Below are 110,049 nucleotides of genomic sequence, written 5' to 3' on the forward strand. Positions count from 1 at the left end.
GGCGGCAAAAAAAGCGTGAGAAACGAATGGATTATAGGCCGGCTTGCAGGGGGCGCTTTGGGATCCGTTGGCGGCCAGCGTGTCGAGGTTTTCAAGATTGTTCGGATCACCGGGCGGATTGGCGCAGGCGTTCCAGTCCGCAGCCGGTATGTCGGTGACGGAGGGGACGGCTTCGAGGGTGATTTCGGATGATGCCATCTAGAAATTCGGACCGATCCCGTTGTGCGATCAGCCATCGCGCAGGGTGGCCAATGCTGCAAAGATCGTGCATCGGGGGCGCGAGTTCAAGGTCGCGCGCCGCACATCAGGTTCCCGGCAGGAACCCCTCGAAGATCATCTGATCGGCATGGCGCGCGGCGCGGTCACGTTGCTCCGGCGTGCGCACGGTCCAGGTCAACAGCGGCAGGCCGAAAATATTGCGGGCGATCCAAGGAGCCGCGGCGGGCAGCTCGTCCACCCAATAGGCGACGAAATCCGGCCGGCTCCAGAAGGCGTGCCGCAGATGCGTCATGCCGCGGCGCTGCGCGGGCGAGGCTTCCGGCCACTCTTCGGCGGTATAGCGGCGCTCCGCCACGATGCCACGGGCGCGGCCGCGGATCAACTCGCGCAGCGCCACCACCTGGTCCGGGTCGAAGGACATGCCGACGGCCGGACCGTCATAGGAGGCGAGCACCTCCGACATCCGTTTCACCAGCCGACGGTCGCCGTCGAAATGGCTCTTCACCTCGATTACCAGCGGAACGCGCCCGGCGACGAGCGCGCAGAGATCGCCCAGCGTCATCATCCGCTCCGGCGTGTCCTTGAAATTGACGGCCTTGAGTTCGGCCGCGGTCTTGCCGCGTAGCGCGCCGGAGCCCTCGGTGAGGCGGCCGAGCGCGCCGTCATGGTGCACCATCGCCTCGCCGTCAGAGGAAAGCTGGATGTCGCATTCGATGGCGAAGTTGCCATCGATCGCGGCCTCCGCGGCCGCCGGCATGTTTTCGACGATGCCACGCGAAATGTCATGCAGGCCGCGATGCGCAACCGGCCGTGCCGTCAGCCAGTCGGGAGCGCGCATGAGCGGTGCTCCGCTCAGGATACCTCGAAGATGGCGTCCACCTCGACGGCGGCATCCGCGGGCAGCGAAGCGACGCCGACGGTCGTGCGGGCATGCCGGCCCTTGTCGCCGAAGGCGGTGACCATCAGGTCGGAGGCGCCGTTGAGCACCTTGGGTCCGTCGAGGAAATCAGGTGCGGAATTGATGAAACCGCCGAGCCGGACCACACGCACGACCTTGTCGAGATCGCCGAGCGCGGCCTTGACCTGCGCCAGCAGGTTGACACCACAGCCTTGCGCCGCGGCGTAGCCCTGTTCGATGGTGACGCCGGCCCCGAGCTTGCCCTTTGCGATCAGCTTGCCTTCGGCGTCGGCGCACACCTGGCCGGAAACGAACAGCAGATTGCCTGATCGCACGAAGCCGACATAGTTCGCCATGGGGGTACGCGGCTCGTTCAGGACGATACCCTGTGCCGCCAACTTCTGTTCGACCGTACCCGCCATGTTTGTGTCCTCACTTGAGATGTGACTGTTTCTGACCCCGCGATCAGGTCGCACTGTTTCGCGCATCGCGCCGCCGGTTGCAAGCGAGGCGGGATGGGCGGTCGGTCGCCAGCCCGGCGCAAATCTCCGGTAGAATTGCCGAAAAACCAGGCTGCCCGGCGTCAAATTCCTGCGTCCTCGGGCGCTGCCCCAGTTGCGACGCAATAGGGCCATCACTAATGTAGCGAATCTTCATCGAGGAAAACACAGAACATGGCTCGCTCGTTTCCGGTTCCGGTTCGTGCTTTGGCGTTCTCGGCTGCGGCCGCTTTGCTCTCGGGCTTCGCAAACGGACCTGCGCTGGCCGGGGCCAGCGGGCCGTTTCTCGCCCATCAGGCGCTTTATGAACTGAAGCTGATCAAGTCGCGCGGATCGAACGCGATCAACGGCGCTCGCGGCCGTATCCTCTACAATTTCTCGGGCAACGCCTGCGAAGGTTACACTTCCGAATTCCGCCAGGTGTCGGAGCTCGACAGCGGCGAGGGCAGGATGACGCTGAGCGATCTGCGCTCGCGTTCCTGGGAAGATGCCGCCGGCAAGAGCTATCGTTTCAAGATCGATAGCCGCATGAATGATACCGATTCCGCGCCGGTCGATGGCGTGGCAGAGCGGGTCGGCGACCGCATCATGGTCAAGTTGAAACAGCCGGTGACGAAGACGTTTGAGCTCGACGGCAAGGTCGTGTTCCCGACCGAGCAGATCCAGCACATCATCGCCGCCGCGCGCGAGGGCAAATCGGTGCTGGAGCTGATGGTCTATGATGGCTCCGACAATGGCGAGAAGGTCTACAATACGCTGTCGGTGATCGGGCAGCCGATCCCCGGGACCCGCAGCATCGCGTCGCCCGATCCCTCGACCGCCAACGACCAGATGAAGGCGCTGACCCGCTGGCCCGTGACGGTGAGCTACTACGACCGCGACGCCAAGGGGAAAGAGGGCGAGCAGACGCCGGTTTACGCCATGTCATTCGAACTGTTCGAGAACGGTGTCTCCCGCGCGCTGGTGCTCGACTACAACGACTTCGTGATCGCGGGCGCGATGGGCCGGTTCGACGTCAGGGATTCCAAGCCGTGTAAGTGACGGCACCCTCGGAAAGGCCGCACCCAATACTGCGCGGCCGTCTCAAATCTTTATGTCATCCGCGGGTGAAGTCGCCGGGCTTCAGTCCGAGCGCCTTGACGGCTGGCTCCGGAAGCGGCCCCCAAGCCTCGACCCTTTCGTTCGGGGCCATCATAGCTGCGATGATCGCCGCGGCCTTTGCCGGATCCTGTTCAGCCACATAGTAAACCGAACGAACCGGCGCACCGCCTCCCAACGGTTCAGTTGTGACGAGGACAACCTGACCATTTGCCATGCCTCGATATACCACTGACGCGGTGCCGTTTCCATGAAGGTGAGGGTTGATGCCCGCGGGCGCGGTGCAGCAATGGTCATAGGAGATGGGCGCCCCCATCTTGTATTGTTCCGGGCCAGCACCAATTACGAATTGTGGGATGCAGAATCGCTCTGGGAGCGAGGACGTGGCCAGCAAAAAAATGGCAGACGGAGGACTTCCGGTTGTCGCGCGCTTTGAAGTGCGCCACCGCAATTACCTCGCGCCAGACGGCTCGATCAAGCGGCCGCTTCCCGCATTCGCCTCCGACGCCGGCCTCCTCACCGCGCTCTATCGAGCGATGATGCTGCTGCGCAATTTTGACCGAAAGGCTGTTGCATTGCAGCGCACTGGCCGGCTTGGGACCTACGCCGTTTCGCTCGGCCAGGAGGCGGTGTCGGTTGGGGTCGCCAGTGCGATGCGCGAAGACGACGTCCTGTTACCTTCCTATCGCGACAATGGCGCGCTGATCTGGCGTGGGGTCAAGCTGGAGGAAATTCTGCTGTTCTGGGGAGGGGACGAGCGGGGCAATCATTTCTCCGGACCGGTTCAGGATTTCCCGTTCTGCGTTCCCGTGGGATCGCAGGCGCCGCATGCTGCCGGCGTTGCCTATGCTTTCAAGCTGCGCAAGCAGCCGCGGGTGGCCATTTGCATGTTCGGCGACGGCGCCACTTCGAAGGGTGACGTCTACGAAGCGATGAATTTTGCCGGGGTGCACAAGCTGCCGGTCGTGTTCGTCGCCACCAACAATCAATGGGCTATTTCGGTCCCGTTGCGGCTACAGACCGGTTGCGAAACGCTGGCGCAGAAAGCCATCGCGGCCGGCTTTATCGGCGAGCAGGTGGACGGCAGCGATGTCGTGGCGATGCGCGCCGCGGCCGAAGACGCCATTGCCGCCGCCCGTGACGGCAAGGGCCCGCGCTTCATCGAGGCGGTCACCTACCGGCTCGGCGATCATACCACCTCCGATGACGCTTTACGCTATCGTTCGGCTGACGAAGTCCAGGCCCGTTGGAAGGAAGAGCCGCTTACGCGCCTGAGGAGCTATCTCGTCGGTCAAAAGATGTGGAGCAAGGCGGAGGAAGAACAGCTCGCCGCGGAGTGTCATGAGCGCGTCGAGGCAGCGGTCGAGCGCTACCTGGCGACGGAGCCGCGCCGGCCCGAATCCATGTTCGATCATCTCTATGCCGATCTGCCAGGCGTCTACGCCGCGCAGCGCCGCGAACTCGCGGGAGAGGGTGATGTCTGAAATCACGCTGGTCGAAGCCGTCAATCTGGCGCTCGCCCGCGCGATGGAGGATGATCCTGATGTCGTCGTGCTTGGCGAAGATGTCGGCATCAATGGCGGCGTCTTCCGCGCGACCGTCGGGCTGCAAACGCGTTTCGGCGCGGAGCGCGTGCTCGATACGCCGCTTGCCGAACTCCTGATCAGCGGACTCTGCGTCGGCATGGCGGCGCAGGGCTTGAAGCCGGTTGGCGAGATCCAGTTCATGGGATTTCTGTATCCCTGCATCGATCAATTGGTGAACCACGCCTCGCGAATCCGCAACCGCACTCAGGGGCGGCTCACCTGTCCAATGGTTCTACGCACGCCGCATGGTGCCGGAATTCGCGCACCCGAGCATCATTCCGAAAGCACCGAGGCGATGCTCGCCCATATTCCCGGCTTGCGTGTCGTCATTCCCTCGTCGCCGGAGCGCGCCTACGGACTGCTGCTGGCGGCGATCCGCGATCCCGATCCAGTGGTGTTTCTGGAGCCGACCCGCATCTACCGCGCGGCGAAGGGCGAGGTGGAGGACAATGGTGAGGCCTTGCCGCTGGATGTCGCCTTTGTCCTGCGGGAGGGCCGCGACGTCACGCTGATAAGTTGGGGCGCGATGCTGAAGGAAACCATGGCGGCGGCCGACGCGCTGGCTGCCGACGGCATCGCCGCCGAGGTCATCGATCTCGCCACGCTCAAGCCCTACGACGAAGCCACGGTGCTCGGTTCGGTCGCAAAAACCGGGCGCTGCATCATCGTGCACGAGGCAACACGCACCGGCGGGTTCGGAGCCGAGATCGCCGCACTGATCGCCGAGCGGGCCCTGACTTCGCTGCTTGCACCGGTAACCCGCGTCACCGGCTACGACGCGGTCATTCCGATGGCGCGGCTCGAGCAGCATATGATGCCGTCGGTCGATCGTATCGTGAAGGCCGCGCGCCAGGCCTGCCAGTTCAGTTGATTGCCAGCGGACTTATGCCATGCGCCAGTTCGTATTGCCGGATCTGGGAGAGGGCCTCGAAGAGGCGGAGATCGTGAACTGGTACGTCAACGAAGGCGACCACGTCGTTACCGATCAGCCGCTGGTTTCGGTCGAGACCGACAAAGCCGTCGTCGAGGTGCCGTCGCCCTCGAGCGGACGCATCCTGCACCTGTTCGGAGCCAAGGGAGATGTGGTGAAGGTCGGCGCGCCGCTCGTCGAATTTGCCGAGGGCCCCGACCAGGACACCGGCACGATTGTCGGCGAACTTGGCGTGGGCGAGCCAGCGGCTGTCGCAGCACCGCCTCCCAGGCGAACGGCCGAACAGAAAAGCCAGGTGTTTCCGGCGGTGCGCGCACTCGCCCGCAAGCTCGACGTCGATCTCGATCTCGTCGAGGCGACAGGACCCGGCGGCACCATCACGCGTGCGGATGTGGAACGGGCTGCCAAGGGCTTGTCCCATACCGGACCTGCTGAATCCTTGCGCGGTCTGCGGCGCGCGATGGCTCAACGCATGACGACGGCTCATGCCGAGATCGTCCCCGCCGGCGTCACCGATGAGGCTGATATCGACGATTGGCGAACCGGCGAGGACGTGACGATCCGGCTGGTGCGCGCGATCGCCGTCGCCTGCAAGGCCGAGCCTGCTCTCAATGCCTGGTACAATTCGGGCGCGGGTGAACGGCGTCTGATCGAGCGCATCGATCTCGGCATCGCCGTCGATACTGGCGGCGGCCTCATCGTTCCCGTGTTGCGCAATGTCGCAGAGCGCGATGTATCAGACTTGCGGACCGGGCTTGACCGGATGCGGGCTGACGCCGTCGCGCGCTCGATACCTCCGGGAGAGCTGCGCGGGGCGACGATTACGCTGTCGAACTTTGGGATGATCGGAGGGCGTTTCGCTAACCTGATCGTCGTACCGCCACAAGTGGCGATCATCGGCGCCGGTCGCATTACTCAAGGGGTGGTCGCGTATCGGGGCCAGCCGGCGGTGAGGCGCGTGCTGCCATTGTCGCTTACCTTCGACCATCGCGTCGTGACAGGAGGCGAAGCCGCTCGCTTCCTGGTGGCGCTCAAGACGGACCTTGAGCAGTTTTCGTGAGGCAGCCGTGCGCGGGCCCTGCAGGGGTATATTGAGATTCGACAAGGATACCTCCATATCATTTCCATAACGGAGTCCTTGCTGTGCAGAACGTACAGACGACTCTTGCTGCGGTCGCTGCCGCGATAGCTCTGGCTGTCTCTCCCGTTGCCGCCTCGGCGGGAGAGAACGACGGCAAGCTCGCGCTGACCATCTCGGTCGACGGAGCGATCGGACCGGCGACGGCCCGTTACGTCAAGGACGCGCTGACCAAGGCAGCCGAACGACGTGCCGAGGTCGTCGTGCTGCGCATGAATACCCCGGGCGGTCTCGCGACCAGCATGCGCGAGATCATCGCGGACGTGCTGGCGTCGCGCGTCCCCGTCATCGGTTACGTTGCGCCGTCCGGCGCCCACGCGGCCAGCGCCGGAACCTACATCCTCTACGCCACGCATATCGCGGCCATGGCGCCGGGTACCAATCTCGGAGCGGCGACGCCGGTGCAGATTGGCGGTCCCTTGCCGGGTCTGCCGGACGCTACCCCTGACAAGAGCGATAAGGACAAGAAGGACGGCAGCGACCAAAAGCCGAAGACGAAGGACTCCATGATGGCGAAGGTGACCAACGACGCCGTCGCCTTGATCCGCAGTCTCGCCGAGTTGCGCGGCCGCAATGCCGATTGGGCGGAAAAGGCGGTGCGGGAGGCCGCCAGTCTTTCCGCTAATGCCGCATTGCAGGAGAAAGTCATCGACCTCATCGCACGCGATCAAGTCGAACTGCTCAGGCAGATCGATGGTCGCTTAGTCGAGATCGCGGGCGAGACGCGGCATCTGGCGACCAGGGACGCCGCGCGTGAAGCGATGGATCCTGGATGGATCGCACGATTTCTCAGGGTGATCACCGATCCCAACATCGCTTTCATTCTCATGCTGGTCGGCATCTACGGCCTGATTTTCGAACTTTCCTCGCCCGGTGCGGTCGCGCCCGGGGTGATTGGCACGATCTGTCTGCTGTTAGGCCTTTATGCGCTCAATATGCTGCCTATCAACTATGCGGGCCTCGGCCTGATCCTGTTGGGCATCACGCTCCTGGTCATCGAAGCCTTCAATCCTACCGTGGTTCTCGGTCTCGGCGGGATCATCGCATTCGTGCTCGGAGCAGTGATGCTGTTCGAGATCGAAGCGCCCGGATACCACCTGTCATGGTGGACCATCGGCATCGCGGCGGCGATATTCGTCGGCTTGATTTTTGTCGTACTCCGTTCGCTTTGGCGCGCTCGAAAAGGCCCCGCACGGCTCGGCGCGCAAGCCATGCGCGGCCTGTCCGCCGAAATCCTCGACTGGTCGGAGAGCGAAGGCCACGTCTTCACACAGGGCGAGCGCTGGCAGGCCCGCGGCACCGAAGCTTTCAAGCCCGGTGACGTGGTCGAGGTAGCCAACGTCGTTGATTTGACGCTCGTGGTACGGCGTCGGCCGGTGCTGGCCGCCCGCGAAGGAGGTGCGTGATGATGTTTGATTATTTGACCTATGGGGCGCTCGCGGTGCTCGTGGTCCTGTTTCTGTCCTCGGCCATCCGCATCCTGCGAGAATACGAGCGAGGCGTCGTTTTCACGCTCGGCCGCTTCACCGGTGTGAAGGGGCCGGGATTGATCATCCTGATTCCGGTCGTGCAGCAGATGGTGAAGGTCGATCTCAGGGTGATGGTGCAGGTCGTGCCGCCCCAGGACGTGATTTCGCGCGACAACGTATCCGTCAAGGTCAACGCCGTTCTCTACTTCCGCATCATGGACCCCGAGCGCGCGATCATCAAGGTCGGCGACTACATGTCCGCGACCAGCCAATTGGCGCAGACCACACTGCGTTCGGTGCTCGGCAAGCACGAACTGGACGAGATGCTTGCCGAACGGGACCGGCTCAACGCCGATGTCCAGGAAATCCTCGACCAGCAGACTGATGTCTGGGGCATCAAGGTCACCACCGTCGAGATCAAGGATGTCGATCTCAACGAAACCATGGTGCGCGCGATTGCCAAGCAGGCTGAGGCGGAGCGGTTGCGGCGCGCCAAAGTGATCAATGCGATGGGCGAGCAGCAAGCTGCCGAGAAGCTCGTCGAGGCCGGCCGAACGCTGGCGCGGGAGCCGCAGGCGATGCAGTTGCGCTATTTCGCCGCGCTGCACGACATTGCCGGTGAGCGATCATCGACCGTGGTGTTTCCGCTGCCGATGGATTTGCTCGGCCATGTGACCGGACGGCGGAGCGAAGCGACGTGAACTGTCGTTGCCGGCAACAAGCCAATCGCGTGACGCCGTCCGATGCCCCAGGAGCGCAGATCTATCGATGCAGGAAGTTCGGCTGAATTTCGACAACCAGGGAGAGCCACATGGTAATGTATGTCGTGCTCGGCAACTTCACCGATCAGGGAATTCGCACCGCCAAGGAATCACCGAAGCGGGCAGAGGCTTTCAAGAAAATGGCCGAGACCTTCGGGGTCACCGTAAAAGAACTGTTCTGGACGCAAGGACGATATGATGTGGTGGCGATCCTCGAAGCGCCAGATGAATTTTCCATCATGACGCTTAGCCTAAGTCTTGGCGCCTTGGGCAATGTTCGTACCGAATCGTTGCGTGCGTTCTCGGCTGCGGACATGGCCAAGGTTGTCGACAAGATGCTCTGAGTGGCTTGCGCGTTCGACCGTCTCTTCCGCCGCGCGGCAGAGGGCCTCGTCCTGATCCATGTCACGGACGATTTGACGCCGGTCGTTCGATTTCCTGAGCCGGGGCCTGTCCCGAAAATGGCACCTCGCTGTCATACTCCTCGGGCTCGAACTGTTCCTTGAAAATCCCTCGCAGCACCCGCCAGAGTTCACGGTGACCCGCGGTTTGACCGCCCTGGGTCAGATACGCCGCGATATCCATGACATCCGTTCGATATTCCGCCGCTCCGCGAATACGCGAGTCCAGGTGGGCCCACTCATGTTCAACGTATAAGCGCTTGGTGTCAGTGTCGAAGACCAGGTTCCAGAAATCCAGCTCCGTGACTTCCGGGCCTTTGACCCGACGATGCAATTCCCGCTTCAAAAAGGCCATCTTCCGCTCCTTCCGGGTCAGGTTTCGTGGAACGCATCCGGACCTATGGACCCCGTACAAATTGGAGACCTGGTAGAAATCTGATCATTTCTTGCCGGTTCAAGACCGCATGTTGGGTATCTACCCTGGGGACGAGCAAATTCGACGTCAGGATTCCAGCTTTGGGACGCGCGTCTCGCATCCTGTGACGATCGGTCTGGTCGGGAGCGCCGGACCCGGATACGCTTTGGCCAAATCATGCAGGTCAGGGAGGCGCACAATGAGCAAGCTCGAACAACTTCGGCCAAGCGGACTTCACCATAATCCGGCTTACTCCCACGTCGTCGTCGCTTCGGGCGCGCGCACAATCTATATCGCAGGACAGGTGGCCACCGACGAGGAGGGGCGGGTGGTCGGCGAGGGTGATCTGGCCGCGCAGACGACACAGGTGATGCAAAATATCGGCTTGGCGCTGAAAGCCGCCGGGGCGAGCTATTCCAATATCGTGAAGATCACCACGTTCGTTGTCGGCTACAAGCCGGAACTCCGTCCCATCATCGGCAAGGCGCGCTCGGCCTTCTTTGAAGGCATGGAGCCGCCGGCGAGCACGCTCGTTGGTGTCACGGCGCTTGCGGCCCCTGAATGGCTGATCGAGATCGAGGCGGTGGCCGTCGTCGATTGACGTCTCCAGGCATAGGTCTCAGTCTGTCATTGCGAGGAGCGCAAGCGACGAAGCAATCCATCTATCCACGGGCGGTGAGGTGGATTGCTTCGCTTGCGCTCGCAATGACGGGGAGGGAACGATTACTTGGTTACTCTTCCTCTTCTTCCTCGGCTTCCTTCGCCGGCCCCTTATATGCAATGCCCCGGATCACCGCGGCATTGCCGAACTTCTTCCTTAAATCATCCATCGCGCGCTCGGCGTGAGCCGAGCGGCGGTCGAGCATGTCGCTGTCGTCGCCTCGCGATCCCTCGCGCAGCGCGCTGATGCCGGTGCCCATCAGGCGGAAGGCGGTGCCGTCGATTTCCTTGGCTAGCATCTCGCGTGATACCGCAAAGATCTTCGCGGCGAGTTGGGTCGGCGCCTGGATCGATTGCGAGCGGGTGCGCTGCCGGAAATCGGCGGTCTTCAACTTCAGCGTGATGGTGCAGCCGGCGAGATTGGCGTTCTTCAAGCGCGACGACACTTTCTCCGACAGCCGCCATAACAGCCGTTCCAGCGTAGCGAAATCCCTGATGTCGGTTTCGAACGTGGTCTCGCTCGATATCGTCTTGGCGCCGCGGTCTGGCACCACGCTGCGGTCGTCGATGCCGCGCGCCAGCCGCCACAGCCTGCGGCCTTCGCCGCCGAACTGCTTCATCAGTTCGACCTCGTCGGCACGCTGCAGGTCGGCAATGGTGCGAAAACCCCGCTGCTGCAGCTTTTCCTGGGTCGCGGGGCCGACGCCGTAGATGAAACCGACCGGCTTGTCCGCCAGCATCTCGCGAGCCTCGATCTGGTCGAGGGCGGCAAAGCCGCGCGGCTTGTCGAGATCGGAGGCGATCTTGGCCAAAAACTTGTTGCAGGACAGGCCGACCGAGACTGTGATCCCGATGTCGCGCTCGACGTGGCGGGCAAAGCGCGCCAGCACCTTTGCCGGGATCATGCCGTGGACGCGCTGGGTGCCGGAAAGATCCAGGAACGCCTCGTCGATCGACAGCGGTTCCACCAGCGGGGTCAGCGTCTGCATGGCATGCCGCACCTCGCGGCCGACGCGGACATATTTCGCCATGTCGGGCGGAATCACGATCGCCTGCGGGCAGAGCGCGAGCGCCTTGAACATCGGCATCGCCGAGCGCACGCCATAGGTTCGCGAAACGTAGCAGGCCGCCGACACCACGCCACGCTTGCCGCCGCCGATGATCACGGGCCTGTCGGCAAGCTCCGGATTGTCGCGCTTCTCGACGGTGGCATAGAACGCGTCGCAATCGATATGCGCCAGTGTCAGCGAGGGCAGGGCGGGGTGGCGGACCAGGCGCGGGGAACCGCATGCGCTGCATCGCCTGGCCTTGATATCGAGGTCGCCGAGGCAATCCCGGCAAAACGCGCGCGGACCGCGCGGATCGTCAAAGGCTGGCGCAGACGCGTTCACGGCACGTCGCGCTCCCAATCCGGGTCGCCGAGTACCTCCCGGGCGGCGGCAATGTTGGTTGGATGCAGTTGCGAGGCACTCGCAAACGCCTTCACGGTTGCGTCGTCGCGCATCACGAAATCCAGGACCGAGACCAGAAATTGCGGGTCGGCGGCCGCCGTGCGCAGCGTCTCCGGACCGATGCCGGTCTCGGCCAAAAACAGGCCAAGTTTTTCCGGATCGCCGGCAATAAAACTCAGCGCCTGAACTGCAACGATTTCAGCCACTTCGCGGGGGTTGTGAACAGGCTTTTTCAATAGATCGTTTGCCTTTCCGTTAACTTATGGTCTCTAATTTGGGAACCATCATGCCCGAGTCTGCGGAGTATGTTCAACAACTGGACCGCTTCGTAAAAGTTGGCGCATCGGTTTAACCGCTTAGAGCGAATCTGGCGCTAGTTTGAATTCACTTTTCGACAAGCCCGGCTGCGATGTTGAAGTGCTGAAAGGCCTGACTTGTTTCCTGAAGATAAGGGGAGGGACGGGATGGCAAAAACCGTCCTGATCGTGGAGGACAACGAGCTCAACATGAAGCTCTTTCGCGACCTGTTGGAAGCGCATGGCTATCAGACCTCGGGGACCAGCAACGGTTTCGAGGCGCTCGATCTCGTGCGCAAGCTGCGCCCCGATCTGATCCTGATGGATATCCAGCTTCCCCAGGTGTCGGGCCTGGAAGTGACGCGCTGGATCAAGGACGATCCGGAGCTGCGCGCTATTCCGGTGGTCGCCGTCACCGCCTTTGCGATGAAAGGCGATGAAGAGCGCATCCGCGAGGGCGGCTGCGAGGCATATTTGTCCAAGCCAATTTCCGTCGGCAAGTTCATTGAAACGGTGCGGCGTTTTATCGGGTAGGAGTGAGTTTTAATGTCTGCGCGTATCCTTGTCGTCGATGACGTTCCAGCGAACGTGAAGCTGCTGGAAGCCCGCTTATCGGCCGAATATTTCGACGTGCTGACGGCTTCCAATGGCGCCGAGGCGCTCGATATCTGTTCGCGCTCGGAATGCGACATCATCCTGCTCGACGTTATGATGCCCGACATGGACGGATTCGAGGTCTGCCGCCGGCTGAAATCCAACCCGGCCACCCACTTCATTCCTGTCGTAATCGTCACCGCGCTGGATAGCCCGGCCGATCGCGTTCGCGGGCTGGAAGCCGGTGCCGATGATTTTCTCACCAAGCCGGTGTCCGACGTCGTACTGATCGCACGCGTTCGCTCGCTGACGCGGCTGAAGATGATGACCGACGAGCTGCGCATGCGTGCGATCACCTCGCTTGAGATCGGCATGGAGGCGCCCGAGCGCAGCGCGATCGCCGACAAGGGCGTCGGCGGACGAATCCTGCTGGTCGACGACCGGCCGTCATCCTACGAGCGGCTGGCGCCGGTCCTAGCCGCCGAGCACACCGTGGACGTCGAGATCAATCCAGCGGAAGCCTTGTTTCATGCCGCCGACGGCAATTACGATCTGCTGATCGTCTCGCTCAGCCTGGAAAATTACGACGGCCTGCGGCTGTGCAGCCAGGCGCGCTCGCTGGAGCGCACCCGCCAACTGCCGATCCTCGCGATCTCGGATGCCGACAACAATGCGCGGCTGCTGCGCGGACTGGAGATTGGCGTCAACGACTATCTCCTGCGCCCGGTCGACAAGAACGAACTGCTGGCGCGGGCGCGCACCCAGATCCGCAAGCGGCGCTACACCGACCATCTGCGCGACAATGTGCAGAACTCGATCGAAATGGCGATCACCGACGCGCTGACCGGGCTGCATAATCGCCGCTACATGGAAAGCCATCTGGCGACACTCGCCGAGCAGGCCTCGAGCCGCGCCAAGCCGCTGGCGCTGATGATCCTCGACATCGACTATTTCAAATCCATCAACGATACCTACGGCCATGACGCGGGCGACGACGTGCTGCGCGAATTCGCCGTGCGCATCCGCAAGTCGATCCGCGGCATCGATCTCGCCTGCCGCTATGGCGGCGAGGAATTCGTGATCGTGATGCCGGAAACCGATATCGAGGTCGCCGGCATGGTCGCCGAGCGCCTCCGCCGCTCGATCGCCAGCGAAACCTTTGCCGTCAACAAGGGTACCAAGCGGATCGACGTCACGATATCGATCGGCCTCGCCACGCTGGACCGCGAGGATGAACCGGTCGCCGACGTGCTCAAACGCGCCGACACCGCGCTCTATCGCGCCAAGCACGATGGCCGCAACAGGGTGGTGGCGGACGCGGCGTGAGCTGTTATCCCTGCGAACGCAGGGACCCATACCGCTGCCGTTTTTTCGCCGCGCGCTTGTTCGCGGCTGCGGCCCTGCCGACTTTCACTCCCGCATTCCTGAGCAGCACGGTGGCCGCTTCCTTGGCCGCGCGCGCCATCGCAGGGTCGTTGCGGACGAGATCCTGCGCGATCGAGCCGTCGACGAGCAACGCAAGCTGCGTAGCCAGCGCTTCCGCATCCTTGACGCCGAGCTGCAGCAGCAGGTCGCGAAACCACAGGCGGCGGCTTTCCTTGAATGCGACCGCAACCTTTCGGACCGAGCGGTCTTCACCGAGTTCGGCTACTGCATTGACGAAGGGGCAGCCGCGAAAGTCTTTTGCCGAGAAGCGCCGCTCCAGCGAATCGAACGTGCCGAGAATCTGCTCGAGCGGAGATTTGTCGGAAGCGCGCGGCGCCACGAAGCGGCGCGCGAGGTAAGCCGAAATCAGTGCGTCCTTGGACGGAAAATGATTGTAGAGCGTGCGCTTGCTGATGCCGATTTCGGCCGCGATGGTGTCGACACCGACGGCGCGAATTCCCTGCAGATAGAACAGCCTATCCGCGGTTTGCAGAATCCGGTCCTTCATCGCCGTTTTGGCGGGCAGGGTAGCCATGCGAATGCGTGGGTCACCGTTTGCTTGACAGCACCGCTCCCTTATAGCCTAGTTACACAGGTCTGTGTACCTATTTCAGGTGTCAATTGCAGGACGCGGCTTTCGTATCGCGGCCGATCTGGAGAACAAAAACAATGGCCCTGCTGCAAATCCTGCGTCCCACACTACCGATCCTGATTGGCGCGTCGATCATGCTCACCCTCAGCATGGGGCTGCGGCAATCGCTCGGCCTTTTCATGCAGCCGCTGACGCAGGAGATCCAGATTTCCGTTTCCGATTTTACGTTGGCGCTCGCCGTGCAAAACCTCGCCTGGGGATTTTTGCAGCCGCTCGCCGGTGCGTTGACGGTGCGCTACGGTTTTCGCACTGTGATGGTGGCCGGCGCGCTGCTCTATGTCGCCGGCCTTGCTTTGATGGCTGGCGCCAACGGTCTCCTCAGCGTCATGATCGGCGGCGGTGTGCTGATCGGCATATCGCTGGCATGCACTGCTGCGGCGATCGCGATGTCGGTCGCGGCCCGCGCGGTGCCCGCTTCGGTGCGCTCGACCGTGCTCGGCCTGGTGTCGGGTGCGGGATCGCTCGGCGCACTGTTGTCGGCGCCGATCGGGCAGGTGCTGAACGAAGGATACGGCTGGCGGATTGGCCTTGTGGGCTTCGTCGTGCTGTCGCTCCTGATGATTCCGGCCGCCTGGTACGCGGGCAGGGTGGACAAGATCCCGCTGCCCAAACCCGCCGATGACGAGATCGACGACGCGTCAGCCGCTGTCGCAACCAAGATGGCGTTCTCCAATGCCTCCTTCGTGGTGATGACCGGCGCCTATTTCGTCTGCGGAATGCAACTCGTCTTTCTCACCACCCATCTGCCGTCCTATCTGGCGATCTGCGGCATGGATCCGATGCTGAGCGCGCAGACGCTCGGCATGATCGGCGGCTTCAATGTGCTCGGCAGCATCTTCTTCGGCTGGGCCGGCCAGCGCTGGAATAAACTGGCGCTGCTCGGCGGCATCTACATCTTCCGCTCGATCGCGCTCGCCTGGTATTTTACGCTGCCGCCGACGCCGGCGACGACGCTGCTGTTCGGCGCGATCATGGGCTTCCTCTGGATGGGCGTCGGCCCGCTGGTCGCAGGCGCAGTCGCGGAGATGTTCGGCCTGAAATGGCAGGCAATGATCCAGGGGCTCGCCTTCATGAGCCACCAGGTCGGCAGCTTCCTCGGCGCGTATGGCGGCGGGGTGCTCTACGACGCGCTCGGCTCCTACACCATGGCGTGGCGGATCGGCGTCGCGCTGGGTCTGGCGGGCGGCATCATCCAGGTCGCGTTCGCGCTGATCCGGCCGAGCGGGCCGCCGCAGATGCAGACAGCGTAGACTGTGCCGTTTTCCCGGATGCTGCGCAGCGCGTAGCGGTGCGCTGCTAATCCGGGGTCCATCGTTCTGTGTTTGGAATGGGTCCCGGCTCTGCGGTGCGGCGCTGACGAAGCGCTGCGCCGCGTCCGGGACACGAAAGCATGAATCAAAAACGGGGCCCGAAAGGACCCCGTTCAAACCGTAAGCGATCGGCTTGCTTACTTGATCTTGGCTTCGCGAAACTCGACATGCTTGCGCGCGACCGGGTCGTACTTCTTCTTGACCAGCTTGTCGGTCATGGTGCGCGAATTCTTCTTGGCGACGTAGTAGAAGCCGGTATCCGCCGAGGAAACGAGCTTGACCTTGATGGTGACCGCTTTGGCCATGTTCAGAACCTCAAAAATGGGGGTATCGGGGCGGGCCGAACCGGCCTGCAGTTGCCGCGCAACCTAGCTTCTGATGGCCCAAAGTCAAGGTTTTCGGGGCAGAAACCGGCCTGAATCGGGGTGATTAACCCTCAAAGAACCGGTTTTTCGGCCTTGGCAGCCCCAAATTCTCCCGCAGCGTGCGGCCCTCATACTCTTTCCGGAAAATCCCGCGCCTCTGCAGTTCCGGCACCACCTTGTCGACGAAATCGTCGAGCCCTGCGGGGAGGAACGGGAACATGATGTTAAAACCGTCGCTGCCGCGGCTCACCAGCCACTCCTCCATCTGGTCGGCGATGGTTTGCGGCGTGCCGACAAAGGACAACCCGCCATAGCCGCCGACGCGCTGCGCGAGCTGGCGCACGGTGAGCTTGTCGCGCGCGGCGAGATCGACCAGCCGCTGGCGACCGCTCTTGCTGGCGTTGGTTTCGGGGATCGGCGGCAACGGCCCGTCGGGATCGAAGCCCGAGGCGTCGGTGCCGAGCTGCACCGAGAGCGAGGCGATGGCGCTGTCGTAATGCACCCTGCTGTCGAGCAGGGCGCGCTTCTCCCTGGCTTCATCGACGCTGTCGCCTACCACGACGAAGGCGCCGGGTAGGATCTTCAGGTGCTCGGGATTGCGGCCGATCTTCTCCATCCGGCCCTTGATATCGGCGTACAGCTTCTGCCCGTCGGCAAGGCTGCCGCCGCCGGTGAACACGGCCTCGGCGGTCTCGGCCGCAAGCTGCTTGCCGTCTTCGGAAGCGCCGGCTTGCACGATCACCGGCCAGCCCTGCATGGGACGGGCGATGTTGAGCGGCCCGCGCACCGAGAGATATTTGCCCTTGTGATTGAGCACGTGCATCTTGGCGGGATCGAAATACAGCCCGCTCTCGACATCGCGGACGAAGGCGTCGTCGGCGAAGGAATCCCACAGACCGGTGACCACGTCGTAGAACTCGCGCGCCCGCTTGTAGCGCTCGGCATGCTCCATGTGATCGTCGAGGCCGAAATTCAGCGCCGCATCCGGATTGGAGGTGGTGACGATATTCCAGCCCGCGCGGCCGCCTGAGATGTGGTCCAGCGAGGCGAAGCGGCGGGCGACGTGATAGGGCTCGTCGAACGTTGTCGATCCCGTCGCGATCAGGCCGATGTTTTCGGTGGCGCCGGCCAGTGCCGACAGCAGCGTGAACGGCTCGAACGACGTAACCGTGTGGCTGCGCTTGAGCGCACTGATCGGCATGTTCAGCACGGCCAAATGATCGGCCATGAAGAAGGCGTCGAACTTTCCGGCCTCCAGCTTTCGGATCAATTGCCTGATGCGCGGGAAATTGAAGTTGGCATCTGGCCACGCACTCGGATAGCGCCACGCACCGGTATGGATGGAGATCGGCCGCATGAACGCGCCGAGCTTGAGTTGCCGTTGTGCCATCGCCCCGTATCCGTCGCTATTGTTGTTGGGGAAGAGATAGGAGGCGATTAGGGCACTGCCATCAGGCAACGCTGAGAAGAATTTTACAATTTGAGGGACTGAAAGAGGAAATTTGCTGTGACGCTGATACCGTCATTGCGAGGAGCGTGAGCGACGAAGCAATCCATCTATCCGCTATGCCGCGATATGGATTGCTTCGCGGAGCCTGTCATCCGGCGGCGCTTCGCGCCGACCGGGTGGCTCGCAATGACGGCGGAGAGAGCGGGGGCTCACGCCCCCAGCACGTCCTTCTGCATCTTGCCGCCGTAGAAATGGAAGAACGGCACCGGCGCATCATGGCGAAGGGGGCCGGTGGCGAGGCGGCGGTCGAGCTCGGCGAGCACGTTCTTGGTCATGGCATGCGCGTCGGCGAGCGGCTGCGAGCCGATCTCGACCCATACCAGCTCGACCAGTTCGGCATCGGCGTGAACGACGCCTTCGACGCGATGAGCGATGGCGGAGGCGTCCGCGGTGAAGAAGCGCGTATCGAAACGGCGGACACGGCCGGGTGGGGTGATCGCGCGCGCGATCAGAAACAGGCCGGAGGGATCGGGTAGCAGGCCTGCTTCCGCAAACGGCTGCCAGGCGCCGTCGAGCTTCACCGGCTTGTCGACCTGGCATCCGAGGCAAAGGCCGGTTTCCTCACAGGCCTCGCGGATCGCGGCAACAGCCAGCGCACGCGCCCGCGACGGCGTGATTTTCGGACTGCCCTTGAGAAGATTGGCCTCGAGCTCCGGCGAGATCGGCGCGGCGACGGGTACGCGGTTATCCGACTTGTCGACGCGGCCGCCAGGGAAAACATACTTGCCTGGCATGAACACGACCTTGTCGTGGCGCCTGCCGACCAGCACCTTCGGCTTGTCGCCGGAGCGGTCGATCAGGATCAGCGTCGCTGCGTCCTTGGGCCGGAAATAGGGATGGTGATCGGCTTCCTTTTCCTCTTTTACGTCGGTCGCAGTGTCGCTCATTCCATCCCCGTTTTTGGTGCTTTTATCGCCTCCGGTCCAGCTAGACCGAAGAAATGTCGCCAGGTGCATTTTCGTCAAAGCCATGCATGCGCAGCGCCCACTGGATGCCGACCACCGCGCCCTTGATCGGCTGCAGCAGCGCGAGCGACGAAATGAAGGTCACCGGCAGGTACATCGCCAGTTGCAGCCACACCGCGGGCGAGTAATTGGTCTCGATCCACAGCGCCGCCGGTACCACGATGTGGCCAACGATGACGATGACGAGATAGGCCGGCAGATCGTCGGCGCGGTGCGGCGTGAAATCGAGTCCGCACTTCGCGCAATTATCGGCGGTCTTCAGAAAGGCGCGAAACAGCTTGCCCTCGCCGCAGCGCGGGCAACGGCAGCAAAAGCCGCGCTTCATCGCACTCCAGAGGTCGCGCTTCTCGGCCGGCGCGGTATCCCGGGTCCATGTCGTCGCGGCGTTCACCGTTTCCATGACTTGCCTTTCTTCGATTTGCCGGGCTTGGCTTTGCCCGACTTGCCCTTATGGGGCTTGCGAACCTTCTCGCGCGGGCTGCGGCCCGGATGCGATTTCGAAACCGCTTTCGTGGCGTCGCGTTTTCTGCCGCGCGGAATGACCTTACCTTCCGACAGCAACTCGAACCGCAACGCGCCGGCCACTGGTGCAGCTTCTACCAGACGCACGTCGACGACGTCACCCAACCGGTGCATGGCACCGCTGCGTGAGCCGACGAGCGCGTGGCGCGTCTCGTCATAATTAAAATACTCGGTGCCGAGCGTGCGGATCGGGATGATCCCGTCGGCACCGGTATCTGATAACTTCACAAACAGGCCGGCGCGGGTCACGCCGGAAATCCGCCCCTGAAATGTCGCGCCGATACGGTCGGCGAGGAAATGCGCGATCAGCCGGTCGGCGGTCTCGCGCTCCGCCTTCATGGCGCGGCGCTCGGTGAGGGAAATCTGCGCGGCGACCTCGCTCAACGTCTCGAGCGTCTCAGTTTCCGGCAGCGCGCCTTCGCCGAGACCAAGCGCGCGGATCAGCGCGCGGTGGACGATCAGATCGGCGTATCGCCTGATCGGCGACGTGAAATGCGCGTAGCGGCGCAGGTTGAGGCCGAAATGGCCGTAATTCTCCGCCGAATATTCCGCCTGCGCCTGCGAGCGCAGCACCACCTCGTTCACCAGCGGCTCGTAGTCCTCGCCGCGAACCTGACCGAGCACGCGGTTGAACAAGGAAGGGCGCAACGCGCCGGTCTTCGCAAATGGCAGATCGAGGGTCTTCAGGAATTCCTGAAGGTTGTGAACCTTCTCTTGGGTGGGCTCGTCGTGCACCCGGTAGATAAGCGGCAACGCCTTCTTTTCAAGCATTTCGGCAGCAGCGACGTTGGCGAGGATCATGAATTCCTCGATCAGCCGGTGCGCGTCGAGACGCTCCGGCACGATGACGCGATCAACCGTGCCGTCGGGCTTGAGCAGGATTTTTCGCTCGGGCAGATCGAGGTCGAGCGGGTCGCGTTCGTCGCGCGCGAGCTTCACCAGCGCATATGCTGCATAGAGCGGCTCCAGGATCGGTTCGAGCAGCGGGCCGGTGATATCGTCGGGCCGCCCGTCGATCGCGGCCTGCGCCTGCGCGTAGTGCAGTTTCGCGGCCGAGCGCATCAGCACGCGATGAAAGCTGTGCGAGCGTTTGCGGCCGTCGGGGCCGATGACGAGCCGCACCGCGAGCGCGCCGCGTGCTTCTCCCGGCACCAGCGAGCAGAGATCGTTGGAGATGCGCTCGGGTAACATCGGCACCACGCGATCGGGGAAGTAGACCGAGTTGCCGCGCGTCAGCGCGTCACGGTCCAGCGCCGAGCCGGGCCGCACATAGAAGGCGACGTCGGCGATTGCGACATGGACGATGTAGCCACCCTTGTTGTTCGGATCGGGATCGGGCGCGGCGTGCACCGCGTCGTCGTGATCCTTGGCGTCGGGCGGGTCGATGGTGACGAGCGGCAGGTCGCGCCAATCCTCGCGGCCCTTCAGCGTCGCTGGCTGCGCCGCCTCGGCGTCGCGCAACGCGGATGGCGAAAAGGCCTGGGGGATTTCGTGGGCGTGGATCGCGATCAGGCTGATCGCCTTCTCGCTCGCTAGCGAGCCGAGACGTTCCTTCACCTTGCCGGAGGCGAGGCCATAGCCGCGCGAGCGAATGAGATCGACGCTGACGAGATCGCCGTCCTCGGCGCCGGCGGTGTCCGATGGCGCGATGTTCAGTTCGCGCCCGGCCTGCTTCTTGTCGACGGGAACGAGCAGGCCGCCGCCACCAGGCAATTGGCGGAAGATGCCGAGCAGGCGCGTCCGGGCCTGATCGATGATCTTGATGATGCGGCCGCGATAGGGGGCGCCCTCGGCATCATCAGCCTTTTCGATCCGCAACAGCGCCCGGTCGCCGACGCCTGCAGCGGTACCGGGTTGCAGACGGCGCGGGACGTGGATACGGATTTTCGGCGCAGGACCGTTTTCCTCGGTGTCCCACTCGGTAGGCGCGGCGAGCAATTCGCCGTCGGTGTCACGGCCGGTGATATCGGCAATCACGGTGGGCGGCAGGACGGCTATCTCATGGATTTTCCGCCCGCGCTTGGCAATGGTGCCCGCGTCGGCGAGCTCGCGCAGGATGCGCTTCAGCTCGGCGCGGTCGGCATTTTTAAGGCCGAACTCGCGAGCGATTTCGCGGGTGCCGACCTTGCCGGGCTGGGCACGGATAAAGGCAACAATGGCGTCCCGGCTCGGAAAACCATGGTCGTGTTTTCTCTTCACTTATCCCCGGGCCTTGCCCGCGCTTTTCTTGGCGGGCGTCTTGGATGGAGCGGCAGGCTTTGCCGCCGACGTCTTGGCAGCAGACGACACCGGCGCACGCGCCTTGCTGATGGCGTCCGATTTCGGTTTGGCCGCAGCCTTCTTCGCGGCGGCCTTTTTCGCAGGCTTCTTCGGCGCGTCGGCATCGGCCGCCTTGCCAGCAGGCTTATCTGCCGTCTTGGCGGCCTTCTTCGTTGCAGCCTTCTTCGCGGGACGCTTCGCCTTGCCGCCGCCCTTGGCGGCGCGTTCGTCGATCAGCGCGATGGCTTCGGCCAGCGTGATGGTATCAGGCGTCTTGTCGCTCGGGATCGTGGCGTTGACGCCGCCGGCGGTGACGTAGGCGCCATAGCGGCCGTTCTTCACCGCGACGGCGCCAAGGCTCGGATGTTCGCCGAGCGGCTTGCCGGGATCGGCGCCGAAGCGGCGGCCGCTCGGACCCTTGGCGATCTTCTCGGCGATCAGCGTCACGGCGCGGTTGAGCCCGATGTCGAACACCTCATCGCCGGCTTCCAGGCTCGCATAGGTCTTCTCGTGACGCACGAACGGGCCGAAGCGGCCGATGCCGGCGGTGATCGGCTGGCCGGTTTCCGGATGCTTTCCGATTTCGCGCGGCAGCGATAACAGCTTCAATGCCAGGTCCAACTCCATATCGCCGGGCGACATGTTCTTCGGAATGCCGGCACGTTTGGGCTTCTCGCCTTCGGGATAGTCCTTCTGCTCGCCGAGCTGGATGTAGGGGCCGAAGCGTCCGGCCTTCACCGTCACGTCCAGATCGGTCTCGGGATCTTTCCCGAGCACGCGATCGGCGCTGGCTTCGCTGTCGGCAGCCAACGGCCGGGTGTAGCGGCATTCCGGATAGTTCGAGCAGCCGACGAAGGCGCCGAACTTGCCGGCCTTCAGATTGAGCCGGCCCGTGCCGCAGGTCGGGCACTGCCGGACATCGCCCCCATCGGCGCGGGGCGGGTAGATGTGCGGCCCCAGCATGTCGTCGAGCGCGTCCAGCACCTCGGCGACGCGGAGATCCTTGATGTCGTTTACCGCGGCGATGAAGTCCTTCCAGAAATCCTGCAGCACCTGCTGCCAGGAAATCTCGTTGTTGGAGATGCGGTCGAGCTGCTCTTCCAGCGCCGCGGTGAAATCATACTCCACGTAACGCGAGAAGAAGTTTTCCAGGAACGCGACCACAACGCGGCCCTTGTCCTCGCCATGCAGTCGCTTCTTCTCCAGCTTGACGTAGCCGCGGTCCTTCAGGACCTGCAGGATCGAGGCGTAGGTCGAGGGACGGCCGATGCCGAGCTCTTCCATTCGCTTGACCAGCGAGGCCTCGGAGAAGCGCGGCGGCGGTTCGGTGAAATGCTGGGTGACGGCAAGCGCCTGCCGCTTCAACGCTTCGCCTTCGCTCATGGCGGGGAGGCGGCGCGAATCCTCGTCCTCCTCGTCGTCGCGGCCCTCTTGATAGAGGGTGAGGAAACCGTCGAACTTGATGACCTGGCCCGAGGCACGCAGCTCCAGCACGCGAGAACCGGCTTTCGCCGTGATGTCCACGGTGGTGCGTTCGAGTTCGGCCGACTCCATCTGGCTCGCAATGGTGCGGATCCAGATCAGTTCGTAGAGCTTGGCCTGATCGGGATCGAGGCGGCGGCGCATGTCGGACGGGCGACGCGACAGGTCGGTCGGGCGGATCGCTTCGTGCGCTTCCTGCGCATTCTTGGCCTTGGTCTGGTACTGGCGTGGCGCATCCGGCACATAGGCGTTGCCATAATCCTCGCCGATCACCTTGCGCGCCTGGTTGATCGCTGAGCCGTCGATCTGCACGCCGTCGGTTCGCATATAGGTGATCAGACCCGTGGTCTCGCCGCCGATGTCGATACCTTCATAGAGGCGCTGTGCGATCCGCATGGTGTGCGCCGGCGCAAAGCCGAGCTTGCGGCTGGCTTCCTGCTGCAGCGTCGAGGTGGTGAAGGGCGCCTGCGGATTGCGGCGCGCCGGCTTTGCTTCCACGGTCGAAACCGTGAAGTTCGCCGCTTCAATCGCCTTCTTCAGATCTTCCGCTTCCGCGCCGGACCCGATGTCGAGGCGCTGGATCTTCTTGCCATCGGCGCCGACGAGGCGGGCCTCAAAACTTTCGCCGCGGGGCGTCGTCAGCGTCGCCACCAGCGACCAGTATTCGCGGGGCACGAATTTTTCGATTTCGAGTTCGCGGTCGCAGACCAGCCGCAGCGCGACCGACTGCACGCGGCCGGCCGAGCGCGCGCCCGGCAGTTTGCGCCACAGCACCGGCGAGAGCGTGAAGCCGACCAGATAGTCCAGTGCGCGGCGCGCCATATAAGCATCGACCAGCGCACCATCGATCTGGCGCGGGGCCTTCATCGCGTCGGTCACCGCCTGCTTGGTGATGGCGTTGAACACCACGCGCTCGATCTTCTGATCTTTCAGCGCGCGCTTCTCCTTCATCACCTCCAGCACATGCCAGGAGATCGCTTCGCCCTCGCGATCAGGGTCGGTTGCGAGAATCAGTCGGTTGGCACCCTTCAGCGCCTTGGCGATATCGTTGAGTCGGCCGGCCGCCTTCGGATCGACTTCCCAGATCATCTGGAAATTGGCCTCCGGGTCGACGGAACCGTTCTTGGCGGGGAGGTCACGGACATGGCCGAACGAGGCCAGAACCTCGTAGGAGGCGCCCAAATACTTGTTGATCGTCTTGGCTTTCGCCGGCGACTCCACGATGACGATATTCATGTCATTCCAAGGGCTTACGGGAAAAGATAAAGGCGGGTTCCACGAGACTCGCGGCCCACCGTTTCGACCCGAACATGGGTGGTGCGACCGCCCCTGTCAAATCAGCAAATGCCGAGCGGGAACTTTTTGAGCCCACTTAATATCTAGTGAGTTGCGAAATACGCCCTAGAGTTGCGCCCCCAAAGGGGTTATTTCTGGGCCATACTTTGTGTCATTGGGATACAAGTTTGTTGAGCAAAGCTGCGGGCGGCCGGAAGCGGAAAGCTTCAGGCAGGAAACCGGAATCGCCAACCGAAGATCGTGAACGAGGCGAAGAAGGTGGCCCGGAGGAGGCCGTGGCCTTCATCGCCGAGGCCGTTGCCGAACTGGTCAAGCTGGCCGAACGCCACCGGCTTGAGGTGCTCAGCCATCTGCTCGGCATGGCGCGTCTCGAGGCGGAAGAGCGCATGCGCACCCGGAGCAAGCACAAGCTGTCGTGAGATCTTGGAGTTTGGTGGCGCGCACCCCTTTGATCTGTCACCTCAGGAATATGCGCGCTTGCTCTGCTTGCCCGCCAGCCGCGGCTTCAACGTCGTGTCTCCCGCACCTAGTAGCCGTCCGTCTTGCGAATAGAGTTCGAGCTTGCGAACCGGGCGTCCCTTTTCCTTGTCGACCAGGATCGTGGCGATCTCTTCCGGGTGCGCGTCGAATTCCTCGCTCCATTGCCGCAAGGCGACCAGGATCGGGAACACGCCGCGCCCCTTGGGCGTCAGCAGATATTCCTGATAGGCGCTGCCGTCGGAGGCAGGCGCGGTCTTCAGAATGCCCTGATCGACCAGCGCGCGCAGCCGCACCGTGAGGATATTTTTCGCCAACCCAAGCTTCTTCTGGAATTCACTGAAACGGCTGACACCGAAGAACGCCTCGCGGATAATCAGTATCGACCACCAGTCGCCGATCGCATCCAGCGAGCGCGCGATCGGGCAATCGTCGCGTTCGAAGCTGGTCCGTTTCACCATGCTGGGCTCCGTCGGATAGAAAGCCGATCACGGCCTTGTGTGGTTGCAATATTAAACCAGATGGCCTAGCTAGGCAATCTAGTTTAATCATGCAACCATCGGAGACGATCATGCGACTGGCGAACAAGACGGCGTTGATTACAGGGGGCAACAGCGGCATCGGGCTTGCGACGGCAAGGCTGTTCGTGGCCGAAGGCGCCAAGGTCGTCATCACCGGACGAAATCAGGCGACGCTCGAGGCTGCCGCGAAGGCGTTGGGGCCGAATACGCTCGCGCTCGCGGCTGACGCGACAGATATCGCGGCGACCGCAGCGGCGATCGGGAAAGGGGCCGAAAAGTTCGGCAAGTACGACATCCTGTTCGCCAATGCCGGTATCGCCGGCGGCACGCCGCTGGGCGCCGCCGAGATCGCAACATTCGAGAAGGTCATCAGCACCAACCTCACTAGCGTATTCTTCACCGTGCAATCCGCGCTGCCGCATCTCAACGACAACGCCTCGATCATTCTCAACGGCTCGGTCATCTCCGTACTGGGCATTCCCGGCTATTCGGCCTATGGCGCGGCGAAAGCCGGCGTGCGGGCGATGGCGCGGATCATGGCGTCGGAATTGTCGCCGCGGGGCATCCGCGTCAATGTGGTGGCGCCCGGTGCGATCCGTACTCCGATCTGGGGGGCGGCGATCGCAACCCCGGAGGCGGAAAAGGCCTTTGAAAAGCGGATCGCGCTATCGACGCCGCTCGGCCGCATCGGTGAGCCCGACCATATCGCGAAAACTGTGCTGTTCCTCGCCTCTGATGATTCCGCGCATGTGCAGGGCCAGGAGCTGTTTGTCGACGGCGGCGCCACCGCCTCTCCGAGCGGCGCGCCGATCTATCGCGGCTAGGGCAGGTCTACCCCATCCGAAGCCGGCCGGCGGTTGCCGGCCTGCTCCGGCACCTGCGACGGATTGGCGCTGAGCCAGAAGGCGCATTGAACCCCGGCCTTGATTGTCACAGATTCAGAGACAGGATTCTTGTCCAGAGAACCGGAGAGCAGCGATGCCGAAGAGGATCGACGCCTCTTCATCCGCCTTGCAGGATTCGGACACCTCGCAATTCGTTTCAATTGCGCTGTTCTCCGGCATCGGTCTTTTGATTTCCCTCGTCATCGTCCTCTGCCGCATGCACGGCATTTTCTGACCTGGCCTTCTCCGTCGCCTGCGAATGGCTGCCGTCAAGCGTGTCGACGGCACCCGGTGTTGCCGCAACTCACGCCGCGTGGAGATCGGCTGCCGCCTTCAGCGCGCCCGCCAGCGCCTTTTCGCGATGCTCGGGGCCGACCTGAATGCCATCGGCGGAAATGAATTCCGGGTTCCTGATGCCGATAAAGCCGAACACCCAGCGCAAATAGGTCTCGACATGCTCGCCGGGCGCGACCGGCGTGTCCGGACCGTAATAGCCGCCGCGCGAGATCGCGACGATGACGCGCTTGTTGCCGGCCAGCCCCTCGACGCCTTGCGCGCCATATTTGAACGTTTTGCCGGCGACCAGGATGCGGTCGATCCAGGCCTTGAGCTGGCTTGGCACGGTGAAATTGTACATGGGCGCGCCGATTACGATGATGTCGGCGGCGAGAAACTCTTCCAGCACGGCCTGGCCGGCAGCGATGTCCTCGCGCAGCGAGGCCTCCGGGGCTGCGCCCTGGCTGACGGCGAGGTGCAAGCCGGAAAGGTGCGCGAGCGGCGCAGCGGTGAGATCGCGATAGCTGATTTCGAGGCCGGGCGTGGATTGGCGCAGGCGGTCGACGATGGCTGCGGAAACCTGACGGCTGACGGAGTGGGGGCCGAGCACGCTGGAATCGAGATGCAAAAGCTTCATGAGGGGGCCGCCTTTCGGTATAGGTTTGTAACTGGCGCTACATGAGTGACTATGGCAAACCCCGCAAGAACGCACATTTTTTACACCCGAGCACACCCATGAGACCCGAGCACAAAAAAGTGCCTGCCTTGCCAGCCGGTCCGCACCTCGACAGTGATTGCCGCGGCGCGGCCTCCGTGCTGGCCCGGGTCGGCGACAAATGGAGCGTGTTCGTGATCATGATGCTCGGCGACGGGCCGAAGCGCTTCAACGAGATCAAGCGCATGATCGGCGGCATCTCGCAGCGAATGCTGACGCTGACGCTGCGCGGTCTGGAACGGGATGGTCTCGTGACACGCACGGTATTTCCGACCATTCCGCCGCGCGTCGACTATGAATTGACGGATCTGGGGCGAGGCCTGTCAAAGCCGGTGGCGGCGCTCGGTAAATGGGCCATTGAGCATCAGCCGGAGATCCAGCGTGCACGGATGAAGTTCGACGCGCGCAGCGAGAAAGATTAGATCAGCGACACCAGTCCGCCGCCATGGCGCTCCAGCCGGCCGGCAAGCTCAAGCTCCAGCAGCACCGTGCGAACGAGGGCGGCGGAGAGCCCCGAGATCCGGATCAGATCGTCGAGGCTGACCGGACTCGGCCCCAGCAGCGCAACGATGCGCTCGCGCTCGCCTGGATCGGTGTCGAAATCGAGCGGCTCGTCACTGCCTTCGCGTGCCGCGAGCACGAGCGGCCGCTCCATGATCGGCTGCACGGCGTTGATGACGTCGCTGGCATCAGTGACCAGCGCCGCGCCCTGCTTGATCAGATCGTTGGTGCCGGCGGCGCGCGGATCGAGCGGCGAGCCTGGTACGGCGAATACTTCGCGGCCCTGTTCGGCCGCCATCCGCGCCGTGATCAGCGAGCCCGAGCGGTGCGCAGCCTCGATCACGACAACGCCGAGCGACGCGCCCGAGATCAGGCGGTTGCGGCGTGGAAAATCGCGGGCGCGCGGTACGTGGCCGAGCGGCATTTCCGATATCGCGCCGCCTTGTTCGAGGAGGGCGGAGAGCAAATCGCCATGCTCGGGCGGATAGATCCGGTCGTGGCCGCCCGCCAGCACCGCGACCGTGCCGCTGTCGATCGTGACGCGATGCGCCGCCTGATCGATGCCGCGCGCCAAGCCCGAGATGACGACGAAGCCGGCGTCGCCGAGATCGCGCGCTAGCTTTCCGGCGAATTTCAGCCCGGCGCCGGAGGCGTTGCGCGAGCCGACGATCGCGATCATCGGCCGGATCAGCGTCTCGAGATTGCCGCGCACACCGAGCAGGGGCGGCGGATCGTCGAGCGCCGCCAGCCGCGGCGGATAGCCGGCTTCGCCCGGCGCGACCAGCGAGACGCCGATCTTGTCGCTCGCGGCGATCTCAGCCCGCGCTTCCGCTTCGCTGCAGATGCGCCCTGAACGCGCCGCCCCGCCACGCCGCGCCAGATCGGGCAGTTGCTCGAGCGCCGCACGCGCATTGCCGAAATGGCTGATGAGCGAATTGAAAGTGCGCGGGCCGACATTGTCGGATCGGATCAGGCGCAGCCGGTCGATCCGCTCGGCATCGGTGAGGTGGCGCGTCTGGGATGTACGGTCATGCATGCCAACACAGCTTTGCCCAACCTGAGATTGCGATCAACCTGTTTCGAGTTCGATCATCATGCCCGGCTTGACCCGGCCATCAAGGCCTTATCCAATGCGGCTGATCCGGTTAACCCGTCCGCCGATGGCAGAAAGCGTCCCATGATCTCTCTCGCCGAACTCCAGCGCCGTATCGATACCGGTGAACTTTCCGCTGACGCCGCGGTCGCGCGGTCGCTGGACGCGATCCGCGCGAAGGATGAAGCCATCGGCGCTTTCGTCTGCCATGCCGATCATCTGCGCGCGGCGAACGCCGGGCCGTTGCGGGGCATTGCCGTCGGCATCAAGGACATCATGGATACCGCGGAGTTTCCGACCGAGATGGGCTCGCCGATCTACCGCGGATTTCGCCCACGCGCCGACGCTGCCGTGGTGATGATGCTGAAGCAGGCGGGCGCAAGCATCGTCGGCAAGACCACGACCACGGCCTTCGCGTCCATCGACCCGACGCCGACGCTCAATCCGCATAACCATGGCCATACACCCGGCGGATCGTCATCAGGTTCGGCGGCCGCAGTGGCGGCCGGCATGATTCCGCTGGCGCTGGGAACGCAGACCGGCGGTTCGGTGATCCGGCCGGCATCCTTCTGCGGCGTCGCCGCGATCAAGCCGTCCTACCGCCTGCTGTTGACGGTCGGCGTCAAATGCTATTCGTGGACGCTCGATACGGTCGGGCTGTTCGCAGCCGGCGTCGACGATGTGGCACGCGGGCTATCCGCGATGACCGGCCGGCCCGAATTGCGTCTGCCAGCCACGATTCAAACGCCGCGCTTCGGCATCGTGGCCCAGGATTTCGCCGGAGCGCCGGAAGCGTCAGGCGAGCAGGCGCTGCGGATCGCGGCGAGGGCGGCGGATAAAGCCGGCGCCTCGGTGCGCGCGTTGGACTTGCCTCAGATCGTTGCCGAAGCGTGGTCCGCGCAACCCGTCGTGCAGGAATTCGAGGCGCATCGCGCGCTCGCCTGGGAGTACCGCGAGCATTACGACGCGATGGCGCCATTGCTACGGGCAAAACTTGACGAGACCAGGGATACACCGCCTGCCGCCTATGACGCGGCGATCGAAACAGCTAACCGCGCCAGACAAGCACTGGAACAGGTGTTCAACGAAGTCGACGTGCTGCTGACCTTGTCGGCGCCCGGCGCGGCGCCCGAGGGCTTGGGCTCGACCGGCGATGCCCGCTACAACCGTCTCTGGACGCTGATGGGCGTGCCTTGCGTGAACGTTCCGGCCTTTGTCGCAGAAGGCAATCTGCCCGTCGGCGTGCAGGTGATTGCAAGATATGGCGCCGACGCGAAGGCGCTGGCGGCGGCGCGGTTTGTCGAGCAGGCGCTAAGTACGGCGGATTAACGCGACTACTTCGCCCCGATGCGCCCCTCGGTGCCTGCCTGCAGCCGCTTGATGTTCTCGCTGTGCTTCCAGAACAGGAGCAGCGTCAGCACGACGAACAGAGACGCCATCGCTGGGTGGCCGAACCACCACAGGAATAGCGGTGTGACGAAAGCGGCGACCAGCGCCGAGAGCGATGAATAGCGCGTGGTGACGGCGGTAGCCAACCAGATCAGGCAGAACATCATTGCCGCCGGCCAGAACAGGCCGATCAGCACGCCGATATAAGTGGCGACGCCCTTGCCGCCGTTGAACTTGAGCCAAACCGGGAAGAGGTGGCCGAGAAAGGCGCCGAGCGCGGCCAGCATCGCCGCATTGGCGCCGCCGTAGTAGCCCGCGATGATGACGGCGACCGTGCCCTTGAGCGCGTCGCCGATCAGCGTTGCCGCGGCGAGGCCCTTGCGGCCGGTCCGCAGCACGTTGGTGGCGCCGATATTGCCGGAGCCGATCGAACGCAGATCCTGCGTGCCGGCCAGTCTGGTCAGCAGCAGGCCGAACGGGATCGAACCGAACAGATAGCCGATCAGGAAAGCGGCGATGAGGAATGCATCAGACATCAACGTTGCTCCCGCCGCGCCAGCCCTTCGGCTTTTGCCGAAACGCGCTAGACGTGCTCATAGACCGTGCGTCCGCCTACGATAGTACGCACAACGCGTCCCGAGAAGCGGGCTTCGTCGAACGGGGTGTTCTTGCACTGCGATTTCAGGTCGGCGGGATCGAGAATCCAGGGCGTATCGGGATCGATGACGACCACGTCGGCCGGGGAACCCGCGCGCAGCGAGCCGCCGGGCAGGCCGAGCAGCTCGGCCGGGCGGGTCGACATCGCCCGGATCAGCGTCTTGAAGTCCATCTCGCCACTGTGGATCAGGCGCAGCGCCGCCGGCAGCATGGTTTGCAGCCCCACCGCGCCGGAGGCCGCTTCTGCGAACGGGAGCCGCTTGACCTCGACGTCCTGCGGATTGTGATCGGACATCACGACGTCGACCAGGCCGGAGGCGATGGCCGCAACCAGCGCAAGGCGGTCCTCCTCGGTACGCAGCGGCGGCGACAGCTTCAGGAAGGTGCGGTAGGGGCCGATGTCGTTTTCGTTCAGCGTGACATGGTTGATCGACACCGAGGCGCTGACGTCGAGGCCGGCGTCGCGCGCGCGCTTGAGGATTTCCAGCGACTCCATCGACGACAGCGAGGCCGCGTGATAGCGGCCGCCGGTCAGCGCCACGAGCCGCATGTCGCGTTCGAGGATGATGCACTCTGCGGCATTGGGAATGCCGACGAGGCCGAGCCGGGCGGCGAACTCGCCCTCGTTCATCACGCCCTCACCGACGAGATCGGGGTCCTCGGTGTGGTGCACGATCAGCGCGTCGAAATCCCGCGCATAGGTCAAGGCCCGGCGCATCACCTGGGCGTTGGTAACGCTCTTGTCGCCATCGGTGAAGGCGACCGCGCCGGCGGCCTTCAACAGCCCGATCTCGGTCATCTCCGCGCCGCCCAGACCCTTGGTCAGGGCTGCCATCGGGTGGATGTTGACGATCGCGGTGTCGCGGGCGCGGCGCAGCACGAAATCGACGGTTGCCGAATTGTCGATGACGGGCGAAGTGTCCGGCTGGCAGATGATGGTGGTGATGCCGCCGGCGGCCGCTGCCTGGCTGGCGGAAGCAAAGGTTTCGCGATGGCTGGCGCCAGGCTCACCGACGAAGGCGCGCATGTCGATCAGCCCAGGCGCGACGATCTTGCCGGCGCAATTGATGATATCGGTACCTTCCGGCACGCCGGCGGCGCCGATGCCGCGCCTACTGTCCCGGATCAGACCGTCGGCAATCAGGACGTCGCCGGGGCCGTCGAAATCCCGTGAGGGATCGACGACGCGGGCATTGGCGAGCAGGATCGGGCGGCGTTCGGTCAGCATGATTTATGCGTTCGGCAGGTTGCGGGCGAGCGCTTCAAGTACCGCCATCCGCACTGCCACTCCCATTTCCACCTGTTCACGGATCAGCGATTGCGCGCCGTCGGCAACGATCGAGTCGATTTCGACGCCGCGATTCATCGGCCCCGGATGCATCACCAGCGCATCCGGCTTGGCGTAGGCCAGCTTCTTCTGGTCGAGGCCGAAATAGTGGAAGTACTCGCCCGACGACGGCACGAACGAGCCGTTCATGCGCTCGCGCTGCAGCCGCAGCATCATCACGATATCGGCGCCGTTGAGGCCCTCGCGCATGTCGCGTGCGACCTCCACCCCCATCCGCTCGATGCCGCGCGGCAGCAGCGTGGAGGGGGCGACGACGCGGACGCGCGCGCCCATGGTGTTGAGCAGGAGAATATTGGAGCGCGCCACGCGGGAGTGCATCACGTCGCCGCAGATCGCGATGACGAGGCCTTCCAGCCGGCCCTTATTCCGGCGGATGGTCAGTGCGTCCAGCAGCGCCTGGGTCGGATGTTCGTGCGCGCCGTCGCCGGCATTGATCACGGAACCGTCAACCTTCCGCGCCAGAAGTTCCACCGCGCCGGAGGCATGGTGCCGCACCACCAGGATATCCGGGTGCATGGCGTTGAGCGTCACTGCCGTGTCCATCAGCGTCTCGCCCTTGCGGATCGAGGACGAGGACACCGACATGTTCATGACGTCGGCCCCGAGCCGCTTTCCAGCCAGTTCGAACGAGGATTGCGTTCGCGTCGAAGCCTCGAAAAACAGGTTCACCTGGGTGCGACCGCGCAGAGAAGTGCGCTTTTTGTCCACCTGGCGGTTGAGCTCGACATACTCCTCGGAAAGGTCGAGCAGGCCGGTAATGTCGGCAGCGGAAAGCCCCTCGATTCCCAGCAGATGCCGGTGCCCGAGGACGAAGGTCGATTTCGATATAGGGGTCATTAAAGCCAGAGCTATAGGCAGAGATGCCACCCAGGGCAAGCTTCAAATCCGAGGTGCGGACTTATCCACTAGCGCTTCGGCGGCAGGGTAAATGGGCCTCCCAGTGTTCCGCGTCTGCGGATTCCACTAGAATGACCAGGATCGGCACGCGGTACATGGGGGAAAACATGGGGCATTTCATTCAGTGCATTCGGATCATGTGGGCGCTGGCGTGATCGTCGGCAGCGGGACGGCAAGGCGGATGGCACGCGCAGCGATATTCGCGGCAGGCTGCCTGACGAGCGTCGCCGCGCAGGCGCAGAAGCTGCCGGCCGGTTTCGTCTATTTGCGCGATATTGATCCGACCATCATCCAGGATATCCGTTACGCCGGTTCGAACAATTTCGTCGGACGACCGCTGAAGGGGTATGAGGCCGCCGAATGCGTGGTGAAGCGCGAGGTTGGCCGGCTCCTCAGAAGCGTTCAGGAAGAACTCGCGCCGCAGAACCTGTCGCTGAAGATGTTCGATTGCTACCGTCCGGCGCGCGCGGTGGCCGACATGGTGGCGTGGTCGCGCGATGGCCGCGAGACGCCGGCGCAGAAGCGCTACAATCCCTCGTTCCGCAAAGCCGACCTGTTTCGCCTAGGGTATATCGCCGAACGTTCCGGCCATTCGACCGGTGCTGCGCTCGATCTCACGCTGGTTGATCTGAAGGTCGACAATTCGGCCGCCTTCGATTCCACCAAGGACTACGCCGACTGCACGGCAAACGTGAACCTGCGCGCCCCGGAAGGCAGCGTCGACATGGGCACCGGCTATGATTGTTCCGACGTCAAGGCGCACACGGCTGCGAAATCCATCGCGCCAGCCCAGCGCCGCTGGCGGGAGAAGCTGGTCCAGGCGATGGCGCGGCGAGGATTTGTAAACTATTCGAAGGAGTGGTGGCACTTTTCGCTGCCGGGGGCGGGCGGGCAGGCCTATGATTTCCCGATTTCATCGCGGAAGTGATTTAACTGTTCCAGGACCAGCCATGAGCCAGGCAACATTTGCGACCCACGAGGTCTTCAATCAATCGCCGCCGTTTTGGGATGTCGACCTGTATGCGACCGACCGGCCGCTGGTCGATGCGGTCGCTGCCAATGGCGGCGCGTCGGCCGCGGGCGAGTTATCGGAGTTCGGCAAGCACTGGGGCTCGGCCGCGATGGCGGAGCGCGGCCGCGTTGCCAACGAGAACACGCCGAAACTGCGCACCTTCGATTCCAGAGGCAATCGCCGCGACGAGGTCGAGTTTCACCCGGCCTATCATGAGCTGATGGCGCGCTCTGCGCATGCCGGCGTGCACAATTCGACGTGGACCGCTGACGGCAAGCCGGCTGGCGGGGCGTCGGAAGTGATACGCGCGGCGAAATTCTACATGGCCGCACAGGTCGAGACCGGGCATCTCTGCCCGATCACCATGACGCGGGCTTCCGTCGCGGCGCTGGCGGAGCAGCCTGAACTGCTGGCCAGGGTGATGCCGGTGCTCGGGACGCGATCCTACGATCCGGCGTTTGCGCCGTGGTGGACCAAGCGCGGCATGACGCTCGGCATGGGCATGACCGAGAAGCAGGGCGGCACCGACGTGCGCACCAACATGACGCGGGCGGAGCGCGACGGCAGCGCCTACCGCATCACCGGACACAAATGGTTCATGTCGGCGCCGATGTGCGACGCCTTTCTCGTTCTGGCCCAGGCAGAGGAGGGACTGAGCTGCTTCCTGATGCCGCGCTTTGCCCCCGACGGCTCGGTTAACGCGATCCACTTCCAGCGGCTGAAGGACAAGCTCGGCAATCGCTCCAATGCGTCCTCCGAGGTCGAGTTTCACGGTGCCTATGCCGAGCGCGTCGGCGCGGCGGGCAAGGGTATCAGAACCATCATCCAGATGGTGCAGTTGACGCGGCAGGATTGCGCGATTGCGTCCGCCGGCCTGATGCGATCGGGGCTGGCGCATGCGCTGCATCACGCGCGGCATCGCAGCGTGTTTCAGAAGCATCTTGCCGATCAGCCCCTGATGCAGGCGGTGTTGTCGGACATGGCCCTGCACGTCGAGGCCACGATCGCACTGGTGATGCGGCTCTGCCGTTCGTTCGACCGCGCGGCCGTTGACGCCAAGGAAGCCGCCTACATGCGGCTGCTGACGCCTGCGATCAAATACTGGGTCTGCAAAAGCGCGCCCGGCTTTCTATATGAGGCGATGGAGTGCCTTGGCGGCAATGGCTACGTGGAAGAGGGCATTCTGGCGCGGCATTACCGGGAAGCGCCGGTCAATGCGATCTGGGAGGGCTCCGGCAATGTGATGTGTCTCGACGTGCTCCGCGCGCTGTCGCGCGAGCCGGAAGCGGCGTCCGGCATCGTGCACGAACTGACCGGCGAGACGCTCGGATTATCCGGCGCGGGCGGAGCAACCGCATTCATCGGCAAGGCGTTCCACCGCCCGGACAGCGAGCGCGTGGCGCGGCTGGCGGTCGAAAAACTGGCGCTGCTCGCGGCTGGTGCCGCGCTCAGCGCCGTGTCGCCGCACCAGGCGCATTTGTTCGCAGCCACGCGCCTTGTCGGCAACCACGCCGGCATGTACGGCGCGGTTGATCTGGCCACGGAAGACATAAAAGGCCTGCTGCAGCGGGCGTTGCCGTGAATTCGCATCATCCGTCATGGCCGGGCTTGTCCCGGCCATCCACATCTTTTGTCTCAGCGTGAAATCAAGACGTGGATGCCCGGGACAAGCCCGGCCATGACCACACCGGGAAAGCTGATTTGATGGACTCCCTCACCACCGCAAATCCCACTGCCATCCCGCCCGCGATCCCCGATCAGCGGCCACCACGCGCCTGGAAATTCTGGGGCACGGCGCTGTGGGGCCTGTTCATCTTCGCGGCGATGTTCCTCGGCCAGGTGACGGTCATCGGCTATTTTGTGCTGCGGCAGGGCGGCTCATTCGACATCGCCGCGGCGATCCGTGTCATCGGCGGCGGTTTGACCATCTCGCTCTCGGTGATCCTGGGGGTGCCCGCCGTGCTGCTGGCGACGTGGATTGCGATCCGTCCGACAGGGATACCGTTTGCCGATTACCTGGCGCTGCGCTGGACCTCCTGGCGCAATTTCTTCACGGGTCTCGCGGCGCTGGCCATCCTGGTCGGCGGCTGGGACCTGCTGTCGCGTGCACTCGGACGCGAGGTAACGCCGGGCTTCATGGGCGAGGTGCTGAAATCCGCCCAGGCCGACGGCGCACTGTGGCTATTGGTGATCGCGTTTGCCGTCGCAGCGCCCATGTGGGAAGAGATTTTCGCACGCGGGTTTCTCTATCGCGGCTGGTCGGAGTCGCGGCTTGGCGTCGCCGGTGCCATCTTCCTGTCGTCGCTGGCCTGGACCGCACTGCACCTGCAATATGACTGGTTCTTCTTCGGCGAAGTGTTTTCGATCGGCCTGCTGCTGGGCTATCTGCGCTACCGCACCAACTCAACCTGGCTGACGATCGTGCTGCACGGCATCAACAATCTGGCCGCGACGATCCAAACCTTCTGGCTGGCCGGCTCCAGCTAGCACATAGCCGCAAGCGCAATCGCAAGCGGCATCGTCACTGCCGCCAAAATAGTCTGCAGCGTGATGATCTGGGCGAGCAGCGGTGCATCGCCGCCCATCTGCCGCGCCAGCACATAGGTGCTTGATGCGGTGGGTACCGCTGAACAGACCGTCACGACGGCGAGATTGGAATCGGCTATTCCAAACTGCAACGCCAGCGCGACTGCGATTGCCGGCATCAGCACCAGCTTGAGGAACACCGCGACGCTGGCGGCGAGGCTTGGCCTGAACAGGCCTTCGAGATGCAGGCCGGCGCCGGTCACTAACAGGCCGATGGCGAGCGACGAGCGGCCGAGCGCATCCGCCACCTCGTACCAGAGCTTGGGCAGCGGAACGTGGGTGACGTTGAGCGCCAGCCCGACCGCGCAGGCCCAGATCAGGGGATTGCGCACCACCGTCACGACAATTGCACCGGCCGAGCGCTTTTCCGGCGAGGCGTAATGAGCAAGCACCGCAACGCTGAGGACGTTGACCAGCGGGACAATCGCGATCATCGCGACGGATGCCAGCGCCAGCCCGAGGTTGCCGAACAGGCTGCCGGAGACGGAGAGCGCCACATAGGTCTGCCAGCGCGTCGCGCCCTGGAAGATCGAGGTAAAGGCGGGACCATCGACGGCGGCGCGGGCGAGCAGGGGGCGCAGCGCAAGGCACAGCAGCGACATCGCGAGCGCCGACAGCAGCAGCGCGCCGCCGACGCCGGCCACCGGCACCGAGCTCAGGTCGGCCTTGACCAGCGTCTGCACCAGAAAGACCGGGAGCAACACGTAATAGGTCAGCCGTTCCAGCCCGTGCCACTGCGTCTCCGGCTGTATCAGCGTGCGCTTCAGGATGAAGCCGAGCACGATCAGCAAAAATACCGGCAACAGCGCCGCGATGACGACCGCCATGCTTAAGTGTCTCCACGCAGCTTTGCCAGCCGGTCCAGCGCACCCTGCAGGATGAAGATCGCGGCATGCTCGTCGATCACCTCGGCGCGGCGCGCGCGGGAGACGTCCATGCCGATCAATTCGCGCTCGACGGCCGCGGTCGAGAGCCGCTCGTCCCACAGCGCGATGGCGAGGTCCGTGAGGTTGGAAAGGTTGCGTGCAAAGGCGCGGGTCGATTGCGCGCGCGGCCCCTCGCTGCCGTCCATGTTGATGGGCAGGCCGAGCACGAAGCCGACAGCATTGCGTTCACCCGCGATGGCAAGCAGCCGCGCCGCATCAGCCTTGAAAGCTTTGCGCTGGATGGTCTCGACGCCGGTCGCAAGTCGTCGATCAGGATCGGACACGGCGACACCGATGGTCTTGGTGCCGAGATCGAGTCCGATCAGGGCCCCGCGCGCGGGCCAATGGGTAACGGCATCGATTAAGGGCAGGATAGGGGCGGGCATTGCCCCGCTTAACACGCGGCACGCCGCACACGCAAAGCCGATCACGGCGGGGCGTTCATGCGAGAACGCCACGCCGTCTGTTGACGGAGGCTTACCGAATCGCGACCGGGTTGATCATGCTCTGCACGCCGCCCTTGAAGCGCGGCTGGCCGAGCACGAACAGGAACTCATAGGCCTTGTCCTTGGCGAGTTCGGCCGTATCGAGATTTTCGAGGATATAGGTGCCGTTCATCGGCAGCAGGATCTGGTGTACCTCAAACACATTCTTGGTCTCGAACGGGACCGCCTCGACGCCCCAGGTGTCGGCGCCCACGGCGACCACGCCCTTGCCGGTGAGGTATTTGGCACCTTCGACACCGAGGCCGGGCTCGCCGGCGCCAAAGCGCTTGTCGTCCTTGCCGATCAGGCTGAGCCAGCCGGTGTGGAAAATCACGACATCGCCCTGGCGGATCTCGACGCCCTGCTTCTTCGCGACTTCCTCGATCTCCTTGGTGTTGAAGGCGGTGCCTTCCTTGACCACGTCGGTGTTGTAGTACGCCGCCATGTCGAGCAGCACGCCGCGGGTCACCATCGGCGGGACTTTGTCCACGCCAAGTTTCTTCAGCCCGGTAGGATCGGCGAAGTCGGCAAGCTTGTTGCCATTGTAATAGACGTGCTCGACACCGATGTGGCCGAGGCCGTCGAGCTGGCTGCCGACGCCGACCCAGCCTTCGATGATGTCGTCATTATAAGTCGTCTTGCTCGGCCCAAGGCCCGGAATGCCGGCCTGGCCGGGTTGCACGATCGTGATCTTGAATGCGCGGGGCGGATAGGCGGGGGTCTTGGAGTCGACGGGAATGCCGAGCGCGTAGGTCTTGCCTGTCTTGACCAGGCCCGCTGCCTTCACGACGAGTTCGGGTGTCATGTAATTGGCGGCGCCGATTTCGTCGTTCGGTCCCCATTTCGATTTCGTCCAGTCTTGAGCGCTTGCCGTTCCGACCGTACCCAACAGGGCAACAGAACAGCACAACACGAATGCGTTGCGCATCGCAGTTCCTCCCAGATGTTGACGCTATGGTTTTTGGTAGCTAGCGCCTCATACTAACGTAGCAGTCGCCCACGGCCAGAATTTTTTGAGCCAATGCGTAGCTTGCGATTGGAAAGCGGCAAGCGCACCGCTGCCATTTTGTTACAGAATTGAGGCGGCGAAAAATTCGCGCAGTGGAACGTGGGGGCAGTTCAATGGACGCGCTTAGCCTGTTTGGCCTGTTCGCGGTGACCGCGATGCTGGTGGCTTACGCACTGGAAGATCGCAGCCACTGGTTCATCCTCGCCTTCGCCGCCGCCTGCGCGCTCGGCTCGATTTACGGATTTTTGCAGGGCGCCTGGCCATTCGGGCTGATCGAGGCGATCTGGGCCGGCGTCGCGCTGCGGCGCTGGCATGTCAGGCGGCAATGACCTCGCCATTGCCATTGAGGCAGGACGCAAAGCCCTGCAGGGCGCTGTAGCGATGGGCCGTTCGGCGGGTGATAAAGAGCGTCTCGACGCGCGCCTGCACCGGGTTCAATGCGTGGACGTTGACGGTGTCATTCCGCCCGACTACGGCGCGCGGCAACAGCGTCACGCCCATGTCGGCGGCAACGCAGCCGATCATGCCGTCGAGCGTGCCGAGTTCGAACCGCGTCGCCGACGGCCAGCCGAACTCCGAAAACACCTGCTCAAGCCTTTGGCGGTAAGTGCAGCCGATGCGAAACACCAGCGCGGTCGGACCCGAACCCGGCGTGCCAGCGCGCAAAGCGCCGAGACTCTGCCAGCGCCGCGCCGTAACCAGCACCAGTTCTTCGCGGAACGCCACCGTCGCGTCGAGCTCGGCGTGATCGATGGGCCCCGCGACGAACGCGCCGTCGAACGTGCCGGTGAGCACGCCGGCCACGAGCTCGGCCGTCGTCGATGTCCGCAGGCTCAATTGCACCGCCGGAAAGCGGCGATGGAATTCAGCGAGCAGTGCAGGCAGGCGAACGGCGGCCGTCGTCTCCATCGAGCCGATCGAGAGCGGTCCCTTGGGCTCGCCATCGTCGCGCGCAGCGAGCAGGGCCTCGCGCGACAGCGCTGCCATCTGTTCCGCATAGGGAAGCAGCCGGCGACCCGCGCCGGTCAGCGTCATGCCGCGGCTGTGCCGTTCGAACAGCGCGGTGCCGATCTCGGCCTCCAGCGCCTTTACACGCTGGGTGACGTTGGACTGCACGGTGTTGAGTTCATCGGCGGCGCGGGTGATGCCGCCGAGCCGCGCGACGGCCGAAAAGGTCTGGAGATCGCTCAATTCCATGGCGAATCCCGTTTCGTTTTAGTGATTGTAGCGTTCTCTAGTATTCATTTTTATAGAATGGTAGGTCGGCATACGATCGCTGTCCAGACCGTAGGAGAGCGACATGCCGATATCGACGCCATTGACCGCCCGTCTGGGCATCCAGCATCCGATGCTGTCGGCTCCGATGGATGTCATCGCGGGCGCGCGTCTCACGGCGGCCGTCAGCGCGGCCGGCGGGTTTGGCATTCTCGGCGGCGGTTACGGCGACAGAGCGTGGCTGGACCAGGAGACGGCCAAGCTCGCCGATACACCTGATCCCTTCGGCATCGGCTTCATCACCTGGAGCCTTGCGAAGCAGCCGGACCTGCTCGACATCGCGCTTGAAGCCGGTCCCCGCGCGATCATGCTCTCGTTCGGCGATCCCGGTCCATTCGGGCCGCGCATCAAATCGTCGGGCGCGCTCCTGATCTGCCAGGTTCAGGACGAGGCGATGGCGTGGCAAGCACTCGATGCAGGCGCCGACATTCTGGTCGCGCAGGGGACGGAAGCCGGCGGCCATGGCGCGTCGCGCACCACCCTTGATGTTGTGCCTGCGATCGTCGACCTCGTCGCCGGCCGCGTGCCGGTCGTGGCTGCGGGAGGTATCGGGGACGGCCGCGGGCTTGCGGCGATGATGATGCTGGGCGCTTCCGGCGTGCTGCTCGGCACGCGCTTCTACGCGAGCGCGGAATGTGAAGGGGCAGAACAGGCCAAGCAGCGCATCTGCGCCGCGACCAGCGGCAATAGCGTCCGCGGCATCATCTTCGATCTGTCGCGCAACAATGTCTGGCCTGCGCCGTTTACCGGCCGTTGCCTGATCAACGATCATGCGCGGCGCTGGATGGGGCGCGAGGTCGAACTGATGCAGAACATCAAGGCGGTCGCGGCTGAATATGCGGCGGCGAAGGAGGCCGAAAATTTCGACATCGCCGCCGTCATCGCCGGCGAAGCCGTCGGCCTGATCCATGATGTCCCGCCGGCCGGCGAGATTGTTGACAGGATCGTCACCGAAGCAGAGCAGATATTGGGCGGACGGCGGAATTCAGTCGCCGCCTGACCGCAACCACCTTCGACACATTCAAGCGAGCAAAATCATGTGGCCAGACCGCCGGATCATCGACCTCTTCAAGACCGAGTTTCCGATCGTGCTGGCGCCGATGGCCGGCGGCATGGATGCGGAACTGGTGATCGCGGCGGCGCAAGGCGGGGCGCTGGGCTCGCTGCCTTGCGCGATGATCACAGCCGAAAAGGCGCGCGAGCAGGTCAACATCATCCGCCAGCGCGTGAAAGCGCCGGTTAACATGAATTTCTTCTGCCACAAGCCGGTCGATGCCGATCCCGCGCGCGAGGCCGGCTGGAAGACGCGGCTTGGCGCCTACTACAGGGAATTGGGCATCGATCCCGCCGCGCCCGTCAGCGCCGCCAGCCGCGCGCCGTTCGATGAAGCGATGTGCGAGGTGGTGGAAGAACTGAAGCCGGAAGTGGTGAGCTTCCATTTCGGCCTGCCGGATCCGGCGCTGGTCAAGCGCGTCAAGGCGGCGGGATCAATCGTGATGTCGTCGGCAACGATCGTGAAGGAAGCGATCTGGCTCGAGGAGCACGGCGCTGATGTCATCATCGCGCAAGGCGCAGAAGCCGGCGGCCATCGCGGCATGTTCCTGACCGACAATATCGCCCAACAGCCCGGCACGTTCGCGCTGGTGCCGCAGGTGGTCGATGCGGTGAAGGTGCCGGTGATCGCGGCCGGCGGTATCGCCGACGGGCGCGGCATTGCGGCTGCGTTCGCGCTCGGCGCATCCGGCGTGCAGATCGGCAGTGCCTATCTGCGCTGCCCCGAATCCAAGGTGATCGGACCTGTGCGCACCGCGTTGGCCCAGGCGCACGACGATTCCACCGTCATTACCAACGTTATGAGCGGCCGTCCTGCGCGCGGCGTGGCCAACCGCGTCATGCGCGAGGTCGGGCCGATCTCGCCGGACGCGCCGGCGTTCCCGCACGCCGCGACAGCCCTCGCTCCGCTGAAGGCGGCCGCTGAAAAGCTGGGGAAGGTCGATTTCACCAATCTCTGGGCTGGCCAAGCGGTGCGGATGGGGCGCGAAATGCCGGCGGCCGAGCTGACCCGTTCGCTGGCGGGCGCCGCGCTGGCGCGGTTTGGTGCGTTGAGCGGCTAGCTGGCGGCTGTTCCTAGTGCGCCGGTTCGTCGCGCCTGACCTCCAGATGCTCGGCGGCCAGCGACCGGTAATGCGCGGCCATCTCTTTGTAGTGTTGCCTCGAGATCGGATCGGTCGCGCTTTCCGCGCGGCGTTCGAACATTTCCGCCTTTTCCTGCAGGATTTTAGCCTGTTGGGGCATGGCTCTCCCTCCTGTTTGCCAGGTTAAGCAGGCGAGGTGGACGATCGCGGCGCCGGGCACGGTCCCGATGGACCACAGGGCGGGGGCCCGGCCTTTCCGGCGCCGTCATTTTCGATGGTCGACATGCCACGGCCTCCCGATTGCCTGGACCGCGACGACATCCCCCGACTGTTTCAGCACGACTATGTAAGGAGACGAAAATGGTTTCGTCAGGGCGCTTTGCGCGGGAAATGCGCGCTTGCCGCTCAAAATCCTGTGCATCAGTGAACCGGCTTTTGATCTCAAAAGGGCGGGTATTCGACGTCCGAAGGCCGGCTCCGCCTGTTCCCGCGGTTGCGGCGCAAAAGCGGCCTCTGCTATACGGCGGGTGCGAATTCCCCGTTTGAGGCTTATATTAATGTCCGTTGATGCCACCACCGTTCGCCGCATCGCGCATCTTGCGCGGATTGCGGTCACCGAGGCCGAGGTTCCCCATCTGCAGGGCGAGTTGAACGCCATGCTGGCGTTCGTGGAGCAGCTTTCGGAGGTGAACATCGACGGCGTCGAACCGATGACGTCGGTAACGCCGATGGAAATGAAGAAGCGTGCCGACGTGATCGATGACGGCGAAATTCCCGACGATATCGTGGGGAATGCGCCGGAGACGCAAAACCATTTCTTCCTGGTGCCGAAGGTGGTCGAATAACTCCGTAGCGTTTTCAAGCGAAGTGGACCCCGGATTCGCGTGATGAAAACGCGTCAAACAGTCAAGTTATATCGAGATCGGAAGTCCGATGTGTCTGCTCTGCGACGATGAAAAGGCCTATCAGGCCTACATGAACTATCTCGACGCGATGACGCGGCAGGGCAAGGCCGCCGATCCCGACAAGGCGATGAATGCTGTTCTCGATCAGCTCGAGGCCGCCGACAAGGCGCGCGCTAACGATCCCGCCAACGACAAGACGCTTTCTCCGTTCTTCTGCAGCCCGATCAATAAATGACCGACCTGACATCTCTGACGATCGCGGAGGCCCGCGAGGGCCTCGCGAGCAAGTCTTTCACCTCGCTTGAACTGACGGATGCGCATCTTGGCGCCATGGAAGCGGCGCGTTCGCTCAATGCTTTCGTGCTTGAGACGCCGGACCAGGCCCGCGCCATGGCTCGCGCGATCGATGCGAAGATCGCCAAGGGCGAGGGCGGTCCGCTCGCCGGCATTCCGCTCGGGATCAAGGATCTGTTCGCGACCAAGGATGTGCGTACCACCGCGTGCTCGAAAATCCTCGGCAATTTCGTGCCGCCTTACGAATCCACCGTGACCTCGCAGCTCTGGCGCGACGGCGCGGTGATGCTCGGCAAGCTCAATAATGACGAGTTCGCGATGGGCTCGTCGAACGAAACCTCGTGTTTCGGCCCGGTGGTCAACCCGTGGCGGCGCGAGGGTTCCAACACCACGCTGGTGCCGGGCGGCTCGTCGGGCGGATCGGCGTCCGCCGTGGCGGCGCTGCTCTGCATGGGCGCGACCGCGACCGATACCGGCGGCTCGATCCGCCAGCCCGCAGCCTTCACCGCGACCGTCGGTGTCAAGCCGACCTATGGCCGCTGCTCGCGCTGGGGCATCGTGGCGTTTGCGTCCTCGCTGGACCAGGCCGGCCCGATCGCGCGCACCGTGCGCGATTCCGCGATCCTGATGCGCTCGATGGCGGGCCACGACCCGAAAGATACCACCTCCGTCGACATTGCCGTGCCCGATTACGAGGCTGCGATCGGCAGGTCGGTGAAGGGCATGAAGATCGGCATCCCCAAAGAGTACCGCCTCGACGGCATGCCGGCAGAGATTGAAAAGCTCTGGACCGAAGGCGCGGCATGGCTGAAGGCCGCGGGCGCCGAACTGGTCGAGGTGTCGCTGCCGCACACCAAATACGCGCTGCCGGCCTATTACATCGTGGCGCCGGCGGAAGCCTCGTCCAACCTCGCGCGCTACGACGGCGTGCGTTACGGTTTGCGTGTTCCCGGCCGCTCGATCGGCGAACTGTACGAGAACACGCGCGCCGAAGGTTTTGGCGATGAAGTGCGCCGCCGCGTCATGATCGGTACCTACGTGCTCTCCGCCGGCTATTACGACGCCTATTACTTGCGCGCGCAAAAAGTCCGCACGCTGATCAAGAAGGACTTTGAGAACTGCTTCGCCAAGGGCGTCAACGCGATCCTGACGCCGGCGACGCCGTCGGCGGCGTTCGGCGTCGGCGAGAAGGGCGCCGATCCGGTCGAGATGTATCTCAACGACATCTTCACGGTGACGGTGAACATGGCGGGCCTGCCGGGCATCGCCGTGCCCGCCGGCAAGGACGCGCAGGGCCTGCCGCTCGGCCTGCAACTGATCGGCCGCCCGTTCGATGAGGAGACGCTGTTCTCACTCGGCGAAATCGTGGAGCAGGCCGCCGGCCGCTTCACGCCGCCGCGCTGGTGGTAACGATGGCGGATTTCCGCGCCAGCCTGACGGATGCTGCCCCAGCGCCGGGCCTGCAACCGCCGCTGGCGGCGCTGTGGTGGGCTGCCAAGGGCGACTGGGATCGGGCGCACAGGATCGTGCAGGATGAAGGCAGCGCCGAGGCCGCCTGGGTGCATGCCTATCTGCACCGCGTCGAAGGTGATCTCGGCAACGCCGGCTATTGGTACCGCCAGGCTGGCCAGCCGGTGGCGAAGGATTCTCTGGAAGCCGAATGGGAGCGGATCGTGTCCGCGCTGCTCGGGGGTGCAAAAGCATGAACGTATCAGTCAAACCGGGAAAACTGATCAAGGGCCAGACCGGCGACTGGGAAGTCGTGATCGGGATGGAGGTGCACGCCCAAGTCACCTCGAAGTCGAAATTGTTCTCCGGCGCCTCGACCGAGTTCGGCGGCGAGCCGAACAGCCATGTCTCGCTGGTCGATGCCGCGATGCCGGGCATGCTGCCGGTCATTAACGAGGAGTGCGTCAGGCAGGCGGTGCGCACCGGCCTTGGCCTGAACGCGAAAATCAACCTGCGCTCGGTGTTCGACCGCAAGAACTATTTCTATCCGGACTCGCCGCAGGGCTATCAGATCAGCCAGTACAAGTCGCCGATCGTCGGCGAGGGAGAGGTCGTGGTCGAGCTCGATGGCGGCAAGACAGCGACCATCGGGATCGAGCGGCTGCATCTGGAGCAGGATGCCGGCAAGTTGCTGCACGATCAGTCGCCGACCATGTCCTATGTCGACTTCAATCGCTGCGGCGTGGCGCTGATGGAGATCGTGTCGAAGCCCGATATTCGCGATGCCGAACAGGCCAAGGCCTACGTGACCAAATTGCGCTCGATCCTGCGCTACCTCGGCACCTGCGACGGCGACATGGAGAAGGGCTCACTGCGCGCCGATGTGAACGTTTCCGTGCGCAAGCCGGGCGGTCCGCTCGGCACCCGCTGCGAAATCAAGAACATGAACTCGATCAACTTCATCGGCCAGGCGATCGAGTATGAGGCGCGGCGCCAGATCGAGATCATCGAGGATGGCGGCACGATCGACCAGGAGACGCGCCTGTTCGACCCCAACAAGGGCGAAACGCGCTCGATGCGCTCCAAGGAAGAGGCGCACGACTATCGCTATTTCCCCGATCCCGACCTGCTGCCGCTCGAGTTCACGCAAGACTACGTCGATGATCTGAAGGCACATCTGCCGGAATTGCCGGACCAGAAGAAGGCGCGCTTCATCGAGAGCCTCGGTCTGTCGTCCTACGATGCCGGCGTGCTGGTCGCCGAGCGCGAGAGCGCGGTGTTCTACGAAACCGTGCTCGAAGACCTTGCCGACAAGGGGCGTGACGGCAAGCTCGCGGCGAACTGGGTGATCAACGAACTGTTCGGCCGTCTCAACAAGGAAGGCCATGGAATCGTCGACTCGCCGGTGTCGCCGGCGCAGCTCGCGGCGATCGTCAGCCTGATCGGCGAGGGCACGATCTCCGGCAAGATCGCAAAAGACCTGTTCGAGATCGTCTGGACGGAAGGCGGCGACCCGCGCGAGCTGGTCGAGACGCGCGGCATGAAGCAGGTCACTGACTTGGGCGCGATTGAGAAGGTCGTCGACGACATCATCGCTGCCAATCCGGACAAGGTCGCGCAGGCGAAGGCCAAGCCGCAACTCGCCGGCTGGTTTGTCGGCCAGGTGATGAAGCAGTCGGGCGGCAAGGCTAATCCGCAGGCCGTGAACGACCTGTTGAAGGCGAAGCTCGGCATCTGAATCGTCCCGTAACGGGACATGCTTGCAACGTCGGCGACGTCACGTCGATGTGCGCGTGCATGCATCGATCGCTCATCGCGATCCAAAACCTAACCGTCGCGACTGCAAGCGCGTGTTGCGAATCGGCGGTCGCGATTCGTCCGGAAAGTTCGTTTTGGCGCGCGTCGGCGAGACTTCAGCGCTGTGACCATGAAAATTTTTTTGTTGCCAAACTTCGCGACTCAGAGTCCGTGCACACGGCTTTTCCACGGCATCGTTGAGTCGGGACGACATTGATCGTTCATCGATCATCGTTGTCGTGATTTCAAAAAAGCGCTGCCGTAAAGGCGATTCCTGCAATTTTGACCAACGCCGATGCGCGTCGTTGCGGCAGTTTTTGTATCAAGGCGCGAGCGCCTTGCGATGATGTTGATGTCGATGCTTCGCGCGCTCTCTCATCGCGGTGTCAACACTTCCTTAAGCGGGACGCTGTTTTTTTGAATGCGTTGGTGTATTCGGGATGTCGTGCATCTCGATTCCCGAGTGCACGCAGCAGACTAAAGCCATCTCACTTACATTAGGAGGGCAACATGGCCAAGAAAGCTAAGAAGGCAAAGAAGGCGAAGAGCGCAGTGAAGAAGACTGCGAAGAAGACCCGCAAGGTCGCCAAGAAGAAGAAGTAAGTTCGCTTCTTTGAGAATTGCCGGCGGCTTGATGCCGGCACGTCACACGAGCCCCGGATGAAAGTCTGAAGGCTCTGGTCGACGAAAGAGGGTGTCGGCGAGACATCAGGTCAACGGTCGGATCGCATTTCGGAAGAGCGTCTTTCAAAGAGGTCGCTCTCTCAAAACCGGTCCGGCAGAAGAAACGGGTTTTCTTCGTTCGGTGCGGATATCCTTAACTATCCGCAATTTCATCGGGCCAAAGCCCGGTATGAAATCTGGTCCTGACGTGTTCGCCGACGCCCTCGTTCCCCTGGGGCGTACTCGTCCCCCTGGAACGCCCACTTTCGCTGGAGCGCTCCGACGGCCCCACATCAGGCGTCCGGTGCCGAACTCTTTCCCACCTTCATTTGATTGATCGTTCGCAGCCGTCGATGGTTTCGGTTCCGCCTGCCGTGGCCAGGCATGTTGTCGCCGCCAAGCTTTTGTCCCACGTGCCGTATCGGTCGCAGAGGCCGCTGAACTGTGGATCGTCAGCCGGAAGCCGTCATTTGGGCGGCGCGTTGCGCTGATCCGGTAACCGGTGATGACGCGGCAGGCTGCCGCAATGGTTATCGTTGTGCGAAGTCGCAGGGTAAACCGAATTTGACGGTCGCCGACTTCTCCCTGTGCCGCAGGCATTTCTGCGATTCCGTGTTCGACGGCGGGAGCCGCGCGTTTACACCTCGTTTATCGCGAACCTTAAACTGCCCTTCAAATTTGATCGGCCATGATCGCCTTAACACAGACCGGAAAAACGGCGTTGCGGGTGTTTCAACATTGGACAGGGGCCGCGCTCGGGGGAGGGCGGCAACGATAAAAAGGGGAGCTACGGATGTTTCAGGGGCAGATCGATCTCGACACGGCCATTCCGGTGGAGGCGACGGCGATCCCGGACGTGCTGTTCGAGCGCGGCCTTTACTGGGCGAGCGGCCGTTCCGGCGTGGTGAATCTCGTTGCGGCCCACAAATGGTTCAATCTGGCCGCACTGAAGGGGCGTGCGGATGCAATCGCGATGCGCCGCGAAGTCGCCGCGATGATGTCGGACGCCGAAATCGCCACGGCGCAGCGCGAAGCCCGCGCCTGGATGACGGCGCACTGAGGTGGCCGGCGTCACGCCGGCGGATTTCCGCTGGCAAAGGCAGCATTTCTTCCGCTTTCTTGCCGCTCCCGCAGGGGCAGGGATCGTTGCGCCCGACATGTCGCCAGGGATTCCTGACCGGCTCCTGGGGATATGCGAGATCGGCCCAGGGTGATGTGTCATCACCCTCTTCGAAAGCGTCGTCTTCCAAACCGCGCGTCAGTCCAGCGAGTCGAGCACGTCCTCGATGTAGCCAATATTGACCTGCGTGAATCGTCCGATGTCATCGGGCGCATCCGCATCCGGTCGCGATCGATGCGGCGTTCCCAGCCAGAAACGTCGCCGCGCCGAACAACGCTTCACGGACGAACCCGTCGATCGAACTGTCGATCATCAAGGCGAACAGCGCGTCGGCATCGCCATCGAACACGCCGGCGACGATCTTGGCCATGCTTTCGGTGACGGCATCGCCGAGCAGATCGTTCACGTCTCGGAAGGGACGGCGCAGCAAATGCAGCAGCGGCTGGCAAGCTTTGCTGTCGCGCGCAGCGCCCAGAATATGGATTCCGCGGAACAGCAGAAAGCTTTCATCATCCGACAGGTGCGCGCCATCCGCCGCCCGCCGCAGCAGGACGCGCAATTTCGGCTCGGGTTCCTCGATTCGCAGCGTGCAAATTCCGATCGCGAAATCCGGCAGCTTCTCTTCCGTCGCGATGGCGTGGAGGTAATCGTCGATCGCACCGAGATCGGGCATGTTCTCGCCGTCGCCCAGGATCGCTCAAGCTCCTCCTTCTTCATGCGGGCCTCCATGGCGAGTTGATGGGCGCGCGTTTGCGAGCCGCGAACCGTAGCGCATTTGGCACGAAAATTATGCGGTCATGATGCAGAAGGAAGGATAAGGCTTGTTCGATTTGATCAACCGAAGGATCGCAGGCGCTCACGATGACCAGCCCGCCGTCGCTGGTTCGCAGCTATGGCGCCGCACCCGCCTTCGCTTGCGTTCCGTCGCGGGTATGCCGCGCCGAAGCGCAAGCGATGAGCAGGTGGCGGAGCCGGAGGGATTCGAACCCTCGATAGGGCTTTACAACCCTATAACGGTTTAGCAAACCGCCGCCTTCAGCCACTCGGCCACAGCTCCATAAGCGCGGATATGCCTGACGCGAGGGCCAGCCGCAAGCGCCAGATTCAGATTACGCCAAGGCCATTTAGAGGCGCCGCGCTTCCGCGGCGCGCGGGCATCCTGCGGGGCGCTTTACTGCCGCAGCTTTCGGGACTTTGCGCGGGCCAACGACACTATATATGAGGCGACCGGCACCCCCGCTTGGCGCGATCATGGCGTCTCTGTCGTCGCAGGAATGCTCCGCGCAGGCCGGGTCCCGGTTGCCTCGAAATGAAGCATCTCGTCGCGCGAATGTGATTCGACATCGCTGCTGAGGTGATTCGGCCCCTTTGAGCGGTCAAATCGCGCGATATGCGGGTGGCGCCTGCGCGGCAATCTGCAAGTGCATTTTTGATCATCGGGAAGGGCGAGCGTTCTTGGCGCTCTCGCCGTCGACCGGCGGGCTCCTGGGCGGCGAGACGCGGCCTCGAGCCTTAGTAATCGTCATAATTGTGGCCAGGCGGCGGCCTCATCCTCCGTCGCGCAGATACAGCGAACCATCCCGTCCGGGCCCTCTGACGACTCTATTATGTGTGTGACGTCGGATCGGATTCGGCTGATCGATTCGACGATGCAAAGCGCGTTGAAGGGCGGACAGAGGATTGCTGCGGTGCCCGCGGCATCTTTTCGGTGTCACCTGGGGCTATTCAAAAATAGCAAGTAAAAACAGTAGCTTGCAGAAAAAATTCGATCACAAACACGTGTTATTTGTGCAACACCCTCCGGAAAAGGGGTGAAGTCAGGGCGTCCGAAGCGGTTCCCTTGTTGCTTGTGAAGAAGTCCTCGGTAATTGTGATTGCGCGACGGAGGGGGGCATCCCGAGGTCGTCCCGTTTTAGGTGGTTCGCTTAAGTCCCTCGCGTTCATGCGGGAGTGTCCGAAGGCGCGAAGCGACTAAGCGGGTTTCAGGGGACAAGGGAACCAACCTTAGGGTGTTTCACCCAGCGGATCCGGAACCTTCCCTACAGAGCAACTTGGAGGTTTAACATGAAGATGGTTAAGAGCCTTATTCTCGGCTCAGCGGCGGGTTTGATCGCCATGAGCGGAGCACAGGCGGCCGATCTTCCCGTCAAGGCCAAAGCGGTCGAGTACGTGAGGATCTGCTCCCTTTACGGCGCGGGTTTCTTCTATATCCCGGGCACCGACACCTGCATCAAGCTGGGTGGTTATCTGCGCATCGACACCACGTTCAATGGCAACGTTTACGGTGGACCGGCTTGGTCTGGTGATCTCGGCCAGGGCAACCGTTACCGTGACTACTTTGCCGGCCGTTCTCGTCTGGCGCTGACGGTTGATACCCGTACCGCCACCGAATATGGCGTTGTCCGCACCTTCGGTCAGGCCAACATCCAGTTCAACAACTTCGGAACGGGCAACCCGACCGCTATCAATACCTTCCCGGCTTCCAGTGCCAACGGCCTGATGACGGCGGGTGGCGGCTACGTCGCGGTTGACATGATCTTCCTGCAGTTCGCTGGCTTCACCTTCGGTAAGTCGGCTTCCGCATTCGCGACGCCGTGGCACGGCTATCCGGGCAACAACAATTCGTTCCTGATGGGCGGCCACGACAGTGTCACGGGCGTGAACAACATCCAGTACACCGTTCAGTTCGGCAACGGCGTGTCGGGCACCATCGGTCTCGATGATCCGACCCAGTACAACCGTACCAACCTGCTCAACCTCAGCCTCGCTGCAAACGCCACTGGCGTTCCCGGTCCGACGGCCTTCGCAGGCGCGGGCGTCAACTCCTACGGCGGTACCCACGCTCCGGACATCGTCGGTAACATTCGCGTTGACCAGGCTTGGGGTCTGTTCCAGATTTCGGGTGCTGCGCACCTCGTGAATGCTTCCTACAACATCCTCGGCCCCACCGGCGCTCCGAACAACCTGTCGGAAATCTCCGGTCACCCCGAAGACAAGTGGGGCGGTGCCGTGATGGCTGCGTTGCAGATCAAGAACCTCCCGACTGGCGCCGGCGACGACTTCAAGATCGACGCTACCTTCGCCAAGGGTGACACCAAGCAGGTGGTTTCCACGAGCGGCACTTCGCCGAGCTTCGCCATGTTCGGTTCGACGGGTCTTGCGGGCGGTTACCAGAGCATTGGCTTCGGTCAGACGGCTGACGCCGTATTCCTGCCGATTGCCAACGGCGGTACCGGCGACATCAAGCTGGTGGACGCATGGGGCATCCGGGGCGCGTTCAACCACAACTGGGATCCCTACTGGTCGACCAGCCTCTGGGGCAGCTACGGCTCCGTGCGCTACGGCGGTACGGTTGGCGATCTCACCACGGCCAAGGGTCAATGGTGCGCCAACTACACGACTGGCAAGGTCGTGTCTGCAGACTATAGCTGCAACCCGGACTTTAACTTCGCCCAGGTTGGTGTGATCACCCGCTGGACTCCCGTCAAGAACCTGACGTTCTCGGCTGAAGTCGGCGCGTTCTTCCTCGACCAGAAGTTCACCGGTTCTGCCGTTCTGACGCCGACGGCTCCCAAGCCGACCGCGATCTACGAGTTCCGCGATCAGAGCACCGTGTTCCTGAACGTTCGCGCTCAGCGTAACTTCTGATCCCGAAAGACTTGAAACACCAGGAGAACCCCCGGCAGGCAACTGCCGGGGGTTTTTCTTTTCATTGTGGGTCGGCGAATGGCGAACAGGGGAGTGGCGAATAGGGAAGATTGGCAGAGTGAGGGTCCACTGGCCATTCGCTATTCGCCACTCGCTCGATGGCCGCTATTCCACGCTGGCGCCGCGATGCAGGTCGGCTTCGATCTGGAGCTTGGTTCCCCCGCCAAACCGCGCGCGATAGACCTGCAGATTCTCCATGATCCGCTGCACGTAGTTCCGCGTCTCGGAGAACGGGATCAGCTCGACCCAATCGACGGCATCGACCTTGGGATCGCGCGGATCGCCATAGCGCTCGATCCATTTCTTCACGCTGCCGCGGCCGGCATTGTAGCCGGCGAAGGTAAGGATGTACGAGCCGCGGTAGTCCTCGAGCAATCCGCCGAGCTCGGCAGCGCCAAGCATGGCATTGTAGACGGAATCGGTCTTCATCCGCTGAAGGTCGAAGCTGACGCCGGCCCGCTTGCAAACATAGCGGCCGGCCTCCGGCGTGACCTGCATCAGGCCATAGGCTTGGGCCGGGGACACCACGGCCGGATTGAAGGCGCTTTCCTGCCGCGCGATCGAGTAGACGACGCTGGGCTCGACCTCGGGGCCGAGCTGCTTGAATGACGGAATGCCCATCACGGGATAGGCGTAGTGATCGAACGGCAAGCCGCGGTTGAGCGCGGCCTTGCCGAGCAGCAGCATGCCGCGGGCATCATGGTGGCGCGCCGTGAGTTCGCCGAGACCCACCACGGCATCGGGATCGCCGTTCTCGCCCATGTCGGCGAGGATCGGGATCGCAAGCTCGCGCTCATCGAGCTCATAGAGCAACTGCACGGCGCGGACGATCTCGAGCCGCTCGACTCCGCGGCCGCGGCCACTCGGGATGCCGTTCAATTCGAGTTGCGGCAAGCCGAGCTTGGCGCGCGCCAGTTGGCCGTAATAGCTGGTCGATTGCTCCGCTGCCCGTCCATAAGCCGCGCGGGCTTCCTGCGCGCGGCCGGCGGCTTCCGCTGCGCGGCCTTGCCAATAGCCGGCGCGCGCGAGCGCGGTCGGATTCGCGCTGCCGACGCCGATGCGCGCGAAATGCTGGGCGGCGACTGCCGGATCTTTCAAGAACCGTAGCGCAATCCAGCCGGCGGTGAACTCCTGCTCGGTCTTGTAGATGTCGCGCGTCGGCAGCGCCGCATCGCGCGCGATGAGATAGGCGGTGCGATGCTCGCCGACATCCAGCATCTTGCGCGCCAGCAGGCGCCGCTCGATCCACCATTCATTGAGATTATGCAGGCGGTTCGGATCTTTCGGCGCGTTCAGCATGAGCTGCGCCGCTTCGCTGAACTTTTCTTCGCGGCGAAGGAGCTGGATCTTCGCGAAGAGATAGCCGGTTTCGCCATGCAGTTCGTGCGGCACCGCTTCGAGCAGGGCCCTGAGGTTGGAAGCTTTCTTGTTGGCCGCGATGCGCGCTTTTGCGAGCGCGACATGGCCCGATCCGAGTCGTTTCGCGGCGCGCATGCCGCCGGCTTCCTGCTCGGTGCCGTAAAGCAGCGAATCCATCCGTGCCTTGTGGTCGCCCGCGGTTAACAGCGCGCCGAACATGTCGAGCGCCGCGGTCTCGGTGTCTTCCGACATGCCATCATGACGCCAGGCCTCGCGGACCAGCCGCTCGGCGTTGGCGCGATCGCCACGCGCGAGCATCACTTTCGCCAGCGCGAATTTTCCCTTGGCCGAGATCGGCGATTCGTTTGCGAACCACGACCACACCGTGGCGTCGTCGCGTCGGTCATCCCACAGGGCGGCCTCGATGCGCCGGCGCAGGAAAATTTGGGACGGCCAGCTCGGATTTGCCGAAACAAACGCACGGTAGCGCTCGACGGAAGCATTGTTGTTGTCGCTGCGCAGGATCAGCCACTCCGCGAGCTTGCGGGCGACTGGATCCGAGATCGCTGCCTGCGCCTGCGTTGCGTCGCCAGGCTTCTGCTTGCGCACGAGCTCGATGACGTTTTCCAGCGCGTCCTTGTCGGCCTGCGACGTCGAGGAGGTCGCGGCGACCGCTGCCGGCGCCACCTGTTTGCGCGGCGGCGGGGCGGCATGCTGGCGCGTCGCCGGCGCCAGCACAGGCGGCGGTGGAGCCGGCGCCGCAGGCGCATGGGCGGTCGCCGCCGAGGTGTGGGCGGCCGGCACGTTGCTAGTTGCAGATTTGGGAACGACGTTGCGGGCGATCGGCCGCGGCTTCGGCATGGGAACTTTTGGCTTGGCCCAGGCTTCCAGAGGGAAGGCAGTCAGGCCGATCGCCAGCGCCAAGCCCGTGGCCAGTGCGGTCGATCGCAATGCGGCGGCGCGGGCGGAAGGGATCACGGCTTTCCTCTGCGGCGGCGAATCATTCAATCGCTCCAGCCTTAGGTCTATTGATCGAATTTGTGGACAAAGTACTAAAAGCGTCGTGGCCACCCTGTTTGCGCCATCACCACGGCAAAATCGCGGCTAACGGGCCTTTGCGGGAAGGCGGCTCCGTCAAGGCCAAGAAAGAGCGTCGAAACAAAGCGGTACCGCCTCATGCACGGCCCTTTCGCCTGATCGCCAGACCCGATATGAATTGAGATCCAGTTTCGGTCGAGCCGTTTCTTAAGCGTTTGGAGGACGTCCATGGCAGCCAAGACAAAATTCCGGGGGTCGTTCACCGCCTTGGTCACGCCATTCAAGAACGGCTCGCTCGACGAGGCCGCTTTCCGCGCCCTGGTGGGCTGGCAGATCACCGAAGGCACCAATGGCCTGGTGCCCGTCGGCACGACAGGCGAAAGCCCCACCTTGAGCCATGACGAGCACAAGCGCGTCGTCGAATGGTGCATCGAGGAGGCGAAGGGCCGCGTGCCTGTGATCGCCGGCGCAGGCTCGAACTCCACCAAGGAAGCGATCGAATTGTCGCAACACGCAGAGAAGGCGGGCGCCGACGCCGTGCTGATCGTCACACCCTATTACAACAAGCCTACGCAAGAGGGCATGTATCAGCACTTCAAGGCGATCAACGACGCGATCAACATTCCGATCATCATCTACAACATCCCGCCGCGCTCGGTGATCGACATGTCGGTCGATACCATGAAGCGGTTGTGGGAATTGAAGAACATCGCCGGCGTCAAGGACGCGACGGCCAGCATGGTACGCGTCTCGCAGCAGCGTGCGGCGATGGGTGAGGACTTCAACCAACTCTCCGGCGAGGACGCCACTATCATCGGCTACATGGCTCATGGCGGCCATGGCTGCATTTCCGTCACCTCCAACGTTGCACCGAGACTGTGCTCGGAGTTCCACACCGCCTGGCAGAAGGGCGACGTCGCCGCCGCGTTGAAGATTCATGACAAGCTGATGCCGCTCCACATGAACTTGTTCATGGAAACCAGTCCTGCGCCGGTAAAGTACGCGATGTCACTGCTTGGCAAGATGGACGAGAAGCTGCGGCTTCCCATGGTGCTGGTGCAAGAATCGACCCGGGCTGCCGTACGCAGTGCCATGGTGCATGCCGGCCTGATCAACTAGGGGACCGGCACTGTCTTCGCCCGAGGGACGAAGAGGGGAGCCAACATGCTGAAGGAATTCCGCGAATTCGCGATGAAGGGCAATGTCGTCGACCTCGCCGTCGGCGTCATCATCGGTGCGGCCTTCGGCGCCATCGTGACGTCGCTGGTCGGCGATGTGATCATGCCGATCATCGGCGCGATCACCGGCGGTCTCGATTTCTCCAACTATTTCACGCCGCTGTCCAAGGCGGTGACGGCCAACAACCTGGCGGATGCCAAAAAACAAGGCGCGGTGCTGGCTTGGGGCAATTTCCTCACGCTGACGCTGAATTTTCTCATCATCGCCTTTGTCTTGTTCATCGTGATCCGGATTATGAACCGGTTGAAGCGCAAGGAAGAAGTCGCTCCGTCGGCGCCGAAACTGACCAGGCAGGAAGAGCTGCTGACCGAAATCCGCGACCTTCTGAAAAAGAGCTAACGTGACTGACAAGAACGAGCGCCCGATCAAGGTCGTCGCCGAAAACCGCAAGGCCCGGTTCAACTACGCGATCGACGACACCATCGAAGCCGGCATCGCGCTGACCGGCACCGAAGTGAAGTCGATCCGCAACGGCAAGACCACCATTGCGGAATCCTACGCGGATTCCAAGAACGGCGAGATCTGGCTGATCAACGCCAATATTCCGGAATACCTGCAGGCCAATCGCTTCAACCATGAGCCGAAGCGGCCGCGCAAGCTGCTCTTGCACCGAAAGCAGATCAACAGGCTGATGGGCGCAGTCGATCGCGAAGGCATGACGCTGATCCCGCTCAAGCTCTATTTCAATGAGCGCGGCCGCGCCAAATTGTTGCTGGCGATCGCCAAGGGCAAGAAGCTGCACGACAAGCGCGAGACCGCAAAGAAACGCGACTGGAGCCGCGAAAAGGGCCGGCTGATGCGGGCGAGGGGATAGGAAGCGAATGACGAGTAGCGAATGGTAGATTCCCCCGGCGATCTCTCTATTCGCCATTTGCCCGGAGGAAAACGACATGGCTCAATCCAACCTGCTCGAGGTCGACTGGAGCAAGATCCCCGCACCGGTTGACGACGGCGGGGCGGCGCATCTCGTCGGCATGACGATGCCGCCGGTCACGCTGCTCGCCACCGACGGTAATTCGGTGACGCTGTCCGCGCTGGCCGGCCGGACCGTGGTGTTCGCTTATCCCCGCACCGGGGAGCCCGGCAAGATCAGTCTCGTCGACGACTGGGACATGATTCCCGGCGCGCGCGGCTGCACGCCGCAGACCTGCTCGTTCCGCGATCTGTTTGCCGAGTTGAAGGCGGCCGGGGCCAGGCAGGTGTTCGGCCTTTCAACCCAGGACAATGCGTACCAGACCGAGATGGCTTCGCGGCTGCATCTGCCGTTTCCGGTACTGTCAGATGACAAGCTAGAGCTGACCCGCGCGCTGAATCTTCCGACCATGGAAGTCGCCGGACTGACACTGATCAAGCGGCTGGCGCTGATCATCGACGACGGCCGCAACCGCCACGTGTTTTATCCGGTGTTCCCGCCGGACCGAAATGCCGCCGACGTGCTGGCGTGGTTGAGAGAGAATTCTGCTTGAAGCGCAGTAATTAGACCCTCATGGTGAGGAGGCGCATAGCGCCGTCTCGAACCATGCCCCGCTAGTGCCACTCATCCTTCGAGACGCGCTTCGCGCTCCTCAGGACGAGGTGTGACAGAGGCGCACGACCAATGAGCGAGGCGCACCTGCGACCCTGCCAATCTACACGTCCAAATCCTTGCGCACTTTCGCAAACACCTCGCGAAACATCTTCGGCGTGAGCACGCCGGTGTTCGTGTTGTATCGCGAGCAGTGATAGCTGTCGTATAATTGAATGTTACTCGCCTTGTGTACGGCGCCGTGCGCAAAGGGGCAGGCGGCATTGCGGAGGCCCAGCGCCTTCAACGTCGATTCGTGGGCGATCCGCCCGAGCGCCACGATCGCGCGTAGTTTTGGCATGGTCGCAATGGTCGTAGCCAGGAATTGCCGGCAAATGTTGATCTCGACAGGCAGCGGTTTGTTCTGCGGCGGCACGCAGCGCACAGCGTTGCTGATCCGGCAATCGACCAGCCTCAGTCCGTCATCCGGCCGCGCCTGATAGGCACCTTTCGCAAAACCGTATTCGAGCAAGGTCGCATACAGGAGGTCGCCGGCGTAGTCGCCGGTAAACGGCCGTCCGGTCCGGTTGGCGCCCTGCAGGCCAGGCGCCAGGCCGACGATCAGCAGTTGCGCGTTGGCATCGCCGAATGAAGCGACCGGCGAGTTGTGCCAGCTTGGCTCGCGCTTGCGCGCCTCGGCGCGAAATTCGGCGAGCCGCGGGCAAAGCGGGCAGTTGCGGTCGGGCTCAGCAGCAGTGGGGGCGGGGAGGCCAGCCATGTGTCAAAGCGATTTCGAGCAAAAGCCAGCCACGGACTTGATCCAGTGTCGATACCGGTTCGCGTTAGGCAAGCGCGCCAAACAAAAAGCCCCGGTTCTGTTTTCAATCAGAACCGAGGCTCTAGCAGCGTACCGTCTTATTCTCAATCGTCGAAATCATCGTCGGCGCCCCGCGGTGCCACCGTGCTCGCGCGCTGAAGGAATTGCGGGGAATGATGACGCGGCTCGCGCGGGGCAGGGCGCTCGGAGGGATCGCGGCCCAGTTTTGATTGCAGCTCGACGAGATCGGTGAAGACGTCGGCCTGGCGGCGCAGTTCGTCGGCGATCATCGGCGGCTGGCTTGAAATGGTCGAAACGACGGTGACGCGAACACCGCGGCGCTGCACCGCTTCGACCAGCGAGCGGAAATCGCCATCGCCCGAGAACAGCACGATCTGATCGACATGCTCGGCGAGTTCCATGGCGTCGACCGCGAGCTCGATATCCATGTTGCCCTTCACCTTGCGGCGGCCGGAAGCGTCGATGAATTCCTTCGTTGCCTTGGTGACCACGGTGTAGCCGTTGTAGTCGAGCCAGTCGATCAGCGGCCGGATCGAGGAGTATTCCTGATCCTCGATGATCGCGGTGTAGTAGAACGCACGCAACAGCGTCCCGCGGCTCTGAAATTCCTTGAGAAGGCGCTTGTAATCGATGTCGAAGCCGAGCGTCTTGGCCGTTGCGTAGAGGTTGGCGCCATCGATGAAGAGCGCAATCTTGTTGGAAGCTGGTGACATCAAATGGTTCTCACGTTGTTGTTAGCTTTTCTAGCGCAGCGGAAATCGACCGCGCGCACTTTCCAGTTCTGTTGCCTAAAGTTCGGTGAATCGTGCCGCGCGACAGTCACCACTGCAATTATGGTGAGGCGAGGGCGAAAAACCTATACTTTTGACGCTGCAATGAAGAGATTTACTTGTCCTGTACGGCAACCTCGCCGTGTCCGGACCCTCCGGCCCCGAATTTTCTGGCCCCGGGAACTGGGGTTAGCAGAGCCCATTAGGAAGGCAAATCACAATTTAGTCTTGCGAAACGGCCCCTGCCGCTATAACTAGCGCCCGATACCTGCAGATTTGGCCCCATTAACGGAGCGACAGTCTATGGCGCGCGTCACCGTGGAAGATTGCATTGATAAGGTCGACAACCGGTTCGACCTGGTGTTGCTGGCAGCCCATCGCGCCCGTATGATCTCGTCCGGATCACAACTCACGGTTGATCGCGACAACGACAAGAACCCGGTCGTTTCGCTCCGGGAAATCGCCGATTCCACTATTTCCCCGGAAGACCTCCGCGAGGAACTGGTCCATTCCCTGCAGAAATTCGTCGAGGTCGACGAGCCTGAGGCCGATACCGTGCCTTTGATCGGCTCGGCTGGCGCCAGCGTCGATGCCGACGACACCGAGGTCGCGGTCGAGCGCATGACCGAGGAAGAACTCCTCAAGGGCCTCGAAGGCCTGGCGCCGCCGGAAGAGCAGCCCGAAGAGGACGAGTAATCCGGAACACCCGGCCGTCCCAGACTCCCCGATTTGCCAAAGGCCCGGACATCCGTCCGGGCCTTTGCTTTTGTTGACAATTTTGCGGTTACAATGCGTCCTTATCCGGCGTGGCCGAAATCGGCTGGCTCGTTGGGCAAGGCAGGCCGTCGTGTCAGGCGTCGAACGGCCGCAGCCCAAGCGAAATTGAACCGTTTCACGGCCCGGGCGGCGTGCATCGCCGATCGAAAACGCATTAGATAAGTAAACGGCGAGACCCTTGGGGTCTGGTGGAAAAGGTACTGATGTGATGGCGTATTGGCGCCGCAACTCCCGGCAGATGCAGGCCGCAACCGGCGGGGTCGCGGTCGCGCCGTCGTCGCCCGTGGCGGAGAAGCCCAAATCGCCGCGCTCGCGCATGATGCGGCAATACGATCTGGTCGAACGCGTCCGCTCGTATAACCCCGAGACCAACGAAGACCTGCTTAATCGCGCCTATGTCTACGCCATGAAGGCGCACGGCACGCAGACGCGGGCATCCGGCGATCCCTACTTCTCGCATCCGCTCGAGGTCGCGGCGATCCTGACCAACCTCAAGCTCGACGACGCCACCATCGTCGCGGCGCTGCTGCACGACACCATCGAGGATACCGAGGCGACGCGCGCCGAGATCGACAACATCTTCGGCCATGAGATCGGCGCGCTGGTGGAAGGGCTCACCAAGCTGAAGCGGCTGGAGCTGGTCTCGCGCGAAGCCAAGCAGGCCGAGAACCTGCGCAAGCTCTTGCTGGCGATTGCCGATGACGTCCGCGTGCTCCTGATCAAGCTCGCCGACCGCCTGCACAATATGCGCACGCTGGAATTCGTGCCGCACGCCTCGCGCCGCCGCATCGCCGAGGAGACGCTGGACATCTATGCACCGCTCGCCGGCCGCATGGGTATGCATGAGATGCGCGAGGAGCTGGAAGATCTGTCCTTCCACGTGCTCGATCCCGAAGCCTACGCGGTGGTGAAGCAGCGGCTGGACGCGCTCGCCGAGCGCAACCGCAATCTGATCGGCGAGATCGAAAGCCAGCTTTCCAAGAATCTGCAAAAGAACGGAATAACCGCGCGCGTCTACGGCCGCCGCAAGCAGCCGTTCTCGATCTGGACCAAGATGGAGCGGAAGTCGGTCGGCTTCGAGCAATTGTCCGACATCTACGGCTTCCGCATCATCCTGACCGACGTTGAGGCCTGCTACCGCGCGCTTGGCGTCGTGCACACCACCTGGCCGGTGGTGCCTGGACGCTTCAAGGACTACATCTCGACGCCGAAACAGAACGACTATCGCTCGCTGCACACCACCGTGATCGGTCCCGGCAACCAGCGCGTCGAACTGCAGATCCGTACCGAGGAAATGAACCAGATCGCCGAATTCGGCATCGCGGCGCATGCCTTCTACAAGGAGGGCATGGGCTCGCCGACCGAACGGCTCAAGCACGAATCCAACGCCTTTGCCTGGTTGCGCCACACCGTCGGCATCCTTTCCGAGAGCGCCAATCCGGAGGAGTTTCTCGAGCACACCAAGCTGGAGCTGTTCCACGATCAGGTATTCTGCTTCACCCCGAAGGGCAAACTGATCGCGCTGCCGCGCCAGGCCAATGTGATCGATTTTGCCTACGCCGTGCATACCGACGTCGGCAACTCGGCGGTCGGCTGCAAGATCAATGGCAAGTTCGCGCCGCTGTCGTCCGAATTGCAGAACGGCGACGAGGTCGAGGTCCTGACCTCGAAGGCGCAATCGGCGCCGCCCTCGGCCTGGGAATCGCTCGCGGTGACCGGCAAGGCCCGCGCGGCGATCCGGCGCGCGACCCGCACCGCGGTGCGCGATCAATATGCTGGTCTCGGCCGCCGCATCATCGATCGCCTGTTTGCCCGCGCCAAGATCGAATATGCCGACGACAAGCTAACCGGCGCATTGCCGCGGCTGGCGCGCGCCTCGATCGAGGATGTGATGGCTTCCGTCGGGCGCGGCGAACTGAAAGCCTCCGACGTCGCCCGCGCCATGTATCCGGACTACAAGGAAGAGCGGCTGGTAAAGTACGGGGCGGCCAAGAAGAGCCTCGCGGTGAAATTGAAGCTGAAGTCGGAGCCGCATCCGGCGCGCTCTACCTCCGTCATTCCGGTGCGCGGCATCAATTCGGATCTGCCGGTGAAGTTCGCGCCCAATGGCGGCGCCGTGCCGGGCGATCGCATCGTCGGCATCGTCACGCCGGGCGAGGGCATCACGATCTACCCGATCCAGTCGCCGGCGCTGAAGGATTTCGAGGAGGAGCCGGAGCGCTGGCTCGACGTGCGCTGGGATATCGACGAGACCATGCCGCAGCGCTTCCCGGCGCGGATCCTGGTTCACAACGTCAACGAGCCCGGCAGCCTCGCCCAGGTCGCCACCGTGATCGCCGAGCACGACGGCAATATCGACAATATCAGCATGTCGCGCCGCTCGCCCGATTTTACCGAGCTGACCATCGATCTCGAGGTCTACGACCTCAAGCATCTCAGTGCAATTATCGCCCAATTGCGCGCCAAGGCCGTCGTCGCCAAGGTCGAACGCGTCAATGGGTAGGCGATATCGTCATTGCCGGGCAAAAGCGCCAAGAGCGTCTCTTGCGCTAAGCGACCCGGCAATCCATCCTTCTCAAGAAGATGGATGCGCGGGTCGAGCCCGTGCATGACGTTCTGTGCTATCGAAGTCGCCCGTAAGCTTGCATGTGAGTCCAGTCATGCCCGTTCCCTCGTTACGCCTCGGCGTCAATGTCGATCACGTCGCCACCTTGCGCAACGCGCGGGGCGGCGCGCGGCCGGATCCGGTGCGCGCGGCACTGCTGGCGATCGAGGCGGGCGCCGACGGCATCACCGCGCATCTGCGTGAGGACCGCCGCCACATCCGCGACAGCGACATGGCGCGGCTGAAGGCCGAGATATCGAAGCCCCTGAATTTCGAGATGGCGGCGACCGAGGACATGCTGCGGATCTCGCTGGCGACCAAGCCCCATGCCGTATGCCTGGTGCCGGAGCGGCGTGAAGAGCTCACCACCGAGGGCGGGCTCGACGTCGTCGGCCAGCACAATGCGCTGGCGCCGTTCATCGCGCGGCTCAACGATGCCGGCATCAGGGTGTCGCTGTTCATCGCGGCCGACCCCAACCAGATCGAGATGGCGGCAAGGCTGCGCGCGCCCGTGATCGAGATCCACACCGGCGGCTGGTGCGATGCGGTGGTCGATGGTCACGCTGATAAGGCCGAGGCGGAATGGCAGCGCATCGTCGAGGGCGCCGCCCTGGCGCGCGCCGCGGGGCTGGAAGTCCATGCCGGCCATGGGCTCGATTACCAGACGGCGGAGACGATTTCGGCGCTGCCCGAGATCGCCGAACTCAACATCGGCTACTTCATGATGGGGGAGGCGCTGTTCGTCGGCCTCGGCGAGACCGTGCGGCAGATGCGGGCCGCGATGGACCGCGGCCGCCAGAAAATCGCGAGCCCGCCATGATTATCGGCGTCGGCTCCGACCTGGTCGACATCACCAGGGTCGCCAAGGTGATCGAACGCCACGGCGACCGCTTCCTCGACCGCATCTTCACCGACGCCGAGCGCGCCAAGGCGGCGCGCCGCGCCAACAGCGAAAAGATGGTGGTTGCGACCTATGCCAAGCGATTCGCCGCCAAGGAGGCTTGTTCCAAGGCGCTCGGCACCGGCATTAGGCGTGGCGTGTGGTGGCGGGACATGGGCGTGGTAAACCTGCCGGGGGGCCGGCCGACCATGAAACTCACCGGCGGCGCGCTGGCCCGGCTGGAAGCGTTGACGCCGGAGGGGTTTGAGGCGCGGATCGATCTGTCGATCACCGACGACTGGCCGCTGGCGCAGGCCTTCGTCATAATTTCGGCGGTCGCACCCGGCAAATCATGAGCCGCGCAGGCGTTGGCGCCGGGGAAGCGGGTAAAACTAAAAATCGTTGATTTATCAATAGATTATGAAGTTTTGACAAGGCGCTTGATTGCGCGCCCACCAACAACCGTCTAAAAACGCCGCCAACGACGTTTTCGAGCCAGGGCCGATTCCGGTTAGCGCCGGAATTAGCTCTCAACATCAGTTATCTAGACCGTTTTCCTGACGCGAACGTACCAGGCGATTCGCGTGCGGAAAACGCTCTGCCACCGTGCGGGCGGACCCGCTGGAATTGGGAAAGCGATGAGCGTGACATCCGGGACAAAATCTGAAAGCGGCTTGGGTGAAACCATCCGCGTCGTCATTCACGCTCTCCTGATCGCGCTTGTGATCCGCACCTTCCTGTTCCAGCCCTTCAACATCCCCTCGGGATCGATGAAGGCGACGCTTCTGGTCGGCGACTACCTGTTCGTCTCGAAATATTCCTACGGCTATAGCCACTATTCGATTCCGTTGTCGCCGCCCTTGTTTTCGGGCCGCATCTTCGGCTCGGAGCCGAACCGCGGCGATATCGTGGTATTCCGCCTGCCGAAGGACGATTCCACCGATTACATCAAGCGGGTGATCGGCCTGCCGGGCGACCGCATCCAGATGCGCGAAGGCCTGCTCTACATCAACGACAAGCCGGTCAAGCGCGAACGGCTTTCCGACTTTATCGGCGAGGACCCCTGCGGTTCCGACGCCACCGCGCGCGTCAAGCGCTGGAAGGAAACGCTGCCGAACGGCGTCAGCTATGAATCGCTCGATTGCGTCGATAACGGCTTCTACGACAACACCAACGTCTATACCGTGCCCCCCGGCCATTTCTTCATGATGGGCGACAACCGCGACAATTCGACCGACAGCCGGGTGCTGTCGGCGGTCGGTTATGTGCCGTTCGAGAACATCGTCGGCCGGGCGCAGATGATCTTCTTCTCGATTGCCGAGGGCGAGCATGCCTGGATGTTCTGGCGCTGGCCGACAGCCGTGCGCTGGAATCGCCTATTCACTATCGTGCGATGAACGACGAGACAGCAATCATTCCTGACACTGCGACCCCAGACGAGGCGGGACAGCAGACTGACGCCGCCGTCGCGACCGCGCCTAAAAAGAAGAAGCGCGGCAAGGCTGCAGCCAAGGCGGCCGCGGCCGCGATCGAGGGGCGCATCGGCTACACATTCTCCGATCCCGCGCTGTTGACGACCGCCTTTACGCACGTTTCGGCCCTGAAGCCTGCGACCCGCCATCGCGCCGACAGCTATCAGCGCCTCGAATTCCTCGGCGACCATGTGCTCGGGCTGATCATCTCCGACATGCTGTACCGTGCCTACCCGCGGGCCGACGAGGGCGAATTGTCGAAACGCCTCGCCGATCTCGTGCGCAAGGAAAGCTGCGCGGACGTCGCAAAATCGCTCGGCCTGCTCGACGACATCAAGCTCGGCGCGGTGGGCGCGGGGGCGGGCGCGCGGCTGCGCAAATCCGTGCTCGGCGATATCTGCGAGGCGGTGATCGGGGCGATCTATCTTGACGGCGGCTATGCGGCGGCGTCGCAATTCGTCGAGCGTAACTGGACGGAGCGGATGCGCAAACCCCGCCGGCCGCTGCGCGATCCCAAGACGGTGTTGCAGGAATGGGCCCAGAGCAAGGGATTGCCGACGCCGGTCTACCGCGAGATCGAGCGCACCGGGCCGCATCACGACCCACAATTCCGCGTCGCCGTCGATCTGCCGGGGCTGGCGCCCGCCGAAGGTATCGGCGGCTCCAAGCGCGCCGCCGAGAAGGTTGCCGCCTCCGTGATGATCGAACGCGAAGGCGTCGGCGGCGGCAGCAATGACAGTTGAATCTTCGCCCGCCACCGCGCCTGCCGAGACCCGCTGCGGTTTCGTCGCGCTGATCGGCGCCCCCAATGTCGGCAAGTCGACGCTGGTCAACGCGCTGGTCGGCTCCAAGGTCACCATCGTCTCGCGCAAGGTGCAGACGACCCGCGCCCTGATCCGCGGCATCGTAGTTGAGGACAATGCGCAAATTATTCTGGTCGATACGCCCGGCATCTTCTCGCCGAAGCGGAGACTGGACCGCGCCATGGTTTCCACCGCCTGGAGCGGCGCCCATGACGCCGACCTCGTCTGCGTGCTGCTCGACGCCAAGGCCGGAATCGACGAGGAGGCCGACGCGATCCTGGGCAAGCTCGCGACGGTCGCGCACCCGAAAATCCTGGTGCTGAACAAGATCGACCTGATCCCGCGCGAAAAGCTTTTGGCGCTGGCGGAGGCCGCCAACGAGCGCATGAAGTTCGACCACACCTTCATGATCTCGGCACTGCAGGGCGACGGCGTCGATGACCTGCGCAAGACATTGGCGAAGAGCGTGCCGCCGGGACCGTTCCACTATCCGGAGGACCAGATGTCGGATGCGCCGCTGCGGCATCTGGCGGCGGAGATCACCCGGGAAAAGATCTACCGTCAGCTCCATCAGGAACTGCCGTATCAATCGACCGTCGAGACCGACACCTGGACCGAGCGCAAGGACAAGTCGGTCCGGATTGAGCAGACGATTTTTGTCGAGCGCGAAAGCCAGCGCAAGATCGTGCTCGGCAAGGGCGGCGCCACCATCAAGTCGATCGGCGCGGATTCGCGCAAAGAGATCGCGGAGATCCTGGGCGTGCCCGTGCACCTGTTCCTGTTCGTCAAGGTGCGCGAGAACTGGGGCGACGATCCCGATCGCTATAGGGAAATGGGACTGGAATTTCCCAAGGAATGATCAGCCAGCACTCAGGCGCAATAACAAAGAACAAGCCCGATGACCCTACCAAGAAACGTGCTGTGGTTTGAGGTTTTGCTGTATCTGTCGTTGACGCTGGATGCGGTGTCGGTGGCGTTCCAGGACCGCACGCCGACGGCGAAGATGACGGAGCAGATGATCAACACCGGAACGCTGATGGCGGCCGGGCTGATCCTGCTGCTGGTCTATTTCGTCCGGCTCGCCGCCGAGCACCGCAAGAACTGGCCGCGCTGGGTGCTGACGGGAGCCCTGGTGCTGTCGGTGATTTCGCTGGTGCAGATCATCGGCGAGAAGGGCCTTCAGTTCGACAGCGGCATCGAGGTGATTTCCTGCGCGCTGACCGCGGCGGGGCTGTACTTCTCCTTCACCGGCGACGCGGTGGGCTGGTTCAACGCGTGATTTGTTGCAGTCATTCCGGGGCGCGAAGCGAACCCGGAATCTCGAGATTCTCAGGTGCGCAATTGCGCACCATAGTTCGATGCTTTGCATCGCCCCGGAATGACGAACGGAGAGACCGCTGCGCTCTCCACCCAAATGCTGTAAACTCCCGCCCATGGAATGGACCGACGAAGGCATCGTGCTGGGGGTGCGGCGGCATGGCGAATCCTCCGCCATTGTCGAGCTGCTGACACGCGAGCATGGCCGTCATCTCGGCCTGGTGCGCGGCGGGGCCTCGTCGCGGATGCGGCCGCTGCTGCAGCCCGGCAACAGCGTCACCGCGGTGTGGCGGGCGCGGCTCGACGAGCATCTCGGCACCTATGCCATCGAGGGTACCCGGCTGCGCGCGGCGACGCTGCTTTCGTCCTCCCACGCCGTTTATGGGGTCACCCATCTGGCCTCGCTGGCCCGCCTGCTGCCCGAGCGCGACCCGCACGGGGACATCTTCGAGATGCTCGACCGGACGCTCGACGACTTCGAGGATGCCGGCGGCGCGGCGGCCCACCTCATCCGGTTCGAACTTGCGATGCTGGCTGAACTCGGTTTCGGCCTTGATCTGGAAAACTGCGCCGCTACCGGCGAGACCACGGACCTGATCTACGTCTCGCCCAAATCCGGCGGAGCGGTCTCGCGGCGGGCTGGCGAGCCCTACCGCGACCGGCTGCTGCGGCTGCCGGCCTTCCTGCGCGAAGGCGAGGGAGGGGCGAACGACTGGTCGGACCAGGACCTGCAGGATGGCTTTCGGCTGACCGGTCTGTTCCTGCTCCGCCACGTGCTGGAACCGCGCGGGCAGGGCCATTCCGACGCCAGGGACGGGTTCATCAACGCGGTGACTCGGCGTCGCGCGCGAATCAGCTCGTCGGCTTGAGCGGATCCCTCCACACCGTCGTCCCTGCGAACGGAGGGAGCCATACGCTGCAGCCCTTCGATTGAAGCTGTGGCCTGAGCCATTTTTTGCCACAAACGCTTGTGGTTATGGGCCCCTGCGTTCGCAGGGACGACGTCAGAAAACGCGGCCCCATTCGCGGCTTGCCCGATTCACCGCAAAAGTTTAACGCCTCTCCATGGGAAAACGACAGCTACCGCCGGAAGAACCGGCCGAAATCCACGAGGTGATGCTGCGCGATGCGCTGGAAGAGCGCTATCTCGCCTATGCTCTCTCGACCATCATGCACCGCGCTCTGCCGGACGCCCGCGACGGGCTGAAGCCGGTGCACCGGCGCATTCTCTACGGCATGCGCCTGCTCAGGCTTGACCCCGGCTCGCCGTTCAAGAAGTCGGCCAAGATCGTCGGCGACGTGATGGGCTCGTTCCATCCGCATGGCGACCAGGCGATCTACGACGCCATGGTGCGTCTCGCCCAGGATTTCGCCTCGCGCTATCCGCTGGTCGACGGCCAGGGCAATTTCGGCAATATCGACGGCGATAACCCGGCCGCCTACCGTTACACCGAAGCGCGCATGACCGAGGTCGCGCGGCTGCTCCTGGACGGCATCGACGAGGACGGCGTCGAGTTCCGCGCCAATTACGACGGCCAGAGCAAGGAGCCGGTGGTTCTGCCCGGCGGCTTTCCGAACCTGCTCGCCAACGGCGCGCAGGGCATTGCAGTCGGCATGGCGACCTCGATCCCGCCGCACAACGTCGCCGAACTCTGCGACGCCGCGCTGCATCTGATCGACAAGCCCGAAGCGAAATCCAAGTCGCTCCTGAGATGGGTCAAGGGTCCGGATTTCCCGACCGGCGGCATTGTCATCGATTCCAAGGAAAGCATCGCGGAGGCCTACACGACCGGCCGCGGCTCGTTCCGCACCCGCGCAAAGTGGATCCAGGAAGAGGGCGCCCGCGGCACCTGGGTCGTGGTCATCACCGAGATTCCGTGGCTGGTGCAGAAGTCCCGGCTGGTCGAGAAGATCGCCGAGCTCCTGAACGAGAAGAAGCTGCCGCTGGTCGGCGACGTCAGGGACGAGTCGGCCGAAGACATTCGCCTCGTGATCGAGCCGAAATCCCGCGCGGTCGATCCGGCGCTGATGATGGAATCCTTGTTCCGGCTCACCGAGCTCGAAAGCAAGATTTCGCTGAACCTCAACGTGCTGATCAAGGGCAAGATCCCGAAGGTGGTGGGGCTTGCGGAATGTTTGCGCGAATGGCTCGACCATCTGCGCGACGTGCTGGTACGCCGCTCCAACTACCGCAAGACCCAGATCGAGAACCGGCTCGAAATCCTCGGCGGTTATCTGATCGCCTATCTGAACATCGACAAGGTGATCAAGATCATCCGCACCGAGGACGAGCCGAAGCCGGCGCTGATCAAGGCGTTCAAGCTGACGGACATCCAGGCCGACGCCATCCTCAACATGCGCCTGCGCTCCTTGCGCAAGCTGGAAGAGTTCGAAATCCGCACCGAGGACAAGAACCTCCGCAACGAATTGAAGGGCATCAAATCGCTGCTCGGCTCCGAAGCCGAGCAATGGTCCAAGGTCGGCGAGCAGGTCCGCAAGGTCCGCGACATTTTTGGACCGAAGACGCCGCTCGGCAAGCGCCGCACGCAATTCGCCGACGCGCCCGAGCATGATCTCGCCGCGATCGAGGAGGCTTTCGTCGAGCGCGAGCCGGTGACGGTCGTGATCTCGGAAAAGGGCTGGGTGCGAACGCTCAAGGGCCACGTCGAGGATATCTCGGGCCTTGCGTTCAAGACCGACGACAAGCTCGACCACGCCTTCTTCGCCGAAACCACGTCGAAGCTCCTGCTGTTCGCGACCAACGGTAAGTTCTACTCGCTCGACGTCGCCAAGCTGCCCGGCGGCCGCGGCCATGGCGAGCCGATCCGCATGTTCATCGACCTCGAGCAGGACGCGGCGATCGTCTCGCTGTTCGTCAACAAGGGCGAGCGCAAGTTCCTGATCGCGAGCAGCGAGGGGCAGGGTTTTGTGGTCAAGGAAGAGGATTGCGTCAGCAACACCCGCAAGGGCAAGCAGGTTCTCAACGTCAGCATGCCGGCCGAGGCCTGCGCGATTGCGACCGTGCAGGGCGATACGGTTGCTGCGATCGGCACCAATCACAAGATGGTGCTGTTCCCGCTCGACCAGGTGCCGGAGATGGCGCGCGGCCGCGGCGTGCGTTTGCAGAAATATTCCAGCGCGAAACTCTCCGACGTCGCGGTGTTCGAGTTCAAGGCGGGCCTGACCTGGAAGGATTCCGCAGGCCGCGAGCAGAGCATGAGCGCCAAGGACCTGGCCGACTGGCGCGGCAACCGCGCCGATGCCGGCCGTCTCGCGCACGGTTTGCCGAAGTCGAACAAGTTTTTGCGCGGCGTGGAGTAGCGGTGAGGTGGTTGCCGTCCTCCCTGCGAACGCATGCGAAAGCAGGGACCCATAACCACAGCCATTTGTGATTAGCCTTCGCTGAAGCTCCATCTCGCTTCAATGGTCGGACAGCGGCGGTTATGAGTCCCGTCAAGGCAGGGACGACGGCGGAGCTAGCCGTACGACCGTATCTCCTCACCGTAATAGTATTCGAAATTCCGCGCGCTATATAAGTCGCCGAACCGGACGAGGCGGAATGGCGCACGATCACCACCACAACCACTCCCATGGGCATGGTCATTCGCGCGGCCACGCCGGCCACAGCCATGCGCCCGATAGCTTTGGCTGGGCATTCGCGATCGGCGCCTCGCTCAACACGGCGTTCGTCATTGCCGAGCTGATCTTCGGCTATGCCGCCAATTCGCTGGCCCTGATTTCGGATGCCGTTCACAATCTCTCCGACGTGATCGCGCTACTGCTGGCGTGGGGCGCGGCGTGGCTCGCCGAGAGAAAGCCGACGCATCGGCACACCTATGGCTATCGCCGCGCCTCGATCCTGGCGGCGCTGTTCAATGCCGGCCTGCTGCTGGTTGCGGTCGGCGGCATCGTCGTCGAAGCGGTCAACCGGCTGTACAGCCCGGCGCCGGTTGCGGGCTGGACCGTCGTGCCGGTCGCCGCGCTGGGTGTCGCCGTCAACGGCTTCACCGCGCTGCTATTCATGCGCGGCCGTCACGGCGATCTCAACATTCGGGGCGCCTATCTGCACATGGCAGCCGATGCTGGCGTCTCGCTCGGCGTGGTGGTTGCGGCGCTCATCATCATGATGACGGGATGGCTGTGGCTTGATCCCGCCATCAGCCTTGTCATCGCGGCCGTGGTGTTCTGGAGCGGATGGGGGCTGGCGCGCGACAGCGTCAATCTCGCGCTCGACGGCGTGCCGCGCGGCATCGATCTGGCGCAGGTGCGGGACTATCTCGCCGGGCTGGAGGGCGTCTCCGAGGTGCATGATCTCCACGTCTGGGCGATGAGCACCAACGAAACCGCGCTGACCGCGCATCTGGTGCGGCCCGGAGGGAGCGACGACGCGTTCCTGCATGGCGTCTGCGAAGAACTCTCGCACCGCTTCAACATCCATCACAGCACGTTGCAGATCGAAGTCGATCCCGCCGTCTGCAAGCTGGCGCCCGCCGAACGGGTGTAGTTCCGTAGGATGGGTAGAGCGCAGCGAAACCCTCAATCCCTCCGCCGCGCGAAGATGGATATCGCTTCACCCATCCTACGCAACCAAGTCTTCCGCCGGTCGCGAAGAGGCAGGCGCCGACGCCGACGATTGGCGCGTGTCTGCGTTCCAGGAAGCCTCACTTTCGCTCCTTGATCTGGCCGCTGCTATCGACGACGAGCCGCACTTCCTTGCCGTCCTTCATCGCCTTGGCGGTGGTACCTTCGGCCGTCGACTTGATGTCGCTGACCTGCGAGTAGCCAGCCGCCTGAATCTTGGCGATGAGTTCCTCCTGCGTCAGGGCATAAACGGGTGATAATCCCGCCGCGATCGCCAGCCAGATGGTTGTGTGGAAGATCGTCCGTTTGCGCATGCTCTTGCTCCTGGTGATATCCCTGCCCAGGTGAAGGCCGGTCCAGTCCGTAGTGTTCCCCTAGATGACGCCAACAGATCGCAGCAGGATGCCCGTGACGCATGAAGCGGCCAGAACGACGAGCATCCCGATGTTGAAGCGGAAGATTGCGGTTGCCGCCGCGATCGACAGGACGAGCGCCGGCAGGTCGATGCTGGCCAGCACGGGCGCGTCGAACGACAGACCGAATCCTTGAACCGGAAAGGCCTGCCGGAACACGGTGTGTAGCGCGAACCAGATCGACAGATTGAGGATCACGCCGACGACCGCCGCGGTGATCGCCGAGAGCGCGCCGGCGAGCGCCTTGTTGCCTCGCAGCGCCTCGATGTAGGGCGCCCCGACGAAGATCCAGAGGAAGCAGGGTGCGAAGGTCACCCAGGTCGCCAGCAACCCGCCGAGCGTGCCGGCGAGCATGGGCGACAGCCCGCTCGCCTCGCGGAATGCAGCCATGAAGCCGACGAACTGGACGACCATGATGAGAGGTCCGGGCGTGGTCTCCGCCATTCCGAGGCCGTCGAGCATCTCCCGCGGTGTGACCCAGTGGTAGTATTCGGCGGCCTGCTGCGCGACGTAGGCCAGCACGGCGTAGGCTCCGCCGAATGTCACCATCGCCATTTTGCTGAAGAAGATCGCGATTTGGCTGAAGACATCGTTCGGTCCCAGCGCAATGAGGAACGCGAAGACGGGAACGAGCCAGATGGCTAGCCAGACCGCCAAGATCCGCAGCATGCGCGACGTGTTCGGTCGGACATGTTCGGGAATCCCTTCGCCGAGCATGCTGTCGATCATGGCAGAATTCTTTCCGCCATGTTCCAGAGCCGCGAATTCCGGCCTGCCAAGCCGGGCACCGACGAAGCCGATGGAGGCGGCGGCGACAATGATCAGTGGAAACGGCACCCCGAAAAAGAAGATCGCGACGAACGCGATCGCCGCCAGCGCAATCATCACGCGGTTGCGCAGTGCGCGCTTGCCGACGCGGACGACGGCATGCACGACGATCGCCAGCACCGCGGCCTTCAACCCGAAGAACACCGCCTCGACGAGGCCGACATTGCCGTAGGCGGCGTAGATGTAACTCAAGCCCATAATGGCGATGATGCCGGGCAGGATGAAGAGGCCGCCGGCCATGATGCCGCCGGCGGTCCGGTGCAACAGCCAGCCGATATAGGTTGCCAACTGCTGCGCCTCGGGGCCCGGCAACAGCATGCAGTAGTTCAGCGCATGCAAGAACCGGCTCTCGGAGATCCAGTTCTTCTCCTCGACCAGGATACGGTGCATCACCGCGATCTGCCCGGCCGGGCCACCGAAACTGAGTGCGGCAACCCGCAGCCAGACCCGAAAGGCCTCGCCGAAGCTGATGCCGTGACCAGCTTCCCGGCTGGCACCGGCTTCGGCCGCCTTGTCGATCGTCGCTTCCATTACGATTTCGCCTTGTTGGTTGGCCAATTGTGGGTCTCGCTGGTCGCGTCGCGGCACCAGCGGTAGAATGCGTCGTACAGCGTCATGCCCGCTTCGAGCTGTTCGAGATCGTCATCGAACATGCGCGACAGGCCGAGGGAAGCAGCAAGCAGGCCGGGCGCCTCCGGCGACAGATCAAGCCTTCCAGTGTCGGCGCCGCGCACCATCGCCGCCAGCCGCAGCAAGGGCGGCGTCGCCAGGCCAAATTCCTCGACCATGACGTCGAAGGTGCAGAACTCGCCGCGGTGGCTCCAAGACACATTCTCGACATCGAAGGGGGCGGCGTTGAAGCGCTCGCCGACCGCGAGCACCTCCGCCGGCGTGACGAACAGGAACACCGCATTCGGATCGACGAACCGGCGGATCAGCCAGGGGCAGGCGATGCGGTCGATCTTTGGCCGCGCGCGCGTGACCCAGACGGTGCGGCCATTTGCGTCACGCGCCGGCAGTTTTTCTGCGGGCACCAGCGGCAGCTTGGCCGCCTTCCAGCCTTCAAAACCGCCGTCGAGCGCCTCGGCCGCGACGTCGAGATGCCGCAGCCAGGCGGCGGTGCCCTGCGCCAGTTTCTGGCCGCGCAGGCAGACGACGATGGCCGATTGGCCGGAAAACTCTTCGCCCCAGTCGGCGGCCTGCTCATGGTTACGCCTGACCGCGCCGGGAATCAGCCGCGGGTCGGCGGCGAAATCCTCGTCGGTGCGAACGTCGATCAGGGCAGGCCTGTTCGCCGTGCCGATCAACCGGGAAAGCTTGTCGGGAGATATCGTGGTGTAGGATGACATGGCTGCGCCCTCGTCAAAAGAAACGGGACGCGATACTTGGGCATGTCGCCTCGTGGGGAGATCGCAATAATCCCCATGGCTCGAATTAACTGCCTGGCGCTTTCGCTGTCAACGGGGTCTCGCGCTCGTGCTTGCGCCCGTCCGCATTCGGGCCTAATCTGCATTCACCGGGGACAAAGCAGGCTCCCCGTCAGACGGCCCATCGTCCAAGCTCTGCGCACACCCGACGTGTCGGGAGAAGCGCACATGGATGGTTCAGGGCCGATTTTTTATTCCATCATATCAACATTGCGCGTCGCGCTCGCCGCGGCCGTCCTGTCATGCGCTGGACTTCCGGCATCTGCGGCAGGAGAAGCCGTCATGATTGTTATCGATCGCATGACCATTGGTTCCCCGCCGGCCGGCTTCTCGTTTGCGCGAACCGGCCAGGGTCCGGAGGGCAAATGGAGCGTTGTCGCCGATCCCACGGCCAAAGCAGGCCGCGCCATCGAGCAGCAGAGCACCGACCGCACCGACTATCGCTTTCCGCTTGCTATCCATGAGAGCTTCTCGGCGAAGGATCTGATCATGCAGGTCCGCTTCAAGCCCATTGCGGGCAGGATCGACCAGGCCGGCGGCATCGTCGTGCGGCTTGCGGATGCCAACAATTACTATGTGGCCCGCGCCAACGCGCTCGAGCACAACGTCCGCTTCTATCGGGTGGTCGCCGGCCGTCGGCAGCAGCTCGGCACGTCCAACATTCGCGTGACCTCGAACGAATGGCACGTGCTTGCCCTGCGCGCGGAGGGCCGCCGGTTCACGGTAAGCTATGACGGAGCGGTGCTGTTTGAGGTCACGGATGATACTTTTAAGAATTCAGGCGGCGTTGCGCTGTGGACCAAGGCCGACAGCGTCACGCGCTTCGATCAGGTAACGGTCACCGCCTTGCCATGAGGATGCCGGGATGACGAGTATTGCGACCGAACCGAAGGCTTCGATCGGAAACGCGCTGATCCGGCTGCTCTATGTCGCGCGCGGCCTGCGCGGCTTCGGCGACGGTTTTGCCGTCATCATCCTGCCGGCCTACATGACGGCGCTCGGCTACGACGCCATTGCCGTCGGCGTCGTGGCGACGGCGTCGCTGCTCGGCACGGCACTGCTGACGCTGATCACCGGCTGGATCGCGCCGCGCCATGATCTCCGGCCGCTGCTGATATCGGGCGCATGCCTGATGGCGGCCACCGGCGTTGCCTTTCCCGCCGTCGAGCACTTCGTGCTCATCGCGCTCGTCGCATTCATCGGCACGATCAACGCGTCCGGCGGCGATCTCGGCATGCTGGTGCCGCTCGAGCACGCGGTGCTGGCACACAACGCAACCGATGAGCGCCGCACGCAGGTATTTGCGCGTTACAGCCTGATCGGCGCGCTCTGCACCGCGGCAGGCTCGCTCGCGGCCTCGTTGCCCGATGTCCTCGTGGCAGGCGGAGCCACGAAACTCGCCGCGTTCCGCCTGATGTTCTATGCCTATGCCGCGCTCGGCATCGCCTGCGCGGCGCTCTATCGCTACGTGCCGCATGCGCGCGGCGACGACAAGGCACAGCAGGCGCCGCTCGGGCCCTCGCGCCGCACCGTCTACAAGCTGGCGGCGCTGTTCAGCATCGATTCCTTTGCCGGCGGCTTCGTCGCGCAGTCTCTTCTGGTGCTCTGGCTGTTCGAGCGCTTCGATCTGTCATTGTCCGCAGCCGGATTATTTTTCTTCTGGTCGAGCACGCTCAGCGCGTTCTCCTATCCGGTCGCGGCCTGGATCGCGCGGCGCATCGGCCTCGTCAACACCATGGTGTTCACGCATATTCCCTCCAGCATCTTCCTGATCCTGGCGGCGTTCGCGCCGAACCTCTATGTGGCGCTCGGGCTATTGCTGTTACGCTCGGCGCTGTCGCAGATGGACGTGCCGACCCGCACGTCCTACGTCATGGCCGTGGTGACGCCGGCCGAGCGGCCCGCGGCCGCCAGCGTCACCGCCGTGCCGCGCAGCCTTGCGTCGGCGATCAGCCCGGCGATCTCGGGCGCGCTATTGATGACATCGTTTACGGGACTACCGCTGGTGGTCTGCGGCACGCTCAAGATCGCCTACGACCTGGCGCTCTTGTTTTCATTTCGCCACATCAAGCCGCCGGAAGAGCAGGAACGTTAGCGCGTCGCGCGAGGTGGCGATCCGTTTGCCTTATCGTCGCGCCAAGCGATTACCAGGGCGATCGCCGTCCGTCGGGGAGGGGGTCCATCACGCGTCGCTCGTCGCGCTCATGCGACCATTGCGCCAGCTTGATCTCCGGGGTGTCGGGCGTGTCGCTCCCTTCCGAGTGAAAGGCCAGCTTCTGGCTTGCCTGCACCTGGTATTTGGCCGCCTGAGCCAGCCAATACCATTTCTTGTCGGGTTCGCTGAGCGCGCGTTGCCGGCACTCGGCTTCCAATTCACGTAAGCGGATCGCTTCCTTCATAGCCAATTCCAGAGCCTTAAGGCTCCCATCGGAGCCCCGAAATCACCAGAACCTGGGTCCCGGTAGCTTCTCATGGCAAAAACTTCTTGACGTCGTCCTATGTCGTTTCGGGACAATTGAGTGAAATTTGCCAAGGGATTGACGCGTAATTGGCCGATATGGCGCAGCCGCAATCCAGGCCGCTCGGCGAGCCTGAGGCGTCCCGCACCTCAAGCCGGAAGCACACGCGCAAGCTGCACATTGTCGGTCGCTCTGCTGACACTTGCCGCCATTTGCGCTGGCATCGCGCATGGCGCATCCTGCAATCATTATGGCAGACGAGAGCACGCAAACGCGATGGGGGCAGCATTGGGCGAGTGGGTTGGCGTCGCGATCGCGCTCGTCTCGAGCTGCCTCGGCGGCAGCGCGGCGGCGATCACGCGCTACCTCGCCGGCAATACCGATCCGATCACGCTCGCCATCCTGCGCTGCGGCATCGGCTTTTGCTGTGTGCTGCCTGCCGCGCTGCTGCTGAAGGCACGATGGCCGCAGCGGGCCGACTGGGCCGCCGTCGCCGCACTCGGCTTCGCTTTCTTCGGCGTGTTCTTCGTCCTCTACAACATTGCGATGTCGTACACGACCGCGGCGCGCGCCTCGCTCGCGCTGGCAACACTGCCGCTGCACACGATGATGGTGGTCGGCGCGCTGCTCGGCATCGAGCCGCTGACGAAACGGAAATCGATCGGGGTCTGCGTTGCCGTGCTCGGCGTCATCGCCGCGCTCGCAACCGGATTGTCGGCCGCGCCGCCGGGCGCGTGGCGCGGCGAATTGATCATGACCGGCGCGGTGCTCTGCATGGCGTTCTACAATGTCTGGTCCCGGCCGTTCATCCGGCGCTCCAGCGCGCTTGGCTTCCTCACGCTCGGCATGGGGACGGGCGCTGCGGCGCTGATCCTGGTGGGGTCATTGACCGGCAGTGTCACCGCCTTAGGTCAGTTCGGGACGCCGCAATGGATCGCAGGCCTTTATCTCGGCGTCGCCGGTGGCGCGCTCGCCTTCATCCTGTGGGTGCTGGCACTGGAGCGGGCGTCGCCGACGCGGGTCGCCAACACCATGACCGTCAATCCGGTTGCCGCGGCGCTGCGTGCCACCCAGCTCGTCGGCGAGCCGATCACGCCCAACCTCGTGGTCGGGCTGGTCGCCGTGTTTGCGGCATATGGATCGCAACGTCGGAGATCAAAAATCCGTAGTCGCGATGATTTTCGAGAGGTCGTGAGCTAGGATTTGATCCGCCAGGCTCGAGAGCCGGAACTATCGCCAGGGGAGACGAACGTGAAGCGAGCAATCAGCCTTGCCACAGTGTTGTTGTCTGCCGCGCTTTCGGTCGATATCGGCCACGCGCAAACGGGTCGTCCGGGCGTCGAGAAGCTTTACATTCTCAATTGCGGCGAGGGCGTCGCCGGCGATATCTCGCGCTGGTCACCGGGCGTCAACGAGGGCAAGTCGATGGACTTTGTCGACAATTGCTACTTGATCAGGCACGCGCAGGGCTGGTTCCTGTGGGATACGGGAATCGCGGATGCAGTCGCGGCGATGCCGGCTGGCCTCGCGCCTGCCGATCCGAAGGCGACGCACTGGCGCCGGCCGAAGACGCTCGCCGCCCAGCTCGATGAGCTCGGCGTCAAGCCCGCTGATCTCAAGGGCATGGCGGTGTCCCACACGCACCCCGATCATGTCGGCAATGTCGAAATGTTTCCGGCCACAATGCTGTATGTCCAGAAAGCCGAATATGAGTGGCCCGCCGCCAATAACCAGCCGCGATTCAAGCCCGAGCACCCCGTCACAAAGCTGGAGGGCGACCACGACGTGTTCGGCGACGGCAGCGTCACCATTCTTTCCACGCCCGGGCATACGCCCGGCCATCAATCATTGCTGGTGAAGCTCCCCAAGACAGGTGCCGTCATTCTGTCCGGCGATGCGGTCCATTTCAAAGCCAATTGGGACAATCGCGGCGTTCCCAGCATGAATGTCAACAAGGATCAAACGCTGGCCTCGATGCAGAAACTCTCCGAAATGCTGACCAGGGAAAAAGCGCAATTGTGGATCAACCACGACAAGGCGCAACGCGATACTCTGAAGATGTCGCCCATGTTCTACGATTGAGTAGGTTTGATTGACGGCGCCGGATTATGCGGCATTTCTGATGTCCTTCACTAGCAGCATCATGCTCCGGGGGGTGAGCCGGCATCCTGCCTCACGGCTTCGGTGATACCTTACCCAGCAGGAACAGCGCCGCGAGGGCCGCGAGGCTGAGCGCGGAGGAGACGATCAGCACCCGCGCGCCCATCGCCTCGATCAGCAGACCGAACAGCAGCGGCGCGGCGGCCTGCGCCATCCGCGCCGGGGCCCCGATGATGCCGAGACGGTAGCCGTAATTCTCCGGCCCGAAGATCGCGAGCGGCAGCGTGCCGCGGGCGATGGTCAGGATGCCGTTGCCGGAGCCGTAGAAGATCGCGAACACGCTGGCCGCGCCGCCGCCCACCAAGCCGAGGATGGCGGCGCCGATCGGGTGCGTGATGCAGGCCAGACGGGTCGAGACCAGCGGATGGTAGCGGCTGAGAAAGCTCGCCTCGAATATCCGCCCGGCCACCTGCGCAGGCCCCATCAACGCGCCGGCTAGCACCGCCTGCGTGGTGGTTGCGCCGGCGGCCTCCATCAGACGCGGTAGATGCGCCGCCATTGCGCCGGTGACGGTCCACGCAGCGGCGAACACGAAGGCCAGCAGGATCATGGTGCGATCGATCGGGATGTGCGGCTTGACCGCCGCGGCTACCGCTGCCCTGGCGCCTTTGACCGCCGGCAGCATCAACAGATTGATCGGCAGCCCGATCAGGATATGCGCCGCCGCCCAGGCGAAGCAGGTGTTGCGCCAGCCGATCGTCTCCAGCCCCCAGGCGGACAGCGGCCAGCCGACGGTCGAGGCAAACCCGGCGAGCAGCGTGATCCCGGTAATCGAGCGCCGCGCGGCCTCGCCATAGATCCGCCCGAGCGCGGCGAAGGCGGCGTCGTAGAGGCCCGCGCCCATGCCGACGCCGAGCAGTAGCCAGGCGATCACCAGCACGGGAATGGACGTGCTAAAGCCGAGCAGCACCAATCCCGCCGCCAGCACCAGATTGGACATCGACAGCACGGACCGGCCGCCGACGAGATCGATCCGCCGTCCGACACGTGGGCCTATCAATGCCGAAAGCACCAACGAGGCGGAGAAAGCTGTAAATATCCAGTTCGAGGATACGCCGAGATCGCGTCCGATGGGATCGGCGAGGATCGCGGGCAGGTAGTAGCTCGAAGCCCAAGCCAGGGTTTGGGTGGTGCCGAGCGCGAGAATGATCGGAAGCTGCCGGCCGCTCATGGCTTATGCGCCATCTTGATTCTTGTTGGCGTCGTCCGCATTCCGGTTTACCCCGTTTATCTTTCGGCGATCCATCGAATAGGGAGGATTCGAGATCAGCGCAATTTTGCTTGATTGTGGTTCCATATATCTATATATCCGGATATATGGAACCTGAACAAGCCATACTCGCCCTTGCCGCGCTCGCCCAGTCAACCCGGATGAGCGTCTTCAAGCTGCTGGTGGCGCACGAGCCGGACGGACTTGCTGCCGGTGACGTCGCAAAGCTCCTTGCCGTGCCGCAGAACACAATGTCGGCGCACCTTGCGATACTTGCGCGCGCGGATTTGGTGATGAGCGAACGAAGAAGCCGCTCGATTATCTACCGCGCGAATTTGGCGGCACTTCAAAGCCTGACCTCGTTCCTGGTCGAGGATTGTTGCGGCGGTCGCGCTGATCTCTGCGCGCCCGTCACCTTGTGCAAGCCTGAACGCAGCAAGCGCGCCAAAGTCAGGGTCTGAAAGGAGAACGTCATGAAGCGACTTCACATTCATATGGCCGTCGACGACCTTCCGCGATCGATCGGCTTCTATGCTGCGCTGTTCGACGCCGAACCCGCGGTGGTCAAGTCCGACTACGCCAAGTGGATGCTCGAAGATCCCCGGGTGAATTTTGCCATCTCGACACGTGGCAAGCAGATCGGCCTCGATCATCTCGGAATTCAGGTCGAGAGCTCCGCAGAGCTGCAGGAAGTCTATGCCCGGCTTCACAGGGCCAGCGGCGACATCATTGAGCAAGGAGCAACCGTTTGCTGCTATGCCAAGTCCGAAAAATCATGGATCGACGACCCCGCGGGCGTCGCGTGGGAAACCTTCCTCACGACCGGTGAGAGCACCGATTACGGCGATGGCAGCGGTGAACGAGGCGCCCGCGTGGCGCATCAGAAGCCGAGCGCGTGCTGCGTTCCCGAGGTCGCGGACACTTCCGCTTCCTCCTGCTGCAACTCGTAGGGGGTGCGTTGGATGTCCGACCTGCGAAACGCCAGCTAATGTCCGAATTCAATCTGCCGCGCCGGCTCGCCGCCGAAGCGCTTGGCGCCGCGCTATTGGTCGCGACCGTGGTCGGCTCCGGCATCATGGCCGAGACCTTGACCAAAGACGTCGCGCTGGCGTTGCTCGGGAATACGCTGCCGACCGGCGCGATCCTGGTCGTCCTCATTACCATTCTCGGCCCGATTTCGGGGGCGCATTTCAATCCTGCGGTATCGCTGGTGTTTGCACTGAAGCGCGAACTCGTGCCACGCGAGGCGCTGCTCTATATCGTTGCGCAGATTGCTGGCGGAGTTGCCGGGACCATGATCGCTCATGCGATGTTCGCGCTGCCCTTGATCGATGCCTCGCTGAAAATGCGGACCGGCGGCGCACAATGGTTCGCCGAAGGCATCGCCGCCTTTGGGCTAGTGGCGACCATTTTGGGCGGCATCAGGTTCAACGTCGTTGCCGTGCCGTGGCTGGTCGGGCTCTACATCACGGCCGCCTACTGGTTCACTGCGTCCACCTCGTTCGCCAATCCCGCGGTTGCCATTGCCCGCTCGATGACCAATACGTTTTCGGGCATTCGCCCTGCAGACCTGCCGGGCTTCATCGTGGCCGAAACAGGCGGAGCGCTCGTCGCGCTGCTGGTCATGGGCTGGCTGCTTGGTGGGGCGGGCAAAACGACGAAGGAGGCGCAGCCATGAGCGTCACGATCTATCATAACCCCGCCTGCGGCACCTCGCGCAACACGCTGGCGATGATCCGGCAGAGCGGGGAAGAGCCCGAGGTGATCGAGTATCTGAAGACTCCGCCGAGCCGCGCCCGGCTGGTCGAACTGATCAAGGCGTTGGGCATCTCGCCGCGTGAGCTGTTGCGCGAAAAGGGCACGCCCTATGCCGAGCTCGGCCTCGCCGATCCCAAATGGAGCGACGACGAGCTGATCGATTTCATGCTTGAGCATCCGATCCTGATCCAGCGGCCGATCGTGGTGACGCCGAAGGGCGTGCGGCTGTGCCGGCCGTCGGAACTGGTGCTCGACCTGCTCGATAATCCCGTCGTTTCCTTTGTCAAGGAAGACGGCGAGGCGGTGACGCGCGCCAAGGATTGAGAGCTCGTGTCCCGGGCGCGGCGCGGCGCGAAGCGGTGCGCCGCAGAGCCGGGACCCATATGTGGACGGCCCCCTGCCAAGCAGCGCATCGCCATCGCGCGCCGACGCGCGCAAACGCCCTAATGGCGCTGCGCAGCATCCGGGGAATGCAAGCGGCGACCTTCCACGCGTCACGATTGCACGCCATAATAGCAGCATGGAACTCATACCCCGTCTGCGCCTGACGAATTGGCTGGTCAGCCAGGGCCTCACCGGACTGCCCGAAAACGACCTGATCCGTGGCTTCTGCGAGCGCTGCTGCGCCGAGGGGCTTGGCCTGTCGCGCGGCATGGTCTTCATCGACACGCTGCACCCGATTTTCGAGGGCCGCGGCTTTCGCTGGAACGACGCCGAGACCAACGAGAGTGACGTTTTTGAATATGGCTCGACCAGTGAGGGTGAGGCTGCGCAAGCCTGGCGCAGCTCGATCTTCTACCACATGCTCGAAAACGGCCATGAGGAACTGCCGATCGACCTCGCGGACCGCGCGGCCCACCGGTTCAAGTTCGTGAACGAGCTGGCCGAGAAAGGTCACAAGCATCTGGTCGCCTATGTGCACCAGTTCGGCGAGGCCGGCACCATGGGGCAGATGGACTGCGTCTATTCCTATTGGGTGACCCGGCGCGACGAGGGTTTTGGCGCGCAGGGGCTGGCGGCGCTGCGCGATCTCGTGCCGGTGCTGGGGCTGGCGATCAAATCCGCGGCGCAGGCCGACATCACCAAGACGCTGGGCCGGGTCTATCTCGGACGCGACACCGCCGAACAGGTGCTGCGCGGGCGGATCACGCGCGGCGTCACCGAGCGCATCAACGCGGTGTTGTGGTACTCGGACCTGCGCGGCTCGACCGCGATCAGCGAGAGTATCGACCCCGGCGAGATCATCCCGTTCCTCAACGATTATGCGCAGGCCTCGATCGACGCCATCCACGAAGCCGGCGGCGAGGTGCTGAAATTGATCGGCGACGGCGTGCTGGCGATGTTCACCCATGACAACATGGCCAAGGCCAAGCGCGCCGCGCTGCGCGCCGAATATCGCTTCCGCCGCAACATGAGGACGCTGAACGCCCGCCGCACCGCAGAGGGCCGGCCGGCGACCTCGGCCCATGTCGGACTGCATGTCGGTGAGGTCTTCTATGGCAATATCGGCAGCGACGACCGGCTCGATTTCACAGTGGTGGGTCCCGCGGTCAACGAGGTCAGCCGCATCGCCTCGATGTGCCGCTCGGTCGACCGGGAGCTGTTGATGTCTTCGGCGTTCCGCTCCGGTCTCGATGCAGCGGGACGAAACTACCTGGTCTCCACCGGCCGCTACGCGCTGCGCGGCATTGGCCGCGCGCAGGACCTCTACACGCTCGATCCGGATATCGCCGCGGATGAGGTGGTGGCGGGAAAGTACGAGCGGTATCTGGTGAGCTAACCTCCCTCCGCTAACACCCCGCCGGCTCGCCCACCATTTCCGGCTGCTCGGCCAGCGAGACCGCGGGCGACAGCAGGATCACCATCGCCTGCGCGGCGAAGATGGCGGCCGCCAGATAGAGGCAGGCTTCCGCGCCATAGAGGCCGCCGGCGATGGCGCCGAGCGCGGAGCCGAGCGGGCGGGCGCCGTAGCTCATGATGTTGATGGCGGAGACGCGGCCGAGCAGCGAGGGCGGCGTCACCGATTGCCGCAGGGTTGTGGTCGAGATCACCCACAAGATCGGGCCGACACCGAGCAAGAAGAAGCTCAAGCCTGCAAGCCACGGTGTGGGAACGATCGTCGTCAGCGCCATCAGGACTGCAGCGATAAAACCGGTGACCGGCCCGAGCCCGATCACGGTGCCGAAGGCGAGCCGCTGCATCACCCGCGTCGCCGCGAGCGCGCCGACCACCATGCCGACGCCGTACATCGCAAGCGTTACGCCGACGCCGGTTGCCGATAGCCCAAGATGCCGCACGGCGTAAGGCACGAACACGGCAAGCACCAGGAACGACGCGGTATTGAAGATGAACTGCGTAATGAACACGGGACGCAGCAGCGGATGATGCAGCACGAAGGCGGCGCCTTCCTTGATCTCTTGCAAGGGATGCCGTCGCGGCTGTGGCGCACGTGGCGGCTCATAAACGCCCGACAGCAGCACGACGGCGATCACGGACAAGGCAGCGGCAAAGCCGAAGGCCGGTGCCGCCCCGATCCATCCGACCAGCACGCCGCCGAGGGCGGGGCCGCTGGCGAAGGCGACCGTGCGTGCCAGTTCGATCCGCGCATTCGCCGCCGGCAATTGCTCCGATGTCACCAGCGACGGCACCAGCGCCGGCGCGGCGACGCTGTAGGCGACTGTGCCGCACACCGCGATGAAGCCGAGCAGCGACAGCAGTGGCAACGTTATTGCGCCGATCCAGATCAAGAGCAGCATCGCCGCCAGCGCGGCTGCTCGCAGGGCTTCGGCGGTCACCATGACCCAGCGCCGCGAGATGCGGTCGGCGAGGAGGCCGGCGGGGATTGCGAACAGGATGAAGGGCAGCGTCAGCGCGGTCTGCAACAGGCCGGTCTGGCCTTCGCCGACACCGAGCAGCAGCACCGCGACGATGGGGGCGGCGGCTAGTGCAATCTGCTCGGCCGATTGGGCTGCGAGATTGGACCAGGCCAGGCGGTTGAAGGTTCTGGGCAGGTGCGGGGTGTCGGCGGACATGACAGTGTTCCTTCTTCCCCTCAGGGATTCGATCTGGCCTCAATGTCTGGTGTGAGGACGATCAAACCCACCCGTTTCCTGACAAAGGCGTTGGATGGAACGCGCGAGAAAAGTCCGGCCGCGCTGCAGCAGCGGGGCTTTTCGATTTCGATGGGAAACAGTTCCCTGGCTATGAGGCTCTCGGTCCGAGCGTCGCCTTGCCCGTTCCCGAGGTGGTGGCGGGCGGTTCGGCGGGCGTACAAGACTGTCGGCGGTACCATTTTCGTGATCGCTAGATGCACTTGCACCTGATCGCCAGATGCAGTTGCAAATGAGTTGCAATAAAGAGGAAGATCAGCCATCTTGCCGAAATGGATGCGCGATCGCCCGATTTGGGCCCGAAGGCCGGGAGTTTGGAAATGGCCGATACGACCGCCGCCGGCTGGCGTGCTGACGCCACCGGCGCCCGGCAGAGCCTGCCCGAGGTCAATTCAACGATCTCGGTGCCCTTTAGCGGGCATTGGTCGCGCCGGCTGCTGGCCTTTCTGGGTCCCGGCTATCTGGTTTCCGTCGGTTACATGGACCCCGGCAACTGGGCCACCGACCTCGCGGGCGGATCGAAGTTCGGTTACACGCTGCTGTCCGTCATTCTGCTGTCGAACCTGATGGCGATCCTGCTGCAGGCGCTGGCCGCGCGGCTTGGCATCGTCACCGACCGCGACCTCGCGCAGGCCTGCCGTGCCAGCTTTTCGCGGCCGGTGAACTTCCTGCTCTGGGTGGCCTGCGAGGCCGCGATCATCGCCTGCGACCTGGCGGAGGTGATCGGCACCGCGATTGCGCTGAAGCTTCTGTTCGGCATTCCCCTGATCGCCGGCGCGCTGATCACCGCGCTCGACGCGTTCCTGCTGCTGCTGTTGATGAACAAGGGTTTTCGCTTCCTCGAAGCCTTCGTCATCTCGCTTTTGATCGTGATCGCGATCTGCTTCACCATCCAGATCGCGGCCGCAGCACCGCCGGTCGCCGCGGTGCTGAAGGGTTTTACGCCGTCCACCGAGATCATCACCAATCCGGAGATGCTCTACATCGCCATCGGTATCATCGGCGCGACCGTGATGCCGCATAATCTCTATCTGCATTCCTCGATCGTGCAGACCCGCGCCTATGAACGTAATAATCAGGGCCGCCGAGAGGCGATCAAATGGGCGACCACTGATTCGACCATCGCCTTGATGCTGGCGCTGTTCATCAACGCCGCGATCCTAATCGTCGCCGCCTCGACCTTCCATGCGACCGGCCGCACGGAAGTGGCCGAGATCGGCCAGGCATTTGAATTGCTGTCGCCGCTACTCGGGCTCGGCATCGCCTCGACGCTGTTTGCGGTGGCGCTGCTCGCCTCCGGCCTCAACTCGACGGTCACCGCGACACTGGCCGGCCAGATCGTGATGGAAGGCTTTCTCGACCTGCGGCTGCCGAGCTGGGCGCGGCGGCTATTGACCCGCGGCATCGCGATCGTCCCGGTCGTGATTGTCACCGCGCTCTATGGCGAGCGCGGCACCAGCCAGTTGCTGGTGTTCAGCCAGGTCGTGCTGTCGATGCAGTTGCCGTTCGCGGTGATCCCGCTGGTCAAGTTCGTTTCCGACCGGCGCAAGATGGGCAAGTTCGTCATCCCGCGCAGCGTCGCCGCCGTCGCGTGGATCGTCGCCGGCGTGATCGTCGCGCTGAACGTGAAGCTGTTGTTCGAGACGTTCTTCGGGTGAGACGACCCCGCGGCTGGGGTCATGCGGATTTGTGCGACATAGGCCAATGACCCAGGTCGGCTGCCCAAAAAAGAGGCCGCGCCCGCTCCATGATTTGCCCTTCTTGAGCAAGGTGATCCGCCTGTTCTCTTGGCAGCCTTGGCGGGAACCGTCACGCTCGTCAGGCGTTGTCTGGGAGGTTAATGGGGCCCTTCGACGGCAACCATGTCAGAAGGGCACCAAAGGGAGAATTTGAAACGAGCGAACCATGCGCTCGACGCCGTGAACTTCTTCCTTGCGGATGTCCGCGATGGGCTAGGCCCTTATCTCGCCATCTATCTCCTGACCGAGCAGCACTGGGATGAATCCGGGATCGGCATGGTCATGTCGATTGCCGGCATTGCTACCATCGTTGCGCAGACGCCGGCAGGCGCGCTTGTCGATGCGACGCGGGCCAAGCGGCTGGTGATGGTTAGCGCGGCCCTAGCCGTCACCGCAGCGTCGCTCCTGCTGCCGGTTTTTCAGAGCTTCTGGCCAGTCGCGATTTCGCAAGGCATCGCGCATGCAGCGGGCGCGATCTTCTCGCCGGCGATCGCCGCACTATCGCTGGGCATTGTCGGCCATCGCGCTTTCACGGGACGGATCGGTCGCAATGAAACCTTCAATCATGCGGGCAATGCCTTCGCCGCATCGATTGCCGGCATAGCCGCCTATGCGTTCGGTCCGCAAGCCGTATTCTATCTTCTGGGTGCCATGTCGATGGCGAGCCTCGCCAGCGTGTGGGCTATACCAGAAAAGGCCATCAATCACGATGTGGCGCGTGGCCTCCATGATACCGAGCAAGGCTATCAAAACCCGGATAGGGATGAGCCGTCGGGGTTGGCCATTCTCTTCACCTGTCGGCCGCTCCTGATATTCGCAGTGTGCGTGATGCTCTTCCATTTGTCGAACGCGGCAATGCTGCCGCTGGTGGGACAAAAGCTGGCACTTCAGGACAAGAACCTTGGCACCAGCCTGATGTCGGCTTGCATCGTTGCCGCGCAGATTGTCATGATGCCGATGGCGATGCTGGTCGGCGCCAGGGCCGACCGCTGGGGGCACAAGCGCTTTTTCCTCGCGGCGCTCCTGATTCTCCCGCTGCGCGGCGCGCTTTATACTCTGTCGGACAGCCAGGAATGGTTGGTCGGCGTTCAGTTGCTCGACGGCGTGGGTGCGGGGATCTTCGGCGCGATTTTTCCGGTCATCGTTGCCGATCTCATGCGCAACACCGGCCGCTTCAATATCGCACAGGGCGCGATCATCACGGCGCAGGGCATCGGCGCTGCGCTCTCGACGACCTTGGCCGGGCTGGTAGTTGGGACTGCAGGTTACAGCGCGGCGTTCGTTACGCTTGGCGCTGTTGCAGCGGTCGGCGCGCTGGTCTGTGCCTTCGCACTCGCGGAAACGGGTGGCAGCGCAAGCCGCGGGGGGCAAACGGCCCCGCCGGCTTGCGCTCCCACTCCGGAGCGAGCTTTGGGGACCGTGGAATGACTTCCGTACCGCACAATATCGTCATGGCCTGGAGCATCATCGCGGCTGCGACAGCAGGGGTCATCATCAGACCCTTTCGGCTGCTCGAAGCGATCTGGGCGGTTACGGGTGCACTCGCCCTTGTGCTGTTGGGGCTATTGCCATGGGCAGATGCGCTGACCGGCGTGCGCAAGGGCGTCGATGTCTATCTGTTCCTTACCGGAATGATGCTGATTGCGGAGCTGGCGCGTCGCGAGGGACTGTTCGACTATCTCGCCGCGCTCGCCGTGCAGCATGCGCGTGGCTCACCGCGGCGATTGTTCCTGCTGGTGTATTTGGTTGGTACGTTGGTGACGGTGCTGTTGTCGAATGACGCCACCGCGATTGTGCTGACGCCCGCGGTATACGCCGCGACCCGCGCCGCCGGTGCGACGCCGCTGCCGTATCTGTTCGTGTGCGCCTTTATCGCCAATGCAGCGAGCTTCGTGCTGCCGATCTCGAACCCCGCCAATCTCGTGGTGTTCGGCGCTCGCCTGCCGCATCTTGGCGAATGGCTGCGGCAATTCCTGCTGCCCTCGGTCGCGTCAATTGTCGTCACCTATGTCGTGCTGCGCCTCGCGCAGCGCCGCGCGCTCAATGAGGAGAAGATCGAAACGGACGTCGCCAAGCCGAAACTGGGCCGGGAGGGAAAACTCACCGCCTGCGGCATTGCCGCCATCTGCGTCGTGCTGCTCGGCGCCTCCGCGCTCGACATTCAACTGGGCCTGCCGACCTTCATCTGCGGCGTGGCCACAGCGGTTGTTGTGCTGATCGCGAGTCGCCAATCGCCCTGGCCGGTCGTCAAGGACATATCGTGGAGCGTGCTGCCGTTGGTGGCTGGGTTGTTCGTGATGGTGGAAGCGTTGGTCCAAAGCGGTGCCATCGGACATCTGAGCGCGATGCTGCATGCGGCGGTCGCGCAATCCGTGCCGAAGACGGCATGGGCCGTCGCTATCGTCACGTCCCTCGCGGATAACATCGCTAACAATTTGCCGATCGGGCTGGTCGCTGGCTCGGTTGCCGGCAGCGATCAGCTTCCGCCGCAGGTCGTTGGCTCCATGCTGATCGGGGTCGATCTCGGGCCAAACCTTTCGGTCACCGGCTCGCTTGCAACGATCCTGTGGCTGGTGGCGCTGCGCCGCGAGGGGCTGCATGTCAGCGCCTGGCGCTTTTTGGGGATCGGGCTTCTGGTGATGCCACCAGCGCTTTTGGCAGCGCTCTCCTTGATGAACTACTGAGTCTTTTCAGGGCGCTATTTGGGTTCTCCCTATCATCCGCGCGGGAGAATTCGCACCTGTGAGCTCTCCGTCCCGCTGACCCATACTGGATCAGCCGCTTCCGAAATGGCAGCGTCCGAGAATCAATCCTGCGGCTCGGTCAGCACTTCGCCCGATGCATCCACGCGCAGCCAGCCTGACGGCGCCAGCCGCTGTTGCGGCAGGAAGCGGCCCTTGTAGTCCATTTTCTTGGAGCCCTCGATCCAGTAGCCGAGATAGACATAGGGCAGGCCGAGCCTGCGGGCGCGGGTGATGTGGTCGAGGATCATGAAGGTGCCGAGCGAGCGGCTGTGCTGCGACGGCTCGAAGAACGAATACACCATCGACAGCCCGTCGCTGAGCACGTCGGTGAGCGCCACGGCGATCAGCTCCTCGCCGCGCCCGGTGATGCCGGTGTCGACGCCGCGCTTGCGGTATTCGATGATGCGGGTCTCGACATGGCTGTCTTCCACCATCATCGCGTAATCCAGCACGGTCATGTCGGCCATGCCGCCGTGGCGGTGGCGCTTGTCGAGATAGGCGCGGAACACGGAGTACTGCTCCGAGGTCGGCACCGCACTGCGCTGCTCGCCGATAATGTCGGCATTGCGCGCCAACACCTTCTTGAAGTTGCGCGAGGGGCGGAACTCATTGGCGATGACGCGCACCGAGACGCAGGCGCGGCACTGGTCGCAGGCCGGGCGGTAGGCGATCGACTGGCTGCGGCGGAAGCCGCCATGGGTCAGGAGGTCGTTGAGATCGCCGGCCTTGTCGCCGACCAGATGCGTGAACACCTTGCGCTCGTGCCGGCCGGGCAGATAGGGGCAGGGCGAGGGCGCCGTCAGGTAGAATTGCGGGGTATCACGCGAGTGCTGGGTCACGTCGGGTCGTCACGCCTCCGAAACAAATCAACCATAGCGCTTTCGAGCGGAGTAGACACCAGGTCCCGTTAAGAAAACGCGTCAAAAAGCAAAACGCCGGCCCGGCCCCGATTCATTCAGGCCGGACCAGCTCTAACATTGCGCTCCGAGCGCTGCCGGTCAATCGGTTTGCGGCTCGCTCAGTAGCTGCTGCGGGGCGAGGGCGCTACCTGAGTACGGACCGAGCTGTTGATGACTACGGTTCCCAGGATCATGTCGTGCAGCAGCCGGCGGCGGCCGTTGAACAGGCCGACCAGCAACACCAGCGGCGTCAGGAACGAGATCGAGACCCAGTACAGCACGGCATGGCAGGCGCCGAGCACGAAATAGCCCGGCGCGCCGTACCAGGTGCGCAGCTCCAGATCCATGACGCGCATGCCCATGGTGGCCGAATGGGGGCCGCCGATCGAGGCGCCGTAATAGACGATCGCCCATACGATGGTGGCCGGCCAGGCCAACCAGAACAGCATCCAACCAAGCCCGAGCGTGATCAGCCCGAACAGGCCGATGAAGATGTAGCCGAGGATGACCGGCACCGAGAGCACGACGAGGTCGATCAGGAACGCAAATATCCGCCGCGTCAGTACGCCGCGAAACAGTTCCGGCTGCAGGTCGGGGTCGAACGCATGCGGCGGCACCCCGCCGTCGTTCCGCCAGGTATTCGAGCCATTGCCAGAGCCGCTATAAGACATGATCCGTCCTCCAGGCCGAAGTTTCCGAGGCTCACATGGGAACCGGCCCTGCGGTCGCCAAGGCCCTGCGACCATTAACAGCGCGCAATGTTCGGCGAATGGCAAATAGTGAGTGGCGAAGAGCAAAACCCCTCGCTATTCGCTACTCGCCGTTTCTCAACCGCTCCGCCGCCTTCGGCGCGAAATACGTCAAAATCCCATCCGCGCCGGCGCGCTTGAAGCCGAGAAGGCTCTCCATCATCGCGCGGTCACCGTCGAGCCAGCCATTGCCCGCCGCGGCGGCGATCATCGCGTATTCGCCGGACACCTGGTAGACGAAGGTCGGCATCGAGAACGTCTCCTTCACGCGCCGCACCACGTCGAGATACGGCATGCCGGGCTTCACCATCACCATGTCGGCGCCTTCCGCGATGTCGAGTTCGACCTCGCGCAGCGCCTCGTCGGAATTGGCGCTGTCCATCTGGTAGGTGCGCTTGTCGCCGGTCAGCGTCTTGGCGGAGCCGATGGCGTCGCGGAACGGGCCGTAGAAAGCGGAGGCGTATTTTGCCGCATAGGCCATGATCTGCACGTCGAGGTAGCCTGCCTCGTCCAGCGCCTCGCGGATCGCGCCGACGCGGCCATCCATCATGTCGGACGGCGCGATCACGTCGCAGCCGGCCTCGGCCTGCACCAGCGCCTGCTGCACCAGCACCGCGACCGTCTCGTCATTGAGAATCTTGCCGTCCTCGATCAGCCCGTCATGGCCATGGCTGGTGAAGGGATCCAGCGCGACGTCGCAGAGCACGCCGATCTCGGGGAATTCCTTCTTGATCGCGCGTACCGACTGGCACACCAGATTGTTCGGGTTAAGCGCTTCGGAGCCGGTCTCGTCGCGGAGCGACGGCTCGGTATAGGGGAACAGCGCGATGCAGGGGATGTTCAGCTTTGCCGCGCGTTCGGCGTCGCGCACCGCCTGATCGACGGTGAGACGATCGACGCCGGGCATCGAGGCGACAGGCGTGCGCGCGTTGTGGCCATCGACCACGAACAGCGGCCAGATCAGGTCGTCGGTGGTCAGCATGTTTTCCCGCACCAGCCGCCGCGCCCATTCCGCCTTGCGGTTGCGGCGGGGGCGGATCGCCAGGTCCAGCGGGTTGGCGGCGAGGGTGGTCTGGCGCCGCGGCGCATCGCGCATTTCGATCGGGCGCCCGAATTTGATCGCCATGTGATGGGTACTCCTGAAGGCGGCGAGAAGGCTTTGACTTGTTCCAATTCTAGCACCTTGCCCTTCGCCCGTCACCGAGCCTTGATCCATCTCATCGCCAATTGATTTTGGCCAATTGATTTTGCCGTCCCGGCGGGCCAAGACATGAGGCCATGAGGAGATTCCAGCACGCATTGAGCCGCCACTACGAAGTCGACAGCCGGGGTGGTTGCCAGGATGGTTGCCATGTCTGACGTGTCGGCGCGCGATGCTGCGCGGGACAAGGCCAGGGACAGGGACGGCGCGATGTCGATGGCGGGGATGTCGTCGGAGCGGATCGAGTCCGACGAGAATGTGTGGACGCGCCGCCTGGTGACGTTCCTGCGCGTCATGGCGGTCATATCAATCATGAAGGGCCTGTACCATTGGGCGCAGGTCACCGGCTTCATCGGCAGCGAGGAAGAAGCGTTCGAGAACCAGTCGATGGCCTGGCAGACCGCGACGGTCTATTTCGCCGTCATCGAGCTCGTCGCCGCCGTAGGGCTGTGGCTCGCCACCCCCTGGGGCGCGGTGGTGTGGCTCACCACCGTGGTCTCGATGGCGGTGATCGAACTGATGTTCCCGGGGATCTATGGCGGCAGCCTGACGGTGGTGGCGCTGGAAGCCGTGATGCTCGGCGCCTATCTCGCGCTCGCCTGGATGGCCGCGCGCGAACGCCCGCCGTAGGACGCTGCGGTCCGTCCGGTGGCCTCATGGTTCGAAACGCGCGGCTCTGCCGCGCTCCTCGCCATGAGGATAAAACTAGACCTCATCCTGAGGAGCGGCCAATTGGCCGCGTCTCGAAGTATGAAGCCACCGCCGCCACACCGCGTCAGTTTTCCGCCATACTTCGTTCGCGTGCAGAAATCGCGACGGCGCCCTGTAAAATTTTCAGAGATTCATCCGGTAACGCTTTGGTCACCGTTAAGGGACGTAAAGGGGTTCACCACACATCTTACGCGGGCGTTTCGATTTCAGACGCACCTGTTTCCGAATGCGACAGGGGGTGCAGACGAAGCGTGAACAGGGCGCTTCCACCGTCAATGAAACATTGCAAAAAGCCTTGATTCATGAGGCTTAATCCACAATTCACTCTGTTAAATTCATGATCTCTTTATTGTCTTATTTAAGCGGATCTTCAATCCGCCCCCTTAAGTTGAACCTATCAGGCGGGACAGAAGTTTCGTCGAAATAAGTCGAAAAACGACGACAGGGGAAGTGTCATGATCAAAGCCGTTGCAACGGCGGTGGAAACCGCTGAACGCTCTGCCGGCCAAACTCCGGTGCAGCCGCTCTATCTGGAAGCGTTGACTTTGGTGGAGCGGCTTCACCGCCGGCTGCTCGACGTCATCAAGGACGAATTCGACCGCCGCGGCCGCGCCGACATCAACTCGGTGCAGGCTCTGCTGCTCTATAACATCGGTGACAAGGAGCTGACCGCGGGCGAGCTGCGCACGCGCGGTTACTACCTCGGCTCCAACGTCTCCTATAACCTGAAGAAGCTCGTCGAACTCGGCTTCCTCGATCATCAGCGCTCGCGCGTTGATCGTCGCTCGGTCCGCATCCGTCTGACCGCGCAGGGCCAGGAGATCCGCAAGATCGTCGATGCGCTCTACCAGAAGCACGTCAAGACGGTGGAGCAGGTCGGCGGTATCTCGAACGAGGAGTTCGCGACGCTGAACAAGTCGCTGCACCGGCTCGAGCGGTTCTGGACCGACCAGATCCTGTATCGGCTCTGAGAATTGTTGAAGCGTTTTGGCGCGGAGGGGCGCGCCATCAAACGCGTCAGGACAAGCCTTCAGTCCGCTTGACGGTCAAGCCGGCCGTATCACAAGACCGGCAGCCACAAGCGGACACCTGAAGTAAGCCCCTGCTGAAAGCGCATCGGCGCCGGTCTTCCGGCTCGGTGCGCTTTGTTTTTGAAGGGAAATCCTCGGTAATCGGGCAACTGACGCCAATCCATGCAGAAATCGCGGCTTCGGGGCGGAACCTTTTTCGCGCGTGCGAATTAAAGGCCGGGCGACGAAACAGGTGAGGGCATGTTGGTCGAGCGGGCAGTTCAGGTCATGAATTTCGAAGTGGTGGGCGACGCCTACGCGATCGCGTCGAACTACCTTCGCAACAGCGGCGCTATTGCCGATACCTTTGTTACCGACGAGCGGTTGCTCGCAATCATCGTGAAGATATTCCGGCAAGGCGAATTCAACCGGCTCAGGCTTGCCAACAAGGCTGTCGCGGCGTTCGAAGCATGCACATCGGCCTGACCGATCACCCCTCGTTCGCACATCAGGAGAACTCCATGGAAGCAGCGATCGACCGCATCATGCAGACCTATGACCTGCTTCTGAACTGCAGCGCCGCGGCGAGCGACGAGGCGCGCGCGAAGGTCACGGCCTATCTCACCACGCTGGTCGAGGCCGGCGAGAACGACCCGCACCGCCTGACCGTGTGCGGGCTCACCTATCTGCGTCAACTCGACGGCAGCAACGATCCGGTGAAGGCGGGGTATACGGGGTTGTAAGACGACAACGCAGTCAACTACGCGTGCCGATCACCTTGGTGGCACCACAAACCGCTTGAAGCAGTCCCCCCGTAAGGAGGCCTTGCCTGCCGTGCGCGCTTCGCCGTAGATTTCTTGATGCGGTCCGGCGCGAGGGCTTGTCATGGACGTCGCGATTCCAGCCAATGAGCCTGAGCGACTTGAAGCGCTGACGAGCTACGCCATCCTCGACACGCTCCCGGAAATCGGCTTCGACGAAATCACTGAACTGGCGGCGCAGATTTGCGACTGCCCGGCCGCCCTGATCAGCTTCGTCGACCCGTCGCGCCAATGGATGAAGGCCAAATATGGTCTGCCGCCAGATCTTTCCGAATGTCCCCGCGAAATTTCGATCTGCCAGGTCACGATCTGCAACAACGATATCCTTTATGTTCCCGATCTCGTCAGCGACCAGCGGTTCAATACCAGCCCGCTTGTGACGGCCGGCCTGAAGATCCGCTTCTATTGCGGCGTTCCGCTTATTACCGACGATGGCTATGCGCTGGGCACGCTGTGCGTCATTGACTTCAAGCCGCGCGAGCTCAGCTTTGAGCAGCGCGAAGCGCTGCGACGCCTGTCACGGCAAACCATGGTGCACCTGGAATTGCGCCGGCAGTTGCTTGAGCGCGACGAGATGATGCGCAGGCTGGAGGAGGCCCGCGACCGCGCTGTTGCCGAAAAATCCGAATCCGAGCGTCTCCTTCTGAACATCCTGCCGCCGTCCATCGCGGCCGAACTCAAGGCGAACCAGCGGGTCAAGCCACGCTTCTTCGATTCCGCGAGCGTGATCTTCGTCGATTTCAGCGGGTTCACCCGTATTGTCGAAACGATGGAGCCGGCAAGCGTCATCGATCAGCTCGACCAGCACTTCACCAGGTTCGACGATATCATCGCAAGACATCGCCTGGAAAAACTCAAGACGATCGGCGACGCCTACCTTGCAGTTGGCGGCGTGCCGGAGCCTAATCGCACGCACGCGGCGGACGCCGCACTGTGCGCGCTGCAGATCATGGATCACCTGAACAAGCTGAACCGGCAGCGCGAAAAGCTGCATCTTCCGGCCTGGATGGCGAGGATCGGGATCAACACCGGACCGGTGATCGCCGGCGTGGTGGGCAAGCACAAATTCACCTATGATATCTGGGGCAACACGGTGAATATTGCGGAACGTATCGAAGCGGCCGGGGTTCCGGGTCGTATCACCGTTTCCGAAGTGACCTGGCAGCATATCAAGGGACGTTTCGAGATAGAGCCCCGTGGCACCGTGGAGGTGAAACACAAGGGCCAGGTGAACATGTACTTCCTCAATCGCGTTAAACCGGAGTTCTCCGCTGATCCGGCCGGAACGGCCCCCAATGACCGTTTCTGGAAGCCGGAACGGGAGACTCCTTAAGGTGCCGACATTACAGGGAGGCGCGCCATGACCTCAATCTCCCGTCGTCTGTTCCTGTCGCTGGCAGCCGGTCTCGTGCCGGCTTCCGCCATCGCCCATCACGGCTGGGGCGGATACGATACGTCGAAGTCGTTCACCGTCACCGGCAAGATCCTGAAATCGACCTTTGAGAATCCGCACTGCGAGATCGAGATGGAGGTCGACGGCAAGCATTGGCACTTCATCCTGGCGCCGCCGTCGCGCATGCAGGCGCGCGGGGCGACGCGTGAGCTGATCGCGCCCGGCAAGACCTGCACCGTGTTCGGCTATCCTCACGTGAGCAAGCCGGATGAGGCGCGGATCGAATACATCGTGCTCGACGGCAAGCGCATCGAATTGCGGTAGGCCGCGTGGAACACCAGCCGGCCGCATCGATATTCCTGACCCTGCAGGAAAGCGCGCTGGGTCAAGCGATGCGCTCTTCGCCGGCGCTCTATCCGGCGGTCGAGATTCTGCACATCATCGGCTTCGTGGTGCTGGTGGGATCGATTCTGGCGCTCGATTTGAGGCTATTGGGGCTTGGACGCGCGATCGCGATTCCGCCGATGGCGCAATTGCTGTTGCCCTTGTCGCGCGCAGGCTTTGTGCTGGCGATCAGCATGGGGCTTTTATTGTTCAGCGCCGATGCTTCGCATGTCGTGAAAAATCCCGCGTTCCAGGCCAAGGCGCTGTTGATTGTGGCAGCGCTGGTCAACGTCGTGATTGCGCATGCCCTGCCGTGGCGCGATGTCGGACGCTGGGGCGACCGGGTGCCCGGCGGAGCCAAAGCGACGGCGCTGATATCGATCCTGTTATGGCTCAGCGTCGTCTGCGCGGGACGGCTGATCGCGTATTTCTGATGGAGGGTGCCATGCGTCGCATGCGCTTCGTCATTGTCGCGTTGCTGCTCGGCCTCTGCGGCATGATAGAGGTTGCGGTAGCCGACGAGGCCAGCGCCTGGAACGCCTTGCGCACCGGTGGTCACGTTGCGCTAATGCGACACGCCAATGCGCCGGGGGGCACCGGCGATCCGCCCGGCTTCCGGGTCGAGGACTGCGCGACCCAGCGTAACCTCAGCGTCAAGGGGAGGGCAGATGCGGAAAAAATCGGCGCGCGGCTCAAGCAGGAAGGGGTTGTGTTCGAAAAGATTGTGAGCTCGCCATGGTGTCGCTGCGTCGACACGGCGAAATTGCTGAACCTCGGCACGGTCGAAACCGAGGCGACGTTCGGCAATGTCGTCGTGCTGCGCGATCAAAGAGAAACGCTCACGGCGGGTGGGCGCGCGTTGATCGCCAAATGGACGGCGCGCGGAAATCTCCTAGTCGTGACGCACGGCGCAAACATTTTTGCGCTAACCGGCGTCTCGCCGGCGAGTGGCGAGATCGTTGTCGTCAAAGGCGGCAGCGATCGCGCCTCGCCTGTCGGCCGGCTGCTGCTCGATTGAATCAGCTTCGACCTACCGCGCTTCCGCCCTCGCGTCCTTTCCGCGATACCGATTCCAGTTCGCGATGACGGCTTCGTATCGGCCCGGTTTCGTGGCGGCCAAGGCGCCGGTAGCTTCGACCGCCGCCTCGTGGGTGATCTGATCAGGAAATACCGCAAAATATCCCAGCAGGCCGGCGACCATCATGCCGTAGATCAGGAAGGATGTTATCAGCCAGCGTCGCGTGTTGGCTCGGCGTCTCTGCTGTTGCAATGAGCTTTCCATATCAGGAAATCCATCTGTCAGCCCCGGGATAGCATCAAGCGGCAGGCTTGCCCTTGTCTTGCATCGGCAGCATTCGATCTCCTGCCAACCGTAACCGCCGTTGAGGCATTGGCCTATCGTTGGTGACGGCTGGGCCGGGCCGCCATAGCCTTCCATGCGAACCGACCACGCTTCTGCCTCGGCCCGATCAGCGGCACGAGCTGCCTTCCTCGCTTGAACGGCTACGGCACGCTCGGGGTGAACGGGAAGCTATGCTATGCTCACCGGGTCATGTGCGAACTGGTGAACGGCCCTGCCCCGACGCCGAAGCATGTAGCGGCCCATACCGGCGCAAGCTTTTGCTAGTCTTGGTGGGTGAGGTGGGGTAGCGTTGGCGGGCTTTTTCGTAGCTGGACGATCTTAAAAATGTTGAACAAAGAGCATATTTTCCCGCAGGTTTTTCTAAGGTCTTGGCCGTTCCCGCGCGGCTCGGGATTCTTGGCTTATTGGCTTTTCCGCAACCTCTCGTTTGCAGAAAAACTCGCGACCGTCAGGACCACGGATGATTTCCAAATCACCGTCATGCCCAACGATCTTATCGGGCGGCATATCTACCTCACGGGCGAGTTCGACCGTTCGAACGTCGAGGTGCTCTGTAACTTTGCGGAGCCGGGCGACACACTGCTCGATATCGGGGCCAACGTTGGGTATGTGACCGCTTGCTTCCTCACCAAAGTGCCCAATTCAAGAGCCATCTCGGTTGAACCACAGCCAGAAGTTTTGGACCTTCTAAGGAAAAACCTCACACCCTTTGACGGTCGAGCAGTGGTCTACCCATATGCCCTATCACAGCAGGACGGCGTCTCCCTGCTCAGTATCGACCCCAACAATCGCGGCATTGCCCACATCAGCGAAAGCGGCACCGTCAGCATCGAAACGAGGAAAGTCGGAACGATGCTATCGGAACTTGCGATCGACAAGATCGACCTTGTCAAGATCGACGTCGAAGGACACGAAGAACAGATTTTCTCTGCCGGCATCGAGCATTTCGCCAGGCTTCAACCAAAGGTCATTTTATTCGAAGAGCACAGCGATAAGAGCGCCGGATCGATCGGCAGCATGCTTCGAGACGCAGGTTACGAGATATACAGCCTTCGAAAGAAACTCACTCGGCTGGATTTCGTCACCGTGAGATCAGCCGCAGACTGCAAAAGCAACGACTATGTCGCCGTATCTACAAAGCGTCGGTTGCCAACGACTGCAACATCTCTTTACCTCTAGGACTATTTCCTCTCACGTCTGCACAATAAACCGTCGCCGGACGTGCTTCATAATGAGTGCACCACATCGGGGAGCGCGGAAATCTTGGCCGGATCTTTGATCCCCGGTTCACTCTCAATCTCCGATGTCGATCGATTCCATCGAATTGCAAGATGTGCCAGCTGCGCACCAGTACACGAGTTTGATATCTTAAGCCATGTCCCGCGTCACGCGATCGCTCGAAGCTACTGCGATCAGACTAAACACCGTCTCGTCGCATAATTAAAGATTGATCTATTTGCACCTACGACCGCATCTGGCCCCTTTGAGACATGCCGACGCACGGTAACGTTGTCTGTTTACAGGGGTAGTGCGGAAGTCGGCGGCACCCGGCCAAACCGACGCGAATGACCCATTCGGAAGTCGCGCCTTCTGACGAACGGTTGCTGTCGTGCCGCAAAATGGCCAAGCCGCAGTCATTCGACTTCGAAAATTGCCTCACATATCACTGCAACTTGGAAGGGCAAGGACCCCATTCCTGGCGCTACTCGCGCGCCCTTCGAAGGACGTCAGGATCGTGCTGCCGTTGCTCTCGTCGAAATCATCAGCTTCAGCGATCGCTTTCGTCCAGTACTTGCCGTGGCGGTTCGAGCACCCACGTGCCGTTCGTCTTGTTGCGCCTATAGAGCAGCGCGACGCCGCGAGCGAGCGCAGGCCCGCTATACGGCTTGCGCCGAACAGCAAGCTTTAGCCGCGCGGTGCGCATTTCAAGACTGGAACAGCGAACGTTGCGCGCCAATTCTGTGTCCCCGGTTTTGTCCCAATGGTGTGTGGGAATGCCGAAAATTCGAGTGGCATGGTATGGGGAGAACCTACGACCGATCAATAGGTTAAGATTTCCACGCAGTTCCACCGGCGTGTATTTTCCCCTTGCGCAGGGAAGGCCGGGATGCTCCGGCGCACCTGTATGCTCGTGTGCATTTTCTTTTTGCGCAAGCAGCACACGAGACCGCGGGTGCGGCGCGCACCCGGTCTTCCCTGCGCCCTCTGAATGCGAGGGCGGGAAGTTGATGCAAAACTCGGATGCAATGCGCCGCGAGAACGCCATTCCACAATCAAAGGTCATCGCGCGGCTTGACCGGCGATCCAGTATTCCAGCGACGCCAGTGATTGGATCGAGAAGCCGGGGCGTACTGGATCTCCGACTTCGCGGGGATGACAGCGGTGTGTGCGGTACTATGTCAATGACAGGCATTACGTGAACGGCCACGCTCCAACAGCACCCCGAGGGAACCCCATGCTCACGCTTCATCATCTCAACGACTCCCGCTCGCAGCGAATTCTGTGGCTGCTGGAGGAACTCGGCACGCCCTATGAGATGAGGCGTTATCAGCGCGATGTCGAAACGAGGCTGGCGCCGCCGGAGTTGAAGGAGGTTCACCCGCTCGGCAAATCGCCTGTCATCACTGACGGTGACAGGACGATCGCCGAATCCGGCGCCATCGTCGATTACATCATCCGCAGTTACGGCAAGGATGCGATGATGCCGCCGCCCGGAAGCGCCGATTACGAAGCCTACAATGAGTGGCTGCATTACGCGGAAGGATCGGCGATGCTGCCGCTGATGTTGAACCTCTACGTCGGCAGGCTGAAGGAGGCGGGCGCGCCCCTGCATCCGCGCATCGACAGCGAACTGGCCAATCATCTCGGCTATGTCGACCGTGCCCTGCAGGGCCGGGAGTTCTTTGTCGGCGCGTCGCTGACCGGCGCCGATATCCAGATGAGTTTTGTCGGCGAGATGGCCAAGGTATTCGGCAGGCTCGGACCGTATCGGAACTTGGCTGCGTGGCTGGAACGCATGCATGCCCGCCCGGCATTCCAGCGCTCGGTGGCGAAGGGAGGGCCATACCGGTTTGCCTAAATACCCCGATGTCGTACCGGCGAACGCCCGGACCCATACGCCCCGGCTGCCGGAACGGTAACCCCTGGCAGACGCTCTGCTGTCTAGGCGCCGTGTTATAGGCCCCGGCTCAAGGCCGGGGCGACGAGAGTGGGGGCTTCATCCCCACCATATCTGGCATAAATATCAACCTGTACCGCAAATGCTTGGCCATTCCGGCCCGGATGTGGTATCTCGCAGGCTTCTTTCGACCGCCACACCAGACCCGCCCGCCTCGCCCCTAAGGGCCTGCGGCGGTGGAGATATTTCGCCCAATGACCTCCTCGCCCACGAGCTCCAAGACCGCCTCAGCGCCCGACTCGTTCTTCACGGCCACGCTTGCCGAGGCCGACCCGGAAATCGCCGCCGCGATTAAGGGCGAACTCGGTCGCCAGCGGCATGAGATCGAGCTGATCGCCTCGGAAAACATCGTCAGCCGGGCCGTGCTGGAAGCGCAGGGCTCGGTGATGACCAACAAATACGCGGAGGGCTATCCGGGCGCCCGCTACTATGGCGGCTGCGAATGGGTCGACGTCGCCGAGACGCTGGCGATCGAGCGCGCCAAAAAGCTGTTCGGCGCGCAGTTTGCCAACGTGCAGCCGAACTCCGGCAGCCAGATGAACCAGGCGACGTTTCTGGCGCTGCTGCAGCCCGGCGACACCTTCATGGGCCTTGACCTCGCCGCTGGCGGTCATCTCACCCACGGCTCGCCGGTCAACATGTCCGGCAAGTGGTTCAAGGCCGCGCACTACACGGTGCGTCGCGAGGACCAGATCATCGACATGGACGCGGTGGCCAAGCAGGCCGAGCAGGTCCGCCCCAAGCTGATCATCGCCGGCGGCTCGGCCTATTCGCGCGCCTGGGACTTCAAGCGCTTCCGCGAGATCGCCGACTCTGTCGGCGCGTATCTGTTGGTCGACATGGCGCATTTCGCCGGCCTCGTCGCCGGTGGCGTCCATGCCTCGCCGGTGCCGCATGCCCACGTCACGACAACGACGACGCATAAGTCGCTGCGCGGTCCGCGCGGCGGCCTGATCCTGTGCAACGACGAGGCGATCGCCAAGAAGCTGAATTCGGCGATCTTCCCCGGCCTGCAGGGCGGTCCGCTGATGCACGTCATTGCCGCCAAGGCGGTGGCGTTCGGCGAGGCGCTGCGGCCGGACTTCAAGATCTACGCCAAGAACGTGGTCGAGAACGCCAAGGCGCTGGCGGAAACGCTGCGCGGGCACGGCCTCGACATCGTCTCCGGCGGCACCGACAACCATCTGATGCTGGTCGACCTCAGGCCCAAGGGGCTGAAGGGTAACGTGTCGGAGAAGGCACTGGTGCGCGCCGCCATCACCTGCAACAAGAACGGCATTCCCTTCGATCCCGAAAAGCCGTTCGTCACCTCGGGCCTGCGTCTCGGCACGCCGGCGGCGACGACGCGCGGCTTCGGCGTTGCCGAATTCAAGCAGGTCGGCGGCATGATTGCCGAAGTGCTCAACGCGCTGGCGCAATCGGAGGACGGCAAGGCGCCGCTGGTGGAAGCTGCGATCAAGGAACGGGTGAAGGCGCTCACCGACCGCTTCCCGATCTATCAGTAAAGGCCCTGTTGGATGCGCTGCCCGAGCTGCAACAGTCTCGATACGCAGGTGAAGGATTCACGGCCAACCGAGGATTCGGCCGTGATCCGGCGGCGGCGCGTGTGCATTGCCTGCAACTTCCGCTTCACCACCTTCGAGCGGGTGCAGTTGCGCGAACTGACCGTGATCAAGCGCAACGGCCGCCGGGTGCCGTTCGACCGCGACAAGCTGGTCCGCTCGGTGCAAATCTCCTTGCGCAAGCGGCCGGTCGATCCTGAAAGGGTCGAGAAGATGGTTTCGGCCATCGTGCGCGAGCTCGAAAGCGGCGGCGAGGCGGAGGTCTCCTCGGAGGCGATCGGCGAAATCGTGATGGAGCATCTGCGCCAGCTCGACGACGTCGCCTATGTGCGCTTCGCCTCGGTCTACCGCAATTTCCGCGAAGCCAAGGACTTCGAGACCCTGATCGGCGAGCTCTCGGGCGAGGACGAAGCGCGGATCGCCACGTTGCGAAAATGATCTTCCGCATTCTGGAAGACCAGTACGGGCAGAAACTCAAAGAGGCCAAAGCGGCTGACCAGCGCTTCATGCAGCTTGCGCTGTCGCTCGGCCGGCGCGGGCTGGGGCGCACCTGGCCGAATCCGGCGGTCGGCGCAATCGTGGTGAAGGACGGCGTCATCGTCGGTAGAGGCTGGACCCAACCGGGCGGCCGGCCCCATGCCGAGCCTGAGGCGCTGAAGCGGGCGGGCAAGGCCGCGCGCGGTGCAACGCTCTACGTGACGCTCGAGCCTTGTTCGCATTTCGGCAAATCGCCGCCTTGCGTCGACGCCGTGATCGCCTCGGGCATTGCCCGCGTGGTGTCGGCGATCGAGGATCCCAATCCGGAAGTAGCCGGGCAGGGACATGCCAGGCTCCGCGCCGCCGGGATCGCGGTCGATGTCGGGCTCGGAGCTCAGGAAGCCGCGCACGACCATGCCGGTCATTTCCGCCGTGTCCGCGACAGGCGTCCCCATGTGATCCTGAAACTCGCCGTATCCGCGGACGACAAGATCGCCGCTGCCGGCCGCAAGCCGGTCGCGATCACGGGCGAGGCGGCGAAGACACGTGTGCATCTGTTGCGCGCCCAATGCGACGCCATTCTGGTCGGCATCGGCACCGTGCTCGCCGACGATCCGCTGCTGACCTGCCGCCTGCCCGGAATGGAAGCGCGCTGGCCGGTGCGGGTCGTGCTGGACCGCAGCTTACGCATTCCCAGCGACAGCCGGCTCGTGCATTCAGCGCGCGCCACGCCGCTCTGGGTGATGACGTCGGAGACGGCGGAAGCGGCTGCGGCCGCGAAACTCGGCGCATCCGGCACGCAGGTGACACGCGTGGCGGCGGCCACGAAGCTGCCGGGACTGGAATTGGCGGCCGTGCTGCGCGCGCTATCCGACGAGGGCGTTACAAGGCTGATGGTGGAAGGCGGCTCGCGGGTCGCCTCATCCTTCGTCGCGGCGGGCCTGGTCGACGAGATCTGGCTGCTGCGCGGGCCTGAGACGATCGGGGCCGATGGCATTCCTGCGCTGGACGCATTGCCGCTGTCGGCAATCACCGGGTCGTCCGCGTACAGGACACGTGCTAGCGAACCACTCGGCAAGGATACCATGACCGTTTACGAGCGCGCCTAATGTTCACCGGAATTGTCACCGACATCGGCGAAATCGTCGCCTTGACGCCAACCGCGCAAGGGCAGTTGCACCGCATGCGGATCGCCTGTCGCTACGACCAGACGACGATTGCCGATGGCGCTTCCATCGCCTGCAACGGCGTCTGCCTGACGGTGGTGGCTTCAGGCGTCGAGGGCGGCAAGACTTGGTTCGACGTCGATGCCGCCGCCGAGACGCTCGGCATGACGACAGCGAAGCACTGGACCAAGGGCACAAGGCTCAATCTCGAGCGTGCGCTGAAGATCGGCGACGAACTCGGCGGCCATATTGTCGCCGGGCATGCCGACGGCATTGCGACCATCGTCAAGCGCGACGATCTGCCCGATATGGCGCGGTTCGAGCTGCGCACCACGCGCGAACTCGCCCGATTCATCGCCGCCAAGGGTTCGGTGACGCTGGATGGCGTGTCGCTGACCGTGAATACGGTCGAGGATGTCACATTTTCGGTGCTGATCATTCCGCATACGCTGAGCGTCACCACGCTGAGCGGCTGGCGCGCGGGCAGCGAAGTCAATATCGAGGTCGATCTGATGGCCCGCTATGCGGCGCGGCTATCGGAAATGAAGTGACAGGGTAGCATACGGCGCTTAAAACGCCGGCCAAACCCTCATGGTGAGGAGGCGCACTTGCGCCGTCTCGAACCATGAGGCCCGGAAGCAACCGCATCCTTCGAGACGCGACCAAGAGGCCGCTCCTCGGGATGAGGACCGAGCAAGACGAAAGATAATTCATGGCAGACGCACGGCGCGCACCGCTGAAGGACCAGACCGACATTTCAGGCGCGCGCGCCCTGATCGTCGAAGCGCGGTTTTATGACGATATCCAGAATGCCCTGCTGGAAGGCGCCGTCGCCGAACTCAAGGCCGCTGGCGTCACGCATGACGTCATCACGGTGCCCGGCGCGCTCGAGATTCCTGCCGCGATTGCAATCGCGCTCGACGCCGCCGACAGGAACGGCAAGCCTTATGATGCGGCCATCGCGCTCGGTTGCGTGGTGCGCGGCGACACCATCCATTTCGAGATCGTCTCGATGGAATCCGCGCGCGCGCTGATGGATCTTTCGGTCGCGCGAAAAGTGCCGCTCGGCAACGGCATCATTACGGTCAACACCGAGGCGCAGGCCTGGGCGAGGGCGCGCGCCAGCGAGTTGAACAAGGGCGGCGACGCCGCGCGCGCGGCGCTGGCGATGCTGCGCATCAAGCGGCGGCTGACAAAGGCTTAAGAGGATGGCAGATCAGAAAAAGCCAGCCAAAGGTCCCGAAAGAAAAGCCAACCGCCGTGGTGCGGCGCGGTTAGCTGCCGTGCAGGCGCTCTACCAGATGGACATTGCAGGCGCCGGTATCAACGACATCTTCGCCGAGTTCGAAAGCCACTGGCTCGGCAACGAGGTCGAAGGCGACAAATATCTGCCGGCGGAGGCCGCATTTTTCCGCGACGTGGTGTCGGGTGTAGTTCGCGATCAGGCCAGGCTCGATCCCCTGATCGACGATGCCTTGCAGAAGGGCTGGCCCTTGAAGCGGATCGATGCGATTTTGCGTGCGGTGCTGCGGGCGGGCTCCTATGAACTGGAGCACCGCAAGGACGTACCGGGGCGTGTGGTCGTATCCGAATATGTCGACGTCGCGCATGCCTTTGTCGAAAAGGATGAGACCGGGATGGTGAACGCCGTGCTCGACCAGATCGCGCGCCAGTTCCGCGCCGACGAGTTCGCGCGTGGCTAGCGGCAGGCCCGCGTCCGGCGAGGAGTCGCTGATCGCGCGCTATTTCCGGCCGCTTGCGACCGACCCCGGCGCATTCCATCTCGACGACGACGCTGCGGCATTGAAGCCGGATGGCAACGATGTCGTGGTGACAACTGACGCCATCGTCGAAGGCGTGCATTTCCTGCCTGACGATCCCCCGGACACCGTCGCGCGCAAGGCGCTGCGGGTGAACCTTTCCGATCTCGCGGCCAAGGGGGCAACGCCGGCCGGCTTCGTGTTGACGCTCGCCTTGCGCAGCGCCGATGAAGCCTGGCTGAAGCCGTTCGCGGCGGCGCTCGGCGAGGACGCTGGGTACTTCGGCTGCCCGCTGCTCGGTGGCGATACGGTATCCACGTTGGGGGCGCTGATGGTGTCGGTGACGGCGTTCGGCCACGTGCCGCCGGGCAAGATGATTCATCGCAGCGGCGCCAAGGCCGGTGAGCGGGTGATGGTGACGGGCACGATCGGCGATGCGGGGCTGGGGCTGGCGATTCTCAGGGGCGGCAAGGTTCATGCCGCCACTGATACTGCTGCACGGGACGTGTTGATCGGGCGCTATCGCGTGCCGCAGCCGCGGGTGGCGATCGCCGAGATCATTCGCGACCATGCCAGCGCCTCGATGGATGTGTCCGATGGCCTCGCCGGCGACCTCACCAAACTCTGCGGAGTCTCCGGCGTCTCGGCCGCGATCAAGCTGCAACAGATCCCGCTGTCCCACGCAGCACGTGATCTGGTGTCGCGCGGAGTTGTCGGGCTGGAGACATTGATAGCCGGTGGTGACGATTACGAGATCCTCTGCACGATTCCGGAAGAGCGTGTTGAAGCCTTCGAAGCTGCTGTGCAGCGCGCAGGGGTTGCGCTTAGTTCCATCGGAACGATCGTCGGGGCGAGTGCAGTTCCGAAATTCGTCGACAAAGAGGGTAGGGAAATCGCGCTGGAACGGCTGTCCTACAGCCATTTTTGAAGGCATCGCAAACTGCCGTCAGCTTTATTTCCTGTCAGCCATTGCAATCCAGCGGAAAACCTATAGGTTGTGCTCATTCGATTGCCGCCGTGCCTTTTTGAACGTGCCCTGCGGGGCTTCTTCCAGAGACATCGTCGAGATTGGATTTTTGAATCTGCGCGATCGCCGCGTGGAATGAAAAGCCTATGTGCTTTGGAGAAGAGAAAATGGCTACGGGAACAGTGAAGTGGTTCAACGGTCAAAAGGGTTTCGGTTTCATTGAGCCGAGCGATGGCAGCAAGGATGTGTTCGTGCACATCTCGGCCGTCGAGCGCGCCGGCCTTGGCGGGCTGGCCGAAGGTCAGAAGGTTCAGTTCGAACTCAAGACCGACAAGATGCGGGGCAAGGTAAGCGCAGAAAATCTGTCGCTGGTCTAAGTCTCGAAACAGTCGTTTCACGGATGTACTGGAATGGCTAGCGAGCCCGCTCAATCCCAAAGGGATTGGGCGGGCTCTTGCATCTGAGGGCGCATTTCAGCGCCTGCCGCGTCTCGCGCCAATGTGCCGGGCGCGATTATCAGTGATTCCTTTCAAAAATCGACGGTTTTCGTCCTCCGCGACATTGCGCCGGAGGGGCGATTTTGGCATGGTCGCGCCCGATTTGAGGCCGCCCGTCTGGGCAGGGCAGGCCTTTATGCGTCCGCCGCGACCTGCGGTGACGGCGCGCGGGGTGGAACAAAAAATCTGAGGCAAGTTCAATGACAGCATTATGGATGATTGTGCTCTGCGGAGCGCTTTCGATTCTCTACGCCATCTGGGCCACGTCTTCCGTTCTGAAATCGGATGCCGGCAACCCGCGCATGCAAGAGATCGCGGCGGCCGTTGCCGAGGGCGCACAGGCCTATCTGCGCCGTCAATACACGACGATCGGCATGGTCGGCGTCGTGATCTTCGCGCTGCTGGCCTATTTCCTCGGCATGCTGGTCGCGATCGGCTTCCTGATCGGCGCCGTGCTGTCAGGCGCCGCCGGCTTCATCGGCATGAACGTCTCGGTCCGCGCCAATGTGCGCACCGCGCAGGCGGCGACGACCTCGCTGGCCGGCGGTCTCGAACTGGCCTTCAAGGCGGGTGCGATCACCGGCCTGCTCGTGGCTGGTCTCGCGCTGCTCGGCGTCACCATCTATTTCGGCTATCTCACCCAGATCATGGGTCTGAAGGCCAACGACCGTGTCGTTGTTGACGCCCTGGTGGCACTCGGCTTCGGCGCTTCGCTGATCTCGATCTTCGCCCGTCTCGGCGGCGGCATCTTCACCAAGGGCGCCGACGTCGGCGGCGACCTCGTCGGCAAGGTCGAGGCCGGCATTCCCGAAGACGATCCGCGCAACCCCGCGACCATTGCCGATAACGTCGGCGACAATGTCGGCGACTGCGCCGGCATGGCGGCCGACCTGTTCGAGACCTATGCGGTGACCGCGGTCGCCACCATGGTGCTCGCCGCGATCTTCTTCGCGACCTCGCCGCTCTTGGTGAACATGATGACGCTGCCGCTCGCCATCGGCGGCGTCTGCATCATCACCTCGGTCATCGGCACCTTCTTCGTCAAGCTCGGCGCCAGCCAGTCCATCATGGGCGCGCTGTACAAGGGTCTGATCGCGACCGGCGTGCTGTCACTGCTCGGCGTCGCCGCCGTCATCAACTGGCTGATCGGCTTTGGTCCGCTGACAGGGGTGAAATACACCGGTATGGCGCTGTTCGCGTGCGGCGTCGTCGGCCTTGCCGTCACCGGCCTGATCATCTGGATCACCGAATATTACACCGGCACCGACTACCGCCCGGTAAAATCGATCGCCTCGTCCTCCGTCACGGGTCATGGCACCAACGTAATCCAAGGGTTGGCGATCTCGATGGAGGCGACCGCGCTGCCCGCGATCGTCATCATCGCCGGCATCCTCGTCACCTACAGCCTTGCCGGCCTGTTCGGCATTGCGATCGCGACCACCACGATGCTGTCGCTGGCGGGCATGATCGTGGCGCTGGACGCCTTCGGCCCGGTCACTGACAACGCCGGCGGCATCGCCGAAATGGCCGGCCTGCCGAAGGAAGTCCGCAAGTCGACGGACGCGCTCGACGCCGTCGGCAACACCACCAAGGCGGTCACCAAGGGCTACGCGATCGGCTCGGCCGGTCTCGGCGCGCTGGTGCTGTTCGCCGCCTACAATGAAGACCTCAAGTTCTTCATCGCCAACTCATCCAAGAACGTCTATTTCCAGGGCGTCGCTCCGGACTTCTCGCTCAACAACCCCTATGTCGTGGTCGGCCTGTTGTTCGGTGGCCTGCTGCCGTATTTGTTCGGCGCGCTCGGCATGACCGCGGTCGGCCGTGCGGCCGGCGCGATCGTCGAGGAAGTGCGGCGTCAGTTCCGCGAGAAGCCCGGCATCATGCAGGGCACGGACAAGCCGGATTACGGCAAGGCCGTCGACCTGCTGACCAAGGCGGCGATCAAGGAAATGATCATTCCGTCGCTGTTGCCGGTGCTATCGCCGATTTTCGTCTATTTCGCGATCTACACGATCGCGGGCGGCGGCGCGCCCGGCAAGTCGGCGGCGTTCTCGGCCGTCGGCGCGATGCTGCTCGGCGTCATCGTGACTGGCCTGTTCGTTGCGATCTCGATGACCTCGGGCGGCGGCGCCTGGGACAACGCCAAGAAGTACATCGAGGACGGTCACTTCGGCGGCAAGGGCTCCGACGCCCACAAGGCCGCGGTGACGGGCGATACCGTCGGCGATCCCTACAAGGATACGGCGGGTCCCGCGGTCAACCCGATGATCAAGATCACCAACATCGTGGCGCTGCTGCTGCTGGCGATCCTGGCGCACTGAGCCGGCGAAACATTGCTCTAAAAGGAACCCCGCGGTGCGAGCCGCGGGGTTTTTGTTTGTGGGTGGGTCAGGCGAAGCCGTAACCCACCGAGGGCTGCATGCGCGGTGATCGTAGGGTTACGCTTGCTAACCCACCCCACAAACCGTGCTTCAATTCACATCCATCTGCAGGCCCTCGCGCCTGATGATCTCGCCGAACTTCGTGGTCTCTGCCTGAACGAATTCGGAGAACTG

The 110,049-nt window shown here is 63.2% G+C and carries 114 protein-coding genes, 1 tRNA gene and 3 pseudogenes (2 of these 118 cut by a window edge); 75 read left to right on the top strand and 43 right to left on the bottom strand.

From position 1 onward, the window contains the following. From HCN50_RS23920 to HCN50_RS23930, 3 genes are all read right to left on the bottom strand, one after another. A protein-coding gene (locus HCN50_RS23920; RefSeq protein WP_171712349.1) for a GNAT family N-acetyltransferase crosses the window boundary here: on the bottom strand, positions 1 to 198 show its beginning. 1,041 nt of this gene lie to the left of the window's left edge; the window shows 198 of its 1,239 coding nt (coding positions 1-198); the start codon lies at positions 196 to 198; its stop codon lies off the left edge, out of view. Between the two features lie 106 nt (positions 199 to 304). Further along, a complete protein-coding gene (locus tag HCN50_RS23925; protein WP_171712350.1) occupies positions 305 to 1,057 on the bottom strand; it encodes a glycerophosphodiester phosphodiesterase family protein in 753 nt (250 codons plus the stop codon). Between the two features lie 14 nt (positions 1,058 to 1,071). Beyond that, positions 1,072 to 1,539, bottom strand: coding sequence for a RidA family protein (locus HCN50_RS23930; RefSeq protein WP_171712351.1), 468 nt, complete (start codon positions 1,537 to 1,539; stop codon positions 1,072 to 1,074). A 252-nt stretch (positions 1,540 to 1,791) separates the two neighbouring features. On the opposite strand from HCN50_RS23930, the gene HCN50_RS23935 reads away from it, so the two are divergent. Further along, positions 1,792 to 2,658, top strand: coding sequence for a cell envelope integrity EipB family protein (locus HCN50_RS23935; RefSeq protein WP_171712352.1), 867 nt, complete (start codon positions 1,792 to 1,794; stop codon positions 2,656 to 2,658). 55 nt (positions 2,659 to 2,713) lie between these two features. Here HCN50_RS23935 and HCN50_RS23940 read toward each other — a convergent pair whose 3' ends face one another. Further along, positions 2,714 to 3,031, bottom strand: coding sequence for a hypothetical protein (locus HCN50_RS23940; RefSeq protein ID WP_235977185.1), 318 nt, complete (start codon positions 3,029 to 3,031; stop codon positions 2,714 to 2,716). An 82-nt stretch (positions 3,032 to 3,113) separates the two neighbouring features. On the opposite strand from HCN50_RS23940, the gene pdhA reads away from it, so the two are divergent. The 6 genes from pdhA (at position 3,114) to HCN50_RS23970 (ending at position 8,944) form a co-directional block, all read left to right on the top strand. Further along, entirely contained in the window at positions 3,114 to 4,199 is a 1,086-nt protein-coding gene (gene pdhA, locus HCN50_RS23945; protein WP_171712604.1) for a pyruvate dehydrogenase (acetyl-transferring) E1 component subunit alpha, read from the top strand. Continuing rightward, entirely contained in the window at positions 4,192 to 5,172 is a 981-nt protein-coding gene (locus HCN50_RS23950) for an alpha-ketoacid dehydrogenase subunit beta (RefSeq protein WP_171712353.1), read from the top strand. Before pdhA ends, HCN50_RS23950 begins: the two co-directional genes overlap by 8 nt. Positions 5,173 to 5,191: 19 nt before the next feature. Continuing rightward, entirely contained in the window at positions 5,192 to 6,292 is a 1,101-nt protein-coding gene (locus HCN50_RS23955) for a dihydrolipoamide acetyltransferase family protein (RefSeq protein ID WP_171712354.1), read from the top strand. Positions 6,293 to 6,375: 83 nt separating this feature from the next. Continuing rightward, on the top strand, positions 6,376 to 7,776 hold the full coding sequence (locus tag HCN50_RS23960) for an NfeD family protein (RefSeq protein ID WP_171712355.1): 1,401 nt from the start codon (positions 6,376 to 6,378) through the stop codon (positions 7,774 to 7,776). Then, positions 7,776 to 8,540: a slipin family protein gene (locus HCN50_RS23965; protein ID WP_171712356.1), complete on the top strand. Its 765-nt coding sequence runs from the start codon at positions 7,776 to 7,778 to the stop codon at positions 8,538 to 8,540. Before HCN50_RS23960 ends, HCN50_RS23965 begins: the two co-directional genes overlap by 1 nt. Before the next feature lie 110 nt (positions 8,541 to 8,650). Then, a complete protein-coding gene (locus tag HCN50_RS23970) occupies positions 8,651 to 8,944 on the top strand; it encodes a GYD domain-containing protein (protein ID WP_171712357.1) in 294 nt (97 codons plus the stop codon). Between the two features lie 61 nt (positions 8,945 to 9,005). Here HCN50_RS23970 and HCN50_RS23975 read toward each other — a convergent pair whose 3' ends face one another. Then, on the bottom strand, positions 9,006 to 9,356 hold the full coding sequence (locus HCN50_RS23975) for a hypothetical protein (protein ID WP_171712358.1): 351 nt from the start codon (positions 9,354 to 9,356) through the stop codon (positions 9,006 to 9,008). Positions 9,357 to 9,615: 259 nt separating this feature from the next. Here HCN50_RS23975 and HCN50_RS23980 point away from each other — a divergent pair, with 259 nt between their 5' ends. Further along, positions 9,616 to 10,017 (top strand): RidA family protein, encoded by a 402-nt coding sequence (locus HCN50_RS23980; RefSeq protein WP_171712359.1) that lies wholly within the window; start codon positions 9,616 to 9,618, stop codon positions 10,015 to 10,017. A gap of 130 nt (positions 10,018 to 10,147) precedes the next feature. On the opposite strand, the gene HCN50_RS23985 is transcribed toward HCN50_RS23980, so the two are convergent. Together HCN50_RS23985 and HCN50_RS23990 are read right to left on the bottom strand one after the other, a co-directional pair. Further along, positions 10,148 to 11,467, bottom strand: coding sequence for a DNA polymerase IV (locus HCN50_RS23985; protein WP_311968163.1), 1,320 nt, complete (start codon positions 11,465 to 11,467; stop codon positions 10,148 to 10,150). Continuing rightward, positions 11,464 to 11,763, bottom strand: coding sequence for a DUF3572 domain-containing protein (locus HCN50_RS23990; RefSeq protein ID WP_171712361.1), 300 nt, complete (start codon positions 11,761 to 11,763; stop codon positions 11,464 to 11,466). Before HCN50_RS23990 ends, HCN50_RS23985 begins: the two co-directional genes overlap by 4 nt. A gap of 228 nt (positions 11,764 to 11,991) precedes the next feature. On the opposite strand from HCN50_RS23990, the gene HCN50_RS23995 reads away from it, so the two are divergent. Both HCN50_RS23995 and HCN50_RS24000 read left to right on the top strand, forming a co-directional pair. Next, positions 11,992 to 12,357 (top strand): response regulator, encoded by a 366-nt coding sequence (locus tag HCN50_RS23995; protein ID WP_027538546.1) that lies wholly within the window; start codon positions 11,992 to 11,994, stop codon positions 12,355 to 12,357. A gap of 12 nt (positions 12,358 to 12,369) precedes the next feature. Next, positions 12,370 to 13,743 (top strand): PleD family two-component system response regulator, encoded by a 1,374-nt coding sequence (locus HCN50_RS24000; RefSeq protein WP_171712362.1) that lies wholly within the window; start codon positions 12,370 to 12,372, stop codon positions 13,741 to 13,743. Between the two features lie 4 nt (positions 13,744 to 13,747). Here the strand turns inward: HCN50_RS24000 and HCN50_RS24005 are convergent, their stop codons facing one another. Then, the gene (locus tag HCN50_RS24005; protein ID WP_376700315.1) at positions 13,748 to 14,377 is read right to left on the bottom strand and encodes a TetR/AcrR family transcriptional regulator; all 630 of its coding nucleotides are present in this window, start codon (positions 14,375 to 14,377) and stop codon (positions 13,748 to 13,750) included. A 134-nt stretch (positions 14,378 to 14,511) separates the two neighbouring features. On the opposite strand from HCN50_RS24005, the gene HCN50_RS24010 reads away from it, so the two are divergent. Further along, positions 14,512 to 15,744, top strand: coding sequence for an MFS transporter (locus HCN50_RS24010; RefSeq protein ID WP_171712363.1), 1,233 nt, complete (start codon positions 14,512 to 14,514; stop codon positions 15,742 to 15,744). A 197-nt stretch (positions 15,745 to 15,941) separates the two neighbouring features. On the opposite strand, the gene rpmG is transcribed toward HCN50_RS24010, so the two are convergent. The 6 genes from rpmG to topA all read right to left on the bottom strand — a co-directional run bounded on the left by rpmG (position 15,942) and on the right by topA (position 24,143). Continuing rightward, complete coding sequence (rpmG, locus tag HCN50_RS24015) at positions 15,942 to 16,109, bottom strand: 50S ribosomal protein L33 (RefSeq protein ID WP_007603295.1); 168 nt, start codon at positions 16,107 to 16,109, stop codon at positions 15,942 to 15,944. A gap of 124 nt (positions 16,110 to 16,233) precedes the next feature. After that, a complete protein-coding gene (locus tag HCN50_RS24020) occupies positions 16,234 to 17,559 on the bottom strand; it encodes an LLM class flavin-dependent oxidoreductase (RefSeq protein WP_171712364.1) in 1,326 nt (441 codons plus the stop codon). Between the two features lie 269 nt (positions 17,560 to 17,828). Further along, positions 17,829 to 18,566 (bottom strand): NUDIX hydrolase, encoded by a 738-nt coding sequence (locus HCN50_RS24025; protein WP_171712365.1) that lies wholly within the window; start codon positions 18,564 to 18,566, stop codon positions 17,829 to 17,831. A gap of 40 nt (positions 18,567 to 18,606) precedes the next feature. Beyond that, the gene (locus HCN50_RS24030) at positions 18,607 to 19,044 is read right to left on the bottom strand and encodes a DUF983 domain-containing protein (protein ID WP_171712366.1); all 438 of its coding nucleotides are present in this window, start codon (positions 19,042 to 19,044) and stop codon (positions 18,607 to 18,609) included. Beyond that, entirely contained in the window at positions 19,032 to 21,365 is a 2,334-nt protein-coding gene (gene rnr / locus HCN50_RS24035) for a ribonuclease R (protein WP_171712367.1), read from the bottom strand. Before rnr ends, HCN50_RS24030 begins: the two co-directional genes overlap by 13 nt. Further along, entirely contained in the window at positions 21,366 to 24,143 is a 2,778-nt protein-coding gene (topA, locus tag HCN50_RS24040) for a type I DNA topoisomerase (protein WP_171712368.1), read from the bottom strand. It abuts the gene before it with no gap. A 335-nt stretch (positions 24,144 to 24,478) separates the two neighbouring features. Here topA and HCN50_RS34825 point away from each other — a divergent pair, with 335 nt between their 5' ends. Further along, positions 24,479 to 24,622, top strand: coding sequence for a hypothetical protein (locus tag HCN50_RS34825; protein WP_171712369.1), 144 nt, complete (start codon positions 24,479 to 24,481; stop codon positions 24,620 to 24,622). 42 nt (positions 24,623 to 24,664) lie between these two features. On the opposite strand, the gene HCN50_RS24050 is transcribed toward HCN50_RS34825, so the two are convergent. Then, positions 24,665 to 25,141 carry a winged helix-turn-helix transcriptional regulator gene (locus HCN50_RS24050; RefSeq protein WP_171712370.1) on the bottom strand — a complete coding sequence of 159 codons (477 nt, stop codon included), beginning with the start codon at positions 25,139 to 25,141 and terminating at the stop codon, positions 24,665 to 24,667. Between the two features lie 110 nt (positions 25,142 to 25,251). Here HCN50_RS24050 and HCN50_RS24055 point away from each other — a divergent pair, with 110 nt between their 5' ends. Both HCN50_RS24055 and HCN50_RS24060 read left to right on the top strand, forming a co-directional pair. After that, complete coding sequence (locus HCN50_RS24055) at positions 25,252 to 26,025, top strand: SDR family oxidoreductase (protein ID WP_171712371.1); 774 nt, start codon at positions 25,252 to 25,254, stop codon at positions 26,023 to 26,025. A gap of 154 nt (positions 26,026 to 26,179) precedes the next feature. Next, a complete protein-coding gene (locus tag HCN50_RS24060; RefSeq protein ID WP_171712372.1) occupies positions 26,180 to 26,320 on the top strand; it encodes a hypothetical protein in 141 nt (46 codons plus the stop codon). 69 nt (positions 26,321 to 26,389) lie between these two features. Here the strand turns inward: HCN50_RS24060 and HCN50_RS24065 are convergent, their stop codons facing one another. Then, positions 26,390 to 26,998, bottom strand: coding sequence for an FMN-dependent NADH-azoreductase (locus HCN50_RS24065; RefSeq protein ID WP_171712373.1), 609 nt, complete (start codon positions 26,996 to 26,998; stop codon positions 26,390 to 26,392). Between the two features lie 98 nt (positions 26,999 to 27,096). Here HCN50_RS24065 and HCN50_RS24070 point away from each other — a divergent pair, with 98 nt between their 5' ends. Beyond that, positions 27,097 to 27,498, top strand: coding sequence for a winged helix-turn-helix transcriptional regulator (locus HCN50_RS24070; protein WP_171712374.1), 402 nt, complete (start codon positions 27,097 to 27,099; stop codon positions 27,496 to 27,498). Here HCN50_RS24070 and dprA read toward each other — a convergent pair. Then, the gene (gene dprA / locus HCN50_RS24075) at positions 27,495 to 28,613 is read right to left on the bottom strand and encodes a DNA-processing protein DprA (RefSeq protein WP_171712375.1); all 1,119 of its coding nucleotides are present in this window, start codon (positions 28,611 to 28,613) and stop codon (positions 27,495 to 27,497) included. The genes HCN50_RS24070 and dprA overlap by 4 nt on opposite strands. 141 nt (positions 28,614 to 28,754) lie before the next feature. On the opposite strand from dprA, the gene HCN50_RS24080 reads away from it, so the two are divergent. Beyond that, complete coding sequence (locus HCN50_RS24080) at positions 28,755 to 29,999, top strand: amidase (protein WP_171712376.1); 1,245 nt, start codon at positions 28,755 to 28,757, stop codon at positions 29,997 to 29,999. A gap of 5 nt (positions 30,000 to 30,004) precedes the next feature. On the opposite strand, the gene plsY is transcribed toward HCN50_RS24080, so the two are convergent. Genes plsY through HCN50_RS24095 form a run of 3 tightly spaced genes read right to left on the bottom strand, consistent with a single transcriptional unit; the run spans position 30,005 to position 32,901 of the window. Then, entirely contained in the window at positions 30,005 to 30,595 is a 591-nt protein-coding gene (plsY, locus tag HCN50_RS24085; protein ID WP_171712377.1) for a glycerol-3-phosphate 1-O-acyltransferase PlsY, read from the bottom strand. 47 nt (positions 30,596 to 30,642) lie between these two features. Continuing rightward, the gene (locus tag HCN50_RS24090) at positions 30,643 to 31,944 is read right to left on the bottom strand and encodes a dihydroorotase (protein ID WP_171712378.1); all 1,302 of its coding nucleotides are present in this window, start codon (positions 31,942 to 31,944) and stop codon (positions 30,643 to 30,645) included. A gap of 3 nt (positions 31,945 to 31,947) precedes the next feature. After that, a complete protein-coding gene (locus HCN50_RS24095; protein ID WP_171712379.1) occupies positions 31,948 to 32,901 on the bottom strand; it encodes an aspartate carbamoyltransferase catalytic subunit in 954 nt (317 codons plus the stop codon). A 241-nt stretch (positions 32,902 to 33,142) separates the two neighbouring features. On the opposite strand from HCN50_RS24095, the gene HCN50_RS24100 reads away from it, so the two are divergent. The 3 genes from HCN50_RS24100 (at position 33,143) to HCN50_RS24110 (ending at position 36,460) form a co-directional block, all read left to right on the top strand. Beyond that, on the top strand, positions 33,143 to 33,889 hold the full coding sequence (locus HCN50_RS24100) for a M15 family metallopeptidase (RefSeq protein ID WP_171712380.1): 747 nt from the start codon (positions 33,143 to 33,145) through the stop codon (positions 33,887 to 33,889). A 22-nt stretch (positions 33,890 to 33,911) separates the two neighbouring features. Further along, positions 33,912 to 35,555, top strand: a complete 1,644-nt coding sequence (locus HCN50_RS24105) for an acyl-CoA dehydrogenase family protein (RefSeq protein ID WP_171712381.1) — start codon at positions 33,912 to 33,914, stop codon at positions 35,553 to 35,555. Positions 35,556 to 35,677: 122 nt separating this feature from the next. Continuing rightward, positions 35,678 to 36,460, top strand: a complete 783-nt coding sequence (locus HCN50_RS24110) for a CPBP family intramembrane glutamic endopeptidase (RefSeq protein ID WP_171712382.1) — start codon at positions 35,678 to 35,680, stop codon at positions 36,458 to 36,460. On the opposite strand, the gene HCN50_RS24115 is transcribed toward HCN50_RS24110, so the two are convergent. The 3 genes from HCN50_RS24115 to HCN50_RS24125 all read right to left on the bottom strand — a co-directional run bounded on the left by HCN50_RS24115 (position 36,457) and on the right by HCN50_RS24125 (position 38,898). Then, complete coding sequence (locus tag HCN50_RS24115; protein WP_171712383.1) at positions 36,457 to 37,386, bottom strand: AEC family transporter; 930 nt, start codon at positions 37,384 to 37,386, stop codon at positions 36,457 to 36,459. The two genes, HCN50_RS24110 and HCN50_RS24115, sit on opposite strands and share 4 nt — an antisense overlap. A 2-nt stretch (positions 37,387 to 37,388) precedes the next feature. Beyond that, positions 37,389 to 37,871, bottom strand: a complete 483-nt coding sequence (gene ruvX / locus HCN50_RS24120; protein ID WP_171712384.1) for a Holliday junction resolvase RuvX — start codon at positions 37,869 to 37,871, stop codon at positions 37,389 to 37,391. Between the two features lie 91 nt (positions 37,872 to 37,962). Then, complete coding sequence (locus tag HCN50_RS24125) at positions 37,963 to 38,898, bottom strand: cyclase family protein (RefSeq protein ID WP_171712385.1); 936 nt, start codon at positions 38,896 to 38,898, stop codon at positions 37,963 to 37,965. 194 nt (positions 38,899 to 39,092) lie between these two features. On the opposite strand from HCN50_RS24125, the gene HCN50_RS24130 reads away from it, so the two are divergent. Continuing rightward, positions 39,093 to 39,308 carry a hypothetical protein gene (locus HCN50_RS24130; protein ID WP_171712386.1) on the top strand — a complete coding sequence of 72 codons (216 nt, stop codon included), beginning with the start codon at positions 39,093 to 39,095 and terminating at the stop codon, positions 39,306 to 39,308. Here the strand turns inward: HCN50_RS24130 and HCN50_RS24135 are convergent. Continuing rightward, positions 39,295 to 40,176: a LysR family transcriptional regulator gene (locus HCN50_RS24135; protein ID WP_171712387.1), complete on the bottom strand. Its 882-nt coding sequence runs from the start codon at positions 40,174 to 40,176 to the stop codon at positions 39,295 to 39,297. The two genes, HCN50_RS24130 and HCN50_RS24135, sit on opposite strands and share 14 nt — an antisense overlap. 103 nt (positions 40,177 to 40,279) lie before the next feature. On the opposite strand from HCN50_RS24135, the gene HCN50_RS24140 reads away from it, so the two are divergent. Together HCN50_RS24140 and HCN50_RS24145 are read left to right on the top strand one after the other, a co-directional pair. Then, on the top strand, positions 40,280 to 41,254 hold the full coding sequence (locus tag HCN50_RS24140) for an NAD(P)H-dependent flavin oxidoreductase (RefSeq protein ID WP_171712388.1): 975 nt from the start codon (positions 40,280 to 40,282) through the stop codon (positions 41,252 to 41,254). Positions 41,255 to 41,291: 37 nt separating this feature from the next. Further along, positions 41,292 to 42,368, top strand: a complete 1,077-nt coding sequence (locus HCN50_RS24145; RefSeq protein WP_171712389.1) for an NAD(P)H-dependent flavin oxidoreductase — start codon at positions 41,292 to 41,294, stop codon at positions 42,366 to 42,368. A gap of 13 nt (positions 42,369 to 42,381) precedes the next feature. Here the strand turns inward: HCN50_RS24145 and HCN50_RS24150 are convergent, their stop codons facing one another. Beyond that, a complete protein-coding gene (locus tag HCN50_RS24150) occupies positions 42,382 to 42,549 on the bottom strand; it encodes a hypothetical protein (RefSeq protein ID WP_171712390.1) in 168 nt (55 codons plus the stop codon). A gap of 397 nt (positions 42,550 to 42,946) precedes the next feature. Here HCN50_RS24150 and gatC point away from each other — a divergent pair, with 397 nt between their 5' ends. The 6 genes from gatC (at position 42,947) to HCN50_RS24180 (ending at position 48,557) form a co-directional block, all read left to right on the top strand. Continuing rightward, complete coding sequence (gene gatC, locus HCN50_RS24155) at positions 42,947 to 43,234, top strand: Asp-tRNA(Asn)/Glu-tRNA(Gln) amidotransferase subunit GatC (protein WP_171712391.1); 288 nt, start codon at positions 42,947 to 42,949, stop codon at positions 43,232 to 43,234. A gap of 88 nt (positions 43,235 to 43,322) precedes the next feature. Beyond that, positions 43,323 to 43,529 carry a hypothetical protein gene (locus HCN50_RS24160; protein WP_171712392.1) on the top strand — a complete coding sequence of 69 codons (207 nt, stop codon included), beginning with the start codon at positions 43,323 to 43,325 and terminating at the stop codon, positions 43,527 to 43,529. Further along, entirely contained in the window at positions 43,526 to 44,998 is a 1,473-nt protein-coding gene (gene gatA, locus HCN50_RS24165) for an Asp-tRNA(Asn)/Glu-tRNA(Gln) amidotransferase subunit GatA (RefSeq protein ID WP_171712393.1), read from the top strand. The genes HCN50_RS24160 and gatA overlap by 4 nt, the downstream gene beginning before the upstream one ends. A 2-nt stretch (positions 44,999 to 45,000) precedes the next feature. Next, entirely contained in the window at positions 45,001 to 45,294 is a 294-nt protein-coding gene (locus HCN50_RS24170; RefSeq protein ID WP_171712394.1) for a hypothetical protein, read from the top strand. Next, positions 45,291 to 46,775: an Asp-tRNA(Asn)/Glu-tRNA(Gln) amidotransferase subunit GatB gene (gene gatB, locus HCN50_RS24175; RefSeq protein WP_171712395.1), complete on the top strand. Its 1,485-nt coding sequence runs from the start codon at positions 45,291 to 45,293 to the stop codon at positions 46,773 to 46,775. Before HCN50_RS24170 ends, gatB begins: the two co-directional genes overlap by 4 nt. A gap of 1,515 nt (positions 46,776 to 48,290) precedes the next feature. Continuing rightward, positions 48,291 to 48,557 (top strand): hypothetical protein, encoded by a 267-nt coding sequence (locus HCN50_RS24180; protein WP_171712396.1) that lies wholly within the window; start codon positions 48,291 to 48,293, stop codon positions 48,555 to 48,557. A gap of 70 nt (positions 48,558 to 48,627) precedes the next feature. On the opposite strand, the pseudogene HCN50_RS24185 reads toward HCN50_RS24180, so the two are convergent. The 3 genes and pseudogenes from HCN50_RS24185 to HCN50_RS24195 form a co-directional block, all read right to left on the bottom strand. Continuing rightward, positions 48,628 to 48,747 (bottom strand): annotated as a pseudogene (locus HCN50_RS24185) (hypothetical protein); the annotation flags it as partial. Between the two features lie 72 nt (positions 48,748 to 48,819). Next, positions 48,820 to 49,290, bottom strand: a complete 471-nt coding sequence (locus HCN50_RS24190) for a DUF1186 domain-containing protein (protein ID WP_171712397.1) — start codon at positions 49,288 to 49,290, stop codon at positions 48,820 to 48,822. 290 nt (positions 49,291 to 49,580) lie between these two features. Then, positions 49,581 to 49,674 (bottom strand) — tRNA-Ser (locus tag HCN50_RS24195). Positions 49,675 to 50,681: 1,007 nt separating this feature from the next. Here HCN50_RS24195 and HCN50_RS24200 point away from each other — a divergent pair. Beyond that, positions 50,682 to 52,265 carry a porin gene (locus HCN50_RS24200; protein ID WP_171712398.1) on the top strand — a complete coding sequence of 528 codons (1,584 nt, stop codon included), beginning with the start codon at positions 50,682 to 50,684 and terminating at the stop codon, positions 52,263 to 52,265. Positions 52,266 to 52,430: 165 nt separating this feature from the next. On the opposite strand, the gene HCN50_RS24205 is transcribed toward HCN50_RS24200, so the two are convergent. Then, complete coding sequence (locus HCN50_RS24205; RefSeq protein ID WP_376700316.1) at positions 52,431 to 54,662, bottom strand: lytic transglycosylase domain-containing protein; 2,232 nt, start codon at positions 54,660 to 54,662, stop codon at positions 52,431 to 52,433. Between the two features lie 288 nt (positions 54,663 to 54,950). Between HCN50_RS24205 and dapA the strand changes: the two genes are divergently transcribed. The 4 genes from dapA (at position 54,951) to HCN50_RS24225 (ending at position 57,427) form a co-directional block, all read left to right on the top strand. Continuing rightward, positions 54,951 to 55,841: a 4-hydroxy-tetrahydrodipicolinate synthase gene (gene dapA / locus HCN50_RS24210; RefSeq protein ID WP_171712399.1), complete on the top strand. Its 891-nt coding sequence runs from the start codon at positions 54,951 to 54,953 to the stop codon at positions 55,839 to 55,841. A gap of 45 nt (positions 55,842 to 55,886) precedes the next feature. Further along, positions 55,887 to 56,300 carry a large conductance mechanosensitive channel protein MscL gene (gene mscL / locus HCN50_RS24215; RefSeq protein WP_171712400.1) on the top strand — a complete coding sequence of 138 codons (414 nt, stop codon included), beginning with the start codon at positions 55,887 to 55,889 and terminating at the stop codon, positions 56,298 to 56,300. A gap of 1 nt (position 56,301) precedes the next feature. Continuing rightward, on the top strand, positions 56,302 to 56,775 hold the full coding sequence (smpB, locus tag HCN50_RS24220; RefSeq protein ID WP_171712401.1) for an SsrA-binding protein SmpB: 474 nt from the start codon (positions 56,302 to 56,304) through the stop codon (positions 56,773 to 56,775). Positions 56,776 to 56,851: 76 nt separating this feature from the next. Then, entirely contained in the window at positions 56,852 to 57,427 is a 576-nt protein-coding gene (locus HCN50_RS24225) for a peroxiredoxin (RefSeq protein ID WP_171712402.1), read from the top strand. Between the two features lie 162 nt (positions 57,428 to 57,589). Here HCN50_RS24225 and HCN50_RS24230 read toward each other — a convergent pair whose 3' ends face one another. Together HCN50_RS24230 and HCN50_RS24235 are read right to left on the bottom strand one after the other, a co-directional pair. Next, a complete protein-coding gene (locus HCN50_RS24230; RefSeq protein ID WP_171712403.1) occupies positions 57,590 to 58,243 on the bottom strand; it encodes a uracil-DNA glycosylase in 654 nt (217 codons plus the stop codon). 143 nt (positions 58,244 to 58,386) lie between these two features. Then, entirely contained in the window at positions 58,387 to 59,016 is a 630-nt protein-coding gene (locus HCN50_RS24235; protein ID WP_171712404.1) for a LabA-like NYN domain-containing protein, read from the bottom strand. Between the two features lie 360 nt (positions 59,017 to 59,376). On the opposite strand from HCN50_RS24235, the gene rpoZ reads away from it, so the two are divergent. From rpoZ to HCN50_RS24290, 11 genes are all read left to right on the top strand, one after another. Then, positions 59,377 to 59,769, top strand: coding sequence for a DNA-directed RNA polymerase subunit omega (rpoZ, locus tag HCN50_RS24240; protein WP_171712405.1), 393 nt, complete (start codon positions 59,377 to 59,379; stop codon positions 59,767 to 59,769). 289 nt (positions 59,770 to 60,058) lie between these two features. Further along, a complete protein-coding gene (locus tag HCN50_RS24245; RefSeq protein ID WP_235977187.1) occupies positions 60,059 to 62,353 on the top strand; it encodes a RelA/SpoT family protein in 2,295 nt (764 codons plus the stop codon). 157 nt (positions 62,354 to 62,510) lie between these two features. Continuing rightward, positions 62,511 to 63,275: a pyridoxine 5'-phosphate synthase gene (locus HCN50_RS24250; protein WP_171712406.1), complete on the top strand. Its 765-nt coding sequence runs from the start codon at positions 62,511 to 62,513 to the stop codon at positions 63,273 to 63,275. After that, positions 63,272 to 63,691: a holo-ACP synthase gene (gene acpS, locus HCN50_RS24255; RefSeq protein WP_171712407.1), complete on the top strand. Its 420-nt coding sequence runs from the start codon at positions 63,272 to 63,274 to the stop codon at positions 63,689 to 63,691. Before HCN50_RS24250 ends, acpS begins: the two co-directional genes overlap by 4 nt. Positions 63,692 to 63,973: 282 nt before the next feature. After that, positions 63,974 to 64,732, top strand: a complete 759-nt coding sequence (gene lepB / locus HCN50_RS24260) for a signal peptidase I (protein ID WP_171582013.1) — start codon at positions 63,974 to 63,976, stop codon at positions 64,730 to 64,732. Beyond that, positions 64,729 to 65,550, top strand: coding sequence for a ribonuclease III (gene rnc, locus HCN50_RS24265; protein ID WP_171712408.1), 822 nt, complete (start codon positions 64,729 to 64,731; stop codon positions 65,548 to 65,550). The genes lepB and rnc overlap by 4 nt, the downstream gene beginning before the upstream one ends. After that, on the top strand, positions 65,540 to 66,469 hold the full coding sequence (gene era / locus HCN50_RS24270; RefSeq protein WP_171712409.1) for a GTPase Era: 930 nt from the start codon (positions 65,540 to 65,542) through the stop codon (positions 66,467 to 66,469). The genes rnc and era overlap by 11 nt, the downstream gene beginning before the upstream one ends. 39 nt (positions 66,470 to 66,508) lie before the next feature. Continuing rightward, positions 66,509 to 66,889 carry a hypothetical protein gene (locus tag HCN50_RS24275; protein WP_171712410.1) on the top strand — a complete coding sequence of 127 codons (381 nt, stop codon included), beginning with the start codon at positions 66,509 to 66,511 and terminating at the stop codon, positions 66,887 to 66,889. Between the two features lie 154 nt (positions 66,890 to 67,043). Beyond that, positions 67,044 to 67,796 (top strand): DNA repair protein RecO, encoded by a 753-nt coding sequence (gene recO / locus HCN50_RS24280; protein ID WP_171712411.1) that lies wholly within the window; start codon positions 67,044 to 67,046, stop codon positions 67,794 to 67,796. A 196-nt stretch (positions 67,797 to 67,992) separates the two neighbouring features. Beyond that, complete coding sequence (parC, locus tag HCN50_RS24285; RefSeq protein ID WP_171712412.1) at positions 67,993 to 70,248, top strand: DNA topoisomerase IV subunit A; 2,256 nt, start codon at positions 67,993 to 67,995, stop codon at positions 70,246 to 70,248. 238 nt (positions 70,249 to 70,486) lie between these two features. Continuing rightward, a complete protein-coding gene (locus HCN50_RS24290) occupies positions 70,487 to 71,431 on the top strand; it encodes a cation diffusion facilitator family transporter (protein WP_171712413.1) in 945 nt (314 codons plus the stop codon). Between the two features lie 157 nt (positions 71,432 to 71,588). Here HCN50_RS24290 and HCN50_RS24295 read toward each other — a convergent pair whose 3' ends face one another. Genes HCN50_RS24295 through HCN50_RS24305 form a run of 3 tightly spaced genes read right to left on the bottom strand, consistent with a single transcriptional unit; the run spans position 71,589 to position 74,098 of the window. Further along, complete coding sequence (locus HCN50_RS24295) at positions 71,589 to 71,822, bottom strand: hypothetical protein (protein WP_171712414.1); 234 nt, start codon at positions 71,820 to 71,822, stop codon at positions 71,589 to 71,591. 60 nt (positions 71,823 to 71,882) lie between these two features. Next, complete coding sequence (gene chrA / locus HCN50_RS24300; RefSeq protein WP_171712608.1) at positions 71,883 to 73,280, bottom strand: chromate efflux transporter; 1,398 nt, start codon at positions 73,278 to 73,280, stop codon at positions 71,883 to 71,885. Next, positions 73,280 to 74,098 carry a chromate resistance protein ChrB domain-containing protein gene (locus HCN50_RS24305; RefSeq protein WP_171712415.1) on the bottom strand — a complete coding sequence of 273 codons (819 nt, stop codon included), beginning with the start codon at positions 74,096 to 74,098 and terminating at the stop codon, positions 73,280 to 73,282. Before HCN50_RS24305 ends, chrA begins: the two co-directional genes overlap by 1 nt. 360 nt (positions 74,099 to 74,458) lie before the next feature. Here HCN50_RS24305 and HCN50_RS24310 point away from each other — a divergent pair, with 360 nt between their 5' ends. Further along, complete coding sequence (locus HCN50_RS24310) at positions 74,459 to 75,031, top strand: hypothetical protein (protein ID WP_171712416.1); 573 nt, start codon at positions 74,459 to 74,461, stop codon at positions 75,029 to 75,031. A gap of 10 nt (positions 75,032 to 75,041) precedes the next feature. Further along, on the top strand, positions 75,042 to 76,271 hold the full coding sequence (locus HCN50_RS24315; RefSeq protein ID WP_171712417.1) for an MFS transporter: 1,230 nt from the start codon (positions 75,042 to 75,044) through the stop codon (positions 76,269 to 76,271). Positions 76,272 to 76,320: 49 nt separating this feature from the next. Here HCN50_RS24315 and HCN50_RS24320 read toward each other — a convergent pair whose 3' ends face one another. Beyond that, complete coding sequence (locus HCN50_RS24320) at positions 76,321 to 76,575, bottom strand: hypothetical protein (protein WP_171712418.1); 255 nt, start codon at positions 76,573 to 76,575, stop codon at positions 76,321 to 76,323. A gap of 348 nt (positions 76,576 to 76,923) precedes the next feature. On the opposite strand from HCN50_RS24320, the pseudogene HCN50_RS24325 reads away from it, so the two are divergent. Then, positions 76,924 to 77,804, top strand: a pseudogene (locus HCN50_RS24325) (DMT family transporter). Positions 77,805 to 77,913: 109 nt separating this feature from the next. After that, entirely contained in the window at positions 77,914 to 78,717 is an 804-nt protein-coding gene (locus tag HCN50_RS24330; protein WP_376700319.1) for an N-acyl homoserine lactonase family protein, read from the top strand. 91 nt (positions 78,718 to 78,808) lie between these two features. On the opposite strand, the gene HCN50_RS24335 is transcribed toward HCN50_RS24330, so the two are convergent. Next, positions 78,809 to 79,966 carry an MFS transporter gene (locus HCN50_RS24335; protein WP_171712421.1) on the bottom strand — a complete coding sequence of 386 codons (1,158 nt, stop codon included), beginning with the start codon at positions 79,964 to 79,966 and terminating at the stop codon, positions 78,809 to 78,811. A 146-nt stretch (positions 79,967 to 80,112) separates the two neighbouring features. Between HCN50_RS24335 and HCN50_RS24340 the strand changes: the two genes are divergently transcribed. From HCN50_RS24340 to HCN50_RS24360, 5 genes are all read left to right on the top strand, one after another. Further along, on the top strand, positions 80,113 to 80,466 hold the full coding sequence (locus HCN50_RS24340; RefSeq protein ID WP_171712609.1) for an ArsR/SmtB family transcription factor: 354 nt from the start codon (positions 80,113 to 80,115) through the stop codon (positions 80,464 to 80,466). Between the two features lie 12 nt (positions 80,467 to 80,478). Then, a complete protein-coding gene (locus tag HCN50_RS24345) occupies positions 80,479 to 80,955 on the top strand; it encodes an ArsI/CadI family heavy metal resistance metalloenzyme (RefSeq protein WP_171712422.1) in 477 nt (158 codons plus the stop codon). A 38-nt stretch (positions 80,956 to 80,993) separates the two neighbouring features. Beyond that, a complete protein-coding gene (locus HCN50_RS24350; RefSeq protein WP_171712423.1) occupies positions 80,994 to 81,683 on the top strand; it encodes an aquaporin in 690 nt (229 codons plus the stop codon). Then, complete coding sequence (gene arsC / locus HCN50_RS24355) at positions 81,680 to 82,087, top strand: arsenate reductase (glutaredoxin) (protein ID WP_171712424.1); 408 nt, start codon at positions 81,680 to 81,682, stop codon at positions 82,085 to 82,087. The genes HCN50_RS24350 and arsC overlap by 4 nt, the downstream gene beginning before the upstream one ends. Positions 82,088 to 82,283: 196 nt before the next feature. Next, positions 82,284 to 83,543 (top strand): adenylate/guanylate cyclase domain-containing protein, encoded by a 1,260-nt coding sequence (locus tag HCN50_RS24360; protein WP_171712425.1) that lies wholly within the window; start codon positions 82,284 to 82,286, stop codon positions 83,541 to 83,543. A 10-nt stretch (positions 83,544 to 83,553) separates the two neighbouring features. On the opposite strand, the gene HCN50_RS24365 is transcribed toward HCN50_RS24360, so the two are convergent. Further along, positions 83,554 to 84,795, bottom strand: coding sequence for an MFS transporter (locus tag HCN50_RS24365; protein WP_171712426.1), 1,242 nt, complete (start codon positions 84,793 to 84,795; stop codon positions 83,554 to 83,556). Positions 84,796 to 85,145: 350 nt separating this feature from the next. Between HCN50_RS24365 and HCN50_RS24370 the strand changes: the two genes are divergently transcribed. From HCN50_RS24370 to HCN50_RS24380, 3 genes are all read left to right on the top strand, one after another. Further along, entirely contained in the window at positions 85,146 to 86,531 is a 1,386-nt protein-coding gene (locus HCN50_RS24370; protein ID WP_171712427.1) for an Nramp family divalent metal transporter, read from the top strand. A gap of 204 nt (positions 86,532 to 86,735) precedes the next feature. Next, the gene (locus tag HCN50_RS24375) at positions 86,736 to 88,040 is read left to right on the top strand and encodes an MFS transporter (protein ID WP_171712428.1); all 1,305 of its coding nucleotides are present in this window, start codon (positions 86,736 to 86,738) and stop codon (positions 88,038 to 88,040) included. Continuing rightward, positions 88,037 to 89,296 carry an arsenic transporter gene (locus HCN50_RS24380; RefSeq protein ID WP_171712429.1) on the top strand — a complete coding sequence of 420 codons (1,260 nt, stop codon included), beginning with the start codon at positions 88,037 to 88,039 and terminating at the stop codon, positions 89,294 to 89,296. Before HCN50_RS24375 ends, HCN50_RS24380 begins: the two co-directional genes overlap by 4 nt. A gap of 122 nt (positions 89,297 to 89,418) precedes the next feature. On the opposite strand, the gene HCN50_RS24385 is transcribed toward HCN50_RS24380, so the two are convergent. From HCN50_RS24385 to hemB, 3 genes are all read right to left on the bottom strand, one after another. Continuing rightward, positions 89,419 to 90,195 carry an arginyltransferase gene (locus HCN50_RS24385; protein ID WP_171712430.1) on the bottom strand — a complete coding sequence of 259 codons (777 nt, stop codon included), beginning with the start codon at positions 90,193 to 90,195 and terminating at the stop codon, positions 89,419 to 89,421. A gap of 179 nt (positions 90,196 to 90,374) precedes the next feature. Then, positions 90,375 to 90,926, bottom strand: coding sequence for an RDD family protein (locus HCN50_RS24390; RefSeq protein ID WP_171712431.1), 552 nt, complete (start codon positions 90,924 to 90,926; stop codon positions 90,375 to 90,377). Between the two features lie 142 nt (positions 90,927 to 91,068). Then, positions 91,069 to 92,130: a porphobilinogen synthase gene (hemB, locus tag HCN50_RS24395; protein ID WP_171712432.1), complete on the bottom strand. Its 1,062-nt coding sequence runs from the start codon at positions 92,128 to 92,130 to the stop codon at positions 91,069 to 91,071. 225 nt (positions 92,131 to 92,355) lie between these two features. Here hemB and HCN50_RS24400 point away from each other — a divergent pair, with 225 nt between their 5' ends. The 8 genes from HCN50_RS24400 (at position 92,356) to HCN50_RS24435 (ending at position 97,542) form a co-directional block, all read left to right on the top strand. Continuing rightward, a complete protein-coding gene (locus HCN50_RS24400) occupies positions 92,356 to 92,835 on the top strand; it encodes a DUF6163 family protein (protein WP_171712433.1) in 480 nt (159 codons plus the stop codon). 536 nt (positions 92,836 to 93,371) lie between these two features. Further along, positions 93,372 to 93,887, top strand: a complete 516-nt coding sequence (ldtR, locus tag HCN50_RS24405; RefSeq protein WP_028345688.1) for a transcriptional regulator LdtR — start codon at positions 93,372 to 93,374, stop codon at positions 93,885 to 93,887. A gap of 300 nt (positions 93,888 to 94,187) precedes the next feature. Then, positions 94,188 to 94,412: a hypothetical protein gene (locus tag HCN50_RS24410; protein WP_171712434.1), complete on the top strand. Its 225-nt coding sequence runs from the start codon at positions 94,188 to 94,190 to the stop codon at positions 94,410 to 94,412. A gap of 35 nt (positions 94,413 to 94,447) precedes the next feature. Then, positions 94,448 to 94,669, top strand: a complete 222-nt coding sequence (locus HCN50_RS24415; protein ID WP_171712435.1) for a hypothetical protein — start codon at positions 94,448 to 94,450, stop codon at positions 94,667 to 94,669. A 142-nt stretch (positions 94,670 to 94,811) separates the two neighbouring features. After that, complete coding sequence (locus tag HCN50_RS33780) at positions 94,812 to 96,080, top strand: adenylate/guanylate cyclase domain-containing protein (protein ID WP_171712436.1); 1,269 nt, start codon at positions 94,812 to 94,814, stop codon at positions 96,078 to 96,080. Between the two features lie 27 nt (positions 96,081 to 96,107). Next, on the top strand, positions 96,108 to 96,464 hold the full coding sequence (locus HCN50_RS24425; RefSeq protein ID WP_171712437.1) for a DUF6152 family protein: 357 nt from the start codon (positions 96,108 to 96,110) through the stop codon (positions 96,462 to 96,464). A gap of 5 nt (positions 96,465 to 96,469) precedes the next feature. After that, complete coding sequence (locus HCN50_RS24430) at positions 96,470 to 96,958, top strand: DUF6644 family protein (protein ID WP_171712438.1); 489 nt, start codon at positions 96,470 to 96,472, stop codon at positions 96,956 to 96,958. Between the two features lie 11 nt (positions 96,959 to 96,969). After that, positions 96,970 to 97,542, top strand: a complete 573-nt coding sequence (locus tag HCN50_RS24435; protein WP_171712439.1) for a histidine phosphatase family protein — start codon at positions 96,970 to 96,972, stop codon at positions 97,540 to 97,542. Positions 97,543 to 97,833: 291 nt separating this feature from the next. On the opposite strand, the pseudogene HCN50_RS24440 reads toward HCN50_RS24435, so the two are convergent. Further along, positions 97,834 to 98,022 (bottom strand): annotated as a pseudogene (locus HCN50_RS24440) (hypothetical protein); the annotation flags it as partial. Positions 98,023 to 98,211: 189 nt separating this feature from the next. Here HCN50_RS24440 and HCN50_RS24445 point away from each other — a divergent pair. Then, on the top strand, positions 98,212 to 99,066 hold the full coding sequence (locus HCN50_RS24445; RefSeq protein ID WP_171712440.1) for an FkbM family methyltransferase: 855 nt from the start codon (positions 98,212 to 98,214) through the stop codon (positions 99,064 to 99,066). Between the two features lie 589 nt (positions 99,067 to 99,655). Here HCN50_RS24445 and HCN50_RS24450 read toward each other — a convergent pair. Continuing rightward, the gene (locus HCN50_RS24450) at positions 99,656 to 100,048 is read right to left on the bottom strand and encodes a hypothetical protein (RefSeq protein ID WP_171712441.1); all 393 of its coding nucleotides are present in this window, start codon (positions 100,046 to 100,048) and stop codon (positions 99,656 to 99,658) included. 294 nt (positions 100,049 to 100,342) lie between these two features. Here HCN50_RS24450 and HCN50_RS24455 point away from each other — a divergent pair, with 294 nt between their 5' ends. The 10 genes from HCN50_RS24455 to HCN50_RS24500 all read left to right on the top strand — a co-directional run bounded on the left by HCN50_RS24455 (position 100,343) and on the right by HCN50_RS24500 (position 109,815). After that, the gene (locus tag HCN50_RS24455; RefSeq protein ID WP_171712442.1) at positions 100,343 to 100,966 is read left to right on the top strand and encodes a glutathione S-transferase family protein; all 624 of its coding nucleotides are present in this window, start codon (positions 100,343 to 100,345) and stop codon (positions 100,964 to 100,966) included. A 293-nt stretch (positions 100,967 to 101,259) separates the two neighbouring features. Then, complete coding sequence (gene glyA, locus HCN50_RS24460; protein ID WP_171712443.1) at positions 101,260 to 102,570, top strand: serine hydroxymethyltransferase; 1,311 nt, start codon at positions 101,260 to 101,262, stop codon at positions 102,568 to 102,570. 12 nt (positions 102,571 to 102,582) lie between these two features. After that, complete coding sequence (gene nrdR, locus HCN50_RS24465; RefSeq protein ID WP_171712444.1) at positions 102,583 to 103,065, top strand: transcriptional regulator NrdR; 483 nt, start codon at positions 102,583 to 102,585, stop codon at positions 103,063 to 103,065. Next, complete coding sequence (gene ribD, locus HCN50_RS24470) at positions 103,062 to 104,213, top strand: bifunctional diaminohydroxyphosphoribosylaminopyrimidine deaminase/5-amino-6-(5-phosphoribosylamino)uracil reductase RibD (protein WP_171712445.1); 1,152 nt, start codon at positions 103,062 to 103,064, stop codon at positions 104,211 to 104,213. The genes nrdR and ribD overlap by 4 nt, the downstream gene beginning before the upstream one ends. After that, the gene (locus tag HCN50_RS24475; protein WP_171712446.1) at positions 104,213 to 104,821 is read left to right on the top strand and encodes a riboflavin synthase; all 609 of its coding nucleotides are present in this window, start codon (positions 104,213 to 104,215) and stop codon (positions 104,819 to 104,821) included. Before ribD ends, HCN50_RS24475 begins: the two co-directional genes overlap by 1 nt. 161 nt (positions 104,822 to 104,982) lie before the next feature. After that, entirely contained in the window at positions 104,983 to 105,474 is a 492-nt protein-coding gene (ribH, locus tag HCN50_RS24480) for a 6,7-dimethyl-8-ribityllumazine synthase (RefSeq protein ID WP_171712447.1), read from the top strand. Between the two features lie 4 nt (positions 105,475 to 105,478). Continuing rightward, the gene (nusB, locus tag HCN50_RS24485; RefSeq protein WP_171712448.1) at positions 105,479 to 105,973 is read left to right on the top strand and encodes a transcription antitermination factor NusB; all 495 of its coding nucleotides are present in this window, start codon (positions 105,479 to 105,481) and stop codon (positions 105,971 to 105,973) included. Further along, positions 105,966 to 106,958, top strand: coding sequence for a thiamine-phosphate kinase (gene thiL, locus HCN50_RS24490; RefSeq protein ID WP_171712449.1), 993 nt, complete (start codon positions 105,966 to 105,968; stop codon positions 106,956 to 106,958). Before nusB ends, thiL begins: the two co-directional genes overlap by 8 nt. 206 nt (positions 106,959 to 107,164) lie before the next feature. Beyond that, positions 107,165 to 107,374: a cold-shock protein gene (locus HCN50_RS24495; protein WP_028345703.1), complete on the top strand. Its 210-nt coding sequence runs from the start codon at positions 107,165 to 107,167 to the stop codon at positions 107,372 to 107,374. Positions 107,375 to 107,694: 320 nt separating this feature from the next. Beyond that, positions 107,695 to 109,815, top strand: coding sequence for a sodium-translocating pyrophosphatase (locus HCN50_RS24500; RefSeq protein ID WP_171712450.1), 2,121 nt, complete (start codon positions 107,695 to 107,697; stop codon positions 109,813 to 109,815). Positions 109,816 to 109,965: 150 nt separating this feature from the next. Here the strand turns inward: HCN50_RS24500 and HCN50_RS24505 are convergent, their stop codons facing one another. After that, positions 109,966 to 110,049, bottom strand: partial view of a Bug family tripartite tricarboxylate transporter substrate binding protein gene (locus tag HCN50_RS24505; protein WP_171712451.1) — the end only. Its footprint extends 921 nt past the window's final position; the window shows 84 of its 1,005 coding nt (coding positions 922-1,005); the start codon falls outside the window, past its right edge; its stop codon occupies positions 109,966 to 109,968.

Source organism: Bradyrhizobium archetypum, assembly GCF_013114835.1.
Lineage (GTDB): Bacteria > Pseudomonadota > Alphaproteobacteria > Rhizobiales > Xanthobacteraceae > Bradyrhizobium > Bradyrhizobium archetypum.

What these genes read in the sequence shown, in the direction of transcription:
- HCN50_RS23925 (WP_171712350.1), bottom strand. Translation starts at nt 1,057, where the DNA reads ATGCGCGCTCCCGACTGGCTGACGGCACGGCCGGTTGCGCATCGCGGC.
- HCN50_RS23930 (WP_171712351.1), bottom strand. Translation starts at nt 1,539, where the DNA reads ATGGCGGGTACGGTCGAACAGAAGTTGGCGGCACAGGGTATCGTCCTG.
- HCN50_RS23935 (WP_171712352.1), top strand. Translation starts at nt 1,792, where the DNA reads ATGGCTCGCTCGTTTCCGGTTCCGGTTCGTGCTTTGGCGTTCTCGGCT.
- HCN50_RS23940 (WP_235977185.1), bottom strand. Translation starts at nt 3,031, where the DNA reads ATGGGGGCGCCCATCTCCTATGACCATTGCTGCACCGCGCCCGCGGGC.
- pdhA (WP_171712604.1), top strand. Translation starts at nt 3,114, where the DNA reads ATGGCAGACGGAGGACTTCCGGTTGTCGCGCGCTTTGAAGTGCGCCAC.
- HCN50_RS23950 (WP_171712353.1), top strand. Translation starts at nt 4,192, where the DNA reads ATGTCTGAAATCACGCTGGTCGAAGCCGTCAATCTGGCGCTCGCCCGC.
- HCN50_RS23955 (WP_171712354.1), top strand. Translation starts at nt 5,192, where the DNA reads ATGCGCCAGTTCGTATTGCCGGATCTGGGAGAGGGCCTCGAAGAGGCG.
- HCN50_RS23965 (WP_171712356.1), top strand. Translation starts at nt 7,776, where the DNA reads ATGATGTTTGATTATTTGACCTATGGGGCGCTCGCGGTGCTCGTGGTC.
- HCN50_RS23970 (WP_171712357.1), top strand. Translation starts at nt 8,651, where the DNA reads ATGGTAATGTATGTCGTGCTCGGCAACTTCACCGATCAGGGAATTCGC.
- HCN50_RS23975 (WP_171712358.1), bottom strand. Translation starts at nt 9,356, where the DNA reads ATGGCCTTTTTGAAGCGGGAATTGCATCGTCGGGTCAAAGGCCCGGAA.
- HCN50_RS23980 (WP_171712359.1), top strand. Translation starts at nt 9,616, where the DNA reads ATGAGCAAGCTCGAACAACTTCGGCCAAGCGGACTTCACCATAATCCG.
- HCN50_RS23995 (WP_027538546.1), top strand. Translation starts at nt 11,992, where the DNA reads ATGGCAAAAACCGTCCTGATCGTGGAGGACAACGAGCTCAACATGAAG.
- HCN50_RS24000 (WP_171712362.1), top strand. Translation starts at nt 12,370, where the DNA reads ATGTCTGCGCGTATCCTTGTCGTCGATGACGTTCCAGCGAACGTGAAG.
- HCN50_RS24005 (WP_376700315.1), bottom strand. Translation starts at nt 14,377, where the DNA reads ATGGCTACCCTGCCCGCCAAAACGGCGATGAAGGACCGGATTCTGCAA.
- HCN50_RS24010 (WP_171712363.1), top strand. Translation starts at nt 14,512, where the DNA reads ATGGCCCTGCTGCAAATCCTGCGTCCCACACTACCGATCCTGATTGGC.
- rpmG (WP_007603295.1), bottom strand. Translation starts at nt 16,109, where the DNA reads ATGGCCAAAGCGGTCACCATCAAGGTCAAGCTCGTTTCCTCGGCGGAT.
- HCN50_RS24020 (WP_171712364.1), bottom strand. Translation starts at nt 17,559, where the DNA reads ATGGCACAACGGCAACTCAAGCTCGGCGCGTTCATGCGGCCGATCTCC.
- HCN50_RS24025 (WP_171712365.1), bottom strand. Translation starts at nt 18,566, where the DNA reads ATGAGCGACACTGCGACCGACGTAAAAGAGGAAAAGGAAGCCGATCAC.
- HCN50_RS24030 (WP_171712366.1), bottom strand. Translation starts at nt 19,044, where the DNA reads ATGGAAACGGTGAACGCCGCGACGACATGGACCCGGGATACCGCGCCG.
- topA (WP_171712368.1), bottom strand. Translation starts at nt 24,143, where the DNA reads ATGAATATCGTCATCGTGGAGTCGCCGGCGAAAGCCAAGACGATCAAC.
- HCN50_RS24050 (WP_171712370.1), bottom strand. Translation starts at nt 25,141, where the DNA reads ATGGTGAAACGGACCAGCTTCGAACGCGACGATTGCCCGATCGCGCGC.
- HCN50_RS24055 (WP_171712371.1), top strand. Translation starts at nt 25,252, where the DNA reads ATGCGACTGGCGAACAAGACGGCGTTGATTACAGGGGGCAACAGCGGC.
- HCN50_RS24060 (WP_171712372.1), top strand. Translation starts at nt 26,180, where the DNA reads ATGCCGAAGAGGATCGACGCCTCTTCATCCGCCTTGCAGGATTCGGAC.
- HCN50_RS24065 (WP_171712373.1), bottom strand. Translation starts at nt 26,998, where the DNA reads ATGAAGCTTTTGCATCTCGATTCCAGCGTGCTCGGCCCCCACTCCGTC.
- HCN50_RS24070 (WP_171712374.1), top strand. Translation starts at nt 27,097, where the DNA reads ATGAGACCCGAGCACAAAAAAGTGCCTGCCTTGCCAGCCGGTCCGCAC.
- dprA (WP_171712375.1), bottom strand. Translation starts at nt 28,613, where the DNA reads ATGCATGACCGTACATCCCAGACGCGCCACCTCACCGATGCCGAGCGG.
- HCN50_RS24080 (WP_171712376.1), top strand. Translation starts at nt 28,755, where the DNA reads ATGATCTCTCTCGCCGAACTCCAGCGCCGTATCGATACCGGTGAACTT.
- plsY (WP_171712377.1), bottom strand. Translation starts at nt 30,595, where the DNA reads ATGTCTGATGCATTCCTCATCGCCGCTTTCCTGATCGGCTATCTGTTC.
- HCN50_RS24090 (WP_171712378.1), bottom strand. Translation starts at nt 31,944, where the DNA reads ATGCTGACCGAACGCCGCCCGATCCTGCTCGCCAATGCCCGCGTCGTC.
- HCN50_RS24095 (WP_171712379.1), bottom strand. Translation starts at nt 32,901, where the DNA reads ATGACCCCTATATCGAAATCGACCTTCGTCCTCGGGCACCGGCATCTG.
- HCN50_RS24100 (WP_171712380.1), top strand. Translation starts at nt 33,143, where the DNA reads ATGGCACGCGCAGCGATATTCGCGGCAGGCTGCCTGACGAGCGTCGCC.
- HCN50_RS24105 (WP_171712381.1), top strand. Translation starts at nt 33,912, where the DNA reads ATGAGCCAGGCAACATTTGCGACCCACGAGGTCTTCAATCAATCGCCG.
- HCN50_RS24110 (WP_171712382.1), top strand. Translation starts at nt 35,678, where the DNA reads ATGGACTCCCTCACCACCGCAAATCCCACTGCCATCCCGCCCGCGATC.
- HCN50_RS24115 (WP_171712383.1), bottom strand. Translation starts at nt 37,386, where the DNA reads ATGGCGGTCGTCATCGCGGCGCTGTTGCCGGTATTTTTGCTGATCGTG.
- ruvX (WP_171712384.1), bottom strand. Translation starts at nt 37,871, where the DNA reads ATGCCCGCCCCTATCCTGCCCTTAATCGATGCCGTTACCCATTGGCCC.
- HCN50_RS24125 (WP_171712385.1), bottom strand. Translation starts at nt 38,898, where the DNA reads ATGCGCAACGCATTCGTGTTGTGCTGTTCTGTTGCCCTGTTGGGTACG.
- HCN50_RS24130 (WP_171712386.1), top strand. Translation starts at nt 39,093, where the DNA reads ATGGACGCGCTTAGCCTGTTTGGCCTGTTCGCGGTGACCGCGATGCTG.
- HCN50_RS24135 (WP_171712387.1), bottom strand. Translation starts at nt 40,176, where the DNA reads ATGGAATTGAGCGATCTCCAGACCTTTTCGGCCGTCGCGCGGCTCGGC.
- HCN50_RS24140 (WP_171712388.1), top strand. Translation starts at nt 40,280, where the DNA reads ATGCCGATATCGACGCCATTGACCGCCCGTCTGGGCATCCAGCATCCG.
- HCN50_RS24145 (WP_171712389.1), top strand. Translation starts at nt 41,292, where the DNA reads ATGTGGCCAGACCGCCGGATCATCGACCTCTTCAAGACCGAGTTTCCG.
- HCN50_RS24150 (WP_171712390.1), bottom strand. Translation starts at nt 42,549, where the DNA reads ATGCCCCAACAGGCTAAAATCCTGCAGGAAAAGGCGGAAATGTTCGAA.
- gatC (WP_171712391.1), top strand. Translation starts at nt 42,947, where the DNA reads ATGTCCGTTGATGCCACCACCGTTCGCCGCATCGCGCATCTTGCGCGG.
- HCN50_RS24160 (WP_171712392.1), top strand. Translation starts at nt 43,323, where the DNA reads ATGTGTCTGCTCTGCGACGATGAAAAGGCCTATCAGGCCTACATGAAC.
- gatA (WP_171712393.1), top strand. Translation starts at nt 43,526, where the DNA reads ATGACCGACCTGACATCTCTGACGATCGCGGAGGCCCGCGAGGGCCTC.
- HCN50_RS24170 (WP_171712394.1), top strand. Translation starts at nt 45,001, where the DNA reads ATGGCGGATTTCCGCGCCAGCCTGACGGATGCTGCCCCAGCGCCGGGC.
- gatB (WP_171712395.1), top strand. Translation starts at nt 45,291, where the DNA reads ATGAACGTATCAGTCAAACCGGGAAAACTGATCAAGGGCCAGACCGGC.
- HCN50_RS24180 (WP_171712396.1), top strand. Translation starts at nt 48,291, where the DNA reads ATGTTTCAGGGGCAGATCGATCTCGACACGGCCATTCCGGTGGAGGCG.
- HCN50_RS24190 (WP_171712397.1), bottom strand. Translation starts at nt 49,290, where the DNA reads ATGCCCGATCTCGGTGCGATCGACGATTACCTCCACGCCATCGCGACG.
- HCN50_RS24200 (WP_171712398.1), top strand. Translation starts at nt 50,682, where the DNA reads ATGAAGATGGTTAAGAGCCTTATTCTCGGCTCAGCGGCGGGTTTGATC.
- dapA (WP_171712399.1), top strand. Translation starts at nt 54,951, where the DNA reads ATGGCAGCCAAGACAAAATTCCGGGGGTCGTTCACCGCCTTGGTCACG.
- mscL (WP_171712400.1), top strand. Translation starts at nt 55,887, where the DNA reads ATGCTGAAGGAATTCCGCGAATTCGCGATGAAGGGCAATGTCGTCGAC.
- HCN50_RS24225 (WP_171712402.1), top strand. Translation starts at nt 56,852, where the DNA reads ATGGCTCAATCCAACCTGCTCGAGGTCGACTGGAGCAAGATCCCCGCA.
- HCN50_RS24230 (WP_171712403.1), bottom strand. Translation starts at nt 58,243, where the DNA reads ATGGCTGGCCTCCCCGCCCCCACTGCTGCTGAGCCCGACCGCAACTGC.
- HCN50_RS24235 (WP_171712404.1), bottom strand. Translation starts at nt 59,016, where the DNA reads ATGTCACCAGCTTCCAACAAGATTGCGCTCTTCATCGATGGCGCCAAC.
- rpoZ (WP_171712405.1), top strand. Translation starts at nt 59,377, where the DNA reads ATGGCGCGCGTCACCGTGGAAGATTGCATTGATAAGGTCGACAACCGG.
- HCN50_RS24245 (WP_235977187.1), top strand. Translation starts at nt 60,059, where the DNA reads ATGGCGTATTGGCGCCGCAACTCCCGGCAGATGCAGGCCGCAACCGGC.
- HCN50_RS24250 (WP_171712406.1), top strand. Translation starts at nt 62,511, where the DNA reads ATGCCCGTTCCCTCGTTACGCCTCGGCGTCAATGTCGATCACGTCGCC.
- acpS (WP_171712407.1), top strand. Translation starts at nt 63,272, where the DNA reads ATGATTATCGGCGTCGGCTCCGACCTGGTCGACATCACCAGGGTCGCC.
- lepB (WP_171582013.1), top strand. Translation starts at nt 63,974, where the DNA reads ATGAGCGTGACATCCGGGACAAAATCTGAAAGCGGCTTGGGTGAAACC.
- rnc (WP_171712408.1), top strand. Translation starts at nt 64,729, where the DNA reads ATGAACGACGAGACAGCAATCATTCCTGACACTGCGACCCCAGACGAG.
- era (WP_171712409.1), top strand. Translation starts at nt 65,540, where the DNA reads ATGACAGTTGAATCTTCGCCCGCCACCGCGCCTGCCGAGACCCGCTGC.
- HCN50_RS24275 (WP_171712410.1), top strand. Translation starts at nt 66,509, where the DNA reads ATGACCCTACCAAGAAACGTGCTGTGGTTTGAGGTTTTGCTGTATCTG.
- recO (WP_171712411.1), top strand. Translation starts at nt 67,044, where the DNA reads ATGGAATGGACCGACGAAGGCATCGTGCTGGGGGTGCGGCGGCATGGC.
- parC (WP_171712412.1), top strand. Translation starts at nt 67,993, where the DNA reads ATGGGAAAACGACAGCTACCGCCGGAAGAACCGGCCGAAATCCACGAG.
- HCN50_RS24290 (WP_171712413.1), top strand. Translation starts at nt 70,487, where the DNA reads ATGGCGCACGATCACCACCACAACCACTCCCATGGGCATGGTCATTCG.
- HCN50_RS24295 (WP_171712414.1), bottom strand. Translation starts at nt 71,822, where the DNA reads ATGCGCAAACGGACGATCTTCCACACAACCATCTGGCTGGCGATCGCG.
- chrA (WP_171712608.1), bottom strand. Translation starts at nt 73,280, where the DNA reads ATGGAAGCGACGATCGACAAGGCGGCCGAAGCCGGTGCCAGCCGGGAA.
- HCN50_RS24305 (WP_171712415.1), bottom strand. Translation starts at nt 74,098, where the DNA reads ATGTCATCCTACACCACGATATCTCCCGACAAGCTTTCCCGGTTGATC.
- HCN50_RS24310 (WP_171712416.1), top strand. Translation starts at nt 74,459, where the DNA reads ATGATTGTTATCGATCGCATGACCATTGGTTCCCCGCCGGCCGGCTTC.
- HCN50_RS24315 (WP_171712417.1), top strand. Translation starts at nt 75,042, where the DNA reads ATGACGAGTATTGCGACCGAACCGAAGGCTTCGATCGGAAACGCGCTG.
- HCN50_RS24320 (WP_171712418.1), bottom strand. Translation starts at nt 76,575, where the DNA reads ATGAAGGAAGCGATCCGCTTACGTGAATTGGAAGCCGAGTGCCGGCAA.
- HCN50_RS24335 (WP_171712421.1), bottom strand. Translation starts at nt 79,966, where the DNA reads ATGAGCGGCCGGCAGCTTCCGATCATTCTCGCGCTCGGCACCACCCAA.
- HCN50_RS24340 (WP_171712609.1), top strand. Translation starts at nt 80,113, where the DNA reads ATGGAACCTGAACAAGCCATACTCGCCCTTGCCGCGCTCGCCCAGTCA.
- HCN50_RS24345 (WP_171712422.1), top strand. Translation starts at nt 80,479, where the DNA reads ATGAAGCGACTTCACATTCATATGGCCGTCGACGACCTTCCGCGATCG.
- HCN50_RS24350 (WP_171712423.1), top strand. Translation starts at nt 80,994, where the DNA reads ATGTCCGAATTCAATCTGCCGCGCCGGCTCGCCGCCGAAGCGCTTGGC.
- arsC (WP_171712424.1), top strand. Translation starts at nt 81,680, where the DNA reads ATGAGCGTCACGATCTATCATAACCCCGCCTGCGGCACCTCGCGCAAC.
- HCN50_RS24360 (WP_171712425.1), top strand. Translation starts at nt 82,284, where the DNA reads ATGGAACTCATACCCCGTCTGCGCCTGACGAATTGGCTGGTCAGCCAG.
- HCN50_RS24365 (WP_171712426.1), bottom strand. Translation starts at nt 84,795, where the DNA reads ATGTCCGCCGACACCCCGCACCTGCCCAGAACCTTCAACCGCCTGGCC.
- HCN50_RS24370 (WP_171712427.1), top strand. Translation starts at nt 85,146, where the DNA reads ATGGATGCGCGATCGCCCGATTTGGGCCCGAAGGCCGGGAGTTTGGAA.
- HCN50_RS24375 (WP_171712428.1), top strand. Translation starts at nt 86,736, where the DNA reads ATGTCAGAAGGGCACCAAAGGGAGAATTTGAAACGAGCGAACCATGCG.
- HCN50_RS24380 (WP_171712429.1), top strand. Translation starts at nt 88,037, where the DNA reads ATGACTTCCGTACCGCACAATATCGTCATGGCCTGGAGCATCATCGCG.
- HCN50_RS24390 (WP_171712431.1), bottom strand. Translation starts at nt 90,926, where the DNA reads ATGTCTTATAGCGGCTCTGGCAATGGCTCGAATACCTGGCGGAACGAC.
- hemB (WP_171712432.1), bottom strand. Translation starts at nt 92,130, where the DNA reads ATGGCGATCAAATTCGGGCGCCCGATCGAAATGCGCGATGCGCCGCGG.
- HCN50_RS24400 (WP_171712433.1), top strand. Translation starts at nt 92,356, where the DNA reads ATGTCTGACGTGTCGGCGCGCGATGCTGCGCGGGACAAGGCCAGGGAC.
- ldtR (WP_028345688.1), top strand. Translation starts at nt 93,372, where the DNA reads ATGATCAAAGCCGTTGCAACGGCGGTGGAAACCGCTGAACGCTCTGCC.
- HCN50_RS24410 (WP_171712434.1), top strand. Translation starts at nt 94,188, where the DNA reads ATGTTGGTCGAGCGGGCAGTTCAGGTCATGAATTTCGAAGTGGTGGGC.
- HCN50_RS24415 (WP_171712435.1), top strand. Translation starts at nt 94,448, where the DNA reads ATGGAAGCAGCGATCGACCGCATCATGCAGACCTATGACCTGCTTCTG.
- HCN50_RS33780 (WP_171712436.1), top strand. Translation starts at nt 94,812, where the DNA reads ATGGACGTCGCGATTCCAGCCAATGAGCCTGAGCGACTTGAAGCGCTG.
- HCN50_RS24425 (WP_171712437.1), top strand. Translation starts at nt 96,108, where the DNA reads ATGACCTCAATCTCCCGTCGTCTGTTCCTGTCGCTGGCAGCCGGTCTC.
- HCN50_RS24435 (WP_171712439.1), top strand. Translation starts at nt 96,970, where the DNA reads ATGCGTCGCATGCGCTTCGTCATTGTCGCGTTGCTGCTCGGCCTCTGC.
- HCN50_RS24445 (WP_171712440.1), top strand. Translation starts at nt 98,212, where the DNA reads ATGTTGAACAAAGAGCATATTTTCCCGCAGGTTTTTCTAAGGTCTTGG.
- HCN50_RS24455 (WP_171712442.1), top strand. Translation starts at nt 100,343, where the DNA reads ATGCTCACGCTTCATCATCTCAACGACTCCCGCTCGCAGCGAATTCTG.
- glyA (WP_171712443.1), top strand. Translation starts at nt 101,260, where the DNA reads ATGACCTCCTCGCCCACGAGCTCCAAGACCGCCTCAGCGCCCGACTCG.
- nrdR (WP_171712444.1), top strand. Translation starts at nt 102,583, where the DNA reads ATGCGCTGCCCGAGCTGCAACAGTCTCGATACGCAGGTGAAGGATTCA.
- ribD (WP_171712445.1), top strand. Translation starts at nt 103,062, where the DNA reads ATGATCTTCCGCATTCTGGAAGACCAGTACGGGCAGAAACTCAAAGAG.
- HCN50_RS24475 (WP_171712446.1), top strand. Translation starts at nt 104,213, where the DNA reads ATGTTCACCGGAATTGTCACCGACATCGGCGAAATCGTCGCCTTGACG.
- ribH (WP_171712447.1), top strand. Translation starts at nt 104,983, where the DNA reads ATGGCAGACGCACGGCGCGCACCGCTGAAGGACCAGACCGACATTTCA.
- nusB (WP_171712448.1), top strand. Translation starts at nt 105,479, where the DNA reads ATGGCAGATCAGAAAAAGCCAGCCAAAGGTCCCGAAAGAAAAGCCAAC.
- HCN50_RS24495 (WP_028345703.1), top strand. Translation starts at nt 107,165, where the DNA reads ATGGCTACGGGAACAGTGAAGTGGTTCAACGGTCAAAAGGGTTTCGGT.
- HCN50_RS24500 (WP_171712450.1), top strand. Translation starts at nt 107,695, where the DNA reads ATGACAGCATTATGGATGATTGTGCTCTGCGGAGCGCTTTCGATTCTC.